The organism is Treponema sp. OMZ 838, assembly GCF_000775995.1.
Taxonomy (GTDB): Bacteria; Spirochaetota; Spirochaetia; order Treponematales; family Treponemataceae; genus Treponema.
In genome coordinates this window covers 1498936-1614278 of sequence record NZ_CP009227.1, presented here as the reverse complement: position 1 = coordinate 1614278, position 115343 = coordinate 1498936, and the positions used below count along the sequence as shown (strand labels likewise).

103 protein-coding genes, 4 tRNA genes, 1 other RNA gene and 3 pseudogenes (2 of these 111 only partly in view) are annotated in these 115343 nt (G+C 43.4%); 37 read left to right on the top strand and 74 right to left on the bottom strand.

Annotated elements, in window-relative coordinates:
- From QI63_RS07265 to QI63_RS07240, 6 genes are all read left to right on the top strand, one after another.
- Positions 1-834: the 3' portion of a coproporphyrinogen-III oxidase family protein gene (locus tag QI63_RS07265; RefSeq protein ID WP_044015121.1), read on the top strand. Its footprint begins 363 nt before the window's first position; only the last 834 of its 1197 coding nucleotides appear in the window; its start codon lies beyond the left edge, outside the window; its stop codon occupies positions 832-834.
- Between the two features lie 20 nt (positions 835-854).
- Positions 855-1217, top strand: coding sequence for a bactofilin family protein (locus tag QI63_RS07260; protein ID WP_044015119.1), 363 nt, complete (start codon positions 855-857; stop codon positions 1215-1217).
- Positions 1218-1281: 64 nt separating this feature from the next.
- Positions 1282-1869, top strand: coding sequence for a tetratricopeptide repeat protein (locus tag QI63_RS07255; RefSeq protein WP_052185591.1), 588 nt, complete (start codon positions 1282-1284; stop codon positions 1867-1869).
- A 55-nt stretch (positions 1870-1924) separates the two neighbouring features.
- Complete coding sequence (mtaB, locus tag QI63_RS07250; RefSeq protein ID WP_044015117.1) at positions 1925-3466, top strand: tRNA (N(6)-L-threonylcarbamoyladenosine(37)-C(2))-methylthiotransferase MtaB; 1542 nt, start codon at positions 1925-1927, stop codon at positions 3464-3466.
- Positions 3467-3692: 226 nt separating this feature from the next.
- The gene (locus QI63_RS07245; protein WP_235619652.1) at positions 3693-3956 is read left to right on the top strand and encodes a hypothetical protein; all 264 of its coding nucleotides are present in this window, start codon (positions 3693-3695) and stop codon (positions 3954-3956) included.
- Entirely contained in the window at positions 3953-4330 is a 378-nt protein-coding gene (locus QI63_RS07240) for a type II toxin-antitoxin system death-on-curing family toxin (protein WP_044015116.1), read from the top strand. Before QI63_RS07245 ends, QI63_RS07240 begins: the two co-directional genes overlap by 4 nt.
- Before the next feature lie 63 nt (positions 4331-4393).
- Here QI63_RS07240 and QI63_RS07235 read toward each other — a convergent pair whose 3' ends face one another.
- The 10 genes from QI63_RS07235 to QI63_RS07185 all read right to left on the bottom strand — a co-directional run bounded on the left by QI63_RS07235 (position 4394) and on the right by QI63_RS07185 (position 16377).
- Entirely contained in the window at positions 4394-5236 is an 843-nt protein-coding gene (locus QI63_RS07235) for an AraC family transcriptional regulator (RefSeq protein WP_044015114.1), read from the bottom strand.
- Between the two features lie 267 nt (positions 5237-5503).
- Complete coding sequence (gene xdhC / locus QI63_RS07230) at positions 5504-5998, bottom strand: xanthine dehydrogenase subunit XdhC (protein WP_044015112.1); 495 nt, start codon at positions 5996-5998, stop codon at positions 5504-5506.
- Between the two features lie 2 nt (positions 5999-6000).
- Entirely contained in the window at positions 6001-6882 is an 882-nt protein-coding gene (gene xdhB / locus QI63_RS07225) for a xanthine dehydrogenase subunit XdhB (RefSeq protein ID WP_044015110.1), read from the bottom strand.
- A gap of 1 nt (position 6883) precedes the next feature.
- On the bottom strand, positions 6884-9181 hold the full coding sequence (gene xdhA, locus QI63_RS07220; RefSeq protein WP_044015108.1) for a xanthine dehydrogenase subunit XdhA: 2298 nt from the start codon (positions 9179-9181) through the stop codon (positions 6884-6886).
- A 10-nt stretch (positions 9182-9191) separates the two neighbouring features.
- On the bottom strand, positions 9192-10949 hold the full coding sequence (ade, locus tag QI63_RS07215) for an adenine deaminase (protein ID WP_044015106.1): 1758 nt from the start codon (positions 10947-10949) through the stop codon (positions 9192-9194).
- A gap of 10 nt (positions 10950-10959) precedes the next feature.
- Positions 10960-12234, bottom strand: coding sequence for an amidohydrolase family protein (locus QI63_RS07210; protein ID WP_044015105.1), 1275 nt, complete (start codon positions 12232-12234; stop codon positions 10960-10962).
- A 135-nt stretch (positions 12235-12369) separates the two neighbouring features.
- Positions 12370-12442 (bottom strand) — tRNA-Thr (locus tag QI63_RS07205).
- A gap of 314 nt (positions 12443-12756) precedes the next feature.
- Positions 12757-13227 carry an NOC3 family protein gene (locus tag QI63_RS07200; protein WP_235619651.1) on the bottom strand — a complete coding sequence of 157 codons (471 nt, stop codon included), beginning with the start codon at positions 13225-13227 and terminating at the stop codon, positions 12757-12759.
- 425 nt (positions 13228-13652) lie between these two features.
- Positions 13653-15059 (bottom strand): DNA repair protein RadA, encoded by a 1407-nt coding sequence (gene radA, locus QI63_RS07190; RefSeq protein WP_044015103.1) that lies wholly within the window; start codon positions 15057-15059, stop codon positions 13653-13655.
- 13 nt (positions 15060-15072) lie between these two features.
- Entirely contained in the window at positions 15073-16377 is a 1305-nt protein-coding gene (locus QI63_RS07185) for a S1C family serine protease (RefSeq protein ID WP_044015102.1), read from the bottom strand.
- Between the two features lie 325 nt (positions 16378-16702).
- Here QI63_RS07185 and QI63_RS07180 point away from each other — a divergent pair, with 325 nt between their 5' ends.
- Positions 16703-17152, top strand: coding sequence for a Fur family transcriptional regulator (locus QI63_RS07180; RefSeq protein ID WP_044015101.1), 450 nt, complete (start codon positions 16703-16705; stop codon positions 17150-17152).
- 28 nt (positions 17153-17180) lie between these two features.
- Here the strand turns inward: QI63_RS07180 and QI63_RS07175 are convergent, their stop codons facing one another.
- Positions 17181-19568: a tetratricopeptide repeat protein gene (locus QI63_RS07175; RefSeq protein ID WP_044015100.1), complete on the bottom strand. Its 2388-nt coding sequence runs from the start codon at positions 19566-19568 to the stop codon at positions 17181-17183.
- 86 nt (positions 19569-19654) lie between these two features.
- On the opposite strand from QI63_RS07175, the gene lspA reads away from it, so the two are divergent.
- Both lspA and QI63_RS07165 read left to right on the top strand, forming a co-directional pair.
- The gene (gene lspA, locus QI63_RS07170; protein ID WP_044015099.1) at positions 19655-20200 is read left to right on the top strand and encodes a signal peptidase II; all 546 of its coding nucleotides are present in this window, start codon (positions 19655-19657) and stop codon (positions 20198-20200) included.
- A complete protein-coding gene (locus QI63_RS07165) occupies positions 20201-20434 on the top strand; it encodes a hypothetical protein (protein ID WP_044015098.1) in 234 nt (77 codons plus the stop codon).
- A gap of 16 nt (positions 20435-20450) precedes the next feature.
- Here QI63_RS07165 and QI63_RS07160 read toward each other — a convergent pair whose 3' ends face one another.
- The gene (locus QI63_RS07160; protein WP_044015097.1) at positions 20451-22109 is read right to left on the bottom strand and encodes a hypothetical protein; all 1659 of its coding nucleotides are present in this window, start codon (positions 22107-22109) and stop codon (positions 20451-20453) included.
- A gap of 83 nt (positions 22110-22192) precedes the next feature.
- Positions 22193-22266 (bottom strand) — tRNA-Ala (locus QI63_RS07155).
- A gap of 158 nt (positions 22267-22424) precedes the next feature.
- Between QI63_RS07155 and QI63_RS07150 the strand changes: the two genes are divergently transcribed.
- Genes QI63_RS07150 through QI63_RS07135 form a run of 4 tightly spaced genes read left to right on the top strand, consistent with a single transcriptional unit; the run spans position 22425 to position 24872 of the window.
- Complete coding sequence (locus QI63_RS07150) at positions 22425-22823, top strand: hypothetical protein (protein WP_044015096.1); 399 nt, start codon at positions 22425-22427, stop codon at positions 22821-22823.
- A 3-nt stretch (positions 22824-22826) separates the two neighbouring features.
- Entirely contained in the window at positions 22827-23216 is a 390-nt protein-coding gene (locus QI63_RS07145) for a (deoxy)nucleoside triphosphate pyrophosphohydrolase (protein WP_044015094.1), read from the top strand.
- Entirely contained in the window at positions 23213-23611 is a 399-nt protein-coding gene (locus QI63_RS07140) for a class II glutamine amidotransferase domain-containing protein (protein WP_235619650.1), read from the top strand. Before QI63_RS07145 ends, QI63_RS07140 begins: the two co-directional genes overlap by 4 nt.
- A gap of 58 nt (positions 23612-23669) precedes the next feature.
- Entirely contained in the window at positions 23670-24872 is a 1203-nt protein-coding gene (locus tag QI63_RS07135; protein WP_044015092.1) for a coenzyme F420-0:L-glutamate ligase, read from the top strand.
- 143 nt (positions 24873-25015) lie between these two features.
- On the opposite strand, the gene QI63_RS07130 is transcribed toward QI63_RS07135, so the two are convergent.
- The 42 genes and pseudogenes from QI63_RS07130 to QI63_RS06900 all read right to left on the bottom strand — a co-directional run bounded on the left by QI63_RS07130 (position 25016) and on the right by QI63_RS06900 (position 72259).
- Positions 25016-25465 carry a hypothetical protein gene (locus QI63_RS07130; protein ID WP_044015090.1) on the bottom strand — a complete coding sequence of 150 codons (450 nt, stop codon included), beginning with the start codon at positions 25463-25465 and terminating at the stop codon, positions 25016-25018.
- Positions 25466-25521: 56 nt separating this feature from the next.
- The gene (locus QI63_RS07125) at positions 25522-26112 is read right to left on the bottom strand and encodes a hypothetical protein (RefSeq protein WP_044015087.1); all 591 of its coding nucleotides are present in this window, start codon (positions 26110-26112) and stop codon (positions 25522-25524) included.
- 437 nt (positions 26113-26549) lie between these two features.
- Positions 26550-26969: a hypothetical protein gene (locus QI63_RS07120; protein WP_044015085.1), complete on the bottom strand. Its 420-nt coding sequence runs from the start codon at positions 26967-26969 to the stop codon at positions 26550-26552.
- A 68-nt stretch (positions 26970-27037) separates the two neighbouring features.
- Entirely contained in the window at positions 27038-27964 is a 927-nt protein-coding gene (locus QI63_RS07115; RefSeq protein ID WP_044015083.1) for a hypothetical protein, read from the bottom strand.
- A 187-nt stretch (positions 27965-28151) separates the two neighbouring features.
- Positions 28152-28514: a hypothetical protein gene (locus QI63_RS07110; protein WP_044015081.1), complete on the bottom strand. Its 363-nt coding sequence runs from the start codon at positions 28512-28514 to the stop codon at positions 28152-28154.
- 1012 nt (positions 28515-29526) lie between these two features.
- Positions 29527-29928: a hypothetical protein gene (locus QI63_RS07100; protein WP_044015078.1), complete on the bottom strand. Its 402-nt coding sequence runs from the start codon at positions 29926-29928 to the stop codon at positions 29527-29529.
- 606 nt (positions 29929-30534) lie between these two features.
- Positions 30535-30840, bottom strand: a complete 306-nt coding sequence (locus QI63_RS07090) for a hypothetical protein (RefSeq protein WP_044015076.1) — start codon at positions 30838-30840, stop codon at positions 30535-30537.
- 228 nt (positions 30841-31068) lie between these two features.
- On the bottom strand, positions 31069-31656 hold the full coding sequence (locus QI63_RS07085; RefSeq protein ID WP_044015075.1) for a hypothetical protein: 588 nt from the start codon (positions 31654-31656) through the stop codon (positions 31069-31071).
- A gap of 195 nt (positions 31657-31851) precedes the next feature.
- On the bottom strand, positions 31852-32193 hold the full coding sequence (locus QI63_RS07080; protein WP_044015073.1) for a hypothetical protein: 342 nt from the start codon (positions 32191-32193) through the stop codon (positions 31852-31854).
- Positions 32194-32316: 123 nt separating this feature from the next.
- On the bottom strand, positions 32317-32799 hold the full coding sequence (locus QI63_RS07075; protein ID WP_044015071.1) for a hypothetical protein: 483 nt from the start codon (positions 32797-32799) through the stop codon (positions 32317-32319).
- Between the two features lie 177 nt (positions 32800-32976).
- Positions 32977-33558: a hypothetical protein gene (locus QI63_RS07070; protein WP_044015070.1), complete on the bottom strand. Its 582-nt coding sequence runs from the start codon at positions 33556-33558 to the stop codon at positions 32977-32979.
- Positions 33555-33752: a hypothetical protein gene (locus QI63_RS07065; RefSeq protein ID WP_044015068.1), complete on the bottom strand. Its 198-nt coding sequence runs from the start codon at positions 33750-33752 to the stop codon at positions 33555-33557. Before QI63_RS07065 ends, QI63_RS07070 begins: the two co-directional genes overlap by 4 nt.
- On the bottom strand, positions 33742-34515 hold the full coding sequence (locus tag QI63_RS07060; RefSeq protein WP_044015066.1) for an SEL1-like repeat protein: 774 nt from the start codon (positions 34513-34515) through the stop codon (positions 33742-33744). Before QI63_RS07060 ends, QI63_RS07065 begins: the two co-directional genes overlap by 11 nt.
- Before the next feature lie 396 nt (positions 34516-34911).
- Entirely contained in the window at positions 34912-35685 is a 774-nt protein-coding gene (locus QI63_RS07055) for a hypothetical protein (protein WP_044015064.1), read from the bottom strand.
- Positions 35686-35714: 29 nt separating this feature from the next.
- Positions 35715-36308, bottom strand: coding sequence for a tetratricopeptide repeat protein (locus tag QI63_RS07050; RefSeq protein ID WP_044015062.1), 594 nt, complete (start codon positions 36306-36308; stop codon positions 35715-35717).
- A gap of 505 nt (positions 36309-36813) precedes the next feature.
- On the bottom strand, positions 36814-37074 hold the full coding sequence (locus tag QI63_RS07045) for a hypothetical protein (protein ID WP_044015060.1): 261 nt from the start codon (positions 37072-37074) through the stop codon (positions 36814-36816).
- 324 nt (positions 37075-37398) lie between these two features.
- Positions 37399-37692, bottom strand: a complete 294-nt coding sequence (locus tag QI63_RS07040; RefSeq protein WP_052185505.1) for a hypothetical protein — start codon at positions 37690-37692, stop codon at positions 37399-37401.
- Between the two features lie 292 nt (positions 37693-37984).
- A complete protein-coding gene (locus QI63_RS07030; RefSeq protein ID WP_144389674.1) occupies positions 37985-38968 on the bottom strand; it encodes a hypothetical protein in 984 nt (327 codons plus the stop codon).
- The gene (locus QI63_RS07025) at positions 38926-39288 is read right to left on the bottom strand and encodes a hypothetical protein (protein WP_044015054.1); all 363 of its coding nucleotides are present in this window, start codon (positions 39286-39288) and stop codon (positions 38926-38928) included. The genes QI63_RS07030 and QI63_RS07025 overlap by 43 nt, the downstream gene beginning before the upstream one ends.
- A gap of 346 nt (positions 39289-39634) precedes the next feature.
- Positions 39635-40090 carry a hypothetical protein gene (locus QI63_RS07020; protein ID WP_044015052.1) on the bottom strand — a complete coding sequence of 152 codons (456 nt, stop codon included), beginning with the start codon at positions 40088-40090 and terminating at the stop codon, positions 39635-39637.
- A gap of 346 nt (positions 40091-40436) precedes the next feature.
- The gene (locus tag QI63_RS07015; RefSeq protein WP_044015051.1) at positions 40437-40808 is read right to left on the bottom strand and encodes a hypothetical protein; all 372 of its coding nucleotides are present in this window, start codon (positions 40806-40808) and stop codon (positions 40437-40439) included.
- Positions 40809-41010: 202 nt separating this feature from the next.
- A complete protein-coding gene (locus QI63_RS07010) occupies positions 41011-41250 on the bottom strand; it encodes a hypothetical protein (protein WP_044015049.1) in 240 nt (79 codons plus the stop codon).
- Positions 41226-41621 (bottom strand): hypothetical protein, encoded by a 396-nt coding sequence (locus QI63_RS13130; RefSeq protein ID WP_215904690.1) that lies wholly within the window; start codon positions 41619-41621, stop codon positions 41226-41228. The genes QI63_RS07010 and QI63_RS13130 overlap by 25 nt, the downstream gene beginning before the upstream one ends.
- An 801-nt stretch (positions 41622-42422) precedes the next feature.
- A complete protein-coding gene (locus QI63_RS06995) occupies positions 42423-43055 on the bottom strand; it encodes a hypothetical protein (protein WP_215904689.1) in 633 nt (210 codons plus the stop codon).
- Positions 43056-43224: 169 nt separating this feature from the next.
- The gene (locus tag QI63_RS06990; RefSeq protein WP_044015041.1) at positions 43225-43863 is read right to left on the bottom strand and encodes a hypothetical protein; all 639 of its coding nucleotides are present in this window, start codon (positions 43861-43863) and stop codon (positions 43225-43227) included.
- A complete protein-coding gene (locus QI63_RS06985; RefSeq protein WP_081984422.1) occupies positions 43823-48436 on the bottom strand; it encodes a toxin TcdB middle/N-terminal domain-containing protein in 4614 nt (1537 codons plus the stop codon). Before QI63_RS06985 ends, QI63_RS06990 begins: the two co-directional genes overlap by 41 nt.
- A gap of 213 nt (positions 48437-48649) precedes the next feature.
- Positions 48650-49006, bottom strand: coding sequence for a hypothetical protein (locus QI63_RS06980; RefSeq protein ID WP_144389673.1), 357 nt, complete (start codon positions 49004-49006; stop codon positions 48650-48652).
- Between the two features lie 271 nt (positions 49007-49277).
- Entirely contained in the window at positions 49278-49838 is a 561-nt protein-coding gene (locus QI63_RS06975; RefSeq protein ID WP_044015037.1) for a hypothetical protein, read from the bottom strand.
- A 6-nt stretch (positions 49839-49844) separates the two neighbouring features.
- Positions 49845-50036: pseudogene (locus tag QI63_RS13535) on the bottom strand (toxin C-terminal domain-containing protein); the annotation flags it as partial.
- Positions 50037-50408: 372 nt separating this feature from the next.
- Positions 50409-51785 (bottom strand): annotated as a pseudogene (locus QI63_RS12675) (RHS repeat domain-containing protein); the annotation flags it as partial.
- A gap of 334 nt (positions 51786-52119) precedes the next feature.
- The gene (locus tag QI63_RS13320; protein ID WP_235619649.1) at positions 52120-52743 is read right to left on the bottom strand and encodes a hypothetical protein; all 624 of its coding nucleotides are present in this window, start codon (positions 52741-52743) and stop codon (positions 52120-52122) included.
- 19 nt (positions 52744-52762) lie between these two features.
- Positions 52763-53482 (bottom strand): annotated as a pseudogene (locus QI63_RS13315) (hypothetical protein); the annotation flags it as partial.
- 187 nt (positions 53483-53669) lie between these two features.
- On the bottom strand, positions 53670-54194 hold the full coding sequence (locus QI63_RS06950; RefSeq protein ID WP_044015031.1) for a hypothetical protein: 525 nt from the start codon (positions 54192-54194) through the stop codon (positions 53670-53672).
- On the bottom strand, positions 54191-56248 hold the full coding sequence (locus tag QI63_RS12665) for an RHS repeat-associated core domain-containing protein (protein ID WP_081984420.1): 2058 nt from the start codon (positions 56246-56248) through the stop codon (positions 54191-54193). Before QI63_RS12665 ends, QI63_RS06950 begins: the two co-directional genes overlap by 4 nt.
- A 676-nt stretch (positions 56249-56924) precedes the next feature.
- Positions 56925-57536: a hypothetical protein gene (locus QI63_RS06935; protein WP_044015027.1), complete on the bottom strand. Its 612-nt coding sequence runs from the start codon at positions 57534-57536 to the stop codon at positions 56925-56927.
- A 5-nt stretch (positions 57537-57541) separates the two neighbouring features.
- Positions 57542-67282, bottom strand: a complete 9741-nt coding sequence (locus QI63_RS06930; protein ID WP_162473322.1) for a toxin TcdB middle/N-terminal domain-containing protein — start codon at positions 67280-67282, stop codon at positions 57542-57544.
- 22 nt (positions 67283-67304) lie between these two features.
- Complete coding sequence (locus QI63_RS06925) at positions 67305-68009, bottom strand: hypothetical protein (RefSeq protein ID WP_044015025.1); 705 nt, start codon at positions 68007-68009, stop codon at positions 67305-67307.
- A 30-nt stretch (positions 68010-68039) separates the two neighbouring features.
- On the bottom strand, positions 68040-69236 hold the full coding sequence (locus QI63_RS06920; protein ID WP_044015022.1) for a type II secretion system protein GspD: 1197 nt from the start codon (positions 69234-69236) through the stop codon (positions 68040-68042).
- A gap of 12 nt (positions 69237-69248) precedes the next feature.
- The gene (locus QI63_RS06915) at positions 69249-70010 is read right to left on the bottom strand and encodes a hypothetical protein (protein ID WP_044015020.1); all 762 of its coding nucleotides are present in this window, start codon (positions 70008-70010) and stop codon (positions 69249-69251) included.
- Positions 70007-71032, bottom strand: a complete 1026-nt coding sequence (locus tag QI63_RS06910; protein ID WP_044015018.1) for a hypothetical protein — start codon at positions 71030-71032, stop codon at positions 70007-70009. Before QI63_RS06910 ends, QI63_RS06915 begins: the two co-directional genes overlap by 4 nt.
- A complete protein-coding gene (locus QI63_RS06905) occupies positions 71019-71660 on the bottom strand; it encodes a hypothetical protein (RefSeq protein WP_052185504.1) in 642 nt (213 codons plus the stop codon). The genes QI63_RS06910 and QI63_RS06905 overlap by 14 nt, the downstream gene beginning before the upstream one ends.
- Before the next feature lie 2 nt (positions 71661-71662).
- A complete protein-coding gene (locus QI63_RS06900; protein WP_144389672.1) occupies positions 71663-72259 on the bottom strand; it encodes a tetratricopeptide repeat protein in 597 nt (198 codons plus the stop codon).
- A 136-nt stretch (positions 72260-72395) separates the two neighbouring features.
- Between QI63_RS06900 and lepB the strand changes: the two genes are divergently transcribed.
- The 4 genes from lepB (at position 72396) to QI63_RS06880 (ending at position 78560) form a co-directional block, all read left to right on the top strand.
- Positions 72396-72923, top strand: a complete 528-nt coding sequence (lepB, locus tag QI63_RS06895) for a signal peptidase I (RefSeq protein ID WP_081984419.1) — start codon at positions 72396-72398, stop codon at positions 72921-72923.
- Positions 72914-74791 carry a penicillin-binding protein gene (locus tag QI63_RS06890; RefSeq protein ID WP_044015015.1) on the top strand — a complete coding sequence of 626 codons (1878 nt, stop codon included), beginning with the start codon at positions 72914-72916 and terminating at the stop codon, positions 74789-74791. Before lepB ends, QI63_RS06890 begins: the two co-directional genes overlap by 10 nt.
- Positions 74772-76808 carry a motility associated factor glycosyltransferase family protein gene (locus QI63_RS06885; RefSeq protein ID WP_235619648.1) on the top strand — a complete coding sequence of 679 codons (2037 nt, stop codon included), beginning with the start codon at positions 74772-74774 and terminating at the stop codon, positions 76806-76808. Before QI63_RS06890 ends, QI63_RS06885 begins: the two co-directional genes overlap by 20 nt.
- A 708-nt stretch (positions 76809-77516) precedes the next feature.
- Positions 77517-78560, top strand: a complete 1044-nt coding sequence (locus QI63_RS06880; protein ID WP_044015013.1) for a hypothetical protein — start codon at positions 77517-77519, stop codon at positions 78558-78560.
- 66 nt (positions 78561-78626) lie between these two features.
- Here the strand turns inward: QI63_RS06880 and ssrA are convergent.
- Positions 78627-78975, bottom strand: a transfer-messenger RNA (tmRNA) gene (gene ssrA / locus QI63_RS12660).
- Between the two features lie 91 nt (positions 78976-79066).
- On the opposite strand from ssrA, the gene QI63_RS06875 reads away from it, so the two are divergent.
- From QI63_RS06875 to trpS, 3 genes are all read left to right on the top strand, one after another.
- A complete protein-coding gene (locus QI63_RS06875) occupies positions 79067-79768 on the top strand; it encodes a Bax inhibitor-1/YccA family protein (RefSeq protein WP_052185588.1) in 702 nt (233 codons plus the stop codon).
- A gap of 396 nt (positions 79769-80164) precedes the next feature.
- A complete protein-coding gene (locus tag QI63_RS06870) occupies positions 80165-80971 on the top strand; it encodes a hypothetical protein (protein WP_044015011.1) in 807 nt (268 codons plus the stop codon).
- 62 nt (positions 80972-81033) lie between these two features.
- On the top strand, positions 81034-82083 hold the full coding sequence (trpS, locus tag QI63_RS06865; protein WP_044015009.1) for a tryptophan--tRNA ligase: 1050 nt from the start codon (positions 81034-81036) through the stop codon (positions 82081-82083).
- A gap of 125 nt (positions 82084-82208) precedes the next feature.
- Here the strand turns inward: trpS and QI63_RS06860 are convergent, their stop codons facing one another.
- Positions 82209-84290, bottom strand: coding sequence for a sodium-translocating pyrophosphatase (locus QI63_RS06860; protein ID WP_044017155.1), 2082 nt, complete (start codon positions 84288-84290; stop codon positions 82209-82211).
- Between the two features lie 214 nt (positions 84291-84504).
- On the opposite strand from QI63_RS06860, the gene QI63_RS06855 reads away from it, so the two are divergent.
- From QI63_RS06855 to QI63_RS06845, 3 genes are all read left to right on the top strand, one after another.
- Complete coding sequence (locus QI63_RS06855; protein ID WP_044015008.1) at positions 84505-85554, top strand: endonuclease/exonuclease/phosphatase family protein; 1050 nt, start codon at positions 84505-84507, stop codon at positions 85552-85554.
- A gap of 22 nt (positions 85555-85576) precedes the next feature.
- Positions 85577-86467: a helix-turn-helix transcriptional regulator gene (locus QI63_RS06850; RefSeq protein WP_235619646.1), complete on the top strand. Its 891-nt coding sequence runs from the start codon at positions 85577-85579 to the stop codon at positions 86465-86467.
- Positions 86468-86815: 348 nt separating this feature from the next.
- Positions 86816-88132, top strand: coding sequence for an outer membrane protein assembly factor BamB family protein (locus tag QI63_RS06845; protein WP_044015006.1), 1317 nt, complete (start codon positions 86816-86818; stop codon positions 88130-88132).
- 197 nt (positions 88133-88329) lie between these two features.
- Here QI63_RS06845 and QI63_RS06840 read toward each other — a convergent pair whose 3' ends face one another.
- From QI63_RS06840 to der, 8 genes are read right to left on the bottom strand one after another with little or no spacing between them, the layout of a single operon-like run.
- Complete coding sequence (locus tag QI63_RS06840) at positions 88330-89757, bottom strand: nicotinate phosphoribosyltransferase (protein WP_044015004.1); 1428 nt, start codon at positions 89755-89757, stop codon at positions 88330-88332.
- A 57-nt stretch (positions 89758-89814) separates the two neighbouring features.
- The gene (locus QI63_RS06835) at positions 89815-90336 is read right to left on the bottom strand and encodes a hypothetical protein (RefSeq protein WP_044015002.1); all 522 of its coding nucleotides are present in this window, start codon (positions 90334-90336) and stop codon (positions 89815-89817) included.
- Between the two features lie 5 nt (positions 90337-90341).
- Positions 90342-90677, bottom strand: coding sequence for a hypothetical protein (locus QI63_RS06830; RefSeq protein ID WP_044015000.1), 336 nt, complete (start codon positions 90675-90677; stop codon positions 90342-90344).
- Positions 90658-92631, bottom strand: coding sequence for a FapA family protein (locus QI63_RS06825; protein ID WP_044014998.1), 1974 nt, complete (start codon positions 92629-92631; stop codon positions 90658-90660). The genes QI63_RS06830 and QI63_RS06825 overlap by 20 nt, the downstream gene beginning before the upstream one ends.
- A gap of 10 nt (positions 92632-92641) precedes the next feature.
- The gene (gene whiG, locus QI63_RS06820; RefSeq protein ID WP_044014995.1) at positions 92642-93430 is read right to left on the bottom strand and encodes an RNA polymerase sigma factor WhiG; all 789 of its coding nucleotides are present in this window, start codon (positions 93428-93430) and stop codon (positions 92642-92644) included.
- Between the two features lie 20 nt (positions 93431-93450).
- A complete protein-coding gene (locus QI63_RS06815) occupies positions 93451-94107 on the bottom strand; it encodes a hypothetical protein (RefSeq protein ID WP_044014993.1) in 657 nt (218 codons plus the stop codon).
- A 45-nt stretch (positions 94108-94152) separates the two neighbouring features.
- Positions 94153-94533: a MerR family transcriptional regulator gene (locus QI63_RS06810; protein ID WP_052185502.1), complete on the bottom strand. Its 381-nt coding sequence runs from the start codon at positions 94531-94533 to the stop codon at positions 94153-94155.
- Entirely contained in the window at positions 94509-95915 is a 1407-nt protein-coding gene (gene der / locus QI63_RS06805) for a ribosome biogenesis GTPase Der (protein WP_200877783.1), read from the bottom strand. Before der ends, QI63_RS06810 begins: the two co-directional genes overlap by 25 nt.
- 265 nt (positions 95916-96180) lie before the next feature.
- Between der and QI63_RS06800 the strand changes: the two genes are divergently transcribed.
- The 4 genes from QI63_RS06800 (at position 96181) to QI63_RS06785 (ending at position 97450) form a co-directional block, all read left to right on the top strand.
- Entirely contained in the window at positions 96181-96420 is a 240-nt protein-coding gene (locus QI63_RS06800; RefSeq protein WP_044014987.1) for a DUF6364 family protein, read from the top strand.
- Positions 96413-96832: a PIN domain-containing protein gene (locus QI63_RS06795; RefSeq protein ID WP_044014986.1), complete on the top strand. Its 420-nt coding sequence runs from the start codon at positions 96413-96415 to the stop codon at positions 96830-96832. The genes QI63_RS06800 and QI63_RS06795 overlap by 8 nt, the downstream gene beginning before the upstream one ends.
- Positions 96833-96962: 130 nt before the next feature.
- Positions 96963-97184, top strand: a complete 222-nt coding sequence (relB, locus tag QI63_RS06790) for a type II toxin-antitoxin system RelB family antitoxin (RefSeq protein ID WP_044014985.1) — start codon at positions 96963-96965, stop codon at positions 97182-97184.
- Positions 97184-97450, top strand: coding sequence for a type II toxin-antitoxin system RelE family toxin (locus QI63_RS06785; RefSeq protein ID WP_044014984.1), 267 nt, complete (start codon positions 97184-97186; stop codon positions 97448-97450). Before relB ends, QI63_RS06785 begins: the two co-directional genes overlap by 1 nt.
- 306 nt (positions 97451-97756) lie before the next feature.
- On the opposite strand, the gene citC is transcribed toward QI63_RS06785, so the two are convergent.
- Positions 97757-98800: a [citrate (pro-3S)-lyase] ligase gene (gene citC, locus QI63_RS06780; RefSeq protein WP_044014983.1), complete on the bottom strand. Its 1044-nt coding sequence runs from the start codon at positions 98798-98800 to the stop codon at positions 97757-97759.
- Positions 98801-99083: 283 nt separating this feature from the next.
- On the opposite strand from citC, the gene citD reads away from it, so the two are divergent.
- From citD to citX, 6 genes are all read left to right on the top strand, one after another.
- Positions 99084-99371 carry a citrate lyase acyl carrier protein gene (gene citD, locus QI63_RS06775; RefSeq protein WP_006188864.1) on the top strand — a complete coding sequence of 96 codons (288 nt, stop codon included), beginning with the start codon at positions 99084-99086 and terminating at the stop codon, positions 99369-99371.
- 27 nt (positions 99372-99398) lie between these two features.
- Positions 99399-100307 (top strand): aldolase/citrate lyase family protein, encoded by a 909-nt coding sequence (locus QI63_RS06770; protein ID WP_044014982.1) that lies wholly within the window; start codon positions 99399-99401, stop codon positions 100305-100307.
- A 2-nt stretch (positions 100308-100309) separates the two neighbouring features.
- Positions 100310-101872, top strand: a complete 1563-nt coding sequence (citF, locus tag QI63_RS06765) for a citrate lyase subunit alpha (protein ID WP_044014981.1) — start codon at positions 100310-100312, stop codon at positions 101870-101872.
- Positions 101856-102788, top strand: coding sequence for a triphosphoribosyl-dephospho-CoA synthase (locus tag QI63_RS06760; protein WP_052185501.1), 933 nt, complete (start codon positions 101856-101858; stop codon positions 102786-102788). Before citF ends, QI63_RS06760 begins: the two co-directional genes overlap by 17 nt.
- Positions 102789-102917: 129 nt before the next feature.
- Positions 102918-104213, top strand: a complete 1296-nt coding sequence (locus tag QI63_RS06755) for a 2-hydroxycarboxylate transporter family protein (protein WP_044014979.1) — start codon at positions 102918-102920, stop codon at positions 104211-104213.
- A 10-nt stretch (positions 104214-104223) separates the two neighbouring features.
- The gene (gene citX / locus QI63_RS06750) at positions 104224-104895 is read left to right on the top strand and encodes a citrate lyase holo-[acyl-carrier protein] synthase (RefSeq protein WP_044014973.1); all 672 of its coding nucleotides are present in this window, start codon (positions 104224-104226) and stop codon (positions 104893-104895) included.
- 11 nt (positions 104896-104906) lie between these two features.
- Here citX and ptsP read toward each other — a convergent pair whose 3' ends face one another.
- The 3 genes from ptsP to QI63_RS06735 form a co-directional block, all read right to left on the bottom strand.
- Entirely contained in the window at positions 104907-106664 is a 1758-nt protein-coding gene (ptsP, locus tag QI63_RS06745) for a phosphoenolpyruvate--protein phosphotransferase (protein WP_044014972.1), read from the bottom strand.
- A gap of 66 nt (positions 106665-106730) precedes the next feature.
- Positions 106731-106802: transfer RNA gene (locus tag QI63_RS06740), tRNA-Glu, on the bottom strand.
- Between the two features lie 70 nt (positions 106803-106872).
- Positions 106873-106943 (bottom strand) — tRNA-Gln (locus tag QI63_RS06735).
- A 187-nt stretch (positions 106944-107130) separates the two neighbouring features.
- On the opposite strand from QI63_RS06735, the gene QI63_RS06730 reads away from it, so the two are divergent.
- Genes QI63_RS06730 through QI63_RS06720 form a run of 3 tightly spaced genes read left to right on the top strand, consistent with a single transcriptional unit; the run spans position 107131 to position 109788 of the window.
- Positions 107131-107349, top strand: coding sequence for a hypothetical protein (locus tag QI63_RS06730; protein ID WP_044014971.1), 219 nt, complete (start codon positions 107131-107133; stop codon positions 107347-107349).
- A 22-nt stretch (positions 107350-107371) separates the two neighbouring features.
- Entirely contained in the window at positions 107372-109468 is a 2097-nt protein-coding gene (locus QI63_RS06725; protein WP_044014969.1) for a heavy metal translocating P-type ATPase, read from the top strand.
- Positions 109465-109788, top strand: a complete 324-nt coding sequence (locus QI63_RS06720) for an HMA2 domain-containing protein (RefSeq protein WP_044014968.1) — start codon at positions 109465-109467, stop codon at positions 109786-109788. The genes QI63_RS06725 and QI63_RS06720 overlap by 4 nt, the downstream gene beginning before the upstream one ends.
- Before the next feature lie 15 nt (positions 109789-109803).
- Here the strand turns inward: QI63_RS06720 and QI63_RS06715 are convergent, their stop codons facing one another.
- From QI63_RS06715 to QI63_RS06695, 5 genes are all read right to left on the bottom strand, one after another.
- The gene (locus QI63_RS06715) at positions 109804-110679 is read right to left on the bottom strand and encodes an AEC family transporter (RefSeq protein WP_044014967.1); all 876 of its coding nucleotides are present in this window, start codon (positions 110677-110679) and stop codon (positions 109804-109806) included.
- Between the two features lie 284 nt (positions 110680-110963).
- The gene (locus tag QI63_RS06710; RefSeq protein ID WP_044014966.1) at positions 110964-111263 is read right to left on the bottom strand and encodes an acylphosphatase; all 300 of its coding nucleotides are present in this window, start codon (positions 111261-111263) and stop codon (positions 110964-110966) included.
- Positions 111264-111312: 49 nt separating this feature from the next.
- Positions 111313-112107: a histidinol-phosphatase gene (locus QI63_RS06705; protein WP_044014962.1), complete on the bottom strand. Its 795-nt coding sequence runs from the start codon at positions 112105-112107 to the stop codon at positions 111313-111315.
- Between the two features lie 213 nt (positions 112108-112320).
- Positions 112321-113964 carry a hypothetical protein gene (locus QI63_RS06700; protein ID WP_044014960.1) on the bottom strand — a complete coding sequence of 548 codons (1644 nt, stop codon included), beginning with the start codon at positions 113962-113964 and terminating at the stop codon, positions 112321-112323.
- Between the two features lie 80 nt (positions 113965-114044).
- Positions 114045-114905: a flagellin N-terminal helical domain-containing protein gene (locus tag QI63_RS06695; RefSeq protein WP_044014958.1), complete on the bottom strand. Its 861-nt coding sequence runs from the start codon at positions 114903-114905 to the stop codon at positions 114045-114047.
- 326 nt (positions 114906-115231) lie between these two features.
- Between QI63_RS06695 and QI63_RS06690 the strand changes: the two genes are divergently transcribed.
- Positions 115232-115343: the 5' end (the start) of an endonuclease MutS2 gene (locus QI63_RS06690; RefSeq protein WP_044014956.1), read on the top strand. The gene runs 2321 nt beyond the window's last position; only the first 112 of its 2433 coding nucleotides appear in the window; its start codon is at positions 115232-115234; its stop codon lies off the right edge, out of view.

Here is a 115343-nt window from a genome sequence, read left to right as displayed (position 1 = left end):
TCCATCGGCGTACAGACTTTTGATAACGACGTACTGGCCGTAAACGGGCGCCGTGGTTCAAAGGAAAAAACGATAACGGCGTTGAATACGATAAAAAGCCGATGGCACGGCGAACTTTCCTGTGATTTAATTGCAGGATTGACCGGACAGACCGCGGCGAGCCTTTCCGGCGATCTGCAGCGGCTAATAGACTACCGCATCGATCACCTCTCCCTCTACGGACTGTGCAGCGAAGCGCCGCTTCCTGAAGCCCGTGAAGATTTTATTTCCGACCTGTTACAGCAAAACATCGAACTTTTAGCCGAAAACGGATACATCCGGTATGAGGTGTCGAATTTTTCGTATCAGGATAAGCACCGCTCCCTTCATAACCAAATCTATTGGAATATGGAACCATACGCCGGCATCGGCCCGGCTGCATGCGGGACTCTGATACATGAAGATAGCGGCGGAAAATTTATCGCAGCGGAGCGTTTTGAAGGAAGCAAAGATATCGGCGAATGGATGACCGCAGCCGACCGAACCTCGGTATATCCGTGTGAGCATATCGATCGGAATATCTTTTTAGAAGAGGTTCTGCTGATGGGTTTCCGGCTTTCGGAAGGGATTAACCGGCCGGCATTTGCACGGCGGTTCGGCGCTGATATTACCGCCTTTATCGGCAATACCCTCAGCCTCTGGGAAAAACGCAGGCAATGCCGCATCGAGACCGATCGGGTTTACCTTACGGAAGAAGGTCTGCTTTTTCTCAACCGCTTTTTAATCGATGCGCTGTCGGAACTGGATACAAAAGCACAATACCCTGCCGGAAAGCCTCTTGACCTCGACGGTTAATCATTGTTATTCTATGAGCTATGACAGAAGCGGATAAAATAGCGCTGATAGATTTGGATGAAGAAGATTACGATACGGTTTTAGCTGAGGATATCGTCTTTGACGGGATCATTAAGTTTGAAAAGCCCTTTATGATAAAGGGTGCCGTACAAGGAACCATTCAATCTTCAAGCGATTTAATGATCAGTGAATATGCAAAAGTAAAGGCAAAGATAAACGCAGACCGCGTTATTATTAAAGGCGAGGTCATCGGTAATGTTACCGCTACCACCTCCGTGCATGTATTTGCCTCAGGGAAATTAACCGGCGATGTAACAGCTCCCGAAGTAATACTGGATAGCGGTTGTTTTTTTAGCGGAATTTGTACGATGAATCGGCACTAGAGGTTATAAGAACGTGTTTGCTCTCTGCAAAAGATTTCCGGCAGGAATCGCATTAAGTTTTTTAATGCTCTTTTTTCCCTATTATATTTATGCACAAAAGGGTGATGATGCGCTGGTATTATATCGTGAAGGCCGCTATAAAGAATCCGCATCGGTGTGTTTAAACGAAATAGAACGGATGCCCCGCAATATCGACAGCTATGTTGTACTGACATGGGCGCTGCTTGCCGACGAGCGCTATCAGGAAGCGGCCGACTGGACAGTTAAAGGGCGGGAAGTTTCGCAATATGATCCGCGGCTTATTGAAAGCCATGCGCAAGCGCTCTATCACCTTGGAAGGAACGAAGAGAGCCTGCATCTTTTTGAAGATTATATTGCGTATGCGCCTAACGGTACGAAGGTAAGCGGCGTGTATTATCATATCGGAGAATTGTATTTGCGCATGGCAAAATATCGCCATGCCGATATAGCCTTTTCTACCGCTATCAGGTTGGAACCGCTCAATAGCGTGTGGTGGACGCGGCTTGCGTACTCGCGGGAACAGGCAAAGGAATACCGGGCAGCATTGGAGGCGTATTCGTCTGCATTACAGCTGAACAAAAATTCAACCGATGCTCAAAAAGGTTATGAACGCGTACTGCACCGTTTTTAGCCCGCTGCAGCGTTCTCCTCTTTCTAACTTCTGATTATAGGTTTTCTTCATTAATATGAATGTTCAATTATGTTCAATACGAATTGAAACGCTCGGATGCAGGCTTAATCAAACGGAGGCTGAGTCCTTTGCCGCGCTGTGTACCGATGCGGGGTTTTCCATCTATACCGGCCATGCCGATTATGCCGGATACGCCGGTACAACGCCTGCCGACACTTCAACGATAACAGCCCCGGAAGCCGCGGCTCCCATCCGATTATCTTCCGTGCTGCCGCCCGAACAGACGGTTCTCTGCTTTGTGAATACATGCACCGTAACCGGCAAAGCGGAACAAAAGGCGCGCCGGCTGATCAGATTACTGGTGAAGACACACCCCCATGCCGTTATTCTGGTAACAGGCTGCTATGCTCAACTGGAAGCCGCGGAAATAGAAGCGCTGCACCCCCACATACTCGCCTTCCCCGGACAACAGAAAGATTTATTAACCGAAATACCGGCATACCTTGCAAAATTGGTAGCCGACAGCGCTTACTTTGACACAGCCTTTTTTCTAAGCGCAGTGCGCGCCTACCTTACCCGTTTGACGGACAAAGCTCCGCAGCATACACAGAACAAACCGGTACAAAACTCATCAGTACAAAACATATCCATACGCGGCATACGGGAGAACCGGCTATTCGCACTCAGCTCCCCGCATTTTTTATTCCACTCACGCGCACTGCTGAAAATTCAAGACGGCTGTAACGATGCCTGTGCTTATTGCAGGATACGGCTTGCACGGGGTAAATCCGTGTCGCTTCCCGCCGCCGAAGTCCTCGAACGGCTTCGCTGTATAGAAGAAACCGGTGCTCGTGAAGTAACGCTGACGGGCGTGAATCTGTCGCAGTACCGGAGCGAAGCCGGAGACTTTGCCGATATGCTCAAACTCATACTGGAAAACACTGAGATGCGTATCCGCATTTCGAGCCTTTATCCCGATAGGATCGATGAGGTGCTTGTCCCGCTGCTGGCACATCCGCAGATTTGCCCCCACTTCCACCTTTCCGTACAATCAGGCAGCGATACCGTCCTTAAAGCGATGCACCGAGGCTACAGGAAAGCAACCATATATCAAGCCGTTTCCGAACTCCGCCGCGTAAAGAATAATCCGTTTATCGGTGCGGATATCATCGCCGGTTTCCCCGGCGAAACGGAAGCTGATTTTGAAGAAACGTACCGGATGTGCCGTGAACTTGAGTTTGCGGGAATACATGCGTTTCCCTTTTCTGCCCGCCCGGGAACAGAGGCGTGGAAAATGCAGCCGAAAGTACCTGAACGGATTGCAGGTCAGCGGATAAAAAAGCTGAACGAACTGGCGGAAACGCAATCCGCATCATATTTACAGGCATGGGATGGAAAACCGATATGCGGGGTTGTCGAAGCGCCGCGCAACGGACAGCAAACCGTTATCACGGAAAATTATCTTTCCCTGCCTTTAATACGGGATCCTTTACAGAAGAATAATTTGCACGGCGGCGAATATATCCGTGTACGAGTCCAGGGAAAGGATGCCGTACTGACGGAAATTATCTCTAGCCCGCACAGCGAACCGAACTGAAACAACCTCACATCATTTCGATGGGTAATGGCACCGATGAGCATCTGTAAAAAACGAAGTTTCCGAACAGGTCTATTCTAATATTAATCGTTAGTATTCTACGAAAAAGTATAGGAAGCTCTACCCCAATCGGAATTTATTATGCCCCAAACGGGTATTGTTATATTTATCAATTAATTTGACAATAATCCCATCCTTCGAATCAGAGTACCAGGGGGTATTGTTTATGAAAAGCTCTGTAAAAAAACAATCAATATATGCTATAATACCACCCGGAGGCAGCAAAATGTTTGCAATAACTGGGATTATTCAGGGAAACACCATTCTTACAGATTGTCCTTCGCTTGAATATTATAATGGCAGAAAAGTAATAATAACCGTTTTGGAAGATGAAAAGCTATATCATACCGTTTCTGATGAAAAACTTTTTGCAATTTCCGATTTTCTCATTGATCAGAATAAGCAAGCATATCAGGAATTAGCTAAATGATTTTCTTTGAGTATGAACAAGTAGTAAAAATCCACAGGTCTCTTATCGAAAAGACAGGCGGTATGGATGGTATACGTGACGCGCAGCTTTTGGATTCAGCATTGAAAACACCATTTCAAACTTTTGGCGGGAACAATCTTTATCCTGATATTTTAGACAAGGATTCGCAGCTGTGCTACTCTTTGATTGAGAATCACCCTTTTATAGATGGAAACAAAAGAATCGGTGTACATTTAATGTTGCTTTTTCTAAAGTTGAATAATATTGAAGTAAATTATTCACAACAAGAATTGGTTGATTTTGGTTTAGACATTGCTTCGGGGAAAATGTCTAAAAATGACATAAAAGGATGGATTATTGAGCATAGAAAATAATCAGCCTCCCCCCGCAGCAGCAACCTCGTATGCAGGACTGCGGAGGAAGAGTAATTCACAGCCTTATGCCTTTACAATAGGCACCCATAGCTCCATCGTGTAATTCTTGCTGTACATATCTCCTTCCGAATATGCTTCAAAGTCGGGAGTACCGGCATGACAGTACCCTTGTTCGGGAAAGAAGGTTTCCATAACATACTTCCAGCCTTGGTGGATGCAATTGGGAACGGAGCCTTTCAGCTGGACTACTGCGTATTCAGCTTCTGGGATGTGCATCACCGACAAGCCGAGTTCGGCCGCCTTTTGTGCGTCACGGCAATCATATGCCGCTGCATAAGTAAACGTTTTGCCGTCTTTTACCTCGGAACAGATGCCGAAGCTCCTACCGTTTCCGAGTTTTGCAAGTTCTTCGTGCGAAGCTTTTTCAAAAAGGCTGCCCCAGACTTTCGGAAAATCACTGGTTCGATCCGCATCGACTTGAATACCTGCAAGCGTAAATCCGCTCTTTTTTCCAATTTTGACTTCCATAGTTTGCCCTCCGTTGACGGTTAAAGATAATTTAATTGGAGCAAATGATTTAAATTCTTTTCCGTTCCGAACCGCGCTCGGACTGACGCCGTGGAATTTCTTAAACGCAGCTGCAAAAGAATCAGGCGATTCATAGCCGTACGCCAATGCTATGTCGATAATCTTAGCATCGGTATTGCGCAAATCGGCGGCGGCTCTGCTGAGTTTTCTAAAACGGAGATATTCATTTAAAGGATACCCGACCAATATCGAAAAGATTCTGCTGAATAGCGGATAGGAATAGCCGGAAATGCGCGCAATCTCCGCTTCATCACACCCTGTCTCAATAGTCCTTTCAATATAAGCCATCGCTCCGTTAAATGATTGAATGATATTCATCTTTTGCTCCAAAACCTACGGAGAGTATAATGCATATAAAAACAGCCGTCCCGATAGTTATTGTACAAAAAAAAGCGGCTGCGATGTGTCTTCTATATCATCATCAGCCGCAAAAATAAGTACAGCGCACAGTAAAAAAGCTGCATAAAAAAAACAGGCGTTTCATACAATGTTTTTCATAAGTTATTGGTATTCTAAAACTTATGAAAAACATCATCTCGGAGAGGCTTACAACTTTTAGCGGCGCCCAATGCTCAAGTCCGAGTCTTACGCGCCTGCCTTTTTCATTTGCTCAAGGTTTTGCTTCATCGCTTTTTCGACCGCGCGGAGGATGTTTTCGTAGCCGGTACAGCGGCACAAGTGCCCAGAGATAAGCTTACGCAGCTCTTCCCGCGTATACAGCCTTCCGCTTCCGACAATTTCCACCGCTGTCATAATAAGCCCGGGGGTACAGAAGCCGCACTGAACGGCAGCTTCATCGATAAAGGCCTGCTGCACCGGATTGAGTTCTCCGTTTTCGCCCTGTAGTCCTTCAACCGTCAAAATACTCTTGCCGTCCGCCCATACTGCAAGGTAAATACAGCTGTCAACAGACACTCCATCCACCAACACGGTACAGGCGCCGCATTCTCCTACTTCACAGCCCTTTTTAACGCTCGTCATCGAAAGTCTATTGCGGAGCGCGTCTGCAAGCGATTCCCGAACATCAACGGCAAGCTCGCACTGCTTCCCGTTTACCTTCATAGTAATAATTTTTAACATGCTTACACCTCCTGCCGCTCGACAGCTTTCCGTAAAGATCGCACCGCTATTTGCTTGGCGGTATTAATTCTGAACGCTTTTGACGCGCGCCACGAGTCACGGGGATTGATATCCGTGAGAAGCACTTCCTGCAAGCCTTCATATAACGCATCGTTGATTTCTTTACCCGTTAAAAAAGCCTCAGTATTTTTACAGCGAAGCGGCACCGGAGCGGCAACACCGAAACACATACGCACCTCGTCGATTTTTAAGGCGCCGTTTTCCCGTTTGGTTTTTACAAGGGAAGCGCAGCTCAAGTTCGCAATATCCATCGCATTACGCATCGCATACTTGATGTAGTCGCCGGTAAAGCCTTCGTAGTCCTTCTTTTTAATGAGGAATGAGGTTACCAACTCGCCTTTTTGCAGCACCACCTTTCCGGCAGATACGTAAAACTCCTGCACGGGAACCAGCCGCACTCCGTCCGGGCCGGTAATTTCGACAACCGAGTTATAGCACTGCTGACTCGGCGCGGTGTCGGCGCTGGTTACACCGTTGGAGATATTTCCTCCTGCCGTTCCCATATTCCGTATCTGAGGCCCGCCGACCTGATCGGCCGCATAGCCGAGCATCGGTAAGTGCTTTTGCACGATGGGACTTCCGGTTAATTCGCTAAAGACCGTCAGCGGCCGGATGCGGATCGTACCTTCCTCATCTATGCTCACCCCGCGCAATTCGGGGATGCCGAAAATAGACACGACATTCCGTCCGGCAAGTTTACCTTCCCGCATTTGAATCAGCACGTCGGTGCCGCCGGCAAGAATAACCGGATTTTCGGTACGGACTAAGGCGCTTACGGCATCGGCGATGGATATCGCTTGATAAAAACTTTCCATATCGTACATATTAGATTACCTCCTTCAGCAGCCCGCTCTCGCTGAACGCTTCAAAAAGCCGCTGAGGATTAAGCGGCAGCTTGTTAATGGCAACGCCGGTGGCATGGAGCAGCGCATTGCGGATTGCCGGCGGCTGCGAAATAATCGGCGGCTCGCCCAGTGATTTATTTCCGAAGGGGCCGGTGGGATCGGCATTTTCGATAAACAGCTCGTGTAAGTCGGGAAGATCCATCGCCGTCGGCATCTTATAATCCAAAAGATTCCCGTTCAGCAGCTTGCCTTTATTATCATAAAGCATCTGTTCGGCAGTTGCAGCACCGATTCCCATTCCCATGCCGCCGTGTACCTGAGCCGCCGCCAGCTGCGGATTGATAAGCGTACCACTGTCGTGCAGGTTCAAAATATTCAATACCGTGATTTTGCCGACCGGAATATCAACCTCAATCTCAACAAAGGTTGCACCGAACGAGAAGCAGTTATCGGTACAATGCGACGTTTCTTCCGCGCTGAGGTGATTGGATTCTTTCATACTGTAACAGCTTTCCATTGCGACCTCTTCCAAGGTGAGCCGCTCTTCGCCGGTACTACGGACAATAATTTTTTCATGCTGCAGATCAAGTTCATCGGCCTTCATATCGAGCATCCACGCCGCATATTCCAATATCTTTCGTTTAAGCGATTCGGCAGTTTTTTTAATCGCCTTGCCGCTCACGTATGTTTGACGAGAAGCATAGGCCGCGCTGTCGTACGGGCTAACATCGGTATCCTGTTCGGAAAAAATATAGACCTTATCCATCGGCAGCGAAAGCACTTCGGCAGCCATCTGGCAGAACACCGTATCGGCGCCCTGTCCTATTTCCGTCGCCCCCATCTGAATTTGAATACTGCCGTCCTGATTGAGCATGATACGGGCGGAGGCGGTTTCGAGCGAGATGGGGTAAACGCCGGTTTTGTAGTTAAAGCAGGCAACTCCGACACCGCGGCGCACCGGCCCTGTCTGATTCGCATACTTTTTCCGCAGCTCATCCCAGTGGAACACCTCGCGGCCTTTCTGCAAGCATTGATAGAGCCCGTCCGAGTTTGCTCTAATCTTTGTAACAGGATCTTCATACCCTTCCCGCATACAGTTCTTGAGCCGCAAATCGATAGGATCCATATTCAGTTTGAGCGCCATATCATCCATAAAAGATTCAAGGGCAAAATCCGCTTGCGGAATCCCATACGCGCGCATAGCCCCTGCGGTAATATGATTGGTAAACACGGAATACGCTTCGGAAATGATTCCCTTTTCCGCCGAATAGAGCTGCTTAAACTCGTTGGAGGCATTCGCGGTAATAGCGTGTCCGTGTGAAGCGTAACCGCCCTTCGTAGAATAGCAGAGCATTTTGCGCGAAATGAACCTGCCGTCCGACTTCCGCACTGTTGTCTTCATGTGGAATTCCATCGCATGGCGCGTGCGGGTACACATAAAGGTTTCCTCACGCGAAACGGACAGCTGCACACAGCGGCCGCCTACGAGCGTACAAAGGTAAGCGTTCAGCGGTTCATACAGGATGTCCTGCTTATTGCCGAAGCCGCCGCCGATATACGGCTTGATAACCCGTATTTTCCCCCAGTCGATTCCGAGCGCCTGTCCGCACACGCGGCGACAGATATGAGGCAGCTGCGTGGAAGACACCACGATAATCTTTCCGCCTTTCATATACGCATACGAGCCGGGATTTTCTATATGACAGTGAGAAATCGGAGATACCGCATAATCACCTTCAAACATGACCGTATCGGGATCATCCGGCGTTTCTTCATACTGGCCTACGCTAAACACCGTATGCTTCAGCACATTGCCCGGGAATGCTTCGTGTAATACGGTCGCTTCAGGGGACATCGCTTGATGCACATCCATAATAGGAGGATATTCTTCATACTCAACGGTGATTGCTTTTAAGGCACGCTCTGCAGCGACATTGTCTTCTGCAATGACTGCCGCAATATCATCCCCGTAGAAGCGTACTCTCGTGTTCAGCAGTCTCCGGTCGGCAATATCCTGATGCGCCGCTTCGGTAGACCACGGGTGTCCCGCAGTCGGAAAACAAATGTCCGGCACATCGAAACAGGTAACAATCTTAACCACGCCGGGGATTTTTTCCGCAGCGCTTGTATCGATTTTTTTTACCAGTCCGTTCGCGATGGTACTGTGCAATACCTTTGCGACTAAAAAATCACTGTGAAAATAATCGTCAACATACTTTGCCCTGCCGGTTACCTTATCGTAAGCATCGACACGGGGCACCGCTTTTCCAACTATCATCTTTACCTCCCTATATAAACTGAAATTTTACTACATCGAACAAACCGGAATCCGTCAATTTTAATTCGGGGATAACCGGCAGCGCAAGGAACGACAAACCGATCAGCGGTTCAACTTCGGGGTATACGCCGATAGTATGCGCTTTCTCGGCCGCATGGTGAATAGCATCGGCAAGCTGCCCCGGTTCCATCGGGCTCATCAAACCGCCAATCGGCAGCGCAAATTTGCTAAGCACTACACCGTTTTGTACAACGGCTACACCGCCTTTCATGTCGATTATTTCCTCTACGGCGCGGTGCATGTCAGCAGCATTGGAACCGGCGACGATGATGTTATGCGAATCATGGCCGACACTCGACGCGATGGCTCCGTTCGACACTCCGTAACCGTGCAGCAAAGCGCGGCCGATATTGCCGGTGTTCTTGTGCCGCTCCAGCACCGCCAAATAACAGAGCTTGCCTTCTTTGAGCATCTCGGCGCATTCCTGCCGCGGAAACACCAGATGCTTCGTAAAAAGTGTTCCCCGCTGCATTCCGATAACATGGAAATTATCGGAACCCGACGGCATAAAATGGTCGGCGCTAAAGGCGCTCCGAGATACGGGAACAACATGCACGCTGTCGGTAATCCGTTTAATGGAGAACGACGACGGTTCCTCTGCCGCCGCCGACTCCGTTTCTTGCGCCATCGGAACGGAAGAAACTTCAATACCGGCTTTGTATACCGAATCGATTGAAAAGTCCGTTATATTATCAAATACGACAATATCCGCATAGTGGCGCGGAGCGATAGCCCCCCTGCCGCTCAAACCGTAACACTGTGCCGCATGGAAGCTCGCCATACACAGCGCATCTTCCGGCGATAATCCGAGCGACACCGCTTTGCGTACATTATTATTAATGTGTCCGTTCGCTAAAATATCGCTCATTTTTTTATCGTCGGTACAGAACGCAAAGCGGCTCGTATCGGTCTTATGCTCCAGCATACCGCGTACGATAGGTTCCAAATCCTGCGCGGAAGAGCCTTCGCGTATCAGGATGTACATTCCCTGCTGCAATTTTTCAAATGCTTCATCGTAGGAAGCGCATTCGTGATCGGTACGGATACCGGCGGCGCAGTATGCCTGTAAATCGCGGCCGCGCACGCACGGCGCATGACCGTCGCATATCTTTTTCTTTTCCCGAGCCGCAGATATCTTTTTCAATACGGCTTCATCCCCGCGGATGACTGCAGGATAGTTCATCATCTCGCCGAGACCGAGTACATTCGGCTCATCCAATAGCTTTTCTATATCGTACACGGTAATCGCGCCGCCGGTGTGTTCAAAGTCGGTAGCGGGCACGCAGGAAGGAATCATAAAATAGATGGAAACAAGCGGCTGGTCCGTACCGGCAAACACCGCCTTCCGCGCATCCTCCAGCATATAGAGAATACCGTCAACGCCCGCAACGTTGGCAATTTCGTGCGGGTCGGCAATAACGGCCGTAGTACCGCAGCGGAGCGCCTGCCGAGCAAAATTCCGCGGAGACGCCATCGTGGACTCAATGTGCAGGTGCGCATCGATAAGCCCCGGACACACGAACTTGCCGGTTAAATCTTTTTCTACAACACCTTCGTACTGTCCGACTCCGGCGATATAGCCGTCCGCTATCGCAACATCCTGTTTAATAAACTCTTTGGTAAACACATTAAGCACAAAAGCGTTTTTTAACACCAGATCGGCTTTCACCCGCCCTGCCGCAATATCGATAAACCTTTTTTCATCCATATTATATCTCCTACCGTTTATTCCATACGCAACGGCCTTGTACGAATTTTGCAACCATGTTGTGCCGTTCCATCAAATAGAGCGCACGTTCCAGCCGCTGCTCAACGGAAAAATCGGTACGTGCACTCAACTGCGTATCATCGATCACTACTGCGTCAAACCAGAAGTTTTTTTCAAAGCTGCCGGTATCGCCGAAGAAGGAACCGCCGCCTTTCGTTCCAAGGTATAAGGCCTCCGATACGGAAAGCGCACGCTCGCCTTCATAAAAATACCGCCGCATTTTTGAAACTTGAAGCGCTGCCATCATCGCCTTAAACAGAGACAGTTGAGAACCGGCAGCCACATCTGAGCCGAGCCCGATATGAACGCCCGCATCCAAAAGACGCGCGATCGGGGCAATGCCGCTGGTTAAATTGATATTCGATTCGGGACAATGCGCAATATACGTGCCGCGCCGAATCAGCAATTCTATTTCTGCGTCGGTAGGATGCACACAATGAGCGAGGATGGTTTTATCGGTTAAAAGACCGTAGCGGTCGTACACTTCGGCATAATTTTTGCATTCGGGATGAAGCTCCTTCACCCACGCGATTTCTTTTTTATTTTCCGAAAGATGGCTCTGTATAGGCAAGTGCCGGGCTGCTGCCAGCTTGCCGAGATTATCCATTAAAGCGGGCGTACACGAAGGTACAAAGCGGGGCGTTATAATAGGAGCAACGGTATCATCATTTTTAAATGAATCAACAAAGGCTTGGGTCGCGGCAAAAGATGATTCCGCCGTTTCGCATAAGTAGTCGGGCGCATTCCGATCCATATTCACCTTGCCGACGAGGCACGGCATCTTTTTAGCTTTTAGTAAGTCCGCCAGCACACGGTTGCCGCTGTTATGAATGGTACCGAAGATTACCGCGCGGCAGGACGGACTCGCTTCAAGATCATCGGTGAAAAGCCGATAGCTCTGCAAAGCGTAATCAGCATCGGCATATTTCGCTTCTTCGGGAAAGGTATAGGTATTCAGCCAATCGATGAGTTCAAGCTCCATCCCCATTCCGCGGAATGCATACTGTGGCGCATGAACGTGTAAGTCAACACAGGCGGGGACAATCAGCATACCGGAAAAATCAAAACAGGGAACACGTTCCCATTGACCTTCCGGCAATGCGGTAACAAAATCGATTATTCTTCCGTTTTCGCACAGCGCATACGCATTCGGATGCGCTACAAGACGGTCTTTTGTTACGGCTGATATAAAATCACCCTTAACGACAAACTGTGTCTGACTCATACTGCAATACCCTTGTACCAGTATAGCACGGTTCACCGCAAAAACAAGCAAAAAAACGCAAAAAACTAATTTTTTTTTAGGATGTCTCACAATATATAAGGATTAGTGAAGAAATTAAAAGGAAAAAGATAAAAAAGCCAACTCTCGGACTTGAACCGAGTACCTGCACGTTACGAGGGTGCTGCTCTGCCAGGTGAGCTAAGTTGGCAAATAAAACAAGCTGAGGCTAGTTTACCAAAAAAGGCTTCCTCAGACAAAGTTTGAGTAGTATACGGAAAAAGCACCGTTACGTCAAGGAAAAAATTGTAAACAAATATTAAGAAAATGGTGCATATTACTCCGCTTCTTCGTAATAATAGGAAAGGATGGGCGATATTCATCTCGACATATTTTTCTACGATCTGTTCAAACGTTGTATCCGGCATTTTCTCTATTCCGGCAAGATTTTGTTCAAGGAACTCTGTTGCTGCAAACTGAAAACCGCCTTTTGAAATATTTACGGTTCTGATTTTACCGGCAAAATTATACAGTCCCCCCAAAAAGATAGGCATGAATCTGCTGTAATCCCTGTATCGTCCCAACTTCAATACTGTCCAGCAATGAACTTTCAAAAAGCGCGTATGCCTTTGTTTTACTTTTTGCATCTATTGTTTCTTCAGAATAGGTAAACCACTGGATAAACGGCATGGATTTATTGTTCGGAAAATTTTTTGCAAGCTCTATTACTTGATTATAATCCATTACATCCGATTTATATTTTTTCCCGTCGGCAGCAGTTAATTTCAGTTGGGTAGTAGCACTAACCACCTGAGGATTTTCTTTTTTCAGTTTTGCTTTTAAATATTTCCAGTAGTTACGATTCTTTTCGTATTCATGCTGTTCATTTAGAACACCGATGATATCAAGCACACTAAACCACCATTTGGAGTGTTCTTCATCCCAAACGGCGCGAACTTCCGTATCATTAAAAAATCTAATCGATATTTTATCCATCTTGTTCTTTATTATATCACGATTCTCTTCCGCTATGTAGAGGATACGTATAGATATATAATAGGGGAAATCATGATATTAGGGCATCTCTAAAAAACTGATTCGCAATCCGCTTTAGCGGATATGATAAATCACTTCCTTACAGAACAAGCCGATAGGTTTGATGTTGTTAGAGGTTCCCATTACTATCATACAAAATCGAGTTGTGTACGCGCAGACAGCTGGAGGCACTTCGGAGTCAGGCGGCGCTCCAATCGGAAAGATTCTCTTTGACGCGCAAATAGAGATGGTTTTTGAGCTGAGGTAATTTTAAAATAGATAAAAATTGCGGTGTCAACAAAGATTTTGTTATACCCGATCGCCATTTCCATATTCTCCACGAATGGTAGCGATCCCACACAGTCACAGCAGAACACAAGAGGCCTTTACTTCCCCGCACCGAACGCGTGCTTGATTGTTTCAGCGAGGTTTTCTACGCGGGTAATGCCTTGCATTGCAGGGTCGGGGTCATCGCCGTCGCCGGCAGCTGCCGGGACATAGAGTTGGGTAAAGCCGAGGCTTTGCGCGGTTTTAATCAGCGGCTTTAAGCGGCGTACCGGTCTGATCTCACCGGCAAGACTAAGCTCTCCGATAAATGCTTCGTTTTTACGCGCGGGGATATCCGTCCGCGCAGAGTAGAGCGCAAGCGCTAAAGCCAAATCGATAGCCGGTTCCCGCAACCGGATGCCGCCGGCGACATTGATATAGATATCTTGATCGGAGAACCGCAAGCCTATCCGTTTTTCCAGTACGGCGGCGACGCGGCTAACCCGTGCGGAATCTATCTTATCGGAGAATACGCGCGTCATTGTGCCCTTAGCGGGTACCGTAAGCGCCTGAATTTCTACCATAAACACACGGCTACCTTCAAACACCGGTACGGTCGCAGACCCGGCAGGCAGCTCACCTTGCCGTTGAATGATAAACAGCGCGGCGGGATCCTGTACGGCAGCCAAGCCTTTTTCATCCATCCTGAAAATTCCCAGCTCATCCACCGAACCGAAGCGGTTTTTAAGGGCGCGGAGAAACCGCACATCATCTTCATTCCGCTCAAAAGAGATAACGGTATCGACCATGTGCTCCAGAACCTTCGGCCCTGCGATAACGCCTTCCTTTGTTACATGAGCGGTAAGAAAGAGCACTGCGTCCCGCTCTTTTACCCATTGCACCAATTCGTTGGCGCAGTATTTGAGCTGATTGATCGTGCCCGGGATGGTTCCCGCCTGCGGGGAAAAGAGTGTTTGTACCGAATCGATAATGACGATAAGGGGATTGAGATTATTCAATACTTTTTCGATATTTTCCACCGAATTGGTGCAAAGCAGTTCGATATTTTTGAGCGGAACACCGAGCCGGTCAGCCCTGCCGCGTATCTGCCCGGCGGACTCTTCTCCGGACACATAAAGCGTCCGCTGCCCTACGGCTCCGGCTGCTGCGGCAGCTGCCGCTTGCAAGAGCAATGTCGACTTTCCGATACCGGGTTCGCCGCCGATTAATACCGCCGAACGCTTTACCGCACCGCCGCCGAGCACTCTGTCAAATTCCGAAATACTGGTTGTAATGCGGACAGTATCGTGTACCTCCACCTGTTCAAGCGGGATAGGATGCGCTTCGTCTGTTTGCCGCACGGCAGCGGCGCTTGAAGCAAAGCCGGGGGTAAAGTCCGCTTCTTGGAACTGCTCCTCAAAGGTATTCCATTCGCCGCAGCTCGGACAACGTCCGAGCCATTTCGGCTGGCTGTACCCGCAGGAGCTGCACCGGAATATCCGTCCGCCGGCTTTCTTTTTTGCCATTTTTCTTCGTTACCTATTCATCGTTCCGTTCGGAAAGGGTAAGCGTCAATTTTACGGTCTTATTTCCGCGGAGCACCGTTACAGCGATACTCTCGTTCGGTTTTTTATCTTCCAAAACAGCGTAGTATTCGCTAAGGTTGCTGACCGCCTGACCGGCGATTTGGGTGATGATGTCGCCGCCGAGGTAGATAACCGCAGCGCGCTTCCCGATACCGTAACGGACGGCATTCGCTCCACCGCGAAGCCCCGCCTTTTCGGCATTACTGTCTTTTTTAACACGGGAAACCAGCAAACCGCGCTGCACCGACAGCCCCGCATAGTTTGCAATCGAAGCGTTCAGCTGTACCAGCTCCGCATCGATGGACGCACGCCGAACCTTTCCGTACTTGATAATTTCGGATACAACCCGCTTAGCTGTGTTGATGGGCACCGCAAAGCCGACCCCTGCCGAACTGCCCGACGTAGAATAAATCATCGTATTGATGCCAATCATCTTGCCGTCCGAATCGAGGAGCGGCCCGCCCGAATTACCGGGATTGATTGCTGTGTCGGTTTGAATCATATTTTTGATGATGACGTTTTTATCGGTTTGAATCGGGCGGCCGAGGGCGGATACAATACCGACCGTCAACGTCCGTGTTAAGCCGAAGGGGTTTCCGATTGCGAGTACCCGCTGCCCTACCTTAAGCCCGTCCGAATCGCCGAATTTTATCGTCGTAAGCTGAGTGTTTGCGGGCGGGTCGAATTTGAGCACGGCAAGATCGTTTTCACGGTCTACGCCGATTACCTTTGCATTGTACTGGCTGCCGTCCGAAAGGGATACGAATATCTTTGTCGCATCCTCAATAACGTGCGTGTTGGTCAGGATGTAACCGCGGCTATCGATAATCGAGCCCGAACCGGAACCGCCTTCCTGCGGAATCGGTTCAAGGAACCAGTTTACCCCGACCGTTTCCGTGGTGATGTTAACAACCGCATCGTTCGTATTTTCGTACACCGAAATATTTTGCTTTTCTTCTGCGGTGTAACGGCTCGCCGGTTCCGCGGCAGCTGTCAGGTAAGGGCTTGTTTGCCCCGCTGCTTCTAAGACAGACACGCTCCCGTCACCGGTATTTTCTACGCCGTCAATGTGCCCGCCGCTCTGTTGTGTGAGGGCTGCATTACTTTCCGCCAATGCTTCAAGCTCGGCTGCGGCATCCCCCTGCGGCGTTTTTGTTCCGTGCCCCAAATAGAAGCCCAGCCCATAAGCGGCAAGTGCAATAAAACAGCCGATAACGGCTGCAGAAAAAATAAGTTGTTTTCTACTGTAAAGCTTCATACGCGATCCTCTTAAACATAAGGTGGTTGCATCCGGCGCTCATACTCTTTATCACAGCGCAAAGCACCGGAGTATTAAAATCTTCTGCACGAATCATCACATATTTTGGATAAATATACAAAAAAAAGCACATCCGCCAATAGAAGGGCATCGAACACATCGGATTATTTTCAACAACTTCTTTTTTCTGCGATATTCGATCTATCTGTCTTATACGGCTGTCTGAACGCTGAGTTTTTGGTACGCTGAGTTTTTACCCTTTCAAAAAAAACATTCTCCGATATAATCGAACTATCGAATAGATAGTGCGTAGGACACAAAAAGTATGGAAAACCCGCTCGTTACAAAAAAGTTGCGCAAAACAAAAGCACGGAACTTAATCATCAGTATTTTATCTCAAGATAAGGATAAGGCTTTCTCCGTCGAAGAGCTGCATGAAGCTTGTGGGGCAGATCTGCAAATCGACTTGTCGACGGTATATCGAACAATGCATACGCTTGCCGAATCCGGTTTTATAACAAAAAGTATGCATCCCAACGGAAAAGCCTATTTTCAGATTGCCTCTCAACAGGGAACAGAACATCACCACAGGATTGTGTGCAGTAAGTGCAAGGCTTCGGCTGACATTGCCGTCTGTCCGCTGCACGATTTGGAAAATCAGATCTTATCGGAAACGGGCTTTACCATGACATCACATAGCATAGAACTTACCGGTCTTTGTCCCGCCTGCAAAGCCGAAGAGGAAGCGCAGACTCCGCAGACGGAAGCTCCGTAACATATTTCAATTTGCAAAAGCGGCAATTTTAAATCAATTTATTCTTTTGCGCCGCAGCATAGAGTTTGGCGTTCCACACATTACGAAAAATAAACTTATCACGCACCGTATTCTCCGTCATCGTATCCATACAGTTTTGCAGCGCTTTAAACGAACGGCTTAAATATCCGTTTGCGGTATCGGATGTATTTCCCTCTTGGCGGAGAATTGCATCGTAGCAAAGATACGAATATATCGAAGCATACATATCATGATTTTTAAGCGCATCCCGTGCAGTGTCCTCAAGTTTTTGCAAATATACCGACGCAGATTCTTCCAATAAGTTAGCAGCAAGTCTAAAGCGGTAATAGCTGTCAAGAGCGGCGTAGCATATTTGCATTGCCGGTTTACCGTATAGATGCCCCCAGACCAATTCCTCTGCAAGTACAAAACCGCTTTGGTACGGCTCAAGCACAGCGGTAAATGTTTCGGGACTCACTTGTATCTGCGCGCGTTCATCGCGAAGAATAGGAGCAAATAAAAATGATTCGATCAAAAACAAACGGGCATCGGGAGACTTATCGAGGTTTGCAATAAAGATCGGCTGCGCCTTGCTTGTTTGTCCCTTTTGGGATAATGCTCTTGCATACCAAATTCTACAAAGGGGCGCCCATTCTTGGAAGTGCTTCGAAGCTGCTTTTTCCGCCTCTTGAAATAAAAGCTCCGCTTTGCCGTAATCACCTAATTGCAATGCAACTCTCCCCTGCATAAACAAGCACGGTATTTTTTTAGGCTGTTCAAAATAACACTCTGCATCCTCTAAGAGCCGGCGGAGAAAATTTTCGGCAGTATGTAAACTATTCTGTAAAAAGCAACTGATACTGAGGTTAAACAATGCCTCACATATAAAACTGCTGTCGTTCAGCACTTCGGCAATATCAAGCGCATATTGAAAATATGTTATGGCGTCCTCTATTTTATTTTGAGACAAATGCAGAAAAGCCACACAGGAAAGCGCACGATATTCACCTGCAGGAAAGGTATGCGCTTGAACGGAGCTGACCGCTTTTTTTACCGCATAAACCGCTTCGTTAATATTTTTTTGTTTACTGATTTTTAATGCTTTTTGATAGCTTTCGAGAGCGGGGAAAAAAACCGTAGACTTAAAGGGACTGATATCAATCTGAGGTATTTCCTTATCTGAGTACTTATGGAAGAAATAATGCAGCATAAATTGATCTTCCGGAATAAATTGAAGCGCGCCAAAAATATCTTTCAGGTTTTCATCGGGACATAACATTCCCTTTTTATATTTATCCCATAGGAAATCGGCTATATACTGTTTCGCCTTATTCTTTTCTGTTCCAAGCCGCTGCTCCAATCGCTCGACAGCGTATGGGGTTACCGAGTATATATCGTTTTTTACTTCGGTAATACCGACTGCATACATCCATTCATACAAACTCGTAATAAACGGAGCGCTTTTATGCAGCGAAAGAAAAAATTCCGGCATTTCATCGTCAAAGATAAACACAGAAGCACATATCGTAAGATACGCAAGTTGCAAAAAATCAACCGATAAGCCGTCAAATGCCATCGATTTTTCCGGCATAAGCTTTGAATGAGCGGTAATGGGGAGTACACCGATGAGATGATTCGCCGCCTCCGCATTTTTTTCGGTATATATAACCGTTAATTCGGTAGTATGATAACTTTTTACAAAGACCTGAAAATAGAGGCGTGTATATAATAAAAATGCGTCAATAAAATAATCGGGATAATTTGAACAAAACCGGTTCCGGCGGAAATAATACTGCACATGTTTTGCGTTCTCGTATTGTGCTTGTTCGTCTTTTGAAAGCACGGTCTTTACCGCGTGCTCGGTAAGAGGATGTAAAAGCATAAAATGATACAGCGCATGTATCCACGTACCGGTATTCGAGAGGTAGATACAGCATTGGGATTCCGCCGTTTCGGCGTGATCTGTTTTCGGTACGATAAAATCCGCACTGTAGTAAAGTTTAACTTTAGGCACATATTCAAACCGGATATAGGATTTTAAAAGCCGCTCTGCTTGTGCGGAGGCAAAAAAACTGCGGCTCGGCACAAGCACACTCCTGTAAGCGGCAAAATGATCTGCAATAACATCCTCAGAATCCGTTTCTTCACAGCAATCGATAATAATTCGGTAATCTACCACCCGCCTTTTATAGACACGCAGTAAATCGGCTAAATTCTGCAAAAATAAATTAGCGGAAAACACCGAAGCAACTTCATGGCTGCTAAAGCGGTAAATTGAGGCACAGGCAACTTTAAATGATGAGGCACCGTTGGCTTCAGCCGATTCCGCGATAGTATTCAATAATTTTTGTATTTCAAACGGAGCAATTCTCAAGAGCTGCCGTTCATAAGGAATTTCAAAATAGATACAAATCATAACAACCTTCCTTATTATGTATCGGCTTTTTCTCTATTCCGATAAAGTTTGTAGACCTTTCGGAAAAATTCCACTATACTGTGCCGATGAATATCAAAAACAAACGAGATTACTTTTTACCGCTGATACTAACCTTTGCGGTTATTGCACTTGATCAATTAACCAAATGGCTGATTATTACATCGATTGCCCCGTGGTCTGTGGGGGCTTCTTTTTTCGGAGACCTCATACGGATTGTCTGTGTTTACAATACCGGAGCGGCGTTCAGTCTCGGAAGCGGACTTTCGTCCGTTATGCGTTTTATCGTAATGGCCTGCATTCCTGCCTGCTTTATTGCCGGTATCTGCGTAGTCTATTTTAAATCGGAATTTCCACGGCTGCAGCGCTGGTTTTTAAGCGGTATTATCGGCGGCGGAATAAGCAATTTGCTCGATCGTTTTTTTAGGGCGGAAGGTGTTGTGGACTTTATCGATGTTAAATTTTTCGGTCTTTTCGGTTTGGAACGCTGGCCGACATTTAATGTTGCAGATTCCGCTATTGTGGTATGCGGGGCAGGTTTATTTATTGCACTTTTCATACAAGAATGGAAAGGCAAAAGTAAAACTCCGGCTGCGCCAAAAGACGGGGAATAAATGCGGAATATTATTCTTTTTTTAGTTATCGGAACATTGGTAACGCTCGTACTTATCGCCGGATGCAGCGCAGTATGTGCTGCAATCATTATCTTGCTGGCAAAATTTGTAAATGAAAGTATTTTAGCGGCACTGCCTTTCTCGGTTATTGCCGGTATTCTATTATCGTTTTTCTTTTACGGTAAGATCATGAAGAAAATAATGAATAAGTACGGATTAAATAACAAAAAATAAGCGGTAAAAACAGAGATTAATAACCGTCGGACATCTGGCGGTTTAAATCTTTTTGGCACAGCTCTTGATAAATGGGCGCGCGGGTTTTCAGCTCTTCCTTAACAGCCTTGCTGAACGGCATATAACGCCAGAATACGTTACGGACTTCTTTATCGAGCTTCTGTATTCCTTCGCTTTCTTTAGTCATCCAGATGAGATAGTCTTCAATAAAGTATTCTTTTACGTCGCCTTTCAATTTTTGAGCTTGGAACCATTGATAGTAATTACCGGTTAAACCTTCTTCCATCCAATAGTATGAAGCCTTTTCCTTCGCAACCTGCCATCGAAGGTCGGCTGTAGCCGTTAGCAGTGCATTTTTCAAATTTTTTGTATACATCGGAATGGCAATACGCCCGCGGCTGGTTACGCGGTTATACCGGTCAAAGGGTTCCCAGCAAAAACCGATATCACCGTAAGAAGGAATAAGTACCACGAACGGAGGGATTCTATTCAGCTGAGAGCGGTACTGGCGGCAATACGCTTCGCAGTCAATGCTTTCAATCCAGCGCATAATCTCCAATACGTTTTCTCTAATACCGATTTCGTTCGGTGTACATCGGAAGAATTCACGCGATAAAATAGGGAAGTGATTACCCTGCCGTCCGCAGGTCATCTTAACCATTTGCCGGACGGTTTCCAGCTCCGTATTTACATCGGAGACATTCAACTCGCCGTCGCCGCTCACCTCGATTTTTTCCTTCAACGAACGGACATCGTCATCCACTCGGCGATATTCATTCAAGAAGTTGGACAATTCTTTATCCAGCGCAAGAATTCGCCGAATGCTATCGCTCAGATCACTCACATTGCGCTTCTGTATTTCGGTAAACGGCTCTTTTATCCCTGCAAAACCAGCAAGACTGTCATGCACAAATAACTCATGGACTTGATTTTTAAGCAATTCTTCCGCACTGGAGCGTTCATCCGATTTTGCACGGAGTAAATTTTCCGCGCTTTGCAATTTACCCTGCGCCTTATTGAGCAGTTGCTGAAACTGAGTCGAAATGTTCTTTTGTTTTGTCCGTACCTCATCAGTGGAAGAAGGATTAATCAATCCGACGGCAATATCATGGAACCACTCATCAAGGTAATAAACGGGTTCATTGTAGGAATTTTCATCGATAATCTTTGCAAACGTATCTTTTTGTTCAGCGGTTAAAAGCGTCGGCAAAATGAGTCCGTACCGTAATGCATATTTTTTTTCGATTGCGGATTCATCTGTCGGTAACTTTAACACAAGCACGGAAATAAACTGCCAATAATTTGTGACGAGCTGTTGCCGATACACGGTACGGTCTTTTTGATCGCGTGTGGTAAGATATTTGGTAAGCGTATTATGCAAACGCTGAGAAGCCTCGCCGCAATTCTTTAGGACTTTTTTATAAAAATCTGCCGAATCGAAATAGGTATGAGGAGTTTCATTATAAAAATGTTCGATTTTAGGAAAAGCTTTAACGGTAAGATCAACACGGGCAGGACTCGGTTCCGAACCGCCGGACGCTTCCGGTGAAGCAGATAGAAGAATATCGTCACCGATATCACCAAACAGGTCAAGCGATGGGGCAGAAGTAGAAGGCGCTACAGGAATATCTTCCAATAAGGCTGCAAGATCAGGATCAAGATTTGATATATCCATACGCGGTTCTCTGCCTACCTTCTTTTTATTTGTGCGGAGGGTTTAACACCCCGCTGCTCTGCGTCGGGGTTGTTGATTTTATTTGGAGGTGAGGGGAATTGAACCCCTGACCTCTTGCATGCCATGCAAGCGCTCTAGCCAACTGAGCTACACCCCCAAAGGCAACAATGCGATTATGAAGGAAATTCCATTTTAGGTCAAGCCCTCGATTATGATGTGTTCTGTACCGATGAATGCGTAGGTATGAATTGCTTTTTTTTTATAAATACGATATTCTATTAAAAGCGCTTATCATGCGTTACGGGGGGCACATATATGTTACCATTCTATTTTCTTTCCGTCACCACCAATCTTATGATGGGGGGAATTTTACTCCTTTCTGCAAAAGACAAAGATGATTTCGGCATTAAATATCCTCTCCTCAACGATCCGACGTTTTTGCTGGTGTTGCTGATTTTTTCAGGCATTTCAGCCGTATTTAAACTTCTCAGCCCCGTTACAGGAAACGTACCGTTGGTCGGCGATATTATCCCCGCGCTTTCGGGCATCCTCGGCAGCATCGTATTCTTTGACCGTTGGATTAAAGCCGCCGAAAATCAGCTGACACTACCGCCGTTTTTGGCTCGTATTCTTAACTTTGAACAGCCGATAGGCTTTTTCTGCCTGTTTGCCGGTGTTACTCACCTGCTTTTTTCGCAGGTACTGTTCTTATAGCCTATGCGCCAATCGGTAGTAGGTATCGTCCGAAAGGATAACAGATTTTTGCTTGGCTTGCGCACACCGGGCGGAGATGTCGGAGATCATTGGGAATTTCCGGGAGGAAAGTGTGAAGCAGGCGAAACGCACGAGCAGACATTAATCCGCGAGTATGAAGAAGAGCTTGCCGTCCGCGTATCCGTCGGGCGGTTTATTGCGCGTAAACATTTTCAAAATGAACACCGTAATTTTGATCTTTTTGCATACGAAGTAATCATTCCGGAAAATCAAACGTGTGTTTCTTCGGTACACTCCGAATTAAAATGGTTTTCGATTGACGAGATGCAGAATATTCCGATAGTTCCGTCAGATGCGCTGTTTATTCCCGAGCTCCGAAAATTTTATCAGTGATAATTGTGAAAAATGTGATACGAAGCGGCTTGGGCGCGGTATGCCGCATTGTTGTGTTGTGCCTTTTTTCCTGTTTGGTCTTATTCTCCTGTACTAATCGTGCAACACTGGATTCTATCATACTGCCGCCTGATTCAGCCGTAAATGATGCCGACCGGTTTGCCGTTATTGTCGAAACCTATATCTCATTAAAAGATAGTCCGGGGGCAAACGGTATCATTGTCAACCATGCTCGGCGGAAAGAAATATACGAAGTAACAGGGACGCAATTCGTATCAAGAGATTCGGAAAGCGAACTGTGGGTACACCTTACGGATGGCTGGCTGCAACGTTCTTGTGTAGAGTTATATCCAAGCAGGGCAAAAGCCGAAACAGCTGCCGCCCGGTTAAAATAAAACGGAAGGATACTCCCAATAACCGAGTGCGCTCAGGGGTATCCTAAGGAGAGAGATTATGCCTCAGAAGGTCGGAACGGTTTCGCGGGGATTGATAGCACCCATTGTACATGCCGGAGATGATATTGCCGCAATAGCGGTTGATACGCTCTTGTCGGCGGCGGAAACGGAAGGCTTTTCCATTCACGATCGGGATATCCTCGCCGTAACGGAATCTGTTGTTGCCCGGGCTCAAGGCAATTACGCTTCTACCGACCAGATTGCCGCCGATATACGGGAAAAATTCGGCAGCGAACATATCGGTTTGGTATTTCCTATCCTAAGCAGAAACCGTTTTGCAATCTGTTTGGAGGGTATCGCAAAGGCAGGAAACAGACTGACACTTGTACTAAGCTATCCTTCCGACGAGGTTGGAAACCGGCTGATGGATCCTGATACGGGTAAAGCGGAGGCAGTAAATCCTTGGCAGGATACTTTTACAGCTGAGGAGTTTACGCAGCGCTTCGGGGCATATAAACACCCGTTTACGGGTATCGATTATATCGCTTTTTATAACTCAATCATCAAAAAATACAATGCACAATCTTCTATCCTATTGGCAAATGATCCGTGCGCTGTTCTTTCCGCAACAAAACACGTGCTTGTCTGCGATATCCACACACGGGCAAATACAAAACGGCGATTAAAAGAGCGCGGGGCAGTTTGTGTGTACGGGCTTGACGATGTACTTTCGCGGCCGGTTAACGGCAGCGGATACAACAGTGCATACGGTCTACTCGGTTCGAATAAGGCAACGGAAGATTCCGTCAAGCTCTTTCCGAATGATTGCCAAACATTGGTAGAAAAAATTCAACTGATGCTTAAAGAAAAAACCGGCAAAACGGTTGAAGTGATGGTATACGGAGACGGAGCTTTTAAAGACCCTGTCGGAAAGATTTGGGAGCTTGCCGATCCTGTTGTGTCGCCCGGCTTTACCGCAGGATTATCCGGTACACCGCATGAGGTAAAGCTGAAATACCTTGCAGACAACAACTTTAAGGATTTATCCGATAAAGAACAGTACCAGGCAATGGTTACCTACATCAGCGAGCATAAGAAAAATGCCTGTTCGTCACAAATTGATCAAAAAGAAGCCCAAGGAACGACCCCTCGCCAATTAACCGACTTAATCGGTTCGCTGTGCGACCTTACCTCCGGCAGCGGCGATAAAGGGACACCGATCATTTTTATTCAAGGCTACTTTAATAAATTCGGTGAATGAAATACTGAATATTGGTACTGACGGAACGGTAATCGAACGCTAATCCCAATCGATCAACAATAAGACTAATGAAATCGCTTCGGAATATATTTTCTTTTCCGGCGATTTCTGCATTTCATTAACCATCATTTAGAAAGCCGCATCTAATCAAGCGACCATGTTTGTATGTCTTTTTTTTGATTTTCAAGCCTTAGCAGTTTTCCTGTTTTATATTCCTCTATCTGTGTAAGATAAAATATAGTATCGCCTTTACTTAAAATAATTTTCCCATCCGTATAGGGATAAAAATAAATAATAGTACCATACGGAACATCAGCAGGACAAGAACGTATATTAATAACTTTTTCAACCTTTCCATCGAAAAAATAATATATTTTCTGGCCAATCCATTCGTCTTTATTATTATCATAATAATATTTTCCCTCATCATAAATTATAATTTTATCGAATTTCTCACAATAAATTGCTAAATCAACAAAACCATTCTTTTGTATTTGCGATATAATACTTATTTCTTCCTTTGATTTACAAGACGTTAATAGGAATAGGAAAGAAAAAATCACAAGAGTTATTAAAATTTTATTTTTTATCATTCCGACAGCTCCTGATTGTTTTAGTTAAAATTGCTGAATACACATTATTTTTGTCATTATTCAATATTTTCCTTAGGAATTTCATATTTTTTTATTTTATATGTATCTATATTGTTCCCTTCAACCAAATACTCTAAAAATAAAACCTTATTATCAAATTTAGTTTTTTTCCCTATACAGAACCAATAACATCCAGCACGAAAAATATCATGCGGTAGTATGAGTATAGTACTTTTTCCACCATTAAATATATCTACTATCGAAATAGTAGTATCTGCACAGAGAACCAATTCGTTATTCAAATCTACAAAATTTGTTGCAAAAAAAATATGATTTGAAAATTTTTCATACTTGGTAGAAAAGAAATATGATGACATATCCGGTGCAACAGGACTACCAAAGTCAATTCTTAGTATATCTTCATTAAGCCAATACATACGAGGATTAAGCCTCGTAATTCCTTCAATTTTTATATTCTTTCTATTTCTCAGATTAACTGCTTCAATGGTAGTATACGCCTTGTCATATTCATAGATACTAACTGTCCAATCTCCTTTTTTATCGGCAACTTGTAAAATTTGTCCACACGCGATGTGCGCAATAAAAATAAAGACTACACTGAAAATGAGCTTTCGTTTTAAGGTCATCGACGTCCTCCTTGGCTTTGAATCGATGAATCACTAAATTTAAAAAAATTAGCTGTTCTCACTGAAAGGGGATTTATCCAATCAATGTCTTAATTAACATAAAAAAACAAATCATAAAAACAAAGACAGATGTTAGTAATCCTTTTATATTAGAAGGAGATACGTCATCGTTGTTACAGTCATTTTTGAAATCTAAATAACAAGCTGGAAACATTCCTGCACCAGCAATAGCGCCGAGGAGATAATACAAAATATAGGTTCCTCTATATCCAATTATATACAATATAATTACAATAAAACATGTTACTAAAGCAATATAAAAACAAATCCGAGCAGTCCGCCTATTCATTCTATTCTTCCGCCTTTTCAGTTTTTAGAAGTTCCCTTTTAAAATGATCCTCAAAATTTTTCTGTACAGAACTAATACCCTAAATATTTCAGATTCCCAAATGCAAAACAATTTTATTACTCTTAGTTGCATATTCTAATAGTCTAATTAAATTTTCAATTTGTGATATAATTTCTTTTTTACTAAAACCAGATTCCGGTATTACATCCGTCTCAGGAGCTAATTTGAACAATTCTTTCCATAAGACAACTATGTGAAGAAAAGTATTCAAATTATCAGATTCAATTAGACTAATACCATAATAAAAAAGACCTTTCGTTGCCTTCGTTTTAGTATCATTTTCTGATTTAAACCATTTCAAAGTTTTAAAAATAAAAATAATGATATCATCATGAATTGAGACATGCTTATACCGTTCTGACATACAGTTTAGATCCAATTGATTATTAATTTTATTAGTAACATCACGTAAATCAGAAATAACAAAAAAATTATGAACTAATACCATTTTACTACTCCAATACATGAAATGAAATAATATTTCTATAAATATCAATATTATAACACTTAATAATACTAATAAATTCTCTTCCAAGCATTCTCGTATTTTATAAATAAATAGTCTTCTCCCATTCGATCGTCATCAATTATCATCGATGTATGCGTATCAATTTTATACATTATCAATATCTCTGCTTGTCTATCATATATTAACAAAATATTATGACAAACCATACTAGTTGAAATATTTGGTAAACCTATTTCAAGCACATAATTAAGGTTACTATCATGTACCTCCCATCTTTTTGTACCGTTATTAAATAAAAATATATATTCTCTTCCCTCCATAAAATCACTATATTTTTCATCAAGAACTTTCTTTTTATAGTTGTCTATCACTATAATTTTATTATCCTTCTTAATAAAAAATTTTCCATCAAATTCTATTATTTTTGTATCAGCTGATTCAATCATTTTACCTTTAGTATTTAATAAGAACCATTGCGGTATTAATCTTGTAACATTCCATGCAATATAGAACCCATTAGAACACATCTTAGCATAATCATACCCCTTTAAAGTCTTTTTTGAACCATCAGGAGATATCGCCAGCAACTCTTTATTCTTCTCTTTTATTATAATCCCGTAATTGTTTATACTTGCCCACAGCAAATTATCTTGTAATACTTTTAAATCATTCGATAATAATGTATACGTATTATTTTTATTATTGTGTCCCAATAGACCGTTCTTTGTTACAACGAGGCTTGTATAATTAAATTCACCTATCAACCTACCTTCGTAAAAGACTAACCACTTATCTTTAACTTTCACATAATACGTATTATTTTGTATATATAAATCCTCTATTCGATAGTTGTTTTTCAGGCTCTCATAATACATATTATTATCTTTATCAAAAGATATGTCGGCATAAAGCGTTTGTGTAAAAAAGAGCAGAAAAAAAATACTTCCCTTAATCAAGTGATTTATATTCTTCATTTGCGAATCTCCTCCTATGTCCATCAGAATAAGAATTAGGCAGTATTGCCCCAGCTGACAATTCACAATCCTTTAACTTTTCTTCTGCTAACGTAAATTTTACTTTCCCCAAAAATCTCATTACTTCAGTATATCTTTTTTGCATCTTTCCAAAAGGATCCTATTTTTAAATTAGTATATAAAAAAATTAATCAAATATATGATTTTTTGCTCTATCATAAGTTTTATATAATTCTCCTCTTCCAATTGTAATTAAATCATCTGCTACTATTTCTTCAATCAAATCATAATCTTTATTTTTTAAAACAGTTACATACACAAAAGTTGGAAAGTATATTATGTTCTTTATATCATAACCCTCATGTCGTGATGTAATAATAACATAATCAGATCCATGAAACCCTTTTTCATCTTTCCATTGCACAGGCTCACTAATTTTTGCAATCACTGCTAATTTCCCTGTTGAAAATTTTACATATCGTATATACTCACATTCTCTTACATATTCTAATTGTTTATTTTCACCTGAAGATAAAAAATATTTTTCCATGCCCACCTCTAAAATTCCGGATTAAACCCGCTTATATTTATAACTCTTTTTGTACTCTTAATACAATGCGAAAACACACAAATATTAGGAACAGCCCCAAAACGTACTTATTTTTGTGATATGATTGGTTCGTATATAGTCTAAAAGCTTATTGAATTCTTGCTGTGCATTAATCCTGATTAAAATCTAAAATTAGAGTTTCCGGTTCTTCTTTCAAGTTATCAAAAAAAATAAAATTCATTAATTGGTTTTATAACCGATTTAGTAATACCATTAATTTTTATATTTTTTGTTATTTATATTCAAAGAATCCTTTTAAATCAAGAAATAATAAAACCAAGAAAAATATACAATAAAAAACGCTTAATAAAATTTTTATTTTACTATATTTATTTTTTTCTCCGTCTTTACTCTTTACGAATGGTTCAATTATGAAACGTACAACAAACTGCAAAGATGTAATTAATCCAACTATAATTAATATTATAACTCCTCCATCATGCATATTATTTATTCTTCTTTCTCCTTGTATCTGCTCCGCCTCTTCCCAAAAGGCATCGCTTTTCTGCTCAATCGTTCAAAAAACCGCACAACTTTACAATAGCAGATATTTACACATAAGATATATAAAAAGTAAGCTATCTAAACACAACAATCAAAATGATCAAACTGCAAAACCTATGAACTTTAGATATTTCAGTCAAATTTCCAGCTTCATCACTCACATATCTTACTGATTTCTTTCACTTTTACAACCCATAACTATATGCATGGTAAAGCCCTATATTTAAGTCGTAGGTGAAACCAACTGTTTCATTAGGGGTATATCTATATTGTGCAGCCCCTTCACAATGCTTATGGGCACCTCTAAAAACTTCCGTTTTTAGAGGTTTCCCTTAGATTTATTTGCGATGTATTTTTTATAAATTATTACAGTATAAAAATTTATAAAAAATACTCGTCGGGCATCTCTAAAAGCTAACCGAGTTTTTAGAGATGCCCTTATATCTTTCTAAACAAGAAAAAAAGTTAAAACTATTGTAACTAAACATAATAAAATCCATATTAAGGATAATGGAAAGCATAACAGCTGTATCATATTTAAAATAAAAAATTTTCGCTTTATCGCTTTCGTTTGTATTGAATCCTCTTTTGCATATTCTTCTTTTAAGCACCATCTTATAATAAATCTGGTTCTATCCCATGAAGATGATATGAGTCCGTCATTGGAGACCGCATTTTTAGGAAAAAACACACCTTCTTTTGTAGCCTCTTCATAGAATAAAGAAGCAAGCCCTGTGCGATGAAAAGAGATATGAGTAAAAACTGCAAGAAAGATCACCACCATTATGGCGAGTGCCGGAAATATAAACATCATAATTACAATTCCTTCTATAATTTTTATTTCTTCCACTTTTACACCTCCAGAGGTAATAAGTTTTTATACCAGCATGTGTATATGGTATATCATAAGATAGCATTGAATTCTATCTCACCGATAATATTTGCATCTTTAGGGGTTATTTTTATTATACAACCGGGAGAATAACATTCACCTTTTTTTTCATCTTAGTTATTCTTTCCAATTCGGTTTTAGTACCCTATAAATACTCAGCAACTCAGTGTGCTCAATATCATGCATACTATCATCTATTTTTTTATGATACTGTAAAAAATCAAAAGCATCAGAATATGTTGAAAAAAGAAAAGAACTATTCAGTCGATTTTTATATGCTGAAAAATAATTGTGAGATGAAAAAATTATTTCATTGTATATTGAAGAAAATGAATAGCAATCTATATCAAAAATACCTATGTCAAACCCATAGCAATTTATTGATACTTCATGCACTTGATCTATACAAAGCGATACAGAATACATAGTTTTCATACTCACAGTAAGACCTTCTATTCCTTTATAATTTTGAAAAAAATCATCTAAATTAACATTATTTTTTTTGCAATAGTTATGAGTTTGTTAGAATAACCGTTCAAAATTCGATTTCGTTCAATAGTTACATTATATCGATGCATATACTATAATCACTCCCATGTATGCATAAGCTTCATTCTTTATTAAATTTCCGATAATATGATAGTCTTCATTAACAGTAAAGATACGGTCAATCTTCCATTTACCGATATAACTTCGTAATTGTGCTCCTTGTAAAAATAGTATCATCGTCCCCACTAAAATCATACCGATTAAAAGATTTCTTTTCATATCTTTGTTCTTTTCTCCTTTATTTATCGGGCTAGCCTCTAGTGGAATATGATATCTAAAAGCACCTACGGTATTAATTTTACAGCCATCTGTTTGAATCATTTCAGAATTAGCATCTTTATCTCCATTAATTTACGAGACTCGTCTTCTTTTATGCCGTTGTCATATATTCTTAAACCCAATTCATTTGCAGTTAATTTAACAACGTACTACATACGACCATTCTTATTATAGCGTTAATTCTATTGTAATTCATATTCGCCCCATCATATAAAACTACGGTATCCGTGCCAATTGTTAAGCAGTATTACCGTTTAAACTTGCAAGTTTTTACTTTTGTTTTTTCAATCCGTATATCTCCTCATAATATTTTAAAGCATATTCATACGAATCCGGCAAATATAATTTTATCTCATGTTCATAACCGTTCTCAGCTAAAATTAAAAAATCATAACTATACTGCGCGGCAAACAAGATAGTTTCCATCATTTCTGACGATAAAAATGGACCATAGCCAAAATCAGATATCCTATAGCTTTCATCATGTTCATTTTTCGCTAAATAGGTGTTGATAAAATCATTGAGAGGCATATTTTTATCAGCTATCTCCGTCGAAAGCTTCTTGATACTATCATTAACCTTATAATCAAAAAAATACCGTTTATTTCCTATCTTTTCATATTCCAATCCTGTGTCATACAATGAATAAAATCCACCATCACAATAGACAGCAATGAAGGGTACAGGACCGTGTCGTTCTCTATATACAGTTTCCAATAGATAATAATTTTCGATACCTATCCTTTCAATATTTTTTTCCAACTGCCTTTCAAAAGTTTCTTCGGAGAAACAGGGAATCGACACTGTAACCCAATACCATAGAATGATACATATATATTTAATGATTAAGCCTTTCATAATGCTCTAATTATCTCCTTAATACATTTTCCGTATAAGAATCATGCCTATTATCTCCCGAACCTGCAGCATAGTGAAGTCTCTGTGTTAATTCATGAGCAAGCACGACCGCTGGAGGTGTCGTATTCGTTCGAATGCTACTCTATCTATATCTTAGTTTTTAGATACTGAATAGTTGCAGCATATTTATAACATTCATACTTTTCTAAAAAAAGAGATCAATATTTGTAAATTTCTTTTCATAGTTGGAATAAATATATATCTTGAAAAAAAATAAAATAAACATATCATAGCAAACGATAGAAAAATAAAAGTTACAATTGTAATTTTATAACTTTTATTCCAAATTTCTTCTGAGACTTCTCTTTGATTTCCATTCTTATCTGCGATAAAAAAAGAAGTTTCTGTTTTATAACTTTTTGTATTTAAAACATTTCCCCCAATTTTTTTATCAAATAAAACAAACATAATTACAAAGATAATTGCAACTAAAATACATAAACATGCCACCAAATTTAGTTTTATTTCAGAACTCATTCTTTCTCCTTTTTCCAAGTTACTTGTAAACCTGCCCCTACGCCAAAATCAAAGTACTATCATTCTGCGCAATATCATCATTATTTTCACACACTATATCATAGAAGCAAAACTATACTCATCTTACTTATAACTAATGCTTAATTCCCATCCCCCAGAATAACCAAATGCATCAATTTTTGGATTTATAACTATTGTTGCGATAGAATCATGCGTAAAATCCACATATACATAATCAGAAATCCAATCATGTTTTTTATTTAAATATCCATTTTGTTTATCAAATGGAGTTACGCACTTTATACGATATTTCATTGGTTGCATTGACAAAACAATTCTTTCCCCACCCGCAAGAGATAGGTCTTTTCTTGTGTAATTAAAACTATCCCCTAATATCTCAAATTTAAAAATCGTATATTCTTTATAAAGAATATACTCGTCTCCTATCTTCTTTTCTATCAAAACATCACAATCAAGAGAATTCATCATACCACTGCATTCTTCATGTTTTATAACAAGTGTTGGATTATTTTTTATATTTTTAAGAAACAACATACACAAAATTGTTATCAAAATAAGTATAAAAATATTCAGTTTTCTTGACATAGTTAATCTCCATAAGTATCAGCATACTTATAAGTGCTATACGAACTATTTAAAGGACATGTAGATGTATCGTTCTTTTTCTCTTTCAATTATCACCAAGGAAAACCATAACACCAGGCATAACTAACTATATACTCAATATTAAATAATTATCAATTCTATAAAAAAATTTTATTTTTAATTTCCGCAAAATATATTAATTATATCATCATCGGTCATATTGAAAAAGAACTCGTCTATCTTTAGATTATTACCATTGTCTATTCCCAGCAATTTACTACATACAGTCACTATTATTTCGTAATCCCTTTTTGAAGCAAAATATTTCTCAGTTGATTTATCTAAAATTTTTATAAACAATTCATTAGCCTGCTTCCTTTCTCCCCAATAATAAAGACAAACTGCATATCCCAGAGTATGAAAAGAAATATTAGTTTGATTAGCTTCATATCGCTTGTATACAGAAGCACAGCTATCCAGAAAAACTCCCCTTGGAATAATTTTTTCAAAATATAGTTTTCTTAATACATAACATTGTTGAGAGTATCCACTATTCCAATTTAACTTATCTATTTTTTCTTCCAAAGAAAAAGCATTTAGAAGGTTTTCTATTTTTTTATTTTCATCATCCGTAAAATTTTGGTAATTTATAGTATCTTCCACTTTCCATAAATCTTTTATTCTTTTTTCTTGGTTTGAACATGCAATGAGTAATTCTACAAACATAAAAAGCATTGATAAATATTTTATCTTTTTCATTTTGCTCTAATTCTTTCCTTGGAATAATGAACAAAGCGCCTATTTACGCCCGAAGCTACGACTGTCGGCTCCGCTGCACCATACTGCTTCAATCTTTTTGCCGCTGCTGTTTTGTTTAAGTGGTGTTTTTCTGCTGCAATCGCTGTCCGAGAGATGAGATAGTTACGCTGCGAATAAAAATAATTACTCTTCATTTTCTTTTAATTTTCCTACTATTTTTTCTGCTTCTTTGTATCCGTTTTTAGCCGCTTTTTTTATCCAAAAAAGCCCCCTTATCTTGTCATTCTCATTGCCTTTGGCAAGGAGATATTTCCCGTATTCATACTGACACTGTTCATTTTTATTTTGTGCCCCTATCCGTAACCAATAAACTGCCTCTTGCTTGTCATGTTTATAATCCCAATAATACTCATAAAGTTTATAGGCTTCTTTCTTTCCTCCTCGCAAGGCATAATCGGTTAAAACTTCTATTTCATAATCTAGAACTTTATTATTTTCTTTTTTGTAAATATCTTTTCCCAACTGAGGATAAGGACTTTCAATTTCTAACTTTTCTTTTTTAATAAAAATTTTTGCATTATTTTCTCCGTCTTTTTCAGCAGAAAAAATCCAATATAAAGCTCTTATTTTACTATCATTGTCTTCTTCAGAATTTATTAGCTTACGTGAAAGCTCCCACTCAAAAAATGCAAAATCTTCTTCCGCTAAAAACTCAATCCATTCATTTTTTTTATTGATATCAAATGCTGAATATGCATAATAATTAAATACGCATATTCCATCGTATATATCCCCAGCTAATCCTGTTTTTGTTAATTCAGATAAATCTTTACCACTAAGATAAAAATCTTTCGCTCGTGCAATTATTTCTGCATCTTCTGGTTTTATAATTTCTTGACCAGTAATAAGAAAAATACTTACCCCAAAAAAGAATATGATAAGATAATATTTTTTCACTATTTTACCTCATAGTATTCGCTTTCGATTACCTTGCCCGTCCCCGACTTTCCTCTGTAACCCTAAGTTCATTGTGACGCTACTTAACACATACTTACTCTACGGCAACACCATCGTGTCCCCTTCTCCTCGGTGCTCAAGCTTATAGCTTCCTCCGGTCGGTAACTTTATCTTCTTTAAAAGCCCGCCTTTCCCTAATTGCTCCCGCTGCACATACAGCTTATCAGAGCCTCCGATGTTAAAGACGCAGACAGCTAAGCCGTCTGCTTCATCGCTTCAAAAAAATTAATCCTCAACGTATCAAAGATATGCCTACGGTACTTTTTACCTGTCTCCTTGTAGTTTCACAACGGACAAGAATATACACTAGCTAACAAGCTCTTTTCAATAAGTTGATTAAAAATATACCATAATTCCAATATTCAACTCAGCACACATCTTACATATTTCGGAAGAAAGTTCAAAAGCATAATGATAATAAGTTTTTAGACATAATATTATTTTACACCGTACTTTTTCTTTTATCGATAAACACATATCAACAGCTTGTTTTTTATAAACAGTAATAGCTCTATCAATTTCATTCTCTAAATAAGTATCTCCATTTAAAGGTATCTTGTGTGAATAATAAACTATTCCATTATTAAAGTTATGCGTATGAACATTATCCACAAAGGATGATATTTGCTGCTCAACGGAAACAGTTACAAAATCTAGAATCTTATAATCTGTATTGTCAGAGACTATATTTTCACTCGCCATCAATATAGTCAGACATAATGGTATACCCAAATCAGCACATTCACCTAGAATCCCTGGAGACAATTCAAATATATTTTCATCATATAGTTCATTCAGATAAAATTCATAGGTTACACTCCCGCCGCTTCGCAAAAATACTTCAAGCTTTTGTCTATCTTTTATTTTCGATTTAAAATAGGTATTCAAATTATGAATGATACTATCATGGTTACTCCCCTTTAGTATTTCAGGAACAACATCATAGCGAACATAAGATTCTCTGAAATTGCAATATTCTTTACCGGAGGGTGAAATTCGCGGCGTATTAGCAGAATGCTCAGCAGTTGCTTTAATGTCAAAAATAGGCGTTATCTCACGCGTAGGCAGTATCGGATGTCTTACTACAATTGCAATATCAACTTTAAGCATACGCTCACCTATATTACGGGAAATTTTTATCATTTCTTAGATGTCTTTGTAGTATGATTATTTCTTTTTTGTAACTTCATTATACGGTCTTTATACATTTCATTATCAGGTTCGAATGATAAGGCCTTTTCGTACAACGCAAGTGCTGTTGGATAATCTTGCTGATATTCATAGATCATTCCTTTAGCATAGTATATTTCTGCTCTATGAGGCTTAAACGTTAAATACAAATCATAATATCTCACCGCCCGTTTTAAAAACGAACACTGTTCGCACGCACGTGCTAATAATAAAATAGTACCTGGCGAATCTGGCTTTAATGCAATAGCTTTCTCAAAATGAGCAATAGTATCACGATAAAGCTTACGACGTGCAACGATATATTTTCGCCTTCTTTTGTCGTAATGGTATGTTGCATCAAGCAATTGAGCTTGATCAAGATATATTGATCCAAGTAATGCAAACGCATAAGGAACAGTTGGCTGTATGTCAATTATCCTCCTTAAAAGGAAAATCGTTTCTTCTGTATGATTTTGATCATCTTCAAAACAGACTTTGCGCATCAATTCTTTTTGTTCTTCATTACAGCCTTCTAGTATTTTATCATTGAGCATAGTCATCATCTATTTCTCTTTTTGTCCTATATATCTGTCTGAGTATTTATCAAAACATCTAATATATCTAGTCATTTATGGCTCAACCACGCTTTAATTTTTTATGTACTTCATTAGTTAAACCGGAGCATCATCTAAGTTTACAGTTTCTTGAGGTACTTTTCTAGGCGCCTTCTACCGTTATGTTTTACTTTCTATATTTATTATTTAGCTGTTGAATATGAAACGTATACATTATTAGGCAATTGATCTACTTCAACCAATAGGACGGTTTATTCTTCCATATTTTTGCATCAGTATTTATTGTTTTGCAAGCAAGAAACATCACAATAATTATACCCATAAAACTTATCTTTTTAATCATCAGTCCCTCGAATGAGAATCCGTGCTTCACACGGCTGACATCCAGCTACATACAACGGTACATCGTGAAGTGTCATGCCATTTATTTCCATCAATAATGAAGCATCTTGCGTAGCCTTTACTTCATTTCTTTGATTCGCATATAGCAATATTATAAAAATTTAATCATATTTTGTTTAAACTTTGGTAAAATTGTTGTATAAATATTTTTATCTTCAATATTTAATCCTATAATTTCATCAATATAATCCCAACTCTCATGAAAGGTATGCTGAAAATCTAAATTTCCTTTATCTTTTATAAGTATATATATACCCCATATATTCTCTAAAAAATTATATAAATCAATATCTCCGATACTGCATTCAATGATTTGTTCAATAATTCTACACACACCCAAATTAAAATTCATTTAGTACTCCTTTACTGCGATATAGCAGCAACTACTTTACCAGTCTCTTTTACAACAACTTTTGCTTCATCGGTAAAATAAACAAAAGTGTTAGGCGTATTTACTTATATTTTTGTACCATTTTTAATTGTTTATTCTATTACCATTAGAACAAGGTTCCTTTCTTTCATACGCTGCATTGCATGTGCAGAATATTCTCTTCCATTAATGATAACATTATCAGCCTTATTGCTGCTTTTACCTATCGAATTTATCACTACTATGGGGTGAGATAGTAAAATTCTTTGTATTATTTCATTTAAAAATCAGATTAAAGAGTTTACATTAATATTTCTGTAAATACTCCTCCCATGTATTTGGATATAATTGTTTTATTTTTTGTAATGCATATTTACTAGGTTGTGTATTCCTATAATCGACACCTTGTCTTTCAAACTCTTCAATTATTTTTCTCTTCATTTTATATTCATCTGAATCGAGCAGATATATCCAAAAATCCCGTAATAAAGAAACAGGATAATGCTTTTTCTTCTCCTCACCTTCCAGAACGACATAATCAGGCGAATAATAAGGTTGCGTTATATCAGCCTTTAATTCAACAATAAAATAATATGTCATTTCTACATCTTGAATATGTAATGCTTGAATTGCCGCTGTTCTTCCATTTGATGCATAACAGCTTTGGCTAATTCAAAAGACTTCGTTTCTTTAAAATGCCTGCTTACTTCTCTTGATAAATATAAATCTTTCACAAAAGAACATGCTGATAAACAGAATAAAAAGACTAGTATAAGGAAATACTTATTTATTTTCATTATTCACGCCCCTTTCTCTTCATACCGCTGATTACAGATCCCATTAAATAACTATTAATGGCGTTTGATGTCCAAAAAACATTCACTATTTTACCTTACCGCCATATTTGCAGTGTTGGAATATGGTTACAATAAGAAAGATTATTATCTTCTAATTTCGGTCCTACAACAGCAAGTTCTTTGAGCATGGGCATTTCTTGTATAAAATCAAGAGACTTTATAATACCTTTGTGAGTAATTCTTAGTACTTCTAACTTTTTTAATGTTTTTAGATGACTATGATCGTATATTTTACTTCCTGTATCGAGTTCAAGATATCTTAATGTAGGCGCCAGTACTTCTATACCATTCAAACTTTCAAGTTTAGTAAAGTAACTTAGTCCTAAATATTCCAGTTTTGCCATCGGTTTCATAAATGTACAATCCTTGACTGAAAAATTTTTTACAATTGCTACACGAGCTACATTTGGAAGTATACAAATTTGTTCAAATAATCCGGTTAAATCCTTACAGTTTGTAACACAAATGGATCTTAAACTCTTGCAATTAGATGAAATCGAATTATTTTTATGCCACTCAAAAGAAAGTTCTTTTAAAACAGGATTATTAATATTAAAAGGTATAGGATCGTCCCAAGAAATATAAACAAGATTCGGCATTTTATTTATAATATCTAGTTTTGTTATATGGGGTTCTGTTATACTTATAGATTCAATCCATGAAAATTCAGTAATAAAATCGATATTATCGTAGGGATAGCCCCAAAACGTACTTATTTTTGTGATACGATTAGTCCGTATATAGTTTAAAAGCTCATTGACTTCTTGCTGTGTAAGTATTTTGTATTCATTCTGATTAAAAGCTTCAACTGAACCTAAAATTAGAGTTTCCGGTTCTCCTTTCAAGTTATCAAAAAAATAAAATCCATCTTTTTTAATTATCATATATACTCCTTTAACTTCAATCAAGGACATAGCCATTACCCAAGTAAAAAACAGCTTACAGGAACTTTGTATCTTGTTATAATTTTTTCTTTCTATTCCAGTTTTCTTAAATGATGGGCAATCATCTGTTGCCAATCGCTCATATTCATCCGTAAAGGCTCTCTATGATTCGAGGATGGCATCCAATCAATATTTACAGGCATATCATCATAAGTAAAGCTTATTCTCATTGCTGATTGCATTGATCGTTTCTGCCCTCCTTTTCCGTGATATTTCATTTCGGATTCAAAGTTAATAGTATATGCACCTGTGTTATTATTTTTATCTTTATCTGCCGAATCTTTATAGGATTGATTATTTGCCATAGCAATAACACCAGTTGTTACTACAATTGCAGCGGCTATCGTAACATCATCAAGTGCAGCTACTTTCCCATCCGGATCCGTATACTTCACTGGATTATTGGCTTGAAGCTCGCTATCGCTTCACAGTCTGATGCCACTTCAATTGCTGTCCGGAGGACTACCTTCCCTATTTCAGTTTATTCCTCACATACGGCCGTAACTCGTTCTGTGGGGAGACAAGAATAAACTCTTATAACCAACTCTTTATAATCTCAGTATTCCTAATTATCATCTGCTAATATTTAGTCTGACAATACGGAACCGTTGAACTCAATTGAAAGAACATAGATCAAATTCATAGAATTTTGAACCTTCATAACTGTACTTAAACCATTTCTGGCATCGAATCAAATTTTTTTATTATAAAATCCATTTATTATATCACTTCACATAAAGATCACCATAAAACAAGAGGTATTATAATAAAAGCTGGTAGTACGGCTGCGATTATTCCCCTTACATAAAATAGTTTATCTATCTTTCCTGCTTTATACCTACTTTGTTGAAGCTCTGCAATATAGCAAAGAACAACAAATACAATCACAATCACAATAACCTTTATTAAAAGTTTAGGCGATCCGTATCCATAATCCATAGTACCCGATATTATTCGCATAAGCAAAATTACTGTTAGCAATATAAAAATAAAAATCGGCATTATTGTATATCTGAAAATATGAAACCCTGTGTCAACATCAAAACTGTCAAATATAATTGATTTTAACTTTTCATTAAATCTTCCTAATAATGAAAATCCGCAATATACCAACAGCAAAAACCATAATAATATCCAATAAAGTCCTGGCATACATGACAAAAATTCAAAAAACATCCTTAATTTATATGAGCTCATTGATCTATCTCCTCTTTTTTGTGATTATTCATCCATGACTGATAGGCCTCGTAGGAAGATTTAACAACATCCACACTTACGCCAAGGACATCAGCAAAACATGATATCAAATCTGTACAAAAAACGTACAGCTTTGATACGGCTTTCCACATACGGCCGTAACTCGTTCTATGGAAGAGAGAGTGTATATCTTTCCTTTTTCAAGTATTTATAGCCGGATCTACAGCAGACCATGCAGATATATCAAAATCATCTTCCTTATATTTCCATGCAATTACATATGTCCAGAATCCCATACTTTTATACCATCTGCTAATATCTTACCTTACAGAAAGATTTTATACTTCTAATTACGGAACAAAGAAATAATACATGATAGAGGAATCATTACTGACAGAACAATAAATGGCATAGTACACAAAAAATATTTTATAAATTTCTTATATTCAATTAGGTAAGTTTTAAAATTATCATCGTTTGTTTGTTGAATTTTATATTCAAGATAAGGAATTAGATCCGTATACCTTGGATACCATTTTTCACGAACTCCAAACATATTTATTTCCCCGATTCGTTTTAAAGTCTCAATATCATTTATTGTATCCAGATATTCTACAAATTTTTTCCGTTCTTTAGCAAATTCGGAATCAAATTTTTTAAAAGCTTTTACAAAGAACCAGAATGTAACTGCACAAACAGGAAAAACTACCATAATCATATTCATCCCCCTTAGTTAATATCAATAACTACACAGAATATTTTTTCAACACAAAAAGTATTTATTTAGATGTATTAAGCTACCATATCATTATTTGATTGTACAAGTACGGAAGCTTTAATACATATTCCTCATACTCTTTTCTGTTCCCTCTTACCGACCTATTCCTACGAACAGATTCGACAATCGGTTCAACGATATATTATTTCACTTTAATTCTAAACGAGTTTTTCGTTAATCTTTTAACAAATACATAATCTTCAGGCAGCTCCTTTTCAAATGGAACTTCAAACCAAATACCATCATAAAAAGGTTCTCTCTCCAAATCATCAAAATAAGTATAAAGCGGATATGCTATCGCATGTCTATCTTTATCTATAAACAGCATTAAAACATCATGATTTTCGCACCATTCTTTTATTTCAACAGAATCACAAAACACCTTAATTTTATCTTTTTATTTTTACCTTCAATAAAAACAATTTTTTCACACTTATATCTATAAATATCTGTAAGTTTTTTTTCTTTCCCGATCCATATTGCATGTAGTTTTTGATTTGTTGGTCGTAGGCAAGTAAAACAAACCAAAAAACAAACGAGAAGAAATAGAGCTATTAAAATTAATAAAAGAATAAACTGCTTTTTCATTATCTTTCTCAAAGTTGATACACATTTACATCTATCTGCTGATATTATTGGATGCCTTAAAGCAAAACCATATTCATCTTTTCGAGAAGCACCTATTCCGTAACTAAGTATATAGTATTGATTCCCCATACGATAGTGGCAGGTACAAAAACAATTTGTTTTCATAGTCCGAAATTATTTTTTTAGATATATCACGTACATATAAAATCAAGCCTCATTAAAAATATCCTCATACTTTTTCTTATTTTCTTCATAATTTCTCATACTATTTATACAAATACTAAATAATTAATGAACTGATGAAAAATGGAATATAAAATATATATTTTATAAAAGTGACACCTAATATAAATAAAAGAAAATAGCTGAGTGCAAGAAATTTTAGTATTTTATCTCGTTTTTCATCAGTGTTCTCTTCAAAATAACATTTCATAAGAAAAAACCGATATATTAAATAATGAATATTCATCTATCTTTTTTATAGCTGGTTTATCAAAAAAATTCCTTTAATAAAAATCTTTAACATGATACTATTCCTCCATTCTTAATTCATTTATCATATAATCAAGATACATATCAAATATTTCCATTTTACTTCCAATATCTCTATTTTTGTAATTCTCCCATCCGGGTCGGTATACTTTACCGGATTATTGGCTTGAGGCTCGCTATCGCTTCGCTGCACCATACCGCCCCAATCTTTTTTCCTCTACTGCTTTGTTCCCACGGTGTTTTTTTCTCAATACCGCCACGGATGGCGGTGGTTCTAAACAGTATCACGTTTTGCCGTCAGCAAAACATGATATCAAATCTGTATAAGGACGTATAGCTTTGATATAGCTTCCCACATACGGTCGTAACTTGTTCTGTGGGAAGAGAGTGGATAAAATTTTATTCACACCAAAATACCTGCTCCCCTTTAGCAGTAATTTACATTTTCCATCATACTCCCTAGTAAATTTTTCATTAAAAAGTACATCTTACTATTTTAAATTCAAAATCAGGTTTTGTAATATATGAGAAGTATACTCGAAATTCTGTTCCATCACTATCAACAAACTCTCTCAATTCACCGTCTTTAATGATATAAGGACATAAAAAATAATCTCCATTCCATTGGTAAACACGCTTTGCCGCAAAAAAACATAATTGACTTCTAAATATACCAAATATTGTAGAATCAATTTTTTCATTATAAAATTCATTTTCCAACTCATAAAACTGTATTCTCGTTAAATCTGTTATGTCAAAAATAAAATATTTATATGCATTATATGCTGCCACATCGCCAACAAGTACCAAATATTTTTTTTCATTGTACTGTATCAAATAAAAAATTTGACTTTCTAAGAAAATATCCCATCCATTAAAATAAAACCCCTGATTGCAAAGCTCAATTTTTCCATGCTCTTTTTCTTTAGCGCCAATAAAATTCTGACGAGGATAGTACCTTATACTTTCTATACCATCTAAATCTTCAAAGTTTGAAATATAACATTCCATAAATTCTTCTTTTTTCAAGTAACTATGTTCAAGCCATCCGCTACTTTTAATTTTTACCGGTGTATAAGGACATTCTTTTAAATCATAAAATTTCATATAATTCTGACCATATACAAAAATCGGATAGAATAATATGAAAACAAAAAAAAGTTCTTTTATCATTCAAACACCTCTGAGCCAGTCACATTTTTATAATGCGGATTCAATTTCCAAAAGCTTGTTCTTCCATATCTGTTGGAAGAAATATTTTTTATCATATCAATAACTAATTTATTGAATTATTATCCCACAATGTTGATAATAACAGTAACGTTCCATCTCTGCCTCTAACTACATATCCAGCATAAGGATAAGCTAAAACCTGCACGTCTTCATTATAGTATGCAATATCCTTGTCTCGCAGTTCTTGCAATTCATTTAAATAATTTGGTGTATAATTAATTTTTGATTGCTTTTCAATACTATTATCTTTTGAGAAAATATAATAATTCTTTCCATTATTTTCATCATAATATTCAATAAAATATGCATATACATTCTTAACTTCATTTAATAAGTAGAAACCATGATTATCTTTAACAACTTCATTCGGAAAAATATAAATATCAATACTATTGATATTTGAAATAACCTTTGTACAAAACTTAGAATCATGTTCAATACTAAAGAGTTCACTACCCACATTTAGTTTTATATTTTTAGTATTTGAGCTTATTTTTCGTTGATATATTCTGCCTTGTAATTTGAACTCTAAAGTCATAAATATACTTTTATCATCAATCCTATAATCATAAAAATTAACTTGCTTAGTTTCTTTAAACGAGCAGCTAAATAACATAGAAATAATGATAACAACAAAAATATTAATTAAGCAGATCCCATAATTCTTTATATGCTGGATCATTTTTCAATATCTCCTTATTTTCATTTAAATACTTCAATGCATCCTTTCTAGATAAAACTTGTCGTCCAGTTGTTTTGCCGGTTAATGGATTTATTGTTGTCAAAGTAATATTCCAAGAAGTTATATTTCTTCCTGTTTTTTTTAAGTTTAAGGTAACATCTCCCAAATGTCCATTAGACAGATTCTTTGCCACAGTATCAATAAGACTCAAGGCACCTAAAGCTGTACCTGTTTTTTCTATTGCATGTCCTTTCATTTGATTGGGATCAGAATAATCACTCTCTGAATAATTACCTCTTGGTAAAGCTGCTCCAAGTGCTAATACCGGGTGTTGTTCCAGTTTAATTGCCCTCGAGGTTTCTCTTGTATACGGACTTTTTATCTCACCCCCTGTTCTTTTTGCAGGATCATCGTAATAGATACTTGAAAGTTTATTATTTATTACTGCTGCATCTATATGAGTTACAGGTTGTACATCTGATTGTAAGGCAAATACAAATCCTATGACTATAAGTATTGCTACCAACGGAACTCTTCCATCCGGGTCAGTATACTTCACCGGATTATTCCCCGCGTAGTGGTACAGGTGTAGATTCACCACATTAAACACCCCGCCCATGCCGGGTAAGTTTTCATTGTGCTTCTTTGCCTCGTCGTCTATTGGCGCTTTGGGTATGTAGTCGCTTAATGCCGGGTCTCCACTCAACCACCTTGAATACTTCGGGTCAAGGTAGCGCGCGCCGTAGTAGTAAAGCCCTGTCTCTTCATCCATCTCCTTGCCGGTAAATCTAAACGGCAGCTTGTCCAGTCCTGCGGCGACTTCCTCTATCCAGAGCTCCCCGTAGGGCGTGTACTCGATGTGCTCATACTGCCAGCCTCGCCAGTCGGTTACAAACTGTGCGCTGCCTAAGTGGTCTGAATGGTAGTAGTAGCGCTTTTCCCTCTGCTCGGCGTTATCTCCGTTGTTGTCAGTATGCGTCATCGCCGTTACAAGGCGACTGTTCCCTACAAAGATGTGTTTGTGTACACGTAAGCCTTGCGGGTTATTCTTATCCTGCACGGGGATGTGTATCGTGTAGAAGTTATTAAAGTATAAGGTTTCGCTTCTTCCTTCCTCGGTGTACTTGAGTGCTCTCTGTCCGTCCTCACCGTAGCGGTAGTGCACGGTGTAGCTGCGGTCGCTTGATTTGGTGAGTAAGTTCTTCTCATTCCACGTGTAGTTACGGCGGTACGCGAATAGGTTCTCCGGATGCGTCTCTTCCGCCTCCTTCGGGGCGTCAAGGCCGAAGCCGTAGTCGGTGCCGTAGACGTCGGTGTCGGGGTCATAGTTGTATGTAAAGATAAACTCATCGTCTTCGGTAAATGGCCCGTCTTTTTCCGCCGTAATGTTACCGTTTGCGTCATAGCGGTAGTAGCGGTTTCCGGCATGCACAAGCCGGTGTGCGTAGGCCGGGTCGTATTCGTAATCAAGACTGTAGTCTAACTCTGCCTTGGGATAGGCGTTACCGCGGGAACCGGGGAGGTTCGTCGTGCTTACCTTACGTGTCATGTTCCCGATACCGTCAAAGGCGAAGTCTTGCTTATACTTTGCAACATTGACCGGTGTGCTTCCAAAGCTCTTTATCGCTTTGTATTGGTTGCTGGTTCCCTCTACGCCGATAAGCTGGTAGAGGTTGTCATACGTGTAACTCTGGCTTGTCTCGTACACACTTGCATCATTCGCATAGCCTAAGACATTGCCGACCTTATCGAAGCTATAGCTTATCTTCTGGAAGATTTCGTCGGTTTGTGTATTCTTTGTTTCAATGTCTTTCAGCCAGCGCCGCTTATCGTCGTAGCGGTAGCGGGTTTCTACTCCATTGCCGTACTTGATGTACACTCTCTGTCCGTGTTCGTCATAGACAATCGTGTCGATGTAACTGTAGGTTTCAGAGCCTTTTATCGTGTTCTTGACACCGCTCACTCCTTTCAGCTGTCCGCCTTTGTCGTAGGTGTAAATTATGGTCTCCCCATCGGGGTACTTCATGGTCTGCATACGGCCTAAGTAGTCGGAGCGGTAGGTAAAGGTTGCCGTTTCAGGTTCGCATAACGGCTCATAACGCTTAATCGTTCGTGTCTCTTTTACGACCTCGCTTAAGCGTCCATACTCGTAGTGTATGTCGCCTGATTCATCCTTCTTATGGACTATCTCTCCGGCTCCGGCTTGGCCGGGTACTCCGTAGGTGTATTCAACATCGGTGCTAAACGGGTAGTCTATTTTTACGAGCCGGTCAAAGCCGTCGTAGTGGTACTGTATCTCACTGAGTTTACTGCGCAGCAATGAGTCCGTCTCTGCTTCAAGGAGGCCTTTGCTATCATAGCGCCATTCTTTCCGGCCTGAGTCTTTACTTTCTAAAGCTACTCTTCGGCCGAGTAGGTCATACGTTACCGAGACAATGTTTTCGTTTGCGTCGTATGCGCGAAGCATTTCTCCGAGGACTGAGTATTCGTAGCGGCCTTTAGTTAAGCGTGTGCCGTTTTTATCGAGGCGTTCTACTTCCCGGATGTTTCCGCGCGCGTCTTTTTTCGTAACGCTCTTATTCTCAAGCGGGTCGGTTGCGGTTGTTACCTGTAGGCTGTTTTCTATTGCGTACTCGTTTTTCTGTTCGCTTCCGTCCGGCAGTACCGTCTTAATTACGCGGTCTATGCCGTCGTAGGTGTATACCGTTTCGTTGCGGAGCTTGGTAAAGTCGTTCAGCTCATAGAACTGTTCGACGCTTGCGTAGGCGGCTTTGTTGGCAAGTTCATTCGGTAAATCGCCGCCATAGAAGAACGGCATTCCTTCTTTTATCTTTCTGCCTGCCTCGTCGTAGTAGGTCGCCCCTGAAATATTCCACCCGACATTCGTTTCTCCGGCTGTTCCTTCTCGGTACACTTCCCCTTCTTTCGCCGTGTAGAGGGCGCGGCCTAAGCCGTCGTGCATGACTATCGTTTTCATAATGGCCGTGTCGGCCGCTTCGGTGGTAAGCTTATTTGCCGTTACCGTGTACCAGAAAGAAGATGAAGGGGTATGGTATTCGTACTTTGCGTAAGGTACGTTTCCGGTATCGTAAGGGCTTTTCACTTCCGTTACACGCCCGAAGCCGTCATAGCGGTACTTCATGGTGTTACCCGCGCTATCGGTTTCTTCCAGTTTCACTCCTAAGGCGCTATCCCAAAGGAGTGTGCTTTCGTACGGCGCTCCGCCTGTACTTCCTTCTTCCGTTATTTTAACCGGGTATATCCCGTCTTGGTAGCGGTAGCTCACTTTCTTTCCGGTGGGACTTATCAAGGTCTTGATATTTCCGCTTTCATCCCAGTCTATCGTGTAGGTTAAAGAAGTGCCGCTTGAGGTATACTGTTTTACTTCCGTTATCGCGCCCGTTTGGCTATCATAGCGTCCTTCTCGTTTCCGCAACAGCCTGCCGCTCTTGCCATCCAGCACTTCTATTTTCTCCGGGTGCGCTTTAAAGTACCGCCGCTCATCGCCGCTGTCCCAATACCGTATGCGGGCAATAATATCGTCGTTGGGATTCGTAACGTCTCCCTTATCTTCTAAGGTTGTAACATTGCCGTATCGATCATAGCGATACTCGCTTTCTGTCCGTATTTCGCGGTATCCTTCCCGTAGGGTGTTCCACTCTCGCTTTACTCTTGCGTGAGGGACTTCATCTACTTCATACTCTTTTATCGAATAGACAGTGCCGCTATGGCTCACCGTCTCTTTTTTTACCATGCCTTTGCGGTAATAGGCATCAATGTAATACTCCGTCTCCGTTACCTTGCCTGTTCCCGTTACCGCGCGTACCGTCTTAAATCCGTAGAACTCTTTTGCTTTGCGGTCATAGTAGCCGTCTTTGTAGCTGTATTGCGTTTTATAGCTTTGTACGTTTCCTGATTTTGTTTGCAGCCCTGAGTTCATTGTTACACTGCTTAACACATACTTACTCTGCGGCAGCTCCCGCGTGTTCCCTACTCTTTGGTACGCTATCTCATAGCTGCCGCCGGTCGGTAGTTTTATTTTCTTTAAAAGCCCGACTTTACCAAGCTTGTTCCGCTGTACGTACAGCTTATCGGCTCCTCCGATGTTGAAGACCCTGTCAGGTAAGCCGTCCCCGTCCCCTTTTGAAAATATGCGGGCATCTACGGCGTCGCACGCCGAAAATAAATGCTCACCGTATACCCGATACGCCTCCGCTTTATTTTCGGCTGTCTCCTTGTATCTGCTCCACCTCTTTTCAAAAGGCATTGTTTTTCCGCTTCCTATCGTAAGCGGAAAAACCTCCGGTAAAGTGTTTCTTGCAATTCTTATTGTTATGCTTTTAGCGGACTGCTGCATTTTGTTTACTATAACTTCAAAGAAAACAAAATGCAGCACCGCGCTTTCCGCTCCAATCTTTTTGTCGCTGCTGTTTTGTTCCCGCGGTGTTTTTCCGCTCGGCCGCTTCAAAAACCACACCTGCATTACACGGGCGGCAAAAAGGATTTCTGCTGCAATCGCTGTCCGGGGGTGAGAATAATTAGGCTGTGAATAAAAACAAAATTTTATTTTCACCTTAAAAAAATATTTTTCCCTTCACTACCGCCATGGATGGTGGTGGTTCTAAACAGTATCATGTTTTGTCATCAGCAAAACATGATATCAAATCTGTACAAGAACGTACAGATTTGATATAGCTTCCCACATACGGCCGTAACTCGTTCTACGGAAAAGAGAGTGGAGCTGCTTTATTACTTTTCAGTCCTTGAAATAATATTCCATTAATTGTTATTTCAATGAATAATGATTTTGTAATAAATAGAGTAATGTTAATCCTCTTAATCTATCTACCATACTGACTCTTATAAATACATTATTCGTGATATCGTAAACAATATTCTCTGTCTGCATCTCATAAGAATATTGTTCACCGTCTGTTGTAGTTAATTCAATGTAATAAATTCCTTCGAACATCGCGCACTTAGGCACATTTCCTACTGCTATCTCTTTTCCATTCTTTATTTCATTTAATAGATCGGAAAATTTTTCTGCATCTCCATCATAAAAAATAATATCGCTGGATAAGTGATTATTCAGTATTAAATACATTTTTAATACTCCAGTAAATTTTAATTGCTTATCCATTTTAGGCGACCTATTATTTATAACATTTATGAATATATACAACGAACCAATGCAAAGCATAAAAGAAAAGGCATAAAGAGCCTATAAACACTTCTTTTTCATTTACTCACCCCTCATAATGTTTTTCTCATATACCTTCTTAGAGTATATATTTGCTTTCCCCACAGACCCCAACCATTAAAACTTTTTGTTTCAGTAGGTATCCATTTGTTGGTACAACAATATAGAAAAAAACATCGTTATCATTTAAACCTATCCAAACAAGAAGAATCTAACACCGTTTTTTCGACACTTGCATCAATTCATTCCGATATTCGATATCACATCGATATAACATGGGCGAATCCATTTGTTCGATATATATCCCTTCTAACGCTGCATCTTTAATAGTTTTATCATCATAATACACTCCTCCAACAAACATATAATAGTCATAGCCAAAATCAACATACGATGACATGCTATCAAATGTACACCATACAAGCATTCTTAATATAAACCTTGCAATATCCTCTACTTCAGCAATAGAGCATTTATAATTATCCCTTATTTTAAATAAAAGCTCTTTATTACAATCTTGCAAATGGTTGATATGTTTTTTTATTCCATTTTTATAACGTTCCAGCCAATTAATAGTAAAAGTTTTATCCGCGGCGCTTTGTAAACCTATATGCAAATAGCGGATATAGAGATCCTCCACCCTTTTATATTCATCATATTCACTCTTCATTCCCGTTTTTACAGCTACACTATAATCTGTCCACTCATCCCTCATATACCAACCTTTCTCGTTTCGATATACAGGATTATATTTTGTTACTCGATAATTCATTGATCACTAGTCTCCTATCCTATTTAAATTCGCATCATAAGTACCCATACGCGTACTTCATTGTTTTAAACCCGCTACAGAATCAGCCATCTTCCATACACCTCCATTATGTGATGTTCTGTCAGGGGTTATATATAAACGTCCTTTTTTATATACAGGCTCTCTTTCAGAAAAATAGTTTGTCTTTGAAAAGCCTAATTTTGCGGCTGCAGCTGTTGCTTCTTTTGTTGATGCAAATGGACGGTTGTGCGCATCTCTATTTCCACCTGATGAACCGGCAACAGCTATTGCAATTGCAAACATCGTTTCGCCCTTGCTTCCTATAGAGTTACTGTTAGTATCATTATTATCAAGATAATCTGCTATAAAAGCCGATATTCCAGCAACTGCCAACGGATCAGAAGTTTTAGGTACTTGATTGAGATATCTCTCGTCTCCTGTATTTATATAGTTTATAAGGGCTTGTTCAACATAGTTATATCGATTGCCTCCATCTATAATAACATGCTTGCCATCATCAGTTTTTCTCACCAATAGATGATCACTTGCATCACTACCCAGTTCTTCACTCTTCCCATCCGGGTCAGTATACTTCACCGGATTATTCCCCGCGTAGTGGTACAGGTGCAGGTTCACGACATTAAACACCCCACCCATTCCCGGCAGTTTCTCGTTATGTTTCTTTGCCTCATCGTCTATTGGCGCTTTCGGTATGTAATCGTTTAGTGCCGGGTCGCCACTCAGCCACCTACTGTACTTCGGGTCAAGGTAGCGTGCTCCGTAATAATACAGCCCGGTTTCTTCATCCATCTCCTTACCGGTGAACCTAAACGGCAGCTTGTCTAAGCCTGCGGCGACTTCCTCTATCCAGAGCTCCCCGTAAGGTGTGTATTCGATGTGCTCGTATTGTCTACCGCGCCAGTCGGTTACAAACTGCGCACTGCCTAAGTGGTCACTGTGGTAGTAATACCGCTTCTCGCGCTGCTCGGCATTGTCTCCGTTGTTATTGGTGTGGGTCATTGCCGTAACAAGGCGTGAGTTACCGACAAAGATGTGCTTATGTACGCGCAAGCCTTGAGGGTTATTCTTATCCTGCACGGGGATGTGTATCGTGTAGAAGTTATTGAAGTATAAAGTTTCGCTTCTCCCTTCTTCGGTGTACTTTAAGGCGCGCTGGCCATCCTCACCGTAACGGTAATGTACGGTGTAGCTGCGGTCGCTCGATTTAGTGAGGAGATTCTTCTCATTCCAGGTGTAGTTACGCCGGTACGCGAATAGGTTCTCAGGATGACTCTCTTCCGTCTCCTTTGGGGCGTCAAGCCCGAAGCCGTAGTCGGTGCCGTATACGTCTGTTTCCGGGTCGTAGCTGTAGGTAAAGATAAACTCATCGTCTTCGGTAAAGGGGCCGTCTTTTTCCGCCGTTATGTTACCGTTCGCGTCATAGCGGTAGTAGCGGTTTCCTGCGTGCACAAGCCGGTGTGCATAAGAGGGGTCGTACTCGTAATCGAGGCTGTAGTCTAGCTCTGCGTTCGGGTAGGCGTTACCGCGGGCGCCGGGAAGGTTCGTGGTGCTTATCTTCCTTGTCATGTTCCCGTCCCCTTTTGAAAATATGCGGGCATCTACGGCGTCGCACGCCGAAAATAAATGCTCGACGTATACCCGATACGCCTCCGCTTTATTTTCGGCTGTCTCCTTGTATCTGCTCCGCCTCTTTTCAAAAGGCACCGTTTTTCCGCTTCCTATCGTAAGCGGAAAAACCTCCGGCACAGTGTTTCTTGCAATTCTTATTGTTATGCTTTTGGCGGACTGCCGATACTTGTGTACTATTAATACAATGCAAAGGTACACAAGTATCGGCACCGCGCTTTCCGCTCCAATCTTTTCGCCGCTGCTGTTTTGTTCCCGCGGTGTTTTTCCGCTTAAGCGCTTCAAAAACCGCACTTGCATTATACGCGCGGCAAAAAGGATTCCCGCTTCAATCGCTGTCCGGGGGAGGGAATAATTAAGCTGTGAATAAAAACAATTTGTTTTCACCTTTAAAAAATAGTTTCCCTTTCAATACCGCCATGGATGGTGGTGGTTCTAAACAGTATCATGTTTTGTCATCAGCAAAACATGATATCAAATCTGTACAAGGACGTACAGATTTGATATGGCTTCCCACATACGGCCGTAACTCGTTCTGAGGGAAGTGAGGGTAAAGTTTTATAACGAGCTCTTTATAATCTCATAGGCTATCATTTGATACCTGATAGACCGGGTAAACTGTACACTACAATAACTAGTTTTCATTTTTTTCTTCTTCGGTTTTTTCCCTTATAACTATATAACTGGAATTTCCAAATCCACCTCTTTTCAAGAATTTTTTGTATTTTTTGTCGATTTCAATGTCTTTTTTCAAATTGAATACTGTAAAAAAGATATTTTTCTCATTCAAAATATCTTTTTTGGTATATAACAATTCCTTTCCATCCTCATTCGGCACAATTTTATACACATTCATTTCAATAAACACCGTATCTAATGCTTTAATAATTTTATCCATATCTATAAATTCTTTACCATCTTCATCTCGTGAAAAAGAATCACCAAACCCCATACTATACAGAATATCAGAATTAGCCGGCCGCCAAACTAAGCGGGCAAACCCGGAAGGTTTAATAACTATCGGCGCCAATGCTATAGAGGGGCCAAAGGAACTTTCTTCTTTGTACTTAAAAGCCATTAGTCCGTCATAAGTAACGTGAACATCATATAGTTTATCAGTTGACACTTGATAGATAGTTTTTACTTCCACTAAAATATGGTCATCAGTTGCATTGAGTATATAAAGTCTCGCACTAGGAAGACATGATGTTAGACTCATCGTTATTACGGCTATACATATTATGTATATTTTTCTCATACAGCACTCCTTATTTCAATTATTTTTTTTCTTCTTTATTCTTGTCTTTATTGTATTTTTCAGCCCATTGCTCCGTCCAAAAATGCTTATAAGGATCGTCGTCTCCATTTTCTTTAAGTTCATTGCATCTATTACATTTATTTGTATTATGCATCGCCGCATGAATAATACTTGGAATTCCTATGACAAATAAATATAACGGCCCCAATATCCACGATTGGTAATAATGTCCTTTTTCATGCGATTTGAATGAAGGATGTCCCATACCAATGCTCCCTAATGTTATTCCATCATCACGGTTTGGGAGGTTTACATATTTAAAACCGCCATCCCAATCAACGGTTCCCCCCGATCCGAGAATAAAGCCATACCCTAATAGTAATCCGAGAATTTCTTGAGGCCCAAACCACAATGTCTGCGGCAACATCAATATTGAATGACCGATCAATTTCCATGTATTAATAAAATTGGATTTAAACTTCTCTCCAAAATTTGACCAATTATTATCACGAATTGATTGAATTACCGCCCCTATTAAATCATCAATAATAAAAAACTTACCGGTAGGATCCACATATTTAACCGGATTATTGGCTTGAAGCTCGCTATCGCTTCGCTGCCCGATGCCCGCGTAGTGGTATAGGTGCAAGTTCACAACATTAAACACCCCGCCCATGCCAGGCAGGTTCTCGTTGTGCTTCTTGGCTTCGTCGTCTATCGGGGCTTTTGGAATGTAGTCGCTGCTGAATTGTCAAAGAGCAAAACTGCAAAATATTCCATGGGAATATCTTGCAGAGATTTCTTTCAAACTGTTTTATTATAATGCACTAATGGCAAATTGTAAAATACTATTTCGATATTAGGAGCTTACAGCAGTGACTTAAACAATTTTACAAAAATTATGAGGTTTAATCTTTACTCTTTTATTATTCTTTAAGAAAGTAATCATCTATTTTTTTAGTACAAATTTTTTTTAAATCTTTTTCTTGATCCAAACACATGTTAAATGCAGCTGTATAATCTGTTGTTAATTTAAATCTCTTTATATTAACTCCTATCCAACATATATATATTACATTCTCACTATCCTCTTTTAACATTTTTGCACCAAAGTACCCAAGTCTGTTTAATCCCGTTAATACAATTTCATTATTAACAACAACAGAAAAATATGCATTTCCAATATCATAATCTCTTAATTGTATTTTCGTATTCATTATTTCTTCATCTGAGTAATAAAATTCCAATACCTCTTTATCATACTTCAAGCATTTATCAAAAGATACAAAAAATGAACATGCTTTTTCTTTAATCAATTCATTATAATTTTTTGAAACTATTATATCATATGTATCTTTTTTATCATATTCCCAAAAAACTATCCCTGAAAAGCAACGAGCCTTTATCTGAAAAATCATAAATAATCCTATTATTAAAAATTTTCTTTTCATTTGCCACTCCATATATATGGATTATTGTTCTTTTTGTTTTTTTCATTATCTCTTTTTACAGAATCATAATTCTTTAACCATCCCTGAGCATATTCATTTATAGATAATGTTCCTGTATAACTACTTCGTGTTTTCCACGAAGTCATAGCCGGAGGTCCAATCAGATTTTCACTTTTATCATGTGCGGGTTGTGTAGACGTTCCCCTTGGATATTGACAAGAATACCAATCTTCTTGTTCCGATATTGATAACCACGACTTATGATAATACGGGTCTACTACATATTTCTTTCCATCAATAATAACTGTAGCTGCTACATGAAATCTATAGCGATTAAAATTACCTTCTGAATCTTTATCGGGAACTTTTGAAGGATCTCTTTTTGCCGCTTTTTCTGCCTTTATAACTCCCGGCATAACAGGAGATGTAACATAAGAATAATCTGTTACTCCAAAACCCAATTTTTCCAATTCTCCTGCAATAACAGTTGCTCGAGCATAGCAACCATCTTCATAATTTTCTGTATACAAATTTATTCCATTAATTGTTCCTTTGTAAAACATTTCTTCTCCAAGTTGTCTCAGTTCTTTTAATTGCCTTTCCGCCTCAGAAACATCTTCTTCTAAACCTGTAGGATCAATATATCGAATCGGATTATTATCCGCATAATGATAAAGATTAAAATTTATTGGATTATAAATACCACCGGATGAACCATTTGATTTTCCATCAACATAGTAAGATAGCGCCGGGTCTCCCGACAACCATCTACTATACTTCGGGTCAAGGTAGCGGGCTCCATAGTAATACAGCCCCGTTTCCTCGTCCATCTCCTTACCGGTAAACCTAAACGGCAGCTTGTCTAAGCCAGCCGCGACTTCCTCAATCCAAAGTTCTCCGTAGGGCGTGTACTCGATATGCTCGTACTGGCGGCCTCGCCAGTCGGTTACGAACTGCGCACTTCCTAAGTGGTCTGAGTGGTAGTAGTACCGCTTCTCCCGCTGCTCGGCATTGTCCCCGTTGTTATCGGTGTGCGTCATCGCGGTAACAAGGCGTGAGTTCCCTACAAAGATGTGCTTATGTACTCGTAAGCCCTGCGGGTTGTTTTTGTCCTGCACGGGGATATGTATCGTGTAGAAGTTATTGAAGTAGAGCGTTTCAGAACGTCCTTCCTCCGTATACTTGAGCGCTCGCTGCCCATCCTCACCGTAGCGGTAGTGTACCGTGTAGGTTCGGTCGCTCGATTTAGTGAGGAGGTTCTTCTCGTTCCACGTGTAGTTACGGCGATATGCAAATAGGTTCTCAGGATGACTCTCTTCCGTCTCTTTCGGGGCGTCAAGGCCGAAGCCGTAGTCGGTGCCGTAGACGTCGGTGTCGGGGTCGTAGTTGTAGGTAAAGATAAACTCATCGTCTTCGGTAAAGGGGCCGTCTTTTTCTGCCGTGATATTGCCGTTTGCGTCATAGCGGTAGTACCGGTTCCCGGCGTGTACAAGCCGGTGGGCGTAGGCCGGGTCGTATTCGTAATCAAGACTGTAGTCAAGGTCGGCTTTCGGGTAGGCGTTACCGCGCCCGCCGGGGAGGTTCGTGGTGCTTATCTTCCTTGTCATGTTCCCGTCCCCTTTTGAAAATATGCGGGCATCTACGGCGTCGCACGCCGAAAATAAATGCTCGACGTATACCCGATACGCCTCCGCTTTATTTTCGGCTGTCTCCTTGTATCTGCTCCGCCTCTTTTCAAAAGGCACCGTTTTTCCGCTTCCGGCAATCCCTGCCGTAAGCGGAAAAACCTCCAACACAGTGTTTCTTTTTAATAAGCATCCTTCTTTGGCGGACTGCTGCATTTTGTTTACTATTACTATAAAGAAAACAAAATGCAGCACCGCGCTTTCCGCTCCAATCTTTTCGCCGCTGCTGTTTTGTTTAAGCGGTGTTTTTCCGCTTAAGCGCTTCAAAAACCGCACTTGCATTATACGCGCGGCAAAAAGGATTTCTGCTTCAATCGCTGTCCGGGGGAGAGAATAGTTACGCTGATAAAAGTAATCTTTTATATCCATATAATTATTTCTTTCTATTTCACAGTTCGTATTTGTATTGCTCAATTCCCAATCTTAGTTATTTTGCCTTACCCTCTACCTATTTCCCTTTTATATTAAACTTTCTAGAAAAGATTGTTAATTCTGTTCTAACTAAGAACAAAATAACCATAATCTGAATTATCGCATTTGAATTTCGAAGTGATAATACAACAGAAAAATAGAAAAATATATCCCACATAACAAGCATCAAATTTATCTTCAAACTTTTTGAATTTTTATAAGCTAACTTACAAATAATATATTGTAATACGCCCCAAAACGAACCTCCTAAAAATGAAGTTAAATATATTTCATAGCGAAACTCTTGCTTAAAAACTAGTACAAATATTACTAAACTAAACTGTAATATTGTCATTATTAATAAATGTTTTTTCATCCACTCTAAATACATATTTTATTTTTTCCCCTCATGAATTTTCCATACCCCTGTTGCAGACCACCATACAGCACCTCCAACACCAATACCACTCAAACTATTCGGGGAACCCGATTTATTTTGAGCATTCAAATCCCAAGTTCCTAAAACCAAGGCTCCACCATATCCATCTCCTTGCCGGTAAATTTGTACGGTAGGTAGTCCGCAGTTTTTTTGAAAACTACGGAGTTTTAATTTTTACTCTGTTGAGTTAAATGATTAAAAAAAAATCTTGTATAACCGAGATGGATATGCTTCTTTGCATTCTACTATGTAGTCAATTTCTTCTGTGTAATTTTCTTCATCTAATGAATAATGGCAGACAATTTTTACAGGGAATTTATCATTCAACTTTCCATGTCGCCATTTAAACATATTATAAAAATTTACCCAACAAAAGTTTTTTGTATTAAAATCAGAGAATATTAATTTTTCAACTCCTGAATAATTAATGCCATCAACTTCATAATTTTTGAAAATAACCCTATTCTTGTTAGAATCATCTGGTTTATAAACATTATGCTTTTTTAAAATTCTATGTTTATTGTCATATAAAATTTCAAGTTGATTGATGCGTACTTGCCTAAAATTCTGTTTAGCAAAAATCCTAAAACCCAAATGCTGAGTTTTTAAGAAGATTACATTACCAACAGATATCCTCATAATAGAGTCTTTTTTTGATAACTGATTTATTTGAGTTGAATTAAATATATTCTTCATACTTGTATCATTTTTACAAGTAAACTCATAATATTTGCGTTGTTCAAATAAAGAAAAAACTAAAAAAAGACAAATTAATACTAATATAGGGCGTTTAATTACTTTTGACATCTAAGTTACCTTGAATTAAATCCATAATTAGAACCAACGCTCATGCTCCAATAAAATGGTTTAGTACCAGTTTGGCGGAAGAACGGCTTCATATCATATTGTCCATGGGTACTTCCTAATGTTATACATATTGGATTAAATCGTGAAACATAGCCATAATTATATGTTGAAGAATCTATTTCTGTTCCAATATAATTGTCTTGTGCATCGAAAATAGCTTCACGTCCATCTGTATTGCAGAATTTTACATTTCTTCCACCATTTTGATTACGCTGATGTTCATTATCTCCCAGATATGGAATCATTTGAAACCATCCACCTTTTTCCATATCTGCTCTTGAATATTCATTTTTACCCTCTGAATTCAGATTCAAAAATGAACGTAAATCCTCATTCATAAATTTTTCATCACCAGACATACTAAAAAACAATCCATGTAATTTCATATTATTTTTTAGTTGAGTTCGCATAAATCCAGCCTTTGCACCAGCTGCTGTTGTTCCTTTTTTTACACTACCAACTTCACTTTTTAAATAAGCCAATTGATCTTTTACACTCATATTTTTAAAATCTTTTATCTCTTGTTTTGTATATCCGTTTTCTTCATCATATAATCCTGTCGGATCTAGGAATTTCACAGGATTATTCCCCGCATAATGATAGAGATGTAAATTGACCGTATTATATACGCCGCCCATTCCCGCAAGCTTTGACGGATCAGTGCCTGCAGCTGGGACGTAGTCTCCCAACGCCGGGTCTCCACTCAACCATCTACTATACTTCGGGTCTAAGTAGCGCGCTCCGTAATAGTATAAGCCCGTCTCCTCATCCATCTCCTTGCCGGTAAACCTGAACGGCAGTTTGTCTAACCCCGCAGCTACTTCTTCTATCCACAGTTCCCCGTAAGGTGTGTATTCGATGTGCTCGTATTGTTTACCTCTCCAGTCGGTTACAAACTGCGCGCTGCCTAAGTGGTCTGAATGGTAGTAGTAGCGCTTCTCCCGTTGCTCTGCATTATCTCCGTTGTTGTCGGTGTGTGTCATTGCCGTTACAAGACGTGAGTTACCCACAAAGATGTGCTTATGCACTCGCAAGCCCTGCGGATTGTTTTTGTCTTGCACGGGGATGTGTATCGTGTAGAAGTTATTAAAGTAGAGCGTTTCAGAACGTCCCTCTTCTGTATACTTGAGCGCTCGCTGCCCGTCCTCACCGTAGCGGTAGTGTACGGTGTACGTACGATCGCTTGACTTCGTTAACTGATTCTTCTCATTCCACGTGTAGTTACGGCGGTATGCAAATAGGTTTTCAGGACGCGTCTCTTCTGTCTCCTTCGGGGCGTCAAGGCCGAAGCCGTAGTCGGCGCCGTATACGTCGGTGTCAGGGTCGTAGCTGTAGGTAAAGATAAACTCATCATCCTCGGTAAAGGGGCCGTCTTTTTCTGCCGTGATGTTGCCGTTCGCATCATAGCGGTAGTAGCGGTTTCCGGCGTGTACGAGCCGGTGTGCATAGGCCGGGTCGTATTCGTAATCAAGACTGTAGTCAAGCTCTGCTTTCGGGTAGGCGTTACCGCGGGCGCCGGGGAGGTTTGTGGTACTGGACTTCTTTGTCATGTTTCCGATGCCGTCAAAGGCAAAGTCTTGCTTGTATTTTGCGACATTGACCGGTGTGCTTCCAAAGCTTTTTATCGCTTTGTATTGGTTGCTTGTCCCCTCTACTCCGATAAGTTGGTAGAGGTTGTCGTATGAGTAACTTTGGCTCGTCTCGTACACGCTTGCGTCATTGCTGTAGCCTAAGACGTTCCCGACTTTGTCAAAACTATAGGTGATTTTCTGGAACACCTCGTCTGTTTGCTTATTTCTCGTCTCTATGTCTTTCAGCCACCGCCGTTTGTCGTCATAGCGGTAGCGGGTCTCTACGCCGTTTCCGTATTTGATGTAGACTCTCTGCCCGTGTTCGTCATAGACAATCGTATCAATATAGGAATAGGTTTCACTTCCTTTTACCGTGTTTTTTACACCGCTTACGCCTTTGAGCTGTCCGCCTTTGTCGTAGGTATAGGTAATGGTCTCCCCATCGGGGTACTTCATGGTCTGCATACGGCCGAGGTAGTCGGAGCGGTAGGTAAAGGTTGCCGTTTCCGGTTCGCTTAACGCCTCGTAACGCTTAATCGTTCGTGTCTCTTCTACAACTTCGCTTAACTTCCCGTACTTGTAGCGTATCTCTCCGCTCTCATCTTTTTTGCGGATTATCTCTCCGGCACCCACTTGCCCTGCTTCGCCGTATTCATAGGTTACGTCTTCACTAAACGGGTAGTCTATCTTTATAAGCCGGTCAAAACCGTCATAGACGTACTGTATCTCACTGAGTTTACTACGCAGCAGTGAATCCGATTCCGCTTCAAGGAGGCCTTTGCTATCATAGCGCCATTCTTTCCTTCCGGTGTCTTTGCTTTCTAAGGCTACTTTTCTCCCTAACAGGTCGTATGTTACCGAGACAATGTTTTCGTTCGCATCGTATGCGCGAAGCATTTCGCCCAATACAGAGTATTCATATCTGCCTTTGGTGAGGATGTTGTTTGCCTTGTCCCTTCGTTCGACTTCGCGGATGTTTCCGCGCGCGTCTTTTTTCGTAACGCTCTTATTCTCAAGCGGGTCGGTTGCGGTTGTTACCTGTAGGCTGTTTTCTATTGCGTACTCGTTTTTCTGTTCGCTTCCGTCCGGCAACAATGTTTTTATTACTCGGTCTATGCCGTCGTAGGTGTATACCGTTTCGTTGCGGAGCTTGGTAAAGTCGTTCAGCTCATAGAACTGTTCGACGCTTGCGTAGACGGCTTTGTTGGCAAGTTCATTCGGTAAATCGCCGCCATAGAAGAACGGCATTCCTTCTTTTATCTTTCTTCCCGCCTCATCGTAGTAGGTTGCGCCTGATATATTCCAGCCGACATTCGTTTCTCCGGCGGTTCCTTCTCGGTACACTTCCCCTTCTTTCGCGGTGTAGAGGGCGCGGCCTAAGCCGTCGTGCATGACTATCGTTTTCATCACGGCTTTGTCCGTTGCTTTGGTAGTCAGCTTATTTGCCGTTACCGTGTACCAGAAAGAAGATGAAGGGGTATGGTACTCGTACTTTGCGTAAGGTACGTTTCCGGTATCGTAAGGGCTTTTCACTTCCGTTACGCGGCCGAACCCGTCGTAGCGGTACTTCATGGTGTTACCCGCGCTGTCGGTTTCTTCAAGTTTTACTCCTAAGGCACTGTCCCACAGGAGCGTACTCTCGTACGGAGTGCCGCCTTTACTGCCTTCTTCCGTTATTTTAACCGGGTATATCCCATCTTGGTAGCGGTAGCTTACCTTCTTGCCTGTGGGACTTATCAGGGTCTTAATGTTTCCCTTCTCATCCCAGTCTATCGTGTAGGTAAGACTCGTGCCGCTTGAGATGTATTGCTTTAGTTCCGTTATCGCACCGGTGTTATTATCGTAGCGTCCTTCGCGTTTCCGCAATAACCTGCCGCTCTTGCCGTCCAGCACTTCTATCCGTTCGGGGTGCGCTTTAAAGTAGCGCCGCTCATCGGCACTGTCCCAATACCGTATTCGGGCAATGATGTCGTCGTCGCTTCTACTGACGTCTCCCTTGTCGTCCAGCTCCGTAACGTTACCGTATCGATCATAGCGATAATCGCTTTCCGTTTGTATCGACCGGTATCCTTCCCGTATGGTGTTCCACTCTCGCTTTACCCGTGCATGGGGGACTTCATCCGTTTCATACTCTTTTATCGAATAAACGATGCCGTTATGGCTGACCGTCTCTTTTTTTACCATCCCTTTGCGGTAATAGGCATCAATGTAATACTCCGTCTCGCTCGTCTTTCCCGTTCCCGTTACTGCTTTTACCGTCTTAAACCCGTAGAACTCTTTTGCTTTGCGGTCATAGTAGCCGTCTTTGTAGGTGTAGGTTGTGCGGTACGATTGTATGTTTCCGCTCTTACTCTGCAGCCCTGAGTTCATTGTGACGCTGCTTAGCACATACTTACTCTGCGGCAGCTCCCGTGTGTTCCCTACTCTTTGATACTCTATCTCATAGCTGCCGCCGGTCGGAAGGTGTATCGTTTTTAATAGTCCTACTTTCCCTAACTTGTTCCGCTGTACATACAGCTTATCGGAGCCTCCGATGTTGAAGACCCTGTCGGCGAGGCCGTCCCCGTCTACGTCAAAGAGGCGTAAGCTCACTTCGCTTTTGCTATAGGTTCCATTCACTCCACCTGAAAAGTTACAGGTAATAAAAATCCCTACCCACACAAGAAACCCTATCTGTCCCGATAATCCTCCGGAGACTCCCACACTTTGGCTTGTGTTAAACTCCAATGCTTTCGGTATCTGTAATAACTTTTCTATTTCACTTCTTTCGGTACTCTTATTCATATTTTCCGGCCGGTACGGTACCTGTATCTTCTCGGATGTCCCCACAAGATCCGCCACTACACGGTTATAATACGCAGCGTACTCTGCCCCTTCGATATTCCGTATCTCTATTGTCTTTTCTTTCCCGTCAAAGCCTGCTCCATAGTTCAGTTTGACGGCATAGCTGCCGTCTTCCTTTACTTTTAATACGTCCGGTAACCCGTCTCCGTTGATGTCTGCTATAAGGGATTCTGTGGCCGTCTGGCTGATATTCACGTTGACCCCTAGGTTTCCTCCGCCATAATTCGCCTTCGCCCCGGCACTCACTCCTATGCCGAAGTTTCCCCCGCCGCTTTTAACGCTTCCTTCCGATACGTTCACTGCCTGCCACGCCCCTACCGCTCTAAATTCTTCTCCAAGGTTTAGCTTCGCTCCTGCTGCCGTTTGGTAATCGGGTAGCCCATCTCCGTTTATGTCTACTAATCCACCTGTCTGCTGCTGCCAGCCTCTGGAATAGTTTACTCCCTCATTCACACTCGCGCCATGCGGTGTCGAACCGGCCGGTTCCAGTGTAATGCTTTTAACTCTCCCTTCAGTATCTCTGATTACCCCGACCGATCCTGAAAGCCCTATACCCGCTCCAAATACTTTCGATTCATTACTATTAGTCGACAGTGCTCCTCCCTGTATACCTCCTTTCTTCTTCTGAAAGACTCCTTCTGCATTCCCGTACTGGACGCTCAGGCCTCCGCTGCTTGTTTTTACTATATCAGGGTACCCATCCCCATCGATGTCTTGATAGCTTTGTACCTGCTTACTTTCTCCCTTATTAAAACCGACACTGGCATTGATCGATGCGACTGACACACCCGCGTGTGCTTCGAGTGTTTTATCAAAACTACTGCTCTCGTTCGCGGAAAGGGCAAAGCCTCCGTCCTTTACCCACGGCAGGTTTTTGTATGCCCCCCCGGTGATCCGGCTTGAGTGCAGCACTTCATTATCAATATACGCTGCATAGTAATGAATGGTGCTCGAAACTTCTCCCTCTCTATCAAAACCGTTTTCACTCGTGCTCGCAAACGCTCCGATAAGGCTTTCTTTTGAAAAAACAAGTCCGCTTCTCCTTTCCTTCTTCGGCGCTTCTCCTTTCGGTTCGCTCTCCTGACCTTTCTTTACGTATGTTTGATATCTCTGCACCGGAATATACCCGCCCAGTGTCACCCCTTCCTGTATCTTCTGCATTACTTCTGCTTTTACCGTCTCTCCAATCGCTTCCTCGTTTCCATTCTCTTTCAGCGTCTTGGCAAACTTATTTTTCTCTTCTTCACCATTTTTCTGGCTCTCTTTAATATTTTGCTTCTTTCGTTCAGCAACATTCTCGTCTTTATAGGCCGCGCTTTCATCATACTCATTCGGTGCAAAAAGAGAAGCAATACTGAACTTTTGTTCCCCCCACCTCGAATACAGTCCGTAATACCACCGCTTCCCTCCGCCATACATCCGCTCATGCCGGTTAAAGCCTTCTATGCCGGCAGTCCCTTCATACTTCCCGCTTTCATAGTTCTCATTTCCTCGGTACACAGCTATCTCTTCCTCGACTGTTACGACCTGCCCCCCTTGTATCTTCACTATTGCTATCTTCCCGTCTCGTACCGGATACCGGCTCTCCTGCGGGTACTCTACTACCACCCCCACTTCCTCGTAATAATAGCTTTCTACATACGCTAAAAACTTCCTCACTTCTTCTTTCTCAAGGTGCTCTTTTGTTGTCCGGTATTCTTTCTTTGCCCCATCATACGTAAAGTATGGAAAATCATACGCCTCACTTTCATACCGCTTCAGCTTCTTCTCTAGCTGCGCACGTTCAGCTTCTCCTATCCCGCTCTTTATTTGATACAAGCTTCCAATCGCTTCAAAATACTCTCTTCCAATTGCCTCTTTCTCTTCCGCTGTGAATACCCCAACCTCCCGTATCCGTACCTCTCCTGCTTCTCTCTGCTCGATAATAACTTTAATCCCGCTCCGCGCTTCTTTTAACGCCTCTGCTATCGCTTGTATAACGAGGGCTCCTTCACTTTCCTTTAGCCGCCGCTTATTTCCCGCTTTCTCATACAGCGTTCCGATCGCAACCATTTGGGCGTTTTTGATAACTGTTTTATCCTTTATCTTCTCATACGCAGCTTCACTCAAGCCTTCTACCCGGCTGATACGATATTCGATACCGCGCTCGACAATATCGCCCATCCCTTTCTCATATTCTTGCTCACTGATTATCTTCCCGAGTGTTCTCCCCTCAAGCACAATCGAAAACTCATACCCTGTTTTATTCCGCCCATCCACTACCGCCTTTACCGTATCACCCTCTTTCGTTATAATCGCTTCTTCTTTTCTCTTTCCCTGCTCATACAGAACAAGCGTTCCTCCTTCCTTGCCCAGCCGGTACGTCTTCCCGTTGATTGCTCCTACTGCTATCCCTTCCGTATCTTCGTAACCTCGCGCTCCTTTTTCCCGCTCGCTATTCGTTTTCAAGGTCAGCCTATCGCGGTAGTAGGCTTTCCCATCCTCATAATACAGCGGGTACTTCACGCCTCCGTCAACGTTTTTATACCCTGCCGCTTCTTTTTGCTCGGCTTCACTCATCTTTTTGATTACATCACTGTTCAGTGTAGCGCCGCTCTCTTGCCCGTCGTACACATACTGTTCAAAGCCCCCGTCGTATTCCATACTCTTTTTTAGGCTTTCTTTTGCAGTATCTGTTCCCAGTCCGTTATAAAATGCTTCAAAGGCATCTTTTCCTATCTCACTGCCGATGTATGTGTAATACCCTTTTTCCAGTATCTTTTCTATCGCTTCCTCATCAAGCCGCGTAACGTAATTCCCCGCTTTAAGTTTCCACTCCCCGCTTCCCCCGGGATCTGCTTCATAGTATCTTTTCCATGTTTCATCAATCTGCGCAACAGTGAGCCTTTCAGGCAGCTGGTACGCTATATGCGCTCCCAGTAACTCATCTCTTTGGTATTCGCTGTACCGTATCCGTATCCCCGCTTTGACGCTCTCTCCGATTTCTGCCTTGTTATCCGTTTCCGTCGCAAAATAAATATATTCGCCCCGTCTCACCGCTTCTGTAAAAACATACGCCTTCTTTTCCCTGCATTCTCCGATCTTCACTCCTTCTTTATTCGTCCCCTTCCACACGCTTAACTGTCCTGCCCCTATTTCTTTTACTTCTACTCCTATCTCAACTTTCCCGCTGACCGCACTCCGCCACGCTTGTACCCCTTCTTGAAAATAATGCCCTTTTTCCGCTTCCCTCTTCTCTGCTTCACTAACCCCCAGCCCTACTTTCTCCACTCCCTGTAAACCGACTCCTTCTTTAAAGCCCCTTCCCCTATCGTTTTCGTAGTATCTTCCCTTCGACACAAAATCCACATATCCGTCCCGATTCACATCCGTAAATTCGCTTTTGCTCTCCCCGCGGCTCCACTGCTTCGTTAATCCCCTACCCGTTCCGGCATTTACATCCCTGATTCCAACATTGATGTCTACCTTCCCGCCGACGCTCCAGTTCCAATCCTCATTCTCACTTAAATAAAGCCCCTTTAAAGCCTTCCCGTCAAAGTACTCAGCCCTCTCATATCCTATCTTTCCGTCGCTGCGTTTTTTCCCTTCATATATCCTTATTTCCCCTTTCTTCCACTCCACAATGTCCGCTATCCCGTCTCCAGTTACATCCACAAAATTCCGCTTACTATGCCCACTCCCGCTTCCGGCAGAAGCGGTCATGCCTCCCGATATCGACACGGCGCCTCCAAAGTTCACTCCCGCTCCTCCGCTGCCGCTTCCTCCTCCGCTTATGTGTACGCTTTCCGCTATGCTCCCGCTTCTTTCCCACCCTTCCGTCTCTCCGAATACTTTTATCCTTCCCCTCTCATCCGTCTCTGCTTGCTCATACCCGAATTCATACCCATACCCCGCTGCTTCTCCTTCTCCCTTCACTGCTATCCTTTCAAGAAGGCTCTCTCCCATCTCATTCTCTCTATATTCAAAGCCGTATGCTCTTATCGCCCGCCCACCGACGCTCATCTCGATGCTCGCTATCCGCTTACTCTCTTTCCTCACATACTTTCCCCGTCCGTCTATCCGCGTATCTCCTCTTCCTTCATACGCTATGGTTACCTTTCGATCTCTCTCTTTTCCGTAGATAACCTGTTCAAGAAGTACCTCTTCACCCTCTGCTCCGGTTTCCTTCTTGTACACATACTGTACCTCGTTTCCGAAGCTGTCTCTCTCCCGATCCAAATAATAAATATATTTTGCACCTGCTCCTTTGCCGCTCCACCTTTCTTTCCCGTATATCTTTACCCCTCCGTCTTTTCCCGTTACCTCAAAGTAATTTTCACTTACTCCTCTCCCTTCGACCCAGCCGTTTGCTATCCGTTCATACCGCTGCTCCTGCTCCTTTATCCACGCTCCCCCTTCATACCTCACACGGCTGCCTTCCACTAGGTACGTATCCTTCCCGTTATACTCAGGTAAGCCAAACCGCGTGTCGATGCTTATGCTTTCTATTCCTCCTAAACTCCATCCCTTCCCTAATAGTCCCCAGCCGCTTCCGCTCGCATAGCGTAACGACAGCTCAGGTGCCATCCCTTTCACTCCTTCCGGTACTTTGAGCTTTATACCGAACGCCGCGCTTCCTTCACTTCCCCCTTGTAATCCTTCTATTCCCTCTATCCCGCCTGCCGCATCCGCCGCTTTTAATTCCTTGATGCTGTTTAAGTTCACACGCACCGGTTCAGGGCTCTCCGGTAAACTCAATGTCCCGTTGATCATATCCGTAAAATGATCCGTATACGATTCGATCCGCTTCCCTTCCTCATCGACTCTCTTTCGCTCTAATGCAACCCACCGCTTCTCTTTCTCATCGTAATAGTACGTGTATATCTCTTCCGCGTATTCTGCTTCTATCCGCTCGTCGTACTCAAGCGATAGCTCACACGCTTTTTTAAACTTCATCCCCTTCGGTAAAAACCGCCATCCGCCAAAGCCTGCCGTTACGTTCTTTACTTCTCCTCCCTCTGCTACTTCATACAGTCGGCTAATCGTTATCTTTGTTGCCTCTTCCACTGCTCCGCGAGGAATAACAAATCTCACTCCTTCCGCCTCTAACACGCCTCCCTCTTCCCCAATGACCTTTTGCGCTACGAGCTCGCTTGCTTCTCTCTTCACGCCGCGCGACCCTTCTCTCCGCCCCTGTCCGTACACACCCGTCGGCGCTATCACCGTAAAAAGGTAGACCGTAAATACTGCTTTCTTCACTATCCCTGCCAAGGCTTCTTTTATTCTTTTCATCTGCTTCTCCCTTCTGTTCAGCCTACCGTACCGCCTCGTACTCTATCCACACACTCTCGCTCGGAAATTTGTCTTTCGCCGAGATTACTCCTATCACTCCGGATTCCCCTTCTCCTAAGGCATACTCATCAGCGTTGTTTATCGTGTACGCTGCTTCTCCCTTATACTCTTCGTCGTTAAAGTATATCTGTATCGCCTTTCCCGCTTTCTTTACGCTGATACTATTCGCCACCCCGTAGCCCTTTGCCAACCGTTCGCTCGTTTTTTTCCACACGATACTCTTGTATTCCCCATTTATTGCATAGCCTACCGAATATCTTCCGTCCGTATGTATCAGTACAACGAGTATCCGGTACTGCTTCTGTCCTACCTCTGTCTTGGTACTGTAACATATAAGCCCGTATCCGGCTTCGCTTGCGCCTGCTTTCTTTACGACCCGTATGCACGGTTTCTGTTTATTTATCTCTTCTCCAAAAAATTTCCATAAGGTGTATCCTCTTACACTCCAATATTTTGTGTCGTTTACCTTAAATATAACCTTCCCGTCGGCTCCTTTAGTAAACAATATGTCTTCAGAGGGTTTGCTCTCTTCCTCCTTTTCCTCTATTTCTTTCCCTTCGTCAAGCGGGTTATTTCCGACGGTACCTCCCGAACTGTACTGATTAACACATCCTGTCAATAATCCGAGGCACAACAACAAAGTAATAATCTTGTTTGTCTTTTTCATAGTTACTCCTATAAAATTTTCCGATGCTTTTCAGTTCGCTTCTTCTACATACTTCTTATACAGCCGCATCAGTCGCTCGCTCTTTTTCTCTTTTTTCTCTTTCTCCCGATGCAGATACGGCACAATGTAAATAACCATCTCCGTCACTGTTTCCGCCCCGCTCGTATCTTTAAATAACATTCCCGCTATCGGTATATCGCCGAGTCCCGGTACTTTTTTTTCACTCGAATTTCTTTCCGCTTGCAACAAACCGCCGATAATAATCGGCGTACCCGATTGCGTCCTCACCTTTGTCTTTACGATCTTCTCCGACGTCGGCGGCAGCACCCCGCTTGTTACTCCCCCCGATCCCTGCTTCGACACTTGCGCATTTACTTCCATCGTTATCATTCCGTCTCCGGAAACATTCCCCTTGATATTTAGCAATAACCCCGACGTTATCTCCCTCATCGACCCATATAAGGGCTTGCCATTTGAATCGAACGTCTTATCGATATAGCGAAACGTATTCGTATTTTGGAATTTCACCTCTTCTCCCGTCAGTCCATTCAGCGTTGTGTCCGCTAATACTCGTGCCTTGTTTTCGGATAACTCAAAGCTCAACTTCGCAATAAACTGATAGCCGAATTTCGAAACAATATCAAAATTGATATTAAAGATATTACTCATCACTCCGGAAAACTCACTCATCGGCTGTCCCTTACTCTTCTTTACTTCTAGGCTCTTAGTCCAATTCATATCCTCACTTTTCTCATACTGCACCACCAATAATTGGTACCGTATCTGCGCCTTCGGTTTATCGATCAGTTCCAGTTCTTTTAAAAACTGCTCTTTTCTCCCCTCACTTCCGTTAAAAAAAAGAATGTTCGGGTTACTCGTTACCGTTATGCTTTCTTTATTCACCGACGGCGGTAAATTCCTTAACAGTTCTTCCGTGGATAGATACTTTAGCGTTACCGCCGTCGCTTTCGGCTCCTTATCCAGTATCTCGATATACTCTGCTATTATCTTTTTCTCTTCTTCTCCGCACCGAATAACAAATCCGTTTCTGTCCGTTAATATATATATTTTGTTCTTCTTCAATCCTTCCGGTAATGCGTCGACAAATTTTTTCGCTTCGATGTATTGCAGCTCATATTTTTCGCTGCTCTTTTCTTCTTCCGCTTCCTGTCCATATAAGCAAAGCGATAAAAAAAGTATGCCCAGTAAAACAACCTTTCTTTTCATCTCGCGCTTTCCCTACTCAATTGATAGAAGGCGCAAGGTATACGAATAGTATACACCTCCCGCACTTCCGCTTACGACAATGTTCTTATCCAATGATATTTTAAACCTCAATTCTTTTTCGTAGTCCGTATCGTTTTTTATCTCAACGGCGCCATTCGTTGCAGGACGCTCCTCCTCTCCGTTGTCCGGTTTCGTGATAACAAAGGGCTGGTTTGCAACATTATAGACAATCGTTATCTTCGCCTGCCTCCTCGCGGGAACTCTTACCTTATACCAGTCTTCATCCTCTAAAATCGTCCCTTCCGTCGACCGGTAATAATACACATTTGCTTGTTTATCGCTTTCCAAAAGAACTGCATTCTCTTTCTTATCATTCGGCTCATACACATCTTTTACCTGTTTACTGTATATCCCCATGTAATGCGTCTTTCCTTTAAAACCTTTTTTCCCCCGCACCTTATCCAGCCGATATAAGTACCGCGTATCTTCTTTTAACACCGCGTCTTCATACGTCGTCCCCTCTCCCTCATATACTTTTTCAAAATGTAACGGCTCCCTATCTTCACTCCTCATCACAATATACTTATCACTCCGCTCATCTTTTGCCCAACTGCACCGTATGACATTTTCTTCGCTAAATGAGTCTACGTTCAGATAAAACGTATCGGGATCTCCCTGATCCCGTGCGACAATGCCGTATATCCCGTTCCCGCATCCGCCATATATCACTATTGAACCTACTATTAACGCCGCTGCAACCACGCTCCGTCTCATCTTCCCTTATACTCCTTTTTAAATACTTCCACTTCCACCCCGAACGTCCCTTTATATTTTCCCATCACTTTCTTATAAAAAATGCATTCAAAATCGCTTTCAAATACGAGCTTTACCTTTTCGCTTATTCCGTATTTATATCCAAGCCCGGCGACAATACCGACCGCACCCGAATTGACTACACGCGTATCCGCATATTTATCCGTATATGAAAGAATATCAAAGTCGTATACTACCCCCATTTTCCCGTAGATACGATGATCATTACGGAAATGAAGATATGTATTCATATATCCCGCTATATTCACGTTATGTAAGTAACTTTTTACTGCCCCTTTTCCGCTAACTCCAAACCGGTAGTCCGCGGCACACCCGATAGAAAAATAGAGGTTCATTTTTTTCGTTAAAACGGCTCCGTCATTCGGAATGACTTCCAACCCTCCTCCGGCACTTACCGTACCGCTTAAATACTGAAGCCACGCTTTGTTGATAAATATCCAATACCCCGCTTCCACCTGCACATTGATTCTACTGTGTGTTTTATTTTCATCTCTATCGGGCAGGTAAAAAAGCTCCTCCAATTTTCTCACTACTTTTCTGCTGATATTTTGTATAAATGCTTCGTAATCTTCCGCTCCGTCTTTTTCATATACCGTGTAAATGTTCTTACGTCCCTCTCCATCAAATATTCTGATCTCTCCCTCATACGTCTGTTCGCTTTTTCTAATCCACCCGTACAATAAATATGCTATTTTTTCTTCTTTACATACTTTTAAGGCATCATAGGAAGACCTCACCGTCTTTATCTGTGCAGGTGTTTTCACAGCCGTCATCGCAAGAGCACCTTTTTGTTCCTCTATGCTCGTATAGATATCATCCCGATACCGCTCGTCTATTCCATAACTTTCCCCGCCTTCATCCACAGTTAAGATCGGCGCGATATATACCTGCTCCCCATATACCCCGGCAGTAGCCCATACGATAATCATAGATGTTAATAAAAGTAGCTTACCGCGCTTCATATTCTATAGCTCGCTCCTTTTCGATAAACGTTTCTATCTTTTTAAAGCTGTCCTCTCTCATGCCCTTTTCCCGAAGATATTCAATTTCTTTCAACAGAAATTCATAGTTTTCTTTGTTCATTTCATTCGCGTAAAACAAGCTGTACATCCGATAATACCGGCTCATAAGTCGCTCAGGATCTTTTTCTACAATTTCATCATATAGTTGATATGCCGCGGCATATTTCTTTCCCTTTAAAAGCCGGTAGGCTTCTTCTTCTTTCCCTGCCAAATACGCTTCATCATACAGGAGCCACACTCCTTTCCCGCTCTCTTTTTCTCCTGCCGGAACTTGCCCCGCTACTCCGCGTTTTACTTGCCCCTGTGCAATCATCGTTTTCTCTATCCTGTCCAGTCGATCGTTTATATTCGCTTCGCTTACCGCGATCGCTTCTTTTATCTTCTCTTCCTGTGCCCCAAGCGCTTTTTCAGCTGCATCTCTCCCTTGCTCTAAGGCAAGCGTCAGCATACTTTCCATCTCTTTTTGCCTGCTTTGCACACTTAACAGTAGAGCGACATTCAAAACTAAAAGCGCAAAAGCCGACACTACCGAAGCTTTCCTGAGGTATCCTTTTATCCGCCGCTCCACTTTTATTTCCTTACCCTTTCCAGTCTCTGCATAAACGCTTTTACCGCAGCATCTTCCTTTCTGCTCATGCTTTCTAACGCCGCAAGCGCCTCATCAGCTTTCCCTTCCCTATATCGTATCACCGCTCTCAAATAAAGACTTTCATCTCGGCTCTCTTCTATTTCGAACGCTCGATCAAGAAACCCCTCCGCTTCTTCATAGTTTCCGTTCTCTATCCCCCCTTCCGCTTCTTTTAATAAGTATTCACCGCTTTCAAGCCTTAAATGCAATAAGCTCAGAGGTTCATAATAAAATACCTGCTTAAATTTTTCGTACCCTTCTTTTTCCAATTCTATCAGTTGTTCTTTTTTATCCTTTATATCCGCAAAATAAAACTGTAGGATAAACCGCCCCTGCCCGTCAGACACCGCCTTCAGCGTTCCGTTTACCTTTACGTTGACCAACGCCACACCTTCTTCCCGTTCGTCATAGATCATCCCATACATGACTCCTGCATCATCTTTGTATTTCTTATTCCACACGCTCGTGCAGGACATCACCGCCGCCGCAACTACAGCAGCCGCCAAAACTAAAAGCCGTTTATTTCGATTCAGCATCATATCCTCTCTCTAAAAGCATAGCACACCACAATACCGCTGTCAAAATAAAAATAGTTCGTTCCAGCTTGAAGGAGGAATGGGGTATCGCGGTTGCTTCACGCTGGAAAAAATCTTGCTTTTTTGCTATCTTTAACCGGTGAAAAGAAAACTCCTGGGCTTCCTTGTGTTAATAGGCGGCCTGCTCTTTTTAAAAAGCTATGTTTTAGATATAAAGCGGATTTCGGGACATTCGATGGAACCCTCCCTTTCCGATGGGCAGTTTGTTGTTATATGGAAATTGGCGTATGGAATTCAGCTTCCTGCTGCGAACCGGTATCTTTGCCGCTGGGGAATGCCGCAAACCGGGGATACCGTCCTCTATCATATAGACGGGCGGTTCGTGGTAAAACGCTGCGTAAAAATAGAAAATACGGAGCTGCATTTTATTTCGGCTCCGCAAACATCGGCTGAAAGTTATGGTTCGCTTATATTAGACGATAATAGAACTGTTGCGCTTAACCGCGTCCAATTTAGAAATCTGGGAGGATTTTTACCGCAAGCCGAACAATATGTTCCTGCCGGTTTTATTTTAGCACTCGGCGATAATGCAATCCAATCCCGCGACTCCCGTGATTACGGATTTGTCTCGGTCGATAGTATCTGCGGTCGGTTACTATGGAACTAAATCATTTTATTTCTAAAAAACGCATTATCTTTTTTATCGGCTTATTGCTCCTCTTTACCGGCTTAATCGTTGCAAAATATGCGCAGGCGATGCTTGGGACGGAACCGGAAGTACGTACCGTTAAGAAGAGCCGCGAACGGGGGTCAATTTTAGATCGGAACGGAAAAATCTTAGCGGCAGCTACAACGCTGTATAACCTATCGGTAAATAAAACATTGATTGGGGATGTTAACCGTCTTGTCAATATCCTTTCCCCGATTCTCGAAATATCGGAATCCGAGCTGCTTGATAAAATTCAGGCTTCCAAGTCGAATTTTTTGTATTTAAAAAAGAAATTGAGTGAAAATGAAAAAGATATTTTAAAAGATGCAATACGGGAATATAATTTAAAAGGGATCAGACTTGAAGCGGTAGCAAACCGCATCTATCCTGAGAATGCACTTGCATCAACGCTGATCGGCTATCTTGGCGATGACGGTAAGGGATTGGCAGGTATTGAATACTCTATGCAAAATATCCTTTCCCCGCCTGAAGGTACTGCCGGTGCGGACAAAAACGGTTATACGGTTGCCTTAACAATCGATGCTTCCATTCAATATATGCTGCAACAGATAGCCGAACGGACAATGAAGAGCTCAAAGGCGGAGGCAGTCATTTTTTTGGCAGCAGATGCAAAGACAGGCGAAATTCTTGCGTATATAAACGAACCGTCGGTCGATTTAGCTCATTTTACATCCAGCAAAAAAGAAGACCGGTTTGACCGTCCCGCATATTTTATTTATGAGCCGGGATCCGTTTTTAAGATTTTTTCGATAGCATCTTTCTTAGAACTCGGCACGACGAAGGATTCGGATGTCTACACCTGCGATGCACAATTTGCGTTTAAACCGCGGCAACTCAGTGAAAAAAAAGACCAAAACGTGATCCGTTGTTTGCGGGTGCACGGCCAAGTAACACCGCGCGACATTATCAGATTTTCTTGTAACGACGGGATGGCGCAGATTGCCGATAAAACAGATGCCGCGGCTTTTGCCGAAAAGCTGCGGGCATTCGGGTTCGGGAAAAAGACCGGTCTTGAGCTGCCCGGAGAAGCTGCGGGCATTTTTGCGCCGGTATCGTCATGGTCAGCCCGTACCAAGCATACCATTGCGATAGGGCAGGAAATCGGTGTTACATCCCTGCAAATCGTACAAGCCGCAACAGCCTTTACCAATAAAGGTAAAACCTTAAAACTCAGTCTTTTATCCGAAATTCTGGATTCGGCAGGTAAGCCTGTCTACCGGCATAAACCGAAACCGCTTGAACAGGTTATTTCGGCACAAACGGCAAAGATGGTACTCGGTTATATGCAGACCGCCGCTGATGACGGCACCGGCTTTCGCGCTTCGATTAAAGGCGTACCGATTTCCGTTAAGACCGGTACGGCACAGATGGCGCAAGCGGATGGGCGCGGCTATAGTTCTACCGATTACCTCAGCAGCTGTATCGGTATTTTTCCCGTCGATGACCCGCAGATTATCCTGTATATGGCGGTTATCCGTCCTGTCGGAGAAACCTACGGTTCATTGGTCGCCGCGCCGGCTATTTCGGAAGCTGCAAATGTAATCATCGATTATCGCGGTATGGGGCGGGCAAATGCTCCGAATGTAACCCATACCGGCATTATTCAATCGCACCGCCAAACACCCGTAACCGTCGACGACACGATGCCCGATTTGATCGGCACCCCCAAGCGGCTGTTGCTCGATTTATTAGGCAGAACCGATATTACGGTTAAGCTGACCGGAGACGGCTATGTAACTGCCCAGAGTCCGGCAGCGGGAACGCCGGTTGTAAAAGGAATGATCATTGAACTCACCCTCGAATAACGGCGCAGCTTTTATCGGCGCAGCTTCTGTCGGCTCGGCTTCCACCGGAAACAACGTTACTTCCATCGGTGCCGGAACAGCTTCTGCCGGCGTACCCTTTACCATCGATACCGAAGTATTTCTCCAAAATTGTAATGACTTTACCGTTCGCTTTCCCGAACAGGCGGCAAGAATTGGGCTCAATCGACCGGAAACGGCTCTCCAGTGTTTACAAGCCGTACCGCCCGCATATCGATTAGTACAAGCAAAAGCAAAGGGTATGGAACATACGCCGACGCTGGCGGTAAACGGCAGCTTTGTGCATTCCAAATATAACCCTCAAGAAGAAGCCCGCCGTATCCTCGATTCCGAATTTTTTCAAACCGCAGAGGCGCAGAGCCGCTGTATTTTTACGGGGCTCGGCTTAGGCTATCTTGCGTCGCAGTATATCGAACGGTTTCCCGCTGCCGAAGCGGTGATCATCGAAGCGGATCGGGATATTTTTCTGTGCTGCTTGGCTGCCCGCCCGCTCGATTCCTTTTTTCGGCACCGGCGTTTAAGCCTTCTGATCGGAACACAACCGGAAGAAGCCGCCTCGTTTCTCGCTTCGACGGGGTGGAATAACAAGATACTGTTTAAAGCGCCCGTTTCCTCCGAAACGTATAAACCGTGGTACGGGACTTTTTTTACGCTGCTTGAGCGGAATAAAATGAAAAACAGCATCAATGCCAAAACGCTGGAACGCTTCGGTACACTGTGGTTAAAAAATACGGTAAAGAACCTCGATATGCTTTGTACGGCGGCAAAGATCGGTTGTTTTAAAAATGCTTTTCCCGATACGGCAGCCGTTGTCCTTGCCGGCGGGCCGAGTTTAACCGCTCATCTTGAGCAGATAAAAAAAAGCGGCAAAGATTTTCTGATTATTGCCGTGGATACGGCGCTGCGGGCATGTCTGCGGGCGGGCATTACACCGGATTTTATCCTCAGCTTTGACCCGCAGTATTGGAACTACCTGCATACCGCCGGATTGGACACAAGCAAGTCCATTTTAATCAGCGAGGCCGCGGTTTTTCCGGCGGTACTCCGGCAGCGTTACCGTGCAGTATTCCTCTCCGAATCTTCGGTACCCTTTGCCCGTTATCTTGAAAGCAAAGGCGAAAAGCAAAACGGCGATGAGGACTGTGTACTCGCCGCCGGAGGTTCGGTTGCAACGACTGCGTGGGATTTTGCGCGGTATATCGGCGCCAAGCCCGTTATCATGGCGGGGTTGGATTTAGCCTATCCCGGTAAGCAAACCCACTTTGCAGGCAGCACCTTTGAAGAAGCCGTCCATACCCGCTCTACCCGTGTTGCTTCCGCAGAGGAAGCGAATTTTAACAGCTTATATTCGGCATTTCCTTCGCTGCATAAGGATTATGCCGGAGGTACGGTGCTGACCGACCGCCGGATGCTGCTCTATGCGTGGTGGTTTGAAAGCACGCTTGCCAAATATCCGGAGGTTAAAACCTTCAATCTTATGCCGCACGGAGTGTTTATTCCCGGAATGCCTGCCTGTACTGCGGAATATTTTGCGGGCATGACCGGCGGACTCCCGCGCACCGCCATCGATGAACGGTTGGAAACCCTTGTAAAAAGCGTGTATTCCCAAGCATTCCTAGACGGCTGCGGTGCGCGGAAGCGGCAGCTAGCCGCTTCGGTCAAGGCAATGACCGAGAGTGCCGCCGGTCTCGCAGCCCAAGCCGAAAAAGCCGAGGCATTGTGCCGCCGCTTAGCGGAATACAACGAAGCAGGCACACCCCAAAACGCACATTCCGGTAACGGGAGCAGCGCCCGTGAGCAGGCTGCCTTAATTGCACAGCTCAATAAAATAGATGAGAAAATCAAGAACGGTTTTGCGAAAGATTTGGTTGCCGTGCTCTTTTTTCACGACGAAACCGGCAAAGATAGCGGACTGCCCCCCATCGCTGCAGCAGAAACGATATACAAAAGGATTCGCCGAATGGCGATGCAGGTGTACGAGATATTTAAAAACAAGTAGATAAGATAACCTGTTCAGAAACGGAAGTTTCCGAACAGGTTTAATATCTTAAAGAACAAAAAACTTCTAAACATTTTACAGCAGCCGCCGATAATAAAAACAGAAGGGGACATTAAACGGCGGTACCAACATCCAGACGCCGTTTCTTATACACCCGAAATAAGGACGGTTTGATGCTGTTGATCAGGCCGTCCTTTTCTTTTGAAAATATACGGCATATCTACTTCGTTGCTGCACACAAATTAATCCTCAACGTATCAAAGATACGCCTGCGGTTAATTTGTGCTCGCGCCTCGTATCTATACCGTCTATTTTCAAAAGTGCTGTTCGGGAATGTGCAAGGATGTACATTCCCGAACAATGGCATCCGTGCCGCTACTGAAAAATCCTCAACGTGTCATCTCCACCACGGATGGTGGTGGTTTTAGTCAGTAGCGTGTTTGCCCTGCAAACACGCAGGTAAAAAATATACAAGGATGTATATTTTTTACCGTGCCTGCGGTTAATTTGTGCTCGCGCCTCGTATCTATACCGTCTATTTGCAAAAGCGCTGTTCGGGAATGTGCAAGGATGTACATTCCCGAACAATGGCATCCGTGCCGCTACTGAAAAACCCTCAACGTGTCAGAACTGCCAAGGACGGCGGGGATTCCATGCAGAATCTGCGGGTGTTTCATACCTATAGCTTTTTTATTTACTGCCGATACTATGAAAGCTATGGTAGTATCTTTGCCGAAAAAAATCGCCCTACTTCTTTGTGCCGCCGTGTTTTATACCACCGGTGCCTTTGCCTATGATTCCGTCAATCCTGAAAGGAACACCGCCGTTCCACAGGGACAGATTGAATGGAAGCCGGTCTTTCCCCGTGCCCTTTTCCTCAATAAACCGGAGATCACCGTGATGGAAACAGGCGGTCTGGCAGGGCCTATTGAGTATCAGGATATCATAAAGAACAAAGAGCGGGCGGAGCACGGCTTGCAATCGGTATTGCTCAATAGCGATGTTTTTGCGCTGTATGGAAAACCGAATGCCCGCACGATGGGGATACTCGGTCAGTATTCGCTTGAAGAGATTGAGCCGATTATGAACGAATTCGTTAAACTCTACGATTCCGCAAACGGCAATCGGAATATTATCCCTGCATTTTATATCATTTACGGTACCTGCTGGCCTGCCGGCGAAATCGGTATACTTTCTACCGCTATTGTAGAGCAGTATATTGCGTTTGCCGCGGAGCGAGGCTGGTATGTGTTCCTCGACCATCAAATTGGCAAGTACTCTGTAGCCGAGGCAACAAAAAAGCTGCTTCCGTTCTTAAAATACCCGAATGTCCATCTCGCGCTTGATCCCGAATGGAGAACCACAAAACCGATGAAGGAAATCGGTTCCGTTACAGCGGAGGAGATCAACGAAGCGCAGCAAATTATCCAGAATTATATGATTGAGCACGGTATCGGCGGCAGACGTATGTTGGTTATTCATCAGTTTAATGCAAAAATGATTCAACAGCGGCACTTAGTAAAAAGCAATTACGAGCGGGTGCAGCTCATTCATTGTTCCGACGGTTTCGGCTCACCGAAGTTAAAAAAAGAAACGTATGCATATAACGCAGCCGCAAAAAATATTCCCTTAAAGTCGTTTAAGCTCTTCTTAAAACCGATGGTTGAGGGGGCCGGTTATGACGTTCCGATTATGAAACCGGAAGAAGTATTTTTACTTAACCCGCGCCCGTATTTAATTATGTATCAATAAATTGGTTGGAAAGAAAAAGAGTCTGTTTTGCCGTATATCCGCAACCGGATGGCTGCGGATAAGGAGTGTTGGAGATGGGGGGAATTGAACCCCCGTCCTAAAAAGAGACACAGGAGCGTCTACAGGTTTATCGGCGCGAGGTGATTGTCGGGATCCGGTGTCAGCGCCGAAAGCGTCGAATCCGTATTGCGGGAAGTGTCCTTTTTACCGTCCGCATCCGGTAAAAAGCAAGCTCCGAGTAGCGTCGGAACTCTACCTCGCTCGGAAGCAACACTCGGTAGGTTCCGCGATTACGCAGCTAATGCGTAGTCGGAACTGTCATTGTTGGCAGTTATAAAGTTTGCCGCTTTTTAGGAGTACGGCTCTCCACCTGCAACTCAAGCCTCTGCTTCCTAGTCGAAACCGGAACATCCCCAGGCTTAATCGCATCGAATATACGGATTTACCCGCCTCCTGTCAACACCCGATTGATTGACATATTAGATATTCATTTGTATATTAAGAACATGAACACATCACCTGACAACATTTCATTGCAGCAAGCAAATGAAAAAATCTCTCAGCGGTTTATCACCGCCGTATACGGATGGATGGTTGCAGCTTTAGCAATCAGCGGGATTGCAGCCTTTGCGGTATTCAATAGCAGAGCGCTTGCACGGTTTATCTTTGGAAGCAACTTTACCTTCATGGGATTAATCCTCGCAGAATTTGCACTGGTCATTATTCTGTCGGCAGGTATCAGAAAAATGAGCTTTCCGGTTGCAGCCGCTTCTTTTGTGGTCTACTCGATTGTTAACGGATTGACGCTTTCGGTGGTACTCTTTGTCTACACGCGTACTTCTGTTGTAAGTATTTTTGTCATAACAGCGCTGATGTTCGGTGCAATGAGTATTTACGGGGCAACGACAAAGAGCAATCTAAACTCGGCTGGTAAGTATTTGATGATGGCGCTTACCGGACTGATCATTGCATCAATCGTTAACTGGTTTATGAATTCTTCTTCGCTCAGTTGGCTGATTTCTTTTGTGGCTGTCGGTGTATTTACCGGACTAACCGCTTATGACACGCAAAAGATTACACAAGCTGCCCGCTATGCACAGGATAATGAAGATTTTAAGAAGGTTGCGATTATCGGCGCATTAGAGCTGTATCTTGACTTTATTAATATCTTCTTAGCCCTCCTCCGCTTATTCGGCAAAAGAAGATAAAGGCATCTCTAAAAATAGGGTTAGCTTTTAGGGGTTCCCATAACAATTGTTCGAAATGCGGCAACTGAACAAAATATACACTTTGCCGGTTGCTGCATCTCGATAGCGGAGTGCTATTTCCCTTCCATATATTATACATCCAACCAACCGTCAATATATCATAATCCTTTCCTTTTTCGATTTAACTATATATTTTCCAACGTCAATTTGCCAGAACTCATTATGAATAGACGGTTTACCTCAGATCGGTTAAAATATCTCCATCACTATCGAAAGGGGATATATTATATGCTAAAACAGAAAGCCGTTATCCGTTTCTTTTGTACACTTGTATTTGCTGTAATCTGCGGAGCACATGCTGCGGCGTAAGGGTATCAAACAATCGATGATCAAATAATGGATTTTTATAAAACGAAAGAATATCAAAAAGCGCCGGAATTATTGAAATCTTTTTTTAACGAACACCACCCGGACAGAGAAGCCTCGTGGTATTATCCGACGGTATTCTTTTTTTCAAAAATCTTTCCTACGGAACAATCCTTCAATCAGCTTATGACCATATATAGCAAAAGCGATAGCGAAGAACGGCGGTTTCTTATTCTGGTTGTCGGCCTCAAAGATAAGCAGCTTTTAAACAAACTGTATGAAAAAGAAAATGATGCTTATTTAAAAGGTTTTATCAAAGGTGTTATCGATGATAAAACCGAATATGATCCGCTGACAGCCGATATACGCAATGCAACGGAACTTGATATACTCTGGAGTATCTTTTTTGCAACAGGCGATTCCGCACCTATTCAGAAAATTGCCTCTGTGTTGGCATGGGAGGATATTTTTAAAGATAAAATTACGGCGTTTAAGGGCACTAAAGAACAAAAAGATGAGCTTATAAAACTTCTTTCAGATTTTGATATTAAATATAACAATGGAAAGCCGGATGCACTTATGGAGGATTGCGATATTTCCGTGTTGGATAAGTACCGGGAACATCCGGAGAGTTTTAAACAATTAATTAATATACTCGATATAACAGGTGAAGAATTATACCGAGCATCCATAAAGTATTCAGCCTTTTGGTCGCTCGCCGGTAATTTAAATCGGCATGCGCCGGTACGGACCGAATGTGCGCGGATTGCCGACGATAACGATGCGCCTGAACGAAATGTAATGCTGTTCATTTTGGTTAAGTCGATTATGTACTAACGCGTTGCTTCTTTTGCGGTTACCCTTGCACTGCTAAATATAAACATGGTACTATCGCTTTTATGGAAAGAAAACGAATTTTAACGGGTGATCGCCCTACAGGGAACCTTCATCTGGGGCATTATGTCGGCTCGATTAGGAACCGTGTGCGGCTTCAAGAAGAATTTGACTGCTTTTTTATTATTGCAGACTTGCATACACTGACAACCAAGCCCGAAAAACACTATATCGATGAACTTGCCGATAATGTACGGCAAATGGCGCTGGATTATTTGGCTTGCGGAATCGATCCTGAAAAATCGGTTATTTATCTGCAATCAGCGGTACCGGAAGTATGCGAATTGAACCTGTTCTTTTCCGACCTTGTTACCGTACCGCGGCTGCAGCGTATTCCTTCCATAAAGGATATGGCAAAGGCGGCGCATCTTTCCGAATTACCGCTTGGGCTTCTCGGCTATCCGGTGCTGCAAGCTGCCGATATTTTGCTGCCCCGTGCAAATCTGGTACCGGTCGGCAAGGACAACGAAAGCCATGTCGAATTGACGCGGGAAATCGCAAAGCGCTTTAACTATATGTACGGTGATGTATTTCCATTGCCGGAGGTTATGGTGAGCGACTGCGGCTCGCTCGTCGGTACGGACGGGCAAGCTAAGATGTCGAAGAGTTTGAATAATGCCATCTTCCTTTGCGATGATGAAAAAACAGTGATAAAAAAGGTACGCAGTATGTATACCGATCCCAACCGAACCAGCGCCGACATTCCGGGAACTGTAGAGGGGAATCCGGTGTTTATCTACCATGACGCCTTTAATCCGAACAAAGCGGAAATTGAAGATTTAAAAGAACGCTACCGGAAGGGAAAAGTCGGCGATGTCGAAGTAAAGGATAAACTTGCAGCCGCCATCAATACTTTCCTTGAACCTATTAGAGAACAGCGTGCGATGTATGCATCCAAACGAGGCTTCATCGACGAAATTATCTACAACGGTACGATGAAGATGCGGGCGGAAGCCGCACAAACCCTTAAAATTGTAAAAAAAGCGATGGGTGTTTCCAGTGTTTGGAATAAAATTTCCCGAAAAGCGGAAGAAGTACAGAAAAAAAACCGGTAACGAGAAGAAAGTTCAACAAATTATAAAAAAGCCGGTCTATGGACAACCATAAACCGGCTTTTTTTTGCCCTGCGGTTTACACCCATCGGAGCGTAGTACCGCAAGCGCTATACAGAGGACTTCTTTTATAAGCCCCAGAACGTTTTCAACATCGGTGCGATAACCAATGAGACCATCGACATCAGCTTTATCAAAATATTGATCGAAGGACCGGCGGTATCTTTGAAAGGATCGCCGACCGTATCACCGACAACGGCGGCCTTGTGCGCTTCGGAGCCTTTGCCTGCCCCGCTGCCCGATTCAATCATCTTCTTTGCGTTATCCCATGCGCCGCCGGAGTTTGCCATAAAGATGGCGAGTACAACGCCGGAGCCGGTAACGCCGGTTAATAACCCGATAAGCATCGCCGGGCCGCCGACAAAGCCGACTAAAATCGGTGTGATAATGGCGACAAGACCGGGGATAACCATTTCGCGGATAGCGGCCTGCGTACTGATGTCTACACAGCGCTTATAGTCCGGTTTTTCGGTGTTGTTCAAAATGCCGGGCTTGTTTTTAAACTGACTGCGCACTTCTTCTATCATCTTGTACGCGGCTTTACCGACTGCGGACATCGCCATAGCGGAGAAGAGGAACGGTACCGCAACGCCCAGCAGGATACCGGTCAGAACAGGGATATTCGTAATATCGACGATATCGACGCCGGTATGTTCTTTGAATGAAGTGAAAAGGATGATAGCGGTTAATGCTGCGGAACCGATAGCAAAACCCTTTCCGATTGCAGCGGTGGTGTTTCCGACGGCGTCGAGGCTGTCGGTAATTTCGCGTACTTCGCCCGGGAACTCAGCCATCTGAGCAAGACCGCCGGCGTTATCCGCGATGGGGCCGTAAGCATCGACGGCAAGTTGAATACCGAGCGTAACCAGCATACCGACTGCCGCAATACCGACACCGTAGAGACCTGCCAAGCTGAAACTGCCCCAGATTGCCGCTCCGATCAATACGATGGTCGGGAATGCACTGCGCATACCGACACCGAGACCGGTGATAATCGTTGTTGCGGCGCCTGTTTCGCATGAATTCATAATCGAAACAACCGGCTTTTTGCCTGTACCGGTATAGTATTCGGTTAAAAGTCCGATAAGAACGCCGGAGGCAAGACCGGTAATCGTTGCGCCGAAGATATGGTACATACCGGCGGTTCCGTTAAAGGTTTCTTCGCCGATAAAGAACTTCAATACGATAAATAAGAATACGGTTGCCAGAATTGCCGCGCCGAAAGTACCGGCGTTCAACGCTTTTTGAGGATCACTTCCCGGTTTTGCACGTACAAATATCGTTCCGACTAAGGATGCAACAATACCCAAAACCGCAATCAACAGCGGCAATACCATCAGCTTTAATTTAAGGGAATCGGAAGCGGCAACGGTTAAACCGAGAATCATTGCTCCAATCAGCGAACCGACAAAGGATTCAAAGAGGTCTGCGCCCATACCTGCGACGTCGCCGACGTTATCGCCGACGTTATCCGCAATAGTGGCAGGGTTGCGAGGGTCGTCTTCGGGGATGTTTTTTTCTACTTTACCGACCAAGTCTGCACCGACGTCCGCCGCTTTGGTAAAGATACCGCCGCCGACACGGGAGAAAAGCGCGACTGAGGAAGCGCCAAGCGAAAAGGCGGTTCCGAGCGGCAGCGTTATATCATAAAAAGTCTTGATATCCGTTCCGTAAGTCAGGGTTCCTATAAGCATTACAATAAAAAATCCGAATAGCGCAAGACCGACGACGCTCATACCCATGACGCTGCCGCCGGAGAATGCAACTTTTAACGCCGGGGTAAGACCGCCGTTTTTTGCCGCCTGCGCCGTGCGCGCATTTGCCGCGGTTGCAACCTTCATGCCGATGTAGCCTGCCAACAGGGATACCGCTGCGCCCAATACAAAAGTAAGCGCTTCCATTTTAAGCTCGCCTTTATTTCCGGCAGCCAAAAACAAAGCAACCGCTGCAATAAAAGGCACCAACGCCTTGTATTCGCGGTTCAAAAAAGCCATTGCTCCTTCCGAGATATAACCGCTGATACGCCGTAAATCATCGTTCTCTACCGGCTGCCGGTTAATCCAGCGCGTTTTTGCAAAGGCATACAGCAATGCTGCAATGCTTCCCGCAAGGACAAGTGCCAATACGGAATACACAAGATTAGTTATCATCATACTATTACTCCTCTCAATCCTTTTCCCTCTTTTATAAAATTTTTTTATAGAAGATTCTATTGCAATTCATAACCATTGCTTCTGTGATATGTCCAAAGTACTTTTTATTGGAACTGATTTTTGTATTTTAATACATGAAATATGTTTTTTCAAGCCTAATTTTATAGCCATTTTGCATCTCGTGCGCTATATAAGAACCGGAGGTTAAACCATGAAACTCAAACGATTGTTATTTCCATTCTTTGCCTGCCTTGCTGCAGGTGTTATCTTTCTGCAATGTACGCGGTGTACCCCGCTTACGGATACGCAGTTTAAGGAGCCTATTACGCTTGTTACGTATAACACGCAGACATTCTTTGACGCCGTAGAGGACGGTACCGAGTTTAAAGAATACAAGGGGAGCAAATCCCGATGGACCGATCAAAAATATCGGGCGCGTCTCGAACGGCTTAAAGGCACCATGTTTGCGGCAGGAGAAAAGCTGACCGGAAAAAAAGACCGGCTGCCCGATATTGCGGTTTTGCAAGAGGTTGAAAATGATCGCGTAATTGAAGACTTCTGTAAACAACTGCCGAGCGGGGAAAATTATCCTTATGCGGTGTGTCCGCCGCGTTCGGAGAAAGGCGCCTTTACTACCGTAATCTTGAGTAAGTATCCCGTTGAGCGCTATTTTGTACACCGGCTTTATACCGAGCAAAAGGGATCACTGCGCCCTCTGACGGAAGCGGTATTAAATACGGGAAGCAAAGATAAGCCGCAGTTATTAACCGTCTTTGCAGCACATTGGAAGTCAAAAACTGGCAGTTCTGACAGTGCGGCAGTCCGCGCTCAGCAAGAAGCTCAGTTGATAAAGAAAATTCAAGAACATAGAGAAAAGAATCCGCACATTCCATTTATTGTATGCGGAGATTTTAATCAGACCCTTGAAGAATTTAATCAGCTGAATGATTTTCCCGTGTGTTGGGATATAGAGGGTTATAGAGCCGAGTGCGAAGAAGGTACACAACCGGACGGCAGCTATTATTTTAAGAATTCGTGGGAGAAAATCGACCATATTTTCTACGAGAGCGGCGCGGACGGTTATGAGGATTTAGAGGCAGCCCCGGATGCCGGAGCGGCTTCTATCAAACCGCTGTTGTTTTTTGTGCTGTATGAACCGCCGATCGTTGCGGACGGTAAGCCGGTCAGGTACAATGTACTGACCGGAGAAGGATATTCCGACCATTTACCGCTCGGCTTCCGTTTTGAAATACACGATTAGAAAAGAGAAATAAGCTTGCGGATTGTCCGGGTACCGGTTATTTCCGGGTTGTCCGCAAGCAATTCATCCCGCGATATTGGTATTGATAAAAGCCATCGGTAAGGGCTTTACGGTTCCGGTTGTAACCGGTATGCTATATGAAATACCGATCGGCAAGAGGAATGCTTCTATGCGCACCAAACAACCTATAGAAGAAATACGTCATTTTGTTTATACCGGAAATCTCATAAAAAAGTCCCGGCTTGTAGCTATTATCATGTTCATTGTTACAACCGCCATCACTGTATTACAGTATCTTTCCGTTCTTCCGTCAGATAGGCTGATCAGATTATCCAATGTTTTATGTGCGGTAATTCTCGGTTATATCGTAATAAAACCCCGCTTCATCATCCTGTATACGTTTCCGTGTTTGATTGCAGGGTTGGTCAATATTTATCATGGCGGCAATTTGCTCGGACTTTCTTTATATCTGGCGGGATTACTGATTCTATTAAAAACGAATTTCTTTAAAACATATATTCGGTATAAAGTTAGTGTGTTAAGCGGCAGCTTTGCAGCCGTTTTAATTGCCCAGTGGTTTCGGTATGGCAACACCGCTTTTATGCTTTCGTTGCTGCATATTGGGCTTGGCTTTTTTATGGCAGCTGCTCTGTTTGTCCTGTTTGCAGATGATTTAAAACACTATTATACACGAAAAACTCCCATCCACGTGTCTTCGCTCCGGTTAACCGATCGGCAGCACCAATGCCTCTGTTTAGCGGCGGAAGGTTTGACATTCAGACAAATCGGCGACAAACTTTGTATTTCGGAATCGGTAATAAAAAAAGAAATGACCGAAATTTACAAAACGCTGAACGTTGCAAATTATCATGCCTTTCTCATTTTTATACAGCAGCATGAATTAATTCAATAAGGTCGTCAAGACAAACAGGTCAGACTGTTTTTTAAACAACCCCGAAAAAAGAGAACCGAAAGTTCTTTTTTTAGAACTCCGGTTCTTTGCAGAATTTTCGCTTGACGGCAAAAACAGACTCCATTACGCTTAAGGTGTAAAGTAACGGAAAGGCCGGTCAACATATCTTTTGAACGGCAGGTATCGTGGACATTTATACGGCTCGACTTTTCGGCGGATAAACTGCATGATATTGCAGCGTGTTCTATGCTGAGTAAGTATCTCTCTCACGGGTATAGGGGGAATTGTAGCAGCTTTTGCTGCTACAGTTTTTACAGAAAGAACGCTGTAAATGAAAGAGGGGTTAACGTGAAACGAAACGCTTCTGTTGAGATTAAAGGTAGTATCGGAATAGGTATTTTGTTGGCAACAATAACATTCTTTATGTTATGCACTTCTTGTGAAGCATTGTTTACCGATCAATTCTGGGGCACGCGTCCTGTATATCCTCGCTACACACCTAGTTATGCATATCAACTCTTGTTAGAAGATGTATGGGACGAAAGTCGGCCATACACTGAAGGGAAATATCTGTATCTTATTGAATATGAAAAGAGAGGAGGAAGCCGCCTCATAAAACTCGACATGGAAACAGGCGCCTATCAATGGTATGGAGATAGGATGTATGAAGCCGATGAAGGTCGTCTTTCAAACATCGTAAAAATCGGAGATGTCCTTTACGTTATGCGTTTTGAAAGAGGACTGCTATATTGTTACTCGGATACGAATGGAGCATTGTTGGCGCGGGTACAAATTGGCTCCACAAAAGAAGAAATAGTCCATAACCGTAGTGTATCCAATACGATTATGACAGATGGTACGGCACTTTATTGGGCAGCGGACAAAGGGGACATTGTAAAACTTGATGCAACAGCAATAGACTGTACGAAAGAATGGGTAATACAAATTTGTCCTCCAGTTCCGCTGCAGCTTAATGCTCATTGGAACGGAAATAGATTGGCAGATCAACAACTTATCGAAGGTATACTGTATCTACTGGCATATAGTCCAAACGGTTCCGGTATCGTTGTCGCTGTCGATTTACAAACCAAAACCGTAAACTGGCAACGACAGCTGGATAATATCAATATGAACAGATACTACGATAACGAATTATACATCAAAGACGATGTATTATATGTGTTAACCAATTCCTTTATACGGATGGATAAAAGAGACGGCTCAATACTTAATCGGTATGACGGCGAAATAGTGCCTCCTTCAACAGATCCGGTTGCCGAATCAACCATTTCGCTCTGCCGCGTTCGATGTAGTAATGAGCGGCTGTATTACATCGCCGTGCGGGATTTTCCGCCATATAAGTGGCGGAAAGACGACTATTGGTTGATATGTATTGATGCCGTAACATTACAACGTTTATGGAGTGTACCGTTAGAAAATGCTTCATACAGCACACCGCTTACTGTGGCAAACGGAAAAATATACATAATAACATACGGGAACGGCTTATTGGTATTCGATGCAAAAACGGGAAAACTGCACGGCGCCGATAAAACGGTTTCAGGTTGGTCTAACGGTATAAACGTCTTGTATAAAAATCACTATATCTTTTTTAATAGGAACTTTAACGACAAATACGCAAGTATTTCTTCTATGCGGGTATAAGACTGGCTACGGCAGATTTTACTACTGCCATAGTCTTTAATAAGGACGGCACTTATGAAGAAATCTCTATTTTTCTGTACCGGCAAGCGATGCCTATCATCGCCCCCAACCAATTCGGCTTAGCGTTGAGTATCAATTATTGATGGAATGCGCCCGGACAGCAGCCGGATTATACAGCTGCTGCGGACGATACGGTTTTATCCGCGGCGCAGGGAATGCAGCAGTTTCTGCTTCATTGCAAAGAGCGTCTTTGTAAGCGACACCTTGTAGATGTGCGGGTTGAGCAGACGGCGGGAAGTCGGATGTAAACATTCCAGCTGCCGGCTTGCCCGCTGATGCAGCTCTTGGAGCGTTTCCTTTTTGCCGGTGTATACGCCATCGGTAATTTTTAGGTGGAGCAATTCCTCCGCCTTTGCCGCTTTAAACGAAAAGCTTTGGTAATCATTCAACGGGTGATAGTAGGTGTTCATTGCTTCGGCGTCGAGCGTTTCATCATATAAACCGATAATGTCAGCCTTAAAAAATCCGTCACTGTCGTAGAGCCGCCACACTTGTTTAATGCCCGGATTGGTAATCTTTGCAGGATTATCCGACAGCTTCATCACCGGCAGCCACGTTCCGTCATCGGATTGACGCGCGGCAAGTTTGTATACACCGGTAAACGAAGACTCTTGCCCGCCGGTTACCATGTGAGTGCCGACGCCCCACGAGTCAATCGGCGCTTTGTTCAAAATGAGCGATTCGATAATTTCTTCGGTTAGTTCGTTGGAAATGGAGATTTTTGCTTCGGGTAAACCGGCAGCGTCGAGCCGTTTCCGTACTTCGGTACTTAAATACTGCATATCCCCCGAATCGAGTCTGACGCCGAAGTTTTTCCCTTGCGCTTGCAGTTTTTTTCCGACTTTTATCGCCGCCTCGATACCGGAACCGAGCGTATTGTAGGTGTCGATAAGGAATACCGATTTATCGGGATAGATGGCGGCATATTGTTCAAACGCCTCTTCTTCGCTGGGGAAAGACATCACCCATGCGTGAGCCATAGTACCCATCACCGGCACACCGTAAAGCTTTCCGCCGAGTGTATTGCTGGTACCGGCCGCTCCGCCGATAATAGCCGCACGGGTAGCGCTCATTGCGCCATCCGCCCCCTGTGCACGTCGCAAGCCGAATTCCATAATGGAAGATTTCCCCGACGCAAGCCAGATGCGGGCGGTCTTTGTTGCAATCAAACTTTGAAAGTTGATAGTGTTAAGGATAAGTCCTTCGAGAAGCAATGCTTCGATAATCGGCGCTTCAATGCGCAGTATCGGCTCGCTGGGAAATATGAGGCTTCCTTCATCCATCGCCCATACCGAACCTGAAAAACGGAAATCCTTGAGATAGCTGAGAAAGTCATCGTCAAAAAGGTGTAAGGTCGTAAGGTAAGCGATATCGGATTCATCAAAATGAAAGGCTTGAATCGCTTCGAGCAACGGCTCAAGGCCTGCAAGAACCGCGTACCCTCCTCTAAACGGATTACGCCTAAAAAACATATCAAAGACACACGGCCGATTGTTTTGGCGTTTAAAATAACCTTGAGCCATTGTCAGCTCATAAAGATCCGAAAAAAGTGCACTGGTAATCATCATTACTCCTTTCTAACTGTTTTGCTCCATAGCTTTGAAATCTATTTCCATACCTCACTACCCTCCGATGGAGAGGATAAGAGCAATCTCACCAAGAGGGAGATCGACTTTTTCGGCGATAAAGTCGATCGAGAATCCTTGCCGTGCCAGTTCGACAACTTGTTCCCGGGGATTCAAAAGAGGAGAGACTTTTGCCGCAGTTTCGGGGATGCCGATAGGTTTTTTATAGATCATCACGGTATTTTTTTTAGTATCGGCTGCCGGTTCACTATCTCCTTGCGGTGAAGTTCGGTAGGCTCCGAGAAATTCTTTTTGCATTCGCCATTTTTCATGCTCCTGCTCAACAAGCGCGATATGTTTATCCGTGTCAGCAATCAGCTTTTCTATCTGTTGAATCTTATTTTCAAGTACCGTTACCGCATGATCCGATTCATGTTCAATGTCGATAATAAGCCGGTTTACTTCTTCCCGAATACGGTCGCGGTATGCATTTTGCGAAAAGTTATGCGATGTCTTCCGATAAAAAACAATCATTAAAATAATATTAATACAGAGCAGTATAAGGGCAGCAATAAGCATAGGAATTATCCTGAAATATCGATTTTTTTTCCAAGCAAGGGATCTTGAATATAATATGATTTTTCGTCCGTAAGGGGTGTTTCATTTTTTTGCTGTTGAGGAGTATTATTAAATGCTCCTCCTGAAGAACCGTTTGAACCGTCTTTATTTATCGCCGTTTTTTCAGCCCCTGTGGCTTCGGTCTTCTGTACCGTTTGCTGGCGGCGCGCAGCATCTTCCTTATTGGCTTGCTGACTGTTTTCGAATTCTGCAGCAAACGTCTGCCGCGCGTCTCCTTGGAGCTTTCCGACCTTATCAAGTTGAGTATAAAGTGTCTGCAAATCAATCGGTTGAATACCCACTGGGCGTCCTCTTTACGTCGTCATCATTGGTATAGTCTTCATAAGGGCCATACCGCACGAGACCGTTTTGCAAAAAGAATGTTGTTGCTTTGCAATCAACCCGCACATCTTCGATAATATCTTTAATAACGATTCGTACACCCGTATAAATATTTCCGGAAACGGAAACACGTCCTTCAGTTTTAAGCGCCGCAAGATAATCCCGTATCCGTTCTATCTCGTTCCGCAGCTCCTTAATTTCCGTCTCGTTAATATAGCGCAGTTCTTTTTTCTTTTTAAGCAATGCTTCTTTTTCTTCGGAAAGCTCTTTGAGGATCTTTTTTTGGCCTTCAAGCGATTTTAAATCCAGCTTCAACGCAGCAAGCGCTTTTTCGGAAGCAAGTAAGTTCTTCTCTAATATAATCAACCGTTCTTTACTGCGCGGATCAAACCCGACACTGATAACCGTATCGGAACCGCCTGCCGGACTGCCGAGGTTTCGGGCATAGACTCCTTCGCATGCGATTACTTGACTGCCGATAATATCCGCACGTTTTCCGCGGCAAATAACTTTATGGTTAGCGACAATTTTTGAATTTAAAATACCGTCTGATACGATAACCATGTCGCCTGCTTCTACCAATTCGATATTTTGGATGAATTTCGACCATATTGACTTACCGGCACGGATATGTCCGCCTTCTTTTCCGGCGATACCCTGACTGACGACAATATCGCCTTCCGCATCCAACGATGCCTTCCCGACAGTACCTTTTACTTCGATGTTACCCGCAGCCTTAATAGAGAATCCGTCGTCAACATTACCCTTAACATACACTGTACCGAGGAACATGATATTACCGGTCTTAATCGAGACATTGCCTTCGATTGTCATAATCGGTTCGACATTGATCTTGTTCTTTATCAGCAATACTTGTCCCTTCGTTTCGGCAACAACGGTCAGATTATCCTCGGCCAATCGGGTATTTTTTCCCAATGGGATAGCGATATCCTTACCGGCTGCAGCAGGTAAGTATTTTCCGGTAACGGTTCTTCCGCTCTTTCCTTCCTCAGCGGGAACCTTTTGCGCGAGGGGCTGCCCTTCAATGACATTCTGAATAAGATTGAGTTCTTTAAAGTTAATCTGCCCGCTCTTGTTTTCTTTGAGGCGTAACTGTGAATTATCGGTTTCAAAATTGAAAAGGATCTTAGCATCAGCACCCTTTTGCGGCGGAGTGCCTTCCGCAATCAGATAATTTTCGCGATATACGGGGCTGTCTTGGAATTGTTTAACTCTTTTTTCATTAACACCCGAAATAACACGATTATTTGATAAGAAGGTGATAATCATATCTGCCGACACATCGGCGCCGCCGGGCATCGGGGGAGACACAAAAAGATATGCTCTCATCTCATCATCACTGATTTCGACAGACATCAGCGCATCGTTACCGGGTAGGTATTCATAATGTCCTATTCTGACATATTCATCTGCACAGGCTTTAACAATCGGTTTTAAAACTTCATCCGGCGGAACAGCCACATTTCTATCGCGTATTCGTTCTACGACATCGGCAAGTGCAACTTTTCTGCCGTTACCGATGGGCGGTGTAACTTTCAGGAATACACCGTCGGGAGCACAGAATACATACGCAGCTCCGTCTCTATTCATATTTTCTTCCGGCACTTCTTCCGCACTGAGACCCGCTGCGGCTTCTGCATGAATATTAGACTTATGTATTCTATGTGCTTCGTAAGCGCGGATTTTCCATTCTTTAGGGTTTAAGACAAAAAAGCCCGACGCCCCTTTTTGTAAAATTTCATAATCGATAAGAGAGCGGCGTAAACCGAGCTCGACAGCCGCATTATCAATTGCTTCTTCGAGGGTTTGCCCGGTAACTTCAACAAAAAAACGGGAGGAATCCTTTTCGTACTGTTCCTTCATCTGCTCCCGAATTTGTTCAAAATGTATCATAGCAACGCTCCTAACGGATACCCTTACGAATATTGCTTAGTTTTGCTTTAAGTTTTAGATTTGCGCTGGTGTGAATCTGAGATACTCGCGATTCGGTTACCTCTAATACTTTTCCAATTTCCCGTAATGTCATATCCTCATAGTAATACATGATTAATACTTTTTTTTCTCTATCGGGAAGTTCATTAATTGCATCCACGATAATTCGCTGCATTTCTTCCCGTTCTACAATGACATCAGGATTAAGCGAAGCAGGGGCTTCAATACTATCAACGACCGGTGTCTGCTCGGAATCGTCGGATCCAAACCGCAAATCCGTAAGAGAAATAATACTGGTACCGGAAATCTTTAATAAAACTTGATGAAATTCTTCCACACTCATACCGAGTGCTTCGGCAATTTCCGGATCGGTTGCAGCGTGCCCCAACCGAGCTTCCAAATCCGCTATTACTTCTTCAATTTCACGGGATTGCTGACGTACCGAACGGGGAACCCAATCAATTGAACGTAATTCATCAAAAATAGCACCGCGGATGCGTGTTACTGCATAAGTATTAAATTTTACATTTTTTTCGGGATCATATTTATCGATAGCATCCAGAAGTCCGAATACACCATACCCGACCAAATCATCAAACTCAACATTATTCGGCATACCGACGGCAACCTTACCGGCAACGTATTTTACAAGAGGTGCATATTTTATAATAAAAAACTCACGAAGCTGCGGGTCTTGCGTATGTTTATATTCAAGCCAAAGCTCGTCTTCCGGTTTCGTATCTAAACTGATATTTCCCATACTCTATCAACACCCACCCTCTAATCCTCAGTTGCTAAAACGGTTCTGATTGCCTGAGCCATTACCTTACTATCGGTACCGCCGGTTTGAATACCGGTCATCGAAAAACCGCTGCTATCCGTTTGTACACTGTCATCGACACTTTCATCAAAATCATCATCTATAAATGAACCCATATTAGGTAAATCCGATAAGCCGCTATCGTCTTGAGAACTGCCGCCAAAAGAAAAAGAAGAGTCATCCGAAGCTCCGGAGGTTTCATGTACAGTATCGTTATCTGAAGAGTCCGAAGCAGCATCAACAGGGAAGGTTTCCGTACCTTCAGACTCTGCCTGCGTTCCTGAAGGCTTCGCTGTTGCAGCCGTTTCCGCATTACCGCCAGCCATTACCGGCGCAGCAACACCCAAGTCGTCATCAAGGGTAATATTGATATTTGATCCGGAAGAGCTATCGGCTGTTTCAGCGGTATCCGATACTGCCGGAGAAGGGGTAAAAAGATCGGGGATGAATCGCTCTAAAAGAATCCGCGTGCAGAACACAAAGCCTCCGGCTTCTACGCCGGCAATAAGCCCCCTCCCCAAAATATGTAAGAACCGTACCCCGCTTATCAGTCCGATAAGCATAGATAAAACGCATGTTGTACCGGCAATGATTAGGGGAGCTTTTAGCTTCAACACGGACAGACCTCCACTTCGATAGCTTATGCGAATTTCTATCTCTCGTCAAGGTATTGCCGGAAATTCTTCAGCCGCCGGCTTAAACACATTTTTATTTCCTTGCAGCAGCCGGTACATATCGAGTAACTCACTGCGGATACCGGAAAGTTCCGTAATCCGGCTGCTCCCACCCTTGCCGGAAAGATCGGCAAGCAGCTGCTGTCCGGCGCCTTCAAGCGTAAACTTCCGCACCTCAATCAGATACTTCATACGGAAGATTAAATCGAGGTGATGATCGGTATAGAGTCGCCTGCCCTGCTCATCCTTTTGCGGACGCAAAAAGGGCAGCGTTTGTTCCCAGTAGCGGAGAACATGCGCCTTGATACCGGTTATTTTTTCAACTTCGCCGATGGAAAAGCCTGTCACGGTTTTACCCGGTCTTCCCATTTTACCCGGCTGCCCTTTACCCGTACTAAAAAGGGGATTGCGCTAAAGCCGAGGTCTTTCCGTATCCGGTTGGTGATGTACCGGAGGTAGGATTCCGAGACAAGGTCGGGCTTATTTGCAAAGATTAAAAACTCTACCGGTCGTGCGGAGGTTTGCACCATATACTTGAGCGTAAACGAATTGCGCTGCCCGTGCGGAGGGGGCACCGCCTCAAGCCAATCTTTGAGCGCGAGGTTGAGCGCAGAGGTTTCTACCTTTTTTGTCAGTTGGTCGAACAGCTCAAGCGCAGTGTTGAGCAGGTCGGGAATGCCGCTCCCTTTCTGTGCGGAAACGGGGACAATCGGTGCATATTCCATCTTGCCGAACATAATCTTGATATGCTGCTCCGCATCGCGGAATTTTTTTTCACCTTTCACTAAATCCCATTTATTCAGCACAAAGATAACGCCTAGCCCCCGCTTGGTCGCCTGCACGATGATCTTTTTATCCTGTTCGGTGAGTCCTTCCTCCGCATCGATCAGGTGAAAGACAATGTCGGCATGTTCCAAGCTCTTCATTGCTCGGACAACCGAGTAATACTCGATATCCTCTTTTACCTTTGCCTTGCGCCTGATGCCGGCGGTGTCCTGAATGATAAACTGTCTGTCTTTATAGAAAAACTCACCTTCCACCACATCGCGCGTTGTACCGGCAATCTCCGACACAATCGATGCGGAGGTCTTGGTCAGGTAGTTGCTGAGTGTGGACTTGCCGGTGTTCGGCTTACCGATAAGTGCGATGCGGATTGCGGTATCGGCGGGCGCTTCGCATACACGAGAAAAGTCCAAGCCCTTGGTTATCTCTTCGGCAAGCGGCGTGATGTTATCCCCATGTTCGGCGCTGATACACAGGAGTGTCGGAAAGCCGAAGCTGAAGTAGTTATAGGCTTCCGCTTCACCGCGCCCGCCTTCGGTTTTATTCACCGCAGTGATGAGCTTATCCCAATAGGGACGCAGAAAGCGGATAAACTCTTCGTCTTCCGCAGTGGGTGCAGAGGCTTCTAATAATAGAAGAATTTTATCGGCACGGCGGAGCGCTTCCTGCGTTTTTTCTATAACCAGCTCATCCATCAGGTCTTCTTTTTTGTCGCCGCTGCGGGTCAGCTTAAAACCGCCCGTGTCCATCAGCCGTATCGGCTTCCCGTTGATAATCGCCTGCGCCTCAATCGGGTCGCGGGTTACGCCGGGCGTTGGGTCGGTAATAGCGCGACGCTTCCGCAAAAAGCGGTTGAACAGGGTAGACTTCCCGACATTCGGCCGTCCTGCTATCACCACAAGCGGTGTGTTCTCATATTTTTTGCGGTAGTCGAATTCCGCACCCGCAGTGTCCATGTTCGCATCCATATCATTATACACGGCCGTATCTGTACCGAATGCCTCATCTTTATCGTCTCTTTCTGTATTCATCCTGTGATTTTTACTCATTATCTTTCCTTACATACTTACTGGATTGCAATTATAGAAAATTACCGCCGCTCTCTCAAGCACCTATCAGGGCGTTCCCCTTCATTTTCGCACGGCAAGAATGAAGGGGCGGGCTTTAAAGAACAATAATTCTTGACAATACGTATTCATCATGTTATATCTATACGTACAAGAGGTAATGCAGATGCAAGCAAAATTAACATTAAAAATGGACAAAGATGTTATCGATTCAATGAAACACTATGCGGCAAACAACAACAAAAGTCTTTCACGGCTGGTTGAAGATTTTTTTAAAACCTCTATCGGAGAAACACAACAAACCATCGCATTATCTCCGCTCGTAAAAGAATTAACAGGTATTATCAGTGAAGCGGATATAGAAAAGAGCAATTACATCGATTATTTGGAAAAAAAATATGACTAAAAAAGTTTTTGCCGACTCCGATGTTATTTTAGATATCCTCTGTAAAAGGGAACCTCATTATGAATATGCTGCACAAGTTTTTTCATTAGCTGACACACGGCAGCTTAGGTTATATACCTCTCCTTTGGTCGTTGCAAATGTATACTATATTTTGCGCAAGGCTATAGGAATAGAAAAAGCCAAAGAAGCTTTGAGAAAATTACGGCTTTTGATGCATATTATTACTATAGAAGAACAGGAAATCGACTTAGCTTTAAACTCGCCGTTCTCCGACTTTGAAGATGCGCTCCAGTATTATACTGCGGTACGGCATCACATGGATATGTTACTCACACGGAATATCAAAGATTACAAAGAAAAGGCTTTAATCATACAAACACCTGAGCAGTTTATAAAGACGCTATGCCGATAATACTCAGGATGTTCGAGGCTGTCCAAAAACTTGCTTTCAAAAATTGAACTCCTTGCCGATACCTGCTGTCAAAAATATTGACAAATTGAATCAATATAGTACAATATCCTACACCAGAGGAGGTGATAGTATGGCGTTTTCAATACGGTTGACAGAAGCAGAAAGAGCTATTGCGAATAGCTATGCAAAACTGCATTCGGTATCATTGGGCGAAGCTTTTAAGAATGCATTGTTTGAAAAAATTGAAGATGAATATGATATTACTGTTGCTGCGGAGGCATATCAAGAATATGAGAGTGCCGGGAAAAAAAGCCGCCCATTTTCTGAACTCAAGAAAGAGTTAGGTTTGTAATGTACAGGGTTGAAACGACTGCTCGATTTGATAAAGAATTTAAAAAACTGGATAAATATACGCAACGCATGATAGCTGCATGGATTGATAAGAACCTTGAAGGCTCGGAAAATCCGCGCGTACATGGAAAAGGTCTCACAGCAAATAGAAGCGGACAGTGGCGATACAGAATAGGAGATTATCGGCTGATATGTGCAATACAGGACAATGAACTTGTTATTCTTGCTCTAACTGTCGGCCATCGAAGGGCGGTTTACGATCAGTAGTCTCTTGTAAATACGCTGCACCCATCAAGGCGTTCCCCTTCATTTTCGCACGGCAAAAATGAAGGGTCGGGCTTTACGCTTGAAGCTTTTTGCCATTACTGCATACAGGAGCAACGTTTTTCCGTATTCACTACAAAAGTTGCAGCTGCATAAAGCCAACGGCAAAAAGGCTACCGCTCCAATCCCTAACGCAACGTCAAGTTTAAGTACATCCATGTCCGTTCTGTAGAACAATCTTACGGGTGCTTGTGATCAAGAATATCCGCAGCGCACTGAATAAAGCTGCGGTTCCCTTACGCGATTCCTTTAATAGTGGGTAATATCCTTCACCTGTTTTAAGCTTTGCACAATACGATCACCTTCCGGCGATTGAAAAAAGCGGAGTGTCGCCGGAGGTACTATAGCTGCCAGTTTTGTCCAATCTTCTTGCTGCAGCAGTCGCCGGGCGACGGAGGCGCTGATCGGAACGCCGTTTTCGGTTTTGCGCGGAATAACATGCAGCTGTACGCCGTGCGCAGGCAACGAAGCCTGCAAGATGCGGTTGTAAAGACCGGTTACATGGCTAAACGGCTCATCGCCGACAAAGCGATGCGTAATGCTGAGTGCATGGGCAATAGCGATAAAAATATCGGCGTCCAAGGCGGCTTGCAGAGCGATGGCTTCATCGGAATCTCTGAAGAAATAGGCGGGAAACGTTGCAGACGATATGAGGTAGTCTTGGGTTCTATGGTACGAAATATTTTTAAAATGAGCGGTATTCTCTTTAATCAGCCGCTCTCGTACTGCGAAAGGGATAGCGGAAGCATCGTCCGAGACCATAAAGAGGTGCAGGTGGTCGACAGCTGCCGCAGCCTGTTCGACAAGGTAATAATGTCCTATGGTAAAAGGATTGGCATTCATCACAATAGCACCTACAGTGCCTGGATGCATTCCGGTTTTCTGCAATGAGACAAGGTATTTTTCAAAACCGTTCTTTTTGTTTTCCAAAAAGACGAGTGTATCCGCAACCGTAACGATAGGATAAAACCCGAGTCTTTCAAAAAACGGAGCGACTTCCCGCTTTGTATAGATAAAAAGGTTGAAAAATCCGTGCTCATTCCTATCTGCAATCAGTTCTGACATTAAAGGCGGCAGTAATCCTTCTCCTTGCAGGGCTTTTCGGACGGCAATGCAGCGCAGCGTATTTTTAAAGGCGGAAGCGGTAGCGGCAAGCGTGTCCGCTTCATCGAATAACCCGTATGTGGTGTCAAGGCAGGAATCAATATGCAGGTCATCCGATTCCAAAAGATCAATCACTTGTTGCCGCTGTTGGGGATCGTTTAAAAAAATTTTTCTTACCTGATACGTCATTCTGATTCTCCTGCGTTATTTTGTACCGAACCGGTCGGGGATGTCCCAAAAGTTGGTTACTTTCAGGACATCCCCGTCGAATAAGCCGGCGTGATCAAGTATTATGGAGTTTTTTTACAGTGTCAAGCTCATTCCTCGCTACTGATGTATTTGCGGTGATAAATCTTATTCGTGCGTCGGGGTTGTTGATTATAAGCCTATCGCTTTTGCTCTCCCGATGAATCGGATTTCCGCTCTAGCTGTTTTTTTCTATAGTGATATAATACTCATAAGAGGTACCTATATGGAAATTTTACATGCGGCGACGGCAGGCACGTTGGAATCAAGCGATGTGCAGATAACCGTTTTGCCAAGCGGAGAATTGGATGTCACCATCGAAAGTGATGTGATACATCAGTATGGCAACCATATACGTCAGTTGATAATGGATGCCTTACAACGGATGGGGGTTCAGCGCGGTGAAATCCGCGTCATCGACAAGGGAGCACTGGACTGTACGCTTGAGGCGCGGCTTGAAACGGTGTTACATCGCGCTGCCGATAAGCTGGTGCCCGAAAAATGGGGCAAGTAGCAAGACGCCTTGCGGAGGATAGAATATATGGAACCGAATAACACGAAAAAGAACAGGATACGGCGGACGATGATGTTTTTGAATGCGCAGCGCCCGTCTTTGCTGAAGGATGCGTATATTTACCGATCAGACAGCTTGATGTTCGACCTTGAGGATGCGGTAGCCGAGCGGGAAAAGGATTCCGCCCGTTTTTCACTGTACCATGCGCTGACGTCAATCGATTATCAGGGCTGCGAAAAAGTGGTGCGCATCAACGGACTCGACACGCCGCATTATAAAGAAGATATACGGGTATGCGTCGCAGCGGGGGCGGACACGATCCGTATTCCGAAATGCGAAACACGGGACGATGTGCTGCATGTTGCCGAATTAGTAAGTGCTGCAGAGAAAGAATACGGACGGGCAGAAGGTTCAACCTTACTGATGGCAGCCATTGAATCCCCGCGCGGAGTGATCAATGCGCTTGCGATCTGCGAGGCTTCGGAGCGGATGATGGGTATTGCACTCGGTGCAGGGGACTATATCCGCAATCTGCACACGGTAAAGTCGGATTCCGGGGTAGAGCTGTTGGGAGCTCGGTCTCAACTGGTGATTGCGGCGCGGGCTGCGGGCATTCAATGCTTCGATACGGCCTACCTCGATGTAGATAATATCGAAGGCTTTAAACGGGAAGTCGCGCTGATTAAGCAGATGGGCTTTGACGGCAAATCGTTGATCAGCCCCAAGCAGATTGCACCGGTGCATGAGCTGTATACACCGACTGAAAAAGAGATTAGCCATGCGGAAAAAATCATCGTTCAGCTGGAAGAAAATAAGAAGAAAGGAATTGGTGTCTTTACCATTGACGGGAAGATGGTTGATATTGCATTACTTGAGGGAGCACAGCGGACAATCAACTATGCGAAAGCCTCCGGTGTGTATAAAGGAGCGTTGTGATTATGAAAAATCAAGCCGGACGGGACATTCCCGACAATATACTTTCAAACGGAAAACAAGCATATCAAGGTGCCTATCACTTTGACGGCACGAATTTTCAGCGAGTTGCCCGGAAAGGATACGCAAAACTCACCTCATCTCCCGAAGATAAGGTTGTGCACGATCTAAAAGAAGCGGTTAAACGGGCTGGTCTGAAAAACGGAATGAGTATTTCATTCCATCATCATTTTAGAAACGGCGATTATGTGGTGAACAAGGTTGTGCAGGCAATCGGTGAACTGGGCATCAAAGATATTACGATTTATGCAAGCTCGCTGGGAGAGGCACACGATGCGCTGCTCCCTTATATTGAAGACGGCACCGTCACCGGTCTTTCATCGAGCGGTGTACGCGGTAAAATCGGCGAAGCAATTTCGCACGGGCTTTTCCGCGATGTGGTGTACATTAGAAGCCACGGTGGACGGGTGAGAGCGATAGAAGCCGGTGATATTCATATTGACGTTGCGTTTATCGGAGCGCCCAGTGCGGACTGCATGGGAAATGCGCGCGGAAAGGGCGGTAAGTCGGATTGCGGTGTTCTTTCGTATGCGATGGTCGACGCGCAATATGCGGATAAGGTGGTTGTCGTTACGGACACGTTGGTACCCTTTCCGAATTTCCCGCCTGCTATTCAGGCAATCGATGTCGATATTGTTGCGGTTGTGGATGAAATTGGAAATCCTGCAAAAATAGCCAGCAAGGAAGTCCGCTACACGGATAATCCCAAAGAGCTGATGATGGCCGACTATGCGGCGCGGTTTATCGCACACTGTCCGAATTTCAAAGACGGCTTTTCGTTCCAAGCCGGAGCAGGCGGTGCTGCGTTGGCGGTTGTCCGCTGCCTCAAACAGTACATGGCGGAAAAGAACTACAAGATGAGCTTTGCCATCGGCGGCATTACAGCGCCGATTGTGCAGCTGCTTCATGACGGATTGATCAAGTGCGTAGTCGATGCGCAGGACTTTGACCTTCCGTCGGCAGAATCTGTTATCGACAGCCCCGGACATTTTGAAATTTCTACGTCGCAGTATGCCAATCCTTTTAACAAGGGTGCATTCGTGAATATGCTTGATTTTGCGGTACTCGGCGCCTTGGAAATTGATACCGACTTTAACGTCAACGTAATTGTCGGCTCGGACGGCGTTGTGCGAGGCGCCCCCGGCGGTCATCCCGACGCGGCGGCAGGAGCAAAGGTCAGCATCATCATTACGCCGCTTATCCGCTCGCGCATTCCGGTGGTTATTGATAAGGTTACCACTGTAACTACGCCCGGTGAAACGATTGACGTGCTGATTACGGAGGAAGGCATTGCGATTAACCCGCGCCGTACCGACTTAATCGATGCGATGAAAGACAGCGGGCTACCGATTACTACTATCGAAGCGCTGCGCGACAAGGCGTATCGCATTTCAGGTGCGCCGGAACCGGTTCATTTTGATGAAAAGGTTGTTGCAGTGGTAGAATACCGCGACGGTACCGTGCTCGACGTTATCAGAAAGACAAAACCTTTTGAGTTTAGTAAATAAGGGTGATACTGCGGAAGGTGCAGCGGCCGATAGGGGTGAGAAGGCTGATAGAGTTTGCAAAGAACTTGCCGCCCTTGCGGTGAAGGCGCTGTTGGATGAAGCGGCGCTGTTTCCGAAGCCCGGTTTGGTCGATCCCGTTTCGCAAGGTGCGCATTCGGATATGGACTTTACCACCCTTGTCAGAAGCGCCGCGGCGTTGCAGCAGGGGTTTTACGAATGCGCGCGTATCGGCTATACGTCCGCCGCTTCGGCTCAACCGATAGCCGCTGCGATACGGAAACGGCTTCGGACGGCGGGGATCGCGCTTGAAAAAGCAATGTTTGCTGAAACGCATGGCGTCAATACGCATAAAGGAGCCATCTTTATTTTTGCATATCTTTTAGGAGCGGCGGGTTTGCTGTCGGGTGCTACACAGCTTGGCGGTATCCGCAGCGTAGTGGAACTGACGGAAACGTTGTGCGCTCAGGTGCGGGTTCTTGCAGCCGGTTTATGCAGCGAGGATATGGCCGGGGTGAGCGCAAAGCGGACACTGACGCACGGCGAGCAGGTTTTTTTGCAGTACGGCTGCAAAGGAATCCGCGGTGAGGCGGAAGCGGGGCTGCCATTGGTACAACGGAACGTAGCGTACCTTGCCGGACTTACCCATCTGACGCAGCGGGATGCGTATCTCTACACGCTGCTCCATATCATTGCGGAAAACGAGGATACCAACGTGCTGTTTCGGGCAGGTTCTGCCGCATTGCGCGATCTGCAGATCCGCTGCGCTTCTATCGTTGCATCAGGCGTTACCGGAGCTGCGCTCTACGCTGCGGTTGAATCCCTTGACGCCTACTGCATCGAGCGGCATATCAGTCCGGGAGGTTCGGCTGATATTTTTGCCGCAGTGCTATTCTGCAGGGGTCTTGCCGGCGCATGAAAAATATCGGTACATCTCTCACAATCTAACCTGATTTTGGAGAGATATCCGCCGATATTGTGAGAAAGGCTTCTTTCAAACGCGGCTCAACGCAGATTTGAGAGGTTCTTATAAGAAGGAGATTTGACAATGAGCGAAAAAAAATCATTGGAATTTTTCGGTATGCCGTGGTATGTTGCGCTTGTAACGGTTGCCGTTATTTTGGTCGCTGCCTATACCGGTGGTCTGTCGAAAGATTTACTCGGTTCATTCGCGTTAATGTTCGCAATCGGTCTGGTATTCTATGAAATAGGCGAACGCATTCCGCTCTGGAATACCTATATCGGCGGTGGCATTGTGCTTGCCTTTATCGGTACAGCGGTGCTGGTCTATTTTAACCTTATACCGGAAGCATATCTTAAATCCATGAATACTGTTATGGATGATCAGGATTTCCTCTCATTCTTTATTGCCGTGCTGATCACCGGCTCTATTTTAAGTTTGGAACGGAATATTCTGCTCAAATCTTTTGCGGGCTATATCCCGGCGATATTGGGTGGGCTTATCGGAGCCGCCGTCCTCGGGGTTCTGGGGGGGCTGCTTTTTGGTGTTTCACCTTCACTGACAATATTGAAGTATGTATTGCCGATTATGGGTGGCGGTAACGGCGGCGGTGCAGTTCCGTTAAGCCAGATTTACGAGCAAGTAACCGGACAACCCAAGGCAGAATACTATGCCTTTGCTATTGCCGTACTGACGATTGCCAATATATTTGCCATTATAACCGCCGCAGTACTCGGTAAAATCGGAGAGAAAAAGCCGTCATGGACAGGCGACGGCACCGTATTGATGCGCAAACACAAGGAAATTAAGTCTGAAAGCGGGAAGACCTCTGCAACGCTTGCACAGGTCGGCGGCGGTCTTATTTTATCGGGAGGCTTTTATGCGCTTGGACGGTTATTCGGAAAAGTACTATTGCCGAAAATCTTCGGTGTTGCTATTCACCCCTTTGCATACATGATTTTGTTCGTCGCATTGGTGAGTGCATTAGGCATCATCCCGGAAGGACTGCGCACCGGTGCAAAAAAACTGCAAAGCTTTTTTACCGGTACCCTCATTTTGATTATTATGGTAGGGGTCGGTGCTGATACCAGCTTGAAAGAATTGCTGGATGCAATCACCTTTGGGAATGTCGTTATCGCCTTTTTAATTGTTGTCGGCGCTATTCTCGGTTCCGCAGTAACGGGCCATCTGGTCGGCTTCTATCCGATTGATTCTGCCATTACCGCAGGGCTTTGTATGGCGAACCGCGGCGGTTCGGGCGACTTGGCGGTACTCGGCGCCTCAAAGCGAATGGGCTTAATGGCCTATGCGCAGCTTTCATCCCGTCTCGGCGGCGGTATCGTGCTGGTTATCGGCAGTATTCTGTTCTCGCTTCTATGGTAAGCATCTTATCGTGAACATTTTTACCGAAGGCATTCCGCAGACCGTACAGGATATGGCAGCCTTGCGGGGTGCCCGGCGGGAACAGCAAGCACGGTTATTCCGGCTTGCGGAGACGGAAAGCGAACATCGATTGGGGAGCTCCCTGCCGGAAGAAACACCGAATCAAACGCTGCCTGTAAATAAAACAGTAGTGATGTTCTCGCTCGTGATTCCGGGACCGATAAAGAATAACCGCTTCCTTGAGGCAGTCTTCGATGAAGGCTGCCGAGTATTTTTAGACCGGCTTGTGCAGGAGCAGCCGTACACGGACGAGAAACCGTCCGGCGCGGGTTCTGTGCAAACACCGCTCATCGCGGCACATTACGAAGACCGAGCGCCTGCAGGATGCACTGCATTTTGGCTGCTTAACGCGCACGCAGAAACAGTCAAACGGCAAACGGTAGCATTGGAACGCACGCATCCGATCGGTATATTGTGGGACTTCGACGTTTTTTCGGCGTTTGAACAAAAGCTTTCCGCATCGGAACTGGGACTTTCCTCCCGTCCGTGCCTTATCTGCGGCAATCCCGCTAAGCTTTGTGCACGAAGCAGAACGCACAGCGTCCCCGAAATGCAAGCAAAAATTTCAAAACTGATTTCCGTACATCGACGTATATTGCTTGATAAAAGCTACAGCAGTTAAACCATGAAAGCCTACAGCGGGAAGCGTTTCATTGTTTCCCGACGTATTTCTTCAGCGGTGCCCAGCAGACTGACGGCTTTACAGAGAGCCTCTGCATCGGAAATCCGGATAGATTCGATCCGCTGCGCAATCTCAGGGATTTTTTGCGCTGCCATGCTGAACCGCCGCAAACCCATCCCAAGTAAGAGCGGAACAGCCTCCGTATCGGAAGCCATCTCCCCACACATAGACACAAATCCGCCGCGCAAATCACCGGTGCGGTGCAGGAGCGGCTCCGTCTCAATAACGTGCCGGATAAGCCGCAGCACTGCGGGCTGAAAACAGTCGGCTAAATGTGCGACGGTTTGGTTTTCTCGATCCGCCGCCATTGTGTATTGAATAAGATCATTGGTGCCGATAGAGAAAAAGTCCACCGCCGGAGCATAGAGGTCGGCAGCGATTGCGGCGGAAGGCACTTCGATCATAATGCCAATCGGAATATCTTTCTTATACGGTATTCGATTTTGTTCACACTCTTGCTCAATCTCTTTGATTAAATTCCGCACGGCGGTGATTTCTTTTTTACAGGAGATCATCGGAATGAGTATATGCAGATTGCCGATACAACCTGCCCGCAACAGTGCCCGCAGCTGATGCTTAAAAATTTCGGGACGATCCAAGCAATACCGGATTCCCCGCCAGCCGAGGAGTGCATTTCGCTCCAGACGATTTTCCTGCTCTTTCAGCATCTTATCGGCGCCGGCGTCAAAGGTACGGATTACCACCGGCTTTGATCCCATCCGTTCCAACACCGTATGGTACGATGTGTACTGATGTTCTTCATCAGGAATATCTTGGGTTCCTAAAAACAAGAACTCAGACCGGAAGAGTCCGATTCCGGCAGTGTTCTGCACAGCCGGCAACGCCGATTCTTCCGTAAGCACAATGTTTGCACTCAAATGTACGGGAGTACCGTCTTGCGTATACACCAGCGTATAGTCCCGTTCTTCTTCGGTTACCTCAATGTGTTCACTACCGGCAGATTTTATTTGAGCGATAGTTTCCGCATTGGGTTCCAAGGTCAGCGTTCCCTTCGTGGCATCCAGCACGGCATACATTCCGCTTTTTGCCTCGGCCATAAGTCCTTGAACGGCAATCAGTGTCGGAATGTTCCACGCTCGTGCCATAATCGCAATATGACTGGTAGCGCCCCCTTCTTCCATAATAATTCCGCAGGGGGCAAGCTTTTTTATTTCGAGCGCTTCTGACGGTTTAAACACCCGTGCCGCAAGCAGGGAACCCTGCGGTACACCGGCAAACCGAGAAGTGGTCTGCTTATGCCGGGGATTTAAATAAGAAAAAACCGGTTCGTACGCATCTTGAATATCAACCGCTCGCTCGCAAAGATAGTTGTCGCCAGAAGCAGTCAGCATAGCGGTAACTTCATCCAATTTCCGTTTAAGCACCGCTTCGGCATTCATCAGCGAAGTTTCTATTTCCGTATAAATGCCGCGCATAAACTCTTCGTCGGCGAGCATTGTCTGATGGGTTTCTAAAATAGCCTGTTCGGGAGATTTCACGTGGGTATCTGCCGTTCGATATTCGGCAAGCGCCAGTCTCAGCCCCTCTTGAGCAGCTTGTACGGCAATTCGCAGCCGTTCTTGTTCATGTTGAATATTTTGAGCGGTAATTGCGTAGGCGGGTGCTGCCTGTATAACATTTTCAGGAATACACACAAGCCGGCATGCAACGAGACCGTCGCATACAGATAAACCGGTAAACTTTTTCATAAAAGTATTATAGAAAAAATGATGGGGTTTGCATATATAACGGAACGGTACAGATAAAATGAGGGACGGTCCCTACGGGAATCGAACCCGTCTTTTAAGATTGAGAATCTCATGTCCTAACCGATAGACGAAGGGACCCAAACAGAGCATCAATTGCTCTACTAAGCGAAAACCTCTAAAAATAATCATTTTTAGAGGTTTTCGGAGATTCCCCAGGGAGGATTCGAACCCCCACAAGCAGAACCAGAATCTGCGGTGCTACCATTACACAACCGGGGAAAGTTGACGAGCGGCATACTATCATATATTGCTATTCCGTGTCAAGAATAACAAAATAACGTTCTATATGCTAGAACAAACACATCTTATTGCGTTTTTTATCAAAAACTGTTATTGTTCCACACACGAATGTTTCGCCAGCAAAATTGACGGCGGATGTTAAGTATGACAATAAGCGAGGTACCATATGTTTTCAAATAAATGGGTTGCATTCGGCGTGGGCGTTGCAGCAGGATTTGCCGCAGCGGCTCTCATTCGGACTCCGGCATTCCGCAAGGCCTGTGTAGCTGTTACGGAAAAGGGCTTGCAGCTCAAGCAGGAAGCGGTTGCCTTTATGGAAGCGGTGAAAGAGGACGCACAGGATATCGCGGCCGAAGCTGCATACAACCAATCACAAAACGCATAAGAACTTTTTATCAATATTATCAATGAACGTAACCGTTAAACACTCCCTGCCCGGCAGAATAAGACTGCACTACAATGCGGTTGAAATTTCGCCGCGGCAAGCTATTCTTGCGCAGACGCTCATCGCGGTACAAGACGGCATAACCGACATTCAAGTTAACCCCAAAGTCGCATCCTTTCTGGTTTATTATGACGTAAAGACACTTTCGGAAGCTGAGGTGCTCGCCTTATTCCGAGTCCTCTCCGATAAATACTTGTCCGATGAAAGCCTGCTCGCTTCAGTTGCAAAAATTCCTGCACCCGAAAGCATCTTCGATGTACTCGCATCCACCCTCTTTGACGTTACCGTACGATCGCTTCTCCCGATGCCGGTACGTAATCTGTTGCTCTACAAAAGGATTGTCCCGCGCATTATGAAAGCGGCGCAGTCTATTTTTGCAGGAAAATTCTTTAGTACGGATTTACTCGATGCAACAGCCCTGACCGTTGCCGTTCTGGACGGTAAGGCGCAGACTGCTCGTTTTGTGGCAACGCTGCTCGATATGGGAGAAGAAATTGAAGAACTGACCCGCCGGCAATCGTACAATAATCTGGCACAAACGCTTTTGATTTCAAACGAGCCGGTACATCTTATCGAAGGTGATCAAGAACGGACGCTCCCACCTTCTGCGCTTAAAAAAGACGATCTTATTGTTGTCCGTGCCGGCAGCCAAATCCCCGCAGACGGGAATATTGAAAACGGTGAAGGGCTCGTAAACCAAGCGAGCATTACCGGAGAATCCCTGCCGGTAGAAAAAAAAAGCGGCGCTACCGTCTTTGCAGGCACCATCCTTTTGGAAGGTGAACTGTACGTCCGTGTACGCACGGTCGGGTCTGAAACAAAAGTGAACAATATCATCGCGATGATCGACCGCTCTCAATCTTTAAAAGCCGCCGCTCAAAAACGGTCGGAGTTGATAGCGGAAAAAGTAGTCCCCTTCAATTTTTTGCTGACCGGTTTAACGTACTTATTTACACGGGATATCACCAAAACGATTTCAACATTGATGGTCGATTATTCCTGCGCGATGAAGCTTGCCGCACCGATTGCCGTTCTTTCCGCAATGAAGGAAGCGGCGGAGCACGGTATTTCGATAAAAGGCGGAAAGTATTTGGAAGCGGCGGCGCTTGCCGATACCGTCATTTTCGATAAAACGGGAACCCTTACCTATGCGGAACCGGTCTTAGCCGAAGTGCATCCGTTCGGCTCCTTCACAAAGGATGAAGTGTTGCGGCTCGCGGCATGTCTTGAAGAACATTTTCCGCATCCGCTGGGAAGAGCCGTTGTACAAGCCGCCCAAGACCAAAATCTTGTACATCCCGAACGCCATGCGAAGGTTGAATACATTGTCGCACACGGCATTGCTTCTTCGTTAGAGGGCAAACGGCTCTGTATCGGAAGCGCTCATTTTATTTTTGAAGATGAAAAAATTCCAACCACTAAAGCGATAGCTCGGGTGCAGAAATCCGCAGAAAAATCAGGCTATTCCTTACTCTACTTGGCGGTTGACGGACAGCTTGCCGGTATTTTGACTATTGGAGACCCCGCCCGGGAAGGTACCGCAGAAACCGTCTCTGAGCTGAAACACTTGGGTGTGCGTAATTGCGTTATGATTACAGGAGATGCCGAACAAGCGGCGGCGAAGGTTGCAGCTCAGGCCGGTATCACGGAATATCATGCGCAGACGCTGCCGGAAGATAAGGTGCGGTATGTGCAGGAAGCACGAGATGCCGGACATAAGGTGATTATGATCGGTGACGGAATCAACGATGCACCCGCACTTTCCGCCGCGGATGTCGGCATTGCAATGGATAACTGTTCATCAATTGCAGGAGACACCGCCGATATTGTACTGGCCGAAGACGGACTTTCCGGCTTAATTACGGTACGGAAGCTCGGTCAAAAAACCCTGTCACGGATAGATAAAAACAATAAGCTGATTATCGGCGGCAATTCACTGCTCTTGTTTGCCGGTATATTCGGTCTTATCCCGCCCGCCCTCGCGGCGACACTGCATAATTCACTGACCATTGCCGTCAGTATCGAATCCATGCAAAAGCTGTTAAAGGAGGCAAGATGATTACCGGCTTTTTCCCCGGCCGCATACGGCTGCGGGCGCCTGTCTTTAAGGACACCGCAATCACCGAGCGGGCATTATCCATCTTGAAAGCTCCGGCGCTTTCATCAATCATCAAAGAGATTGAACATAATCCCGTTACCGGAAGTGTGTTGATAAAGTACCATCCGACCAAGGTTCCTATAGCAAAGCTAACCCCATTACTTCCGTTTTTTAAAAAGCTGGAAAAAGAGGCTGAAACGTATTCTGAAAAAAACAAGTCGGTCATTCTTACAATGCTTGATGAGCTGGAAGAATATGTCAAAAACTGGGAAAGGGCTTAACCGATTCTGCGGGGTTTAAAACAGCAGTTTTGTTACCACAATATATAAAGCGATAAGAATTAAACTCAAAAGAGTACCGCAAGCGGTAAGCCCCGCAGACTTTCCAGTACGACAGTAATGTGTTTCCAATACGATAATATTGGCAGCCGGAGGCATAATACAGATTATATATAGTGCGGATTTATTCCCAGTTACCAGTTCCAGTTTAAACATACCTGCAATATAAATAAACAAAGTTAGAAAGAAGCCGACTATTATTGCCCTTAGTAACGCCCAACGCAGCGCAGCTTTAAAATCTTTACGGCAAAGTTTTATATGAGCCAGCCACATTCCGAGTACCCCCATACCTAAGAAAGTCAGTAACCATTTTACCATTCGATATACCGGTGGGAGATACTGCCGAAAGACATCACCGAAAGGAATACAGGCGACACCGATAATAAGCGCTGCCACTGGGGGGGACTGTAATGTCCGTTTTATGTCGATCTTTACAGCACCATTATTGATCAACATACCCGCGCCAATGGAATTACCAAAAAGAGAGTTGCCGATATACAACGAAAGGACAGCCATTGCTGCACTGTCACCCCACACAGCAGTAACAACCGGCAGAGCAAGCCATCCGATATTTAAATAGAAAAAACATAAACGTTCGACAGCATCGGAAGTAAAGAGTCGGCTCAAAAGCATCATTGCAGTCAGCATAACTATCATAGCGGTAATAATAAAAAACAAATCGCTGTGAAACGTTGCAATGTTATAAATAATCACCATTGGAATAACCAATCTCGTTAAAAGATACGATGTCTGATTTTTTATATCGATCGGCGTTTTCCCAACAAGAAAACCGAACCCGAGATACAAAAACGGAAGCACTATTTTAACAACCATTATGTTCTCCTCAGTAGATGCATCATTAAAAGTGTACACGGATGTACATTCCCGAACAATGGCATCCATGCCGCTCCTAAAAAGCCTTTTGAACAGTTGTACGTCCTTGTCCGTTCTAATACGTTGAGCATTTGCGGTAGCGGCACACGGATATAGCTTTCCGTTAGCCTTTTGAAAATAGATGGTACAGATACAAGGCGCGAGCACAAATTAACCGCAGGCGTATCTTTGATACGTTGAGGATTAATTTGTGCGTAGCAACGAAGTAGATGTGCCATATATTTTCAAAAGAGGACGCTAAAAGATTCCAAACCTTGATATTGCGCCGCTGTAACGGTAAAGTTGGAAATATACGCGCGGGGATGACTGTGCTGCACTGCATTGAAAAATTCATAGAGCGCGGCGCCGTCTCCTTCCGCAAATATCTCCACTGAATAGTCGGGACAGTTCCGTACCCAGCCGGTAATGCCGAATTCCCGTGCAACCTGTACCGTCCAATAACGGAAGCCCACGCCCTGCACCCGTCCTTCCACAACGGCACGAGCGGCTTTCCGTTCGGCAGTATGCGGCGTATCCTTACGCATCGTATATCCTCAAAAATATGACCTCTTTCAACATACGTGTGAACCAATCCTACTTATGTGCAAAGCCCAGCGCTTCCGCCGCATCGATTATCGGTATGCCGAGGTCTTCCGCATATTCGATACCGTTCTGCACTCCTGCCAAAACCTGTTCTATTTGATGCGCATCGGCATTGCAGATAATACGGGCATTTTTTTGCGCTGCACGTTTCCAAAACGCCGCTACGGGATATTGATAGTCCTCACCGTAATCCCGCCGCACCTTCGATTTAATCAGCCCGTAGCCGTTGATTTCAAGAGGCATTCCCAAATCATTTGCAGCATCGATGAGCGCATCGACACAGGCAAGACAGTCCGCATCGATAGACCGGATGCTGCTCAAAAACAAATCGGGATGAGCTAAAAACGCATAGAGCCCCGACTTCATCCCTTCAATCGTAAAATCGATATAGGTATGCAGCAAACGTCTTTCGGTAACGGTCGCAATATATTCAAGTCCGCCGTGCAGCGGAAACCAGTGTGAACCGAATACCAAATAGTCTGCTCCATAGCGGCCGATTAACTCATCCTTAAACCAGTTGTGATGTTGCGGCGACCATTCACATTCAAACCCGAAGTACACGGGAAAATCGGCTTCCTTTTTTGCGTCTTCAACGAGGCGCTTATACAACGGGATATCAGCCGCTGCCATCCGGCAATAGAGCCACATGTCGTCGTGTGGATAAGGACAATGGTCGGAAAACCCGAGCGCAGAGCAACCGACAGCTGCGGCCTGCCGTACATAATCAACCGGAGTACCCTCAGCGTGTTTGCACAGATACGTATGAGTATGAAAATTACTGAGCATAAAAAAAGTATAGCGGTAAGCCCCTCAAATGTCAAACTTCCGCCGGGTAAACGTATCAGAGCGCAGGGTAAACATATCAGAAAGTGTATTTATATTCCCCGCAGAATTATAGTCTGTCCGCCCAGAGTTTCGCCGCTATGCGGCTCAAATGGTCACCCAACCTATAATTCTGCGGAACTTGATCTATTTTATCTGATACGATTGTCCTGTGCATCAGAGGTTTTCTTTAGCCCAAAGGCGAATAATCGGTTCGAGGCTGTCGATGCGGAATCCTTGCTCAAACACATCGGCCTGTTCTTTACTGCCCTGCCATTGCTGATAGGGATTGTCGTAATTGGTTTCTAAAAATTGATAAATGATATTTTCGGCGTTGTTTTGTTCGCTGCCGAAGAACGATAATTTTTGTACTGTTGAGTGTTGGAGAATTGTACGGATTGCCGATCGGACTTCTTTGAAGAAGAGATCGCGGTAGACACCGTAGCTTTTGCCCGTTACTTTTTTTACCGTTTCGGCGATGGAGGCCGGCAGACCTTTAGGCTCATTGATGGGATATATTTGAACGGAAGCCGATGCTTTTTCAGCGACTGTTTGTTCCTGAGCGGTTTTTCCGGATTCCGGTATTGAAGCTGCTGAAACCGGTTTTGTACTCTTGCTTGATTCGGGCGCTGTCGCTGTGTTTTTTTGCAATACTCTTTTCGCAGACGGAGACGGCATTGCAGCTCCGGACACCGAAACGGAATTAACCTGAACATTTTTTTTCGTCTCTTTTTTCTTACGTGTGGAAACAGTCTCCTTTTCCGCTTTGTTCGTTTTTTGAACCACTGCTTTTTCAGTCTGTTTTTTTGACCGTTTTACAGCCTTTGCTTTTTTTACAGCCGGTACGGGCAATCCTTTAACCTGCGAAGGCGGAGACGAAGGATCCAGATTAAGCTTTAACTGCTTCCAGGCTCGTTGTAAGTACAAATCCCCGGAGATACTGTAATAGTATCCCTGTGCTACATTCGCGAGTACCGCATGGAGCAGTTCCTCATCTTTCCAATTACGCACTCTGCCTACTTTTACCGCATGGAAAATCGCATAATGATTAGTGCCGTACTTTCTGCTGTACAAAAGCAGTATATTTTCAAAAGCACCGTCGGCATAGCGATTCCAATATTTCATAGTATAGGCAAGTACTTTATCCTCGATACGGATTATGGATGAAGGAATGGTAATTGAAGCAACCTGCTCTTTTGTGAATACAATTTTTGAAAAATCGACAACGGAAGCCTTTTCTTTATGAAGTGCTCTCCGTGTTTTCTCTTGAACGTTTTTCCGATCCTGTTCTTCACGGTATTCCCGCACAGAAGAAAGCGTATCGGTAATATACATGCGGATAATATCAGCAGCTTGCCGCATATCGGCGGCATGGTATTTAAGCTTTTCGGCATACCGCGTATATTTTTCAGTAAAACTAATAGCGGCAAATCGATTCGGAGAAATAGCATTAATGACTTTTTCGCATACTTTAATAATCGTATATACCTTTGCACGCTTTAACGGAGCAATAGTGTCTGCAAAGAAAATGATAACTTTTTTGACCTGAACAACAGTCCGATCCGCGAGCTGAACAAGCGAATCGGTAAGCAAAATATGGAATCGATAATCGCGCTTTCGGTAATAGGTCATCAACTGTACCCGCATCTTATTATCAGGATATCGATGTATCAACTTTGTATTATAGAGCCGCAATGCCTCCGCTTGTCTATTCAAAGAACGAAATTCAAAATAGCGTTCAATGTCAGGGTCTTCTGTAAGACTGAGCTGAGGAAATTCTTGCTTTAATATATAAATATCCAGTTCGGTAAGTTGTCGCATACTATATAACGGAATCGATTATAATAAAAAAAAGGTTGCATCCCTAGTAGGAGGCAACCTTTTCCGTCACTCTCTAATGCTTAGCGCAACAGAGACATCACGCTTTGTGTCTGCTGGTTTGCTTGTGCAAGCATTGCCATACCGGACTGCGTCAGGATCTGGTTTCTGGTGAATTCTACCATCTCCTTAGCCATGTCGACATCACGTATGCGTGATTCCGAGGCTTGGAGGTTTTCCGCTGCAACATTGATACCGACAACACTCATCTCGAGTCTGTTCTGGTATGCACCGAGATCAGCCCGCTGTTTGTTGATCTTCTTGATGGCTTCATCAATGGTACCGATTGCACGGTTTGCTGTTTCAGGCGTATCGATTGTAAGAATCGATTCGTCACCAACGTCGCGAACACCGAGTGCTTTAGCGGTCATTGTACCGACATATGCACGTATGCGCTGATCCATGTTGGCACCGATATGGAACCACATAGAGGCGGTAACGGTGTTTTCTCCTGTTTCACGAGCGAAACGGCCGGTAAGCAGATTCATACCGTTGAACTGTGCGTGACTTGCAATCCGGTCAACTTCAGCAACAAGCTGAGATACTTCAACCTGGATGTACAAGCGGTCTTCGGCGCTGTAAATACCGTTCGAAGACTGAACGCTTAATTCACGGATGCGCTGCATAACATCAGTTGTTTCCTGCAAGAACGCTTCGGTAACTTGAATAAAAGAAATGCCGTCTTGAGCGTTGGCACTTGCTCTGTTCAAGCCGCGGATTTGGCTTCGCATTTTCTCGGAAACTGCTAAGCCGGAAGCATCATCCCCTGCACGATTGATGCGTAAACCGGATGAAAGTTTTTCTATGTTTTTCTGAGTGGAAACGTTGGTTTGACCAACTGTTCTCTGTGCAAACATAGCGCTCATGTTGTGATTAATGATCATATTGCTACTCCTTCGGCGATTTTTGACGAGTTTTTTACCTTACGGCGTCCGTCACGGCATCCCTGCCGATATGTCAATAATTATTTTCCAGATCCTCTGCTATCCGACACAGAAGAACGTAACACAATGAAGGGTGCACAACCTTTTCACTGTGCTTATTACATATATCGGAGTTATTGAAAAACACTTAAGGAGAAAAAATAAAAAATATGCAGGTTATCGGGATGTTATTTGTAAATCACCATATCGGAAAGCACTATCGATAAATAGTAAAAACTGATAAACTATTCGTTATTTATAACGGTAGTGAATAAGTAAGGAATGTAATGACACCGCATACATTAGAAGTTTTAGAATTTTTCCGCATTGCGGAGATTATCGCAGGTTACTGCAAATCTGAGGAAGCACGAGAACGCTGTCTACAAAAACGGCCGCTGC

Bases quoted from the DNA above. Each gene is read 5' to 3' on its own strand.
- QI63_RS07185 (WP_044015102.1), bottom strand. From the start codon at position 16,377: ATGAAGCTTTACAGTAGAAAACAACTTATTTTTTCTGCAGCCGTTATC.
- QI63_RS06995 (WP_215904689.1), bottom strand. From the start codon at position 43,055: ATGAAATTTTATGATTTAAAAGAATGTCCTTATACACCGGTAAAAATT.
- der (WP_200877783.1), bottom strand. From the start codon at position 95,915: ATGGATGCGAACATGGACACTGCGGGTGCGGAATTCGACTACCGCAAA.
- QI63_RS06935 (WP_044015027.1), bottom strand. From the start codon at position 57,536: ATGTCAAAAGTAATTAAACGCCCTATATTAGTATTAATTTGTCTTTTT.
- QI63_RS06925 (WP_044015025.1), bottom strand. From the start codon at position 68,009: ATGAAAAAGACAAACAAGATTATTACTTTGTTGTTGTGCCTCGGATTA.
- QI63_RS07260 (WP_044015119.1), top strand. From the start codon at position 855: ATGACAGAAGCGGATAAAATAGCGCTGATAGATTTGGATGAAGAAGAT.
- QI63_RS07040 (WP_052185505.1), bottom strand. From the start codon at position 37,692: ATGACATATTATTTTATTGTTGAATTAAAGGCTGATATAACGCAACCT.
- QI63_RS06980 (WP_144389673.1), bottom strand. From the start codon at position 49,006: ATGGATAAGCAATTAAAATTTACTGGAGTATTAAAAATGTATTTAATA.
- QI63_RS07255 (WP_052185591.1), top strand. From the start codon at position 1,282: ATGCTCTTTTTTCCCTATTATATTTATGCACAAAAGGGTGATGATGCG.
- QI63_RS06755 (WP_044014979.1), top strand. From the start codon at position 102,918: ATGAGCGAAAAAAAATCATTGGAATTTTTCGGTATGCCGTGGTATGTT.
- QI63_RS07050 (WP_044015062.1), bottom strand. From the start codon at position 36,308: ATGATGACTATGCTCAATGATAAAATACTAGAAGGCTGTAATGAAGAA.
- xdhB (WP_044015110.1), bottom strand. From the start codon at position 6,882: ATGTACGATATGGAAAGTTTTTATCAAGCGATATCCATCGCCGATGCC.
- QI63_RS06880 (WP_044015013.1), top strand. From the start codon at position 77,517: ATGAAAGCTATGGTAGTATCTTTGCCGAAAAAAATCGCCCTACTTCTT.
- QI63_RS07200 (WP_235619651.1), bottom strand. From the start codon at position 13,227: ATGGATAAAATATCGATTAGATTTTTTAATGATACGGAAGTTCGCGCC.
- QI63_RS06990 (WP_044015041.1), bottom strand. From the start codon at position 43,863: ATGATCCAGCATATAAAGAATTATGGGATCTGCTTAATTAATATTTTT.
- QI63_RS06920 (WP_044015022.1), bottom strand. From the start codon at position 69,236: ATGAAAAGAAAGGTTGTTTTACTGGGCATACTTTTTTTATCGCTTTGC.
- mtaB (WP_044015117.1), top strand. From the start codon at position 1,925: ATGAATGTTCAATTATGTTCAATACGAATTGAAACGCTCGGATGCAGG.
- QI63_RS06770 (WP_044014982.1), top strand. From the start codon at position 99,399: ATGGAACCGAATAACACGAAAAAGAACAGGATACGGCGGACGATGATG.
- QI63_RS06835 (WP_044015002.1), bottom strand. From the start codon at position 90,336: ATGCTTATTGCTGCCCTTATACTGCTCTGTATTAATATTATTTTAATG.
- QI63_RS07045 (WP_044015060.1), bottom strand. From the start codon at position 37,074: ATGAATTTTAATTTGGGTGTGTGTAGAATTATTGAACAAATCATTGAA.
- QI63_RS06870 (WP_044015011.1), top strand. From the start codon at position 80,165: ATGGATTTTTATAAAACGAAAGAATATCAAAAAGCGCCGGAATTATTG.
- QI63_RS07125 (WP_044015087.1), bottom strand. From the start codon at position 26,112: ATGACCTTAAAACGAAAGCTCATTTTCAGTGTAGTCTTTATTTTTATT.
- QI63_RS12665 (WP_081984420.1), bottom strand. From the start codon at position 56,248: ATGGATATAAAAGATTACTTTTATCAGCGTAACTATTCTCTCCCCCGG.
- QI63_RS06730 (WP_044014971.1), top strand. From the start codon at position 107,131: ATGTTTTCAAATAAATGGGTTGCATTCGGCGTGGGCGTTGCAGCAGGA.
- QI63_RS13320 (WP_235619649.1), bottom strand. From the start codon at position 52,743: ATGAGAAAAATATACATAATATGTATAGCCGTAATAACGATGAGTCTA.
- QI63_RS06875 (WP_052185588.1), top strand. From the start codon at position 79,067: ATGAACACATCACCTGACAACATTTCATTGCAGCAAGCAAATGAAAAA.
- QI63_RS07240 (WP_044015116.1), top strand. From the start codon at position 3,953: ATGATTTTCTTTGAGTATGAACAAGTAGTAAAAATCCACAGGTCTCTT.
- citF (WP_044014981.1), top strand. From the start codon at position 100,310: ATGAAAAATCAAGCCGGACGGGACATTCCCGACAATATACTTTCAAAC.
- QI63_RS07160 (WP_044015097.1), bottom strand. From the start codon at position 22,109: ATGGATATATCAAATCTTGATCCTGATCTTGCAGCCTTATTGGAAGAT.
- QI63_RS06890 (WP_044015015.1), top strand. From the start codon at position 72,914: ATGGAACTAAATCATTTTATTTCTAAAAAACGCATTATCTTTTTTATC.
- ade (WP_044015106.1), bottom strand. From the start codon at position 10,949: ATGGATGAAAAAAGGTTTATCGATATTGCGGCAGGGCGGGTGAAAGCC.
- QI63_RS07210 (WP_044015105.1), bottom strand. From the start codon at position 12,234: ATGAGTCAGACACAGTTTGTCGTTAAGGGTGATTTTATATCAGCCGTA.
- QI63_RS07145 (WP_044015094.1), top strand. From the start codon at position 22,827: ATGCGCCAATCGGTAGTAGGTATCGTCCGAAAGGATAACAGATTTTTG.
- QI63_RS06715 (WP_044014967.1), bottom strand. From the start codon at position 110,679: ATGGTTGTTAAAATAGTGCTTCCGTTTTTGTATCTCGGGTTCGGTTTT.
- QI63_RS06800 (WP_044014987.1), top strand. From the start codon at position 96,181: ATGCAAGCAAAATTAACATTAAAAATGGACAAAGATGTTATCGATTCA.
- QI63_RS07120 (WP_044015085.1), bottom strand. From the start codon at position 26,969: ATGGTATTAGTTCATAATTTTTTTGTTATTTCTGATTTACGTGATGTT.
- ptsP (WP_044014972.1), bottom strand. From the start codon at position 106,664: ATGAAAAAGTTTACCGGTTTATCTGTATGCGACGGTCTCGTTGCATGC.
- QI63_RS07070 (WP_044015070.1), bottom strand. From the start codon at position 33,558: ATGAAAAAGATAAAATATTTATCAATGCTTTTTATGTTTGTAGAATTA.
- QI63_RS07075 (WP_044015071.1), bottom strand. From the start codon at position 32,799: ATGTCAAGAAAACTGAATATTTTTATACTTATTTTGATAACAATTTTG.
- QI63_RS06810 (WP_052185502.1), bottom strand. From the start codon at position 94,533: ATGGGAAGACCGGGTAAAACCGTGACAGGCTTTTCCATCGGCGAAGTT.
- xdhA (WP_044015108.1), bottom strand. From the start codon at position 9,181: ATGATAGTTGGAAAAGCGGTGCCCCGTGTCGATGCTTACGATAAGGTA.
- QI63_RS06825 (WP_044014998.1), bottom strand. From the start codon at position 92,631: ATGATACATTTTGAACAAATTCGGGAGCAGATGAAGGAACAGTACGAA.
- QI63_RS07015 (WP_044015051.1), bottom strand. From the start codon at position 40,808: ATGATTATGGTAGTTTTTCCTGTTTGTGCAGTTACATTCTGGTTCTTT.
- QI63_RS07130 (WP_044015090.1), bottom strand. From the start codon at position 25,465: ATGATAAAAAATAAAATTTTAATAACTCTTGTGATTTTTTCTTTCCTA.
- QI63_RS06950 (WP_044015031.1), bottom strand. From the start codon at position 54,194: ATGAAAAGAAAATTTTTAATAATAGGATTATTTATGATTTTTCAGATA.
- QI63_RS07055 (WP_044015064.1), bottom strand. From the start codon at position 35,685: ATGCTTAAAGTTGATATTGCAATTGTAGTAAGACATCCGATACTGCCT.
- QI63_RS13130 (WP_215904690.1), bottom strand. From the start codon at position 41,621: ATGAAAACAAATTGTTTTTGTACCTGCCACTATCGTATGGGGAATCAA.
- QI63_RS06785 (WP_044014984.1), top strand. From the start codon at position 97,184: ATGTACAGGGTTGAAACGACTGCTCGATTTGATAAAGAATTTAAAAAA.
- QI63_RS06700 (WP_044014960.1), bottom strand. From the start codon at position 113,964: ATGCGACAACTTACCGAACTGGATATTTATATATTAAAGCAAGAATTT.
- QI63_RS06795 (WP_044014986.1), top strand. From the start codon at position 96,413: ATGACTAAAAAAGTTTTTGCCGACTCCGATGTTATTTTAGATATCCTC.
- citC (WP_044014983.1), bottom strand. From the start codon at position 98,800: ATGACGTATCAGGTAAGAAAAATTTTTTTAAACGATCCCCAACAGCGG.
- QI63_RS06900 (WP_144389672.1), bottom strand. From the start codon at position 72,259: ATGATGCTGAATCGAAATAAACGGCTTTTAGTTTTGGCGGCTGCTGTA.
- QI63_RS07110 (WP_044015081.1), bottom strand. From the start codon at position 28,514: ATGGAAAAATATTTTTTATCTTCAGGTGAAAATAAACAATTAGAATAT.
- QI63_RS06860 (WP_044017155.1), bottom strand. From the start codon at position 84,290: ATGATAACTAATCTTGTGTATTCCGTATTGGCACTTGTCCTTGCGGGA.
- QI63_RS06910 (WP_044015018.1), bottom strand. From the start codon at position 71,032: ATGAAGCGCGGTAAGCTACTTTTATTAACATCTATGATTATCGTATGG.
- QI63_RS07180 (WP_044015101.1), top strand. From the start codon at position 16,703: ATGGAAAACCCGCTCGTTACAAAAAAGTTGCGCAAAACAAAAGCACGG.
- QI63_RS06705 (WP_044014962.1), bottom strand. From the start codon at position 112,107: ATGCTCAGTAATTTTCATACTCATACGTATCTGTGCAAACACGCTGAG.
- QI63_RS07175 (WP_044015100.1), bottom strand. From the start codon at position 19,568: ATGATTTGTATCTATTTTGAAATTCCTTATGAACGGCAGCTCTTGAGA.
- QI63_RS07235 (WP_044015114.1), bottom strand. From the start codon at position 5,236: ATGAATATCATTCAATCATTTAACGGAGCGATGGCTTATATTGAAAGG.
- QI63_RS07085 (WP_044015075.1), bottom strand. From the start codon at position 31,656: ATGAAAGGCTTAATCATTAAATATATATGTATCATTCTATGGTATTGG.
- whiG (WP_044014995.1), bottom strand. From the start codon at position 93,430: ATGGGAAATATCAGTTTAGATACGAAACCGGAAGACGAGCTTTGGCTT.
- QI63_RS07090 (WP_044015076.1), bottom strand. From the start codon at position 30,840: ATGATTCAAACAGATGGCTGTAAAATTAATACCGTAGGTGCTTTTAGA.
- QI63_RS07020 (WP_044015052.1), bottom strand. From the start codon at position 40,090: ATGAGCTCATATAAATTAAGGATGTTTTTTGAATTTTTGTCATGTATG.
- QI63_RS06915 (WP_044015020.1), bottom strand. From the start codon at position 70,010: ATGAGACGGAGCGTGGTTGCAGCGGCGTTAATAGTAGGTTCAATAGTG.
- QI63_RS07080 (WP_044015073.1), bottom strand. From the start codon at position 32,193: ATGAGTTCTGAAATAAAACTAAATTTGGTGGCATGTTTATGTATTTTA.
- radA (WP_044015103.1), bottom strand. From the start codon at position 15,059: ATGGCAAAAAAGAAAGCCGGCGGACGGATATTCCGGTGCAGCTCCTGC.
- QI63_RS06725 (WP_044014969.1), top strand. From the start codon at position 107,372: ATGAACGTAACCGTTAAACACTCCCTGCCCGGCAGAATAAGACTGCAC.
- xdhC (WP_044015112.1), bottom strand. From the start codon at position 5,998: ATGTTAAAAATTATTACTATGAAGGTAAACGGGAAGCAGTGCGAGCTT.
- lspA (WP_044015099.1), top strand. From the start codon at position 19,655: ATGAATATCAAAAACAAACGAGATTACTTTTTACCGCTGATACTAACC.
- QI63_RS06710 (WP_044014966.1), bottom strand. From the start codon at position 111,263: ATGCGTAAGGATACGCCGCATACTGCCGAACGGAAAGCCGCTCGTGCC.
- relB (WP_044014985.1), top strand. From the start codon at position 96,963: ATGGCGTTTTCAATACGGTTGACAGAAGCAGAAAGAGCTATTGCGAAT.
- QI63_RS07150 (WP_044015096.1), top strand. From the start codon at position 22,425: ATGTTACCATTCTATTTTCTTTCCGTCACCACCAATCTTATGATGGGG.
- QI63_RS06855 (WP_044015008.1), top strand. From the start codon at position 84,505: ATGAAACTCAAACGATTGTTATTTCCATTCTTTGCCTGCCTTGCTGCA.
- QI63_RS07135 (WP_044015092.1), top strand. From the start codon at position 23,670: ATGCCTCAGAAGGTCGGAACGGTTTCGCGGGGATTGATAGCACCCATT.
- QI63_RS06975 (WP_044015037.1), bottom strand. From the start codon at position 49,838: ATGAATTATCGAGTAACAAAATATAATCCTGTATATCGAAACGAGAAA.
- QI63_RS06840 (WP_044015004.1), bottom strand. From the start codon at position 89,757: ATGATTACCAGTGCACTTTTTTCGGATCTTTATGAGCTGACAATGGCT.
- trpS (WP_044015009.1), top strand. From the start codon at position 81,034: ATGGAAAGAAAACGAATTTTAACGGGTGATCGCCCTACAGGGAACCTT.
- QI63_RS06695 (WP_044014958.1), bottom strand. From the start codon at position 114,905: ATGATCATTAATCACAACATGAGCGCTATGTTTGCACAGAGAACAGTT.
- citD (WP_006188864.1), top strand. From the start codon at position 99,084: ATGGAAATTTTACATGCGGCGACGGCAGGCACGTTGGAATCAAGCGAT.
- QI63_RS07165 (WP_044015098.1), top strand. From the start codon at position 20,201: ATGCGGAATATTATTCTTTTTTTAGTTATCGGAACATTGGTAACGCTC.
- QI63_RS06930 (WP_162473322.1), bottom strand. From the start codon at position 67,282: ATGAAAAGAATAAAAGAAGCCTTGGCAGGGATAGTGAAGAAAGCAGTA.
- QI63_RS06720 (WP_044014968.1), top strand. From the start codon at position 109,465: ATGATTACCGGCTTTTTCCCCGGCCGCATACGGCTGCGGGCGCCTGTC.
- QI63_RS07065 (WP_044015068.1), bottom strand. From the start codon at position 33,752: ATGAAGAGTAATTATTTTTATTCGCAGCGTAACTATCTCATCTCTCGG.
- QI63_RS07245 (WP_235619652.1), top strand. From the start codon at position 3,693: ATGAAAAGCTCTGTAAAAAAACAATCAATATATGCTATAATACCACCC.
- QI63_RS07115 (WP_044015083.1), bottom strand. From the start codon at position 27,964: ATGAAGAATATAAATCACTTGATTAAGGGAAGTATTTTTTTTCTGCTC.